Source organism: Acidithiobacillus marinus (assembly GCF_002847505.1).
In the GTDB taxonomy this organism is placed as follows: Bacteria; Pseudomonadota; Gammaproteobacteria; order Acidithiobacillales; family Acidithiobacillaceae; genus Acidithiobacillus; species Acidithiobacillus marinus.
This window is the reverse complement of the sequence record NZ_MXAV01000033.1, coordinates 1-115,343: the sequence shown is the minus strand read 5'-3', so window position 1 is coordinate 115,343 and position 115,343 is coordinate 1. Positions and strand designations below refer to the sequence as shown.

Genomic DNA, 115,343 nt, shown 5'->3' with positions numbered 1-115,343 from the left:
CTTCGTACACCTTGTCGCCGGGGCTGACAAACATCCGGCCCCGATCCTGCAGGTTGAAGAGGGCAAAACCCACGGCCTCGCCTTCTTCCGCCGAAATCAGCACGCCATTGTTCCGGGCTGGAATACTGCCTTTGACCGGGCCGTAGCCATCAAAAATATGGCTGATAACGCCGGTACCCGATGTCGCTGTCAAAAACTCCGTGTGGAAACCAATCAGACCCCGCGCTGGAATTTTGTATTCCAAGCGCACCCGGCCACGACCATCAGGGATCATATCCTGCAACTCCCCACGACGAATGCCCAGGCGCTCCATGATGGTGCCCTGATGGGTTTCTTCCACATCCACCGTCAGCGCCTCATAGGGTTCTTCCCAGACGCCATCCACCTGCCGCTGGATCACCCGGGGGCGGGAAACGGCCAGCTCGTAGCCTTCGCGCCGCATGTTTTCAATGAGAATGGTCAGATGCAGCTCGCCACGACCGGACACCATGAATATATCGGCATTGTCCGTATCTTCGACGCGCAGCGCCACGTTGATGAGCAGTTCCTTGTACAAGCGGTCGCGTAACTGGCGACTGGTGACGAACTTGCCTTCCCGACCGGCAAAAGGACTGGTATTCACCTGAAAAGTCATATTCAGGGTTGGCTCATCAATAGGCTTCCAGGGCAGGGCTTCGGGGGCTTCAGGCGCAGCAATGGTGGCACCAATGGAGGGCTCTTCAATACCCGTTACCGCCACAATGTCGCCTACCGTGGCCGCTTCCCAAGGTACCCGCTTGAGCCCGTCAAAGCCCAGCAACTGCAGGATACGCGCCTTGGTCTGGGTCTGATCCACTCCGTGAATCAGGACGATATCCTGGCCCGGCTTCATGGACCCCCGACGGATGCGGCCAATGGCAATCCGACCCACATAGCTGGAGTAATCCAGATCGGCAATTTGCATTTGCAGCGGGCCTTCGGAATCGCCTTCCGGGGCATGGACGTGAGATAGAATCAGTTCAAAGAGGGGTTTCATGTCGCCCGAACGCACATCGGGATTCTCTCCCGCATACCCTTGCAGACCGGAAGCGTAAATCACCGGAAAATCGAGCTGATCTTCGGTAGCACCCAGCTTGTCGAACAAGTCAAAAGTGGCACTGATCACATAGTCTGGACGGGCACCTGGGCGGTCCACCTTGTTGATGACCACAATAGGTTTCAAACCCAGCTCCAGGGCCTTGCGGGTCACAAAACGGGTCTGGGGCATGGGGCCTTCCACCGCGTCCACCAGCAGCAGCACGCCATCCACCATGCCCAGTACCCGCTCCACTTCCGCACCAAAATCGGCGTGTCCAGGCGTATCGACGATGTTGATGTGGGTGTCCCCCCACTGCACCGCCGTATTCTTGGCCATGATGGTAATGCCCCGTTCCTTTTCCAGGTCATTGCTGTCCATCACCCGCTCTTCCACCTGCTGGTGGGCGGCAAATGTACCGGACTGACGGAGCAACTGGTCCACCAGGGTGGTTTTGCCATGGTCAACGTGAGCGATGATAGCGATGTTACGGATTTGACGAGCCACTGATATTCCTCAAAACGGTCATAAGAAAAAACGCGGGCACCTGCTACCCCGCAGCGGGTTTTCTTATAACGGTATCCTGTCGAAAATGCAAATAAAAACCGCCCCAAAAGGGGCGGCAAGAGAGCGGCCGAAGCCGCCCGGGAATAACTTTAACTTAGAAACCCGCCTGGAACTGCAATACCATGGTGTTGTAGATGTAGCCATTGACAGGCACCGAACCTGATCCAAAAGCACCATCGTGACCAAGGTATGCCTGGCGGTACATAGAACCACCCTGAGGAATCACATAGTTAGCCTGAATACGGGCCGCATAAGGATTGTTGGGATTAAAGGAGTAGTTGACACCGATCGTGTAGTTATTGAGGCTACCTAGGTTGTTGTCGCCCGTCCAGTTGAAGCGCTCAAAGCGGAACGCTGGCTCGATATCCAACCAATCCGGCGTCAGGGTCATCTGATGCAAGTTAGCGGCCAATGCCACATACCAATCCTGAGCACCCAAACCCGCTATGCCTTGGTAGCTGGTCACATGACTGTACTCTGCCATATATTTCAAACCCATCAAGCCACCCCGAGCGCCGACGTTCCAAGAGTCGATTTGCTTTGCAAGGCCTGGGGCAGAATTAAGCGTATCTGCACGAGCACCAGACAGCTCGATATTCAGCAGCGGATTCAGCTTGTAGCCGACCATACCCGCAAAAAGGTAACGACCAGTTCCGTTCGTAAGAATACCGCCAACTTTTGTCTGGCCATAAGAACCACCTAAAGCACTGGGACCACCAAATGGTACAGCAACGTTGGCATATTCTTTTCCATAAGGATTATTACCGAAAAGCGTAAAGGCGTTATTACCATCCAATGAATGGTTATCAAAAATACCTAAGCTGTAGTAAACACCGGTACCCATCACGTCCTTACTGTGGAACATGGCACCAGCACTACGATCCGCGCCTAAAGATTGATTCATGGAACGCTGGATAAACCACAAATCATCACCACCAAACTGCGTCCGCTCCATACCCACAGGCACACGGAACTTACCAACTTTCAGCTGTACCTCAGGAATGAAAGCGAAGTTAATTTCTGCATCCTGTACTCCGGACTCACCTTCAACACCCGGAAAAAATTTGCTGGCTCCTTGGAGAGAACCGCCACTCATCCAGGCGCCATCCCACTTATACTGGAAGTTATAGGTCACACCCTTCACGGCGGTGCCTTTCACACCAAGACGGATACGATGCGCACCAAAAACTAGTCCTTCGTTTCCAGAACTACCAAACTGCTGACTGCCGGTAATCTGGGCATATCCGTACAGAATCGGACCGGTATCCTGAGAATTCTCAGGCAGAAACACTTTGCTGGAAGTGTCACTGGTTGCGGCAAAAGCTGCACCAGGCACCAAAACTGCGGCCGCAACGGCCAAAGCGATAAGATTCTTTTTCATGATAAGGCTCCTCCTCGAGAGCATTGTCTGGATACTACGCTGCAAGTTATAGCATCGGTGTGGGTGCTTTGCAACATTTTGACAACACCCTTTTTACAACGTCGGCGAAATAATCACATTACCATTCCAAAATATCTCCATAACCGCCACAGAATTTGACAGAAGAGTCAGCTCGTGGCTATCATCGCGCCCACTCTTGGGGAATCGTCTAGCGGCAGGACAGCGGACTCTGACTCCGCTAACCGTGGTTCGAATCCACGTTCCCCAGCCAACAACAGGCCTAGCTGACTTGCTAGGCTTTTTTATTTGCCCAGGATTCACCGGCGATACTGCCCCCTGGTAGGCATCCACGTTTGCCGAAAGTCGCCCATACTACTGAAAAGACCTCAGCAGAAGGCAGTGTGGACGCCTTGCGACCTATCCAGCGAAGCAATTACCGCTGCACCGTGTTACACTTTACTTCATGGAAGCTCTGCAACCCCATTCTGATAGCGTCCTGCATTTCACCAAAATGCAGGGTCTGGGCAATGATTTTGTCGTACTGGATGGCATTCGCCAAACAATTCATTTATCGCCAGAACAGATCCGCGCCATAGCGGACCGCCACTTTGGCATCGGTTGCGACCAGATTCTGCTGGTAGAAAAACCCGAATCCCCGGATTGCGATTTTCGTTACCGCATTTTCAATGCGGATGGTAGTGAAGTGACCCAGTGCGGAAATGGGGCGCGCTGCTTTGCGGTATTTGTGCGTCGGGCCGGGCTCAGCGACAAAGCCATTATTCAGGTAGAAACCCGGGCCGGGCAGATGCAACTGCAGATTCTGGAAAATGATGAGGTACTGGTGAATATGGGTGCCCCGCGCTTCGCTCCCGAACAGATCCCCTTGCGAGCAGCGGAAGAAGGCCCGGAATACCTGCTGGAAGTAGATCATGACACCCTGCGCATGGCCGCCTTGAGCATGGGCAATCCTCATGCCGTGCTGCGCGTGCCCGATGTCCGCGAAGCACCGGTCACTCAACTCGGGCCAAAAATCGAAAATCATCCGGACTTTCCGGAACGCTGCAATGTCGGCTTCATGGAAATCTGCGACCGTACCCACATTCGTCTGCGAGTCTGGGAACGGGGGGCAGGAGAAACCCTGGCCTGCGGCAGCAATGCCTGCGCTGCGGTGGTGGCCGGTATCCGCTGGGGCGAGTTGGACGAACAGGTTGCCGTGGATCTGCCGGGGGGGCGCTTGTCCATCCAATGGGCAGGACCCGGACAAGCGGTTATGATGACGGGACCGGTCCGGGTGGTTTTTGACGGCACCTGGCCATCCAGACAGACCGCCCAATAGCAAAGGGAGAATCCAGTCATGCAGGACACCATATTGCGCGCCATTGCCGAGAGCCTCAACAGCAGCCCGGAACAGCTGGCTTTTTTACAGCCACTCAGTGATCAGGAAGGCGAAACCCTGGCCCATCTCATCGCAGCACTGGAAATTCACAGCGCAGCAGAACGCTACAGCGATACCCACTGGGAGGATGACTGAATTGGCCAGCGTCCCGGAGCAGGATGATCTGGCGCAGCAAGTCCACCAGTATCTGCGCGAGCATCCGCAATATTTATGGGACCAGGAAGACCTGCTCCTTTCTCTGACCTTACCGCATGTGGGACGTGGCTCTGCTTCTTCACTGCTGGAAAGGCAGGCCCAGATTTTGCGAGAAGAAAATCAACGCTTGCAGCAGCGTATCAGTGCCCTGCTGGGGGCTGCCCAACAAAATGCCGCCCTGGGCCTGCACCTTTCCGATCTGGCTACCGAGTTGCTCAATACACCCGACTGCCCGGCCACTCTGCATACGGTGCTGACCCGTCTGCGCGAGGGTTTCCAGGTGGAAGCCTTGGCGCTGATCGCCCGCGCGCCGGTAGCGGAGCTGCCGGAATTTGCCGTGCTCGAAGCCACAGACTTTTTGGCCTTGCTGGATGACGCCCCATCTTTACGGGCGGCGACCGGCTTGTCTCTTTCGCCAGCACTCCGTAGCACCTTGTTTGCAGCGGATGGTGCGGCGTTGGAGTCCTTTGCCCTGATTCCGCTGGTCGGTCAGCATCTCCAGGCGGGGATTGTGCTGGGCAGCCAGAGTCCCGAGCGCTACGCCGAGGATGCGGGTGCTGATCTGCTCAATCAGATTGCCCGCTTGGTGACAGCGGCCCTGGATCGCTGCCTGACTCCATGCTGATTGAGGAAGCCATCGCCGATTTTCTGAACGCTCTTGTCCAGGGCGGTCGCTACAGCCCCGCCACCATCGGGTCTTACCAGCGCGACCTGCAGGGCTGGAGGCAATTCATGCAGACCCGTAAGACTCAAGACGAGGCCCAGCGTATGGATGCTGTCCAGCCCGCCGATCTGCGTGCCTATCTGATGCATGAACGCAGTCGCGGGGTAGCAATCCGCAGTCTGCGGCGTCGCTTTGCGGCCCTGCGCGCCCTCTATCGCCACTTGCAGAAAAATACCCCGGAGCTGCCCAACCCCGTGCAAGGCATCCTGATGCCCAAGTCTGAACAACGTTTGCCCGACTGGTTGACCGTAGATCAAGCCAAACAGTTGATGGACACCGCAGACAGCTCCGCAAATGCGCCGGATTTTGCCCAAATCCGCGACCAACTGATCCTGGAGCTGCTCTACTCCAGTGCCCTGCGCGTCAGTGAACTGGCGGGCCTGGACTTACTAGATCTGGATCGTCAGGGCGGCAGCGTGCGGGTCATGGGCAAGGGGCGCAAGGAAAGGCTGGTCCCGGCAGGCTCGACAGTCTGGCGGGTTCTGACTGCCTATCTGCCCCTGCGCCATGCCCTGCTCCTGGACAAGCAGCATCTGGAAGAAAGCGCCCTGCTCCTCAATGCTTCCGGTCAACGCCTCAGTATCCGCAGTATCCAGATCCGCATCAAAACGCTGGGTGAAAAGCGCCTGGGTCAGCATATGCATCCCCATACCCTGCGCCATAGCGCCGCCAGTCATTTTCTCCAGTCCGCCGGAGATTTGCGCGCCGTGCAGGAATATCTGGGACATGCCGGTATTGCCACCACGGCCATTTATACCCATATGGATTATCAGCGTCTGGCACAGGTCTATGATCAAGCCCATCCCCGCGCCAAACAGTCCAAATCATTGCAAAACGAGGATCCCTTATGACAGATGCGTTACCCCTGCACGGCACCACCATTCTTTGCGTCCGCCGAGGTGCGAATGTGGTGATGGCAGGTGATGGCCAGGTCACTTTTGGCAATACCGTCATGAAAGGCAATGCGCGCAAGGTGCGGCGCATCGAGCCCGGAGTGCTGACCGGTTTTGCGGGGGCGACGGCGGATGCTTTTACCCTGCTGGAACGCTTCGAGGCCAAACTCAAGGCCCATCCGGGGCAGCTGGCCAAGGCCGCCGTCGAACTCGCCAAGGAATGGCGCACCGATCGGGTATTACGGCGTCTGGAAGCCATGCTCGCCGTGGCCGATGACAAACAAAGCCTGATTATCACTGGACAGGGCGATGTGCTGGAACCGGAATATGGCATCATTGCCATTGGTTCCGGTGGCCCTTACGCTCTGTCGGCTGCCCGCGCCCTGCTGGAAAACAGCGCCCTAACCGCCCGCGAAGTGGCCGAAAAGGCTCTGGGTATTGCCGGCGACATCTGTATTTACACCAACCACCACCACACGATTGAAGAACTATGAGCATGTCTGAAATGACCCCCCGCGAAATCGTCCAGGAACTGGACAAGTACATCATCGGCCAGTCCGAGGCCAAGCGTGCGGTGGCTATTGCCCTGCGCAACCGCTGGCGACGTGCCCAGGTCCCGGCTCCCCTGCATCAGGAAATCACTCCCAAGAACATTCTGATGATTGGACCGACGGGAGTGGGCAAAACCGAAATTGCCCGGCGTCTGGCGCAGCTGGCCAATGCGCCTTTCATCAAGGTGGAAGCTACCAAATTTACGGAAGTCGGTTATGTGGGCAAGGATGTGGAGTCCATCATCCGCGATCTGACCGAAACCGCCGTAGACATGATCCGCAGTGAACGCCAGACCGCCATGCGCCAACGGGCTGAGGAAATGGCCGAAGAACGCATCCTCGATGCCCTGATTCCGGGTCCCCGGGATAGTTCCGTGCCACGCAACGATGAAGGTACCCGCCAGAAATTCCGCAAGATGCTCCGGGAAGGTAAACTCGACCAGCAGGAAATCGAGATCGAAGTGGCGGCTCCCAAGGCTGGCGTGGAGATCATGGCGCCCGCCGGCATGGAAGAAATGACCAATCAGCTGCGCGATATGTTTTCCAACATGTCCCAAGGCAAGACCAATACCCGCAAAGTGCCGGTGGCCGAAGCTCAGCGTCTGCTCACTGACGACGAGGCCGCCAAACTGGTCAATGAAGAAGAAGTCCGTGCCCTGGCTTTGGAGCGGGTCCAGTCGGGAGGGATTGTGTTCATTGATGAAATCGACAAGGTCGCCGTGCGCTCCGGCAGTCAGCAGGGCACGGACATTTCCCGGGAAGGGGTTCAGCGCGATTTATTGCCGCTGGTGGAAGGCTCCAATGTCAGCACCCGCTATGGGGTGGTGAAAACCGATCATATTCTCTTTATCGCTTCCGGTGCCTTTCACCTCAGCAAGCCCTCGGACCTCATTCCGGAACTGCAGGGACGTCTGCCCATTCGCGTCGAGCTGGACGCCCTGAGTGCAGCGGATCTGGTGAGGATTCTGCAGGAACCGGAAAACGCTCTGGTGCGCCAGTACAGCGCCCTCCTCGCCAGTGATGGAGTCACCCTGCAATTCACCGATGACGGTGTGCAGCGTATTGCCGAAATTGCCCAGCAGGTCAATGAAAGGGTCGAAAATATCGGTGCCCGCCGCCTCCACACCATCATGGAAAGGCTGCTGGAAGAAGTGGCATTTACCGCCCCGGACCTCGGCCAACCCAACGTGGAAGTCAATGCAGCCTATGTGGATGGCCGCCTGCAAGATCTGGCCCAGGACGAAGATCTGTCCCGCTACATTTTATAGTGTGCAAATTTGGGGGGATGAAAGCCCTGATTGAACAATCAGGGCTTGATATACAAGGCCCCTGCTGCCTGAGCTTCGGCAATGGCAATGACACCGGCAGGCACCAGATGACTCCCTGCTGGTCGGGTAGCGGGATCCAGGCCCATGTTACGCAGACTGTTTTCACAGAAATCCACAGTTAAACCAGCGGTAATCCGTTCTTCGATTTCCCGCCGCCAGTGTCCATGCGCCCACAGAGAAACCGGGGACTGGCCGTTGGCAATGACGCGCAAAGCCCGACCCGGATCCGCCGCCGCCGCGTTACGCACATTGGCCAGGAGATTCGGCCACCGTCCTGCGTCATCAATATGAAACAGCAGCATCCGCTCAGGCCGCCGAACTCAGCGCCAGCATTTTCTGGCGCAACTTGTTCATGCTGCTTTTTTCCAGCTGGCGGATGCGTTCGGCAGAAACACCGAGCTCATCGCCGAGCACCTGCAAGGTCTTGGGTTCCTCACTGAGCCAGCGATTTTCGATGATATAACGATCCCGCTGAGGCAGGGCTGACAACGCACGCTGCAAGGCGGCATGCTGATGGTCATCCCAATCCCGGGCGAACAGTTGATCTACCGTTGAATCCGCGGGATCGGCCAGTTCCATTACTCGGGAATTTCCGCTCTCTTCATCGGGCTCCATGTTCAGGGAGTAATCGTGACCGGTCATACGACCTTCCATTTCCAGGACCTGTTCCTGAGTCACACCCAAGTCTTCGGCAATGGCAGCACTTTCTTCCCCACTCAGCCAGCCGGTGTGAGTACGACTGGAACGCAGGTTAAAGAAAAGCTTGCGCTGGGCTTTGGTGGTCGCCACTTTGACAATCCGCCAGTTACGCAAAATGAACTCATGTATTTCTGCCTTGACCCAATGCACGGCAAAAGACACCAGACGCACACCATGATCTGGATCATAGCGTTTGACCGCCTTCATCAGGCCAATATTACCCTCCTGAATCAGGTCTGCTTCCTGAAGGCCGTAGCCCCGATATCCCCGAGCAATGCGCACCACAAAACGCAGGTGACTGAGCACCAGAGATTTGGCTGCTTCGACATCATCATGATCGCGCAGTCGCAGAGCCAGATCCCGCTCTTCTTCAGGCTCCAGCATCGGCTGGGCATTGACGAAACGCAGGTATGCCGCCAGCCCGTCGGTGCTGACCAAATCCCTACTGGCTATAGCAAGTTCATTCATATTTTGTCCTCATGACAATCATGATACCTTGGACTCTCAATATCTGTCGTAAGTTCCAAGCCGCAAAACAGTACGCAGACACTACTTAATGAACAGTTGGGGATCACGTAAAGCCTTTTCAAGGGCTTTCTGCCTTTTTAAGAAAAAGTATGGTCGAGATGTTGGCCTACGGCAAGTCGGGAGCCCAGCCAGCCGAGGATGGCGCTGATGGCAATCAGAATCAATCCTTCCAAGCCTGTCAGTCCCAAAAGTTCAAAGCGCGTGCCGTAGAGGGTAGCCAGACGATCTACCGGTCCCTGCAAAATCGCGATGGTAATGGCAATGATGATCCAGGCTAAAATACCAGCGATGGCGCCCTGAATCAGCCCCTGATAAAGAAAAGGTCGGCGAATGAAAGCGCGAGTGGCCCCCACCAAACTGGCAATATCAATTTCATCGCGGCGCTGGGCTATATGCAGACGAATAGTATTGCCCATGACCAGAATGGCGCCAACGGCCAACATGATGGCGAGAATCCAGACGGCGGTTTTCCCCAGGGCGAGAATTGCCTGGAGGCGCGCCACCCAATGCAGATCCGATTGGGCGCTGGCAACGCCAGGCAAACGTGCCCAGGACTGGATCTGCGCCTGCAGGGCAGCGGGGCTTTCGGATAAGGGATTCAACTCGACAATAAATGAAGCCGGCAGGGGATTTTCACCGAGAATCTTGATGGCTGCGGTCATGCCGGCATTTTTCTCAAATTCCTGGAGGGCTGCAGACTTACCCACATAGCGGACATTGACGACCCCGGTACTGCTCTGGAGCTGTTTCTGAAGTTGCTGGACATCCTGCTCGGTGGCGTCCTGATGCAGAAACAGGGAAATCTGCGCCTGGTCCCGCCACTGTCCCAGCAATTGCTGGAGATTATTCAAGGCGGCAAAAAGACCGACGGGAAGCGCCAGCACAATGGCCAGGGCGAAAATGGTCATCAGCGTCGCCAGTGGCTGCTTGACCAGGGTGTGCAGGGCGTTTTGGGCGGCTTCCAGACGAATATGTATGGCACTCACGCGGACTTCTCCTGAGAATTCTGCAGCATGCCTTGCTCCAGATGAAATACCGGCAGCCCCAGACGCTCGACCTGGGTCTGGTCATGGGTTGCCACCAGAACGGTGGTGCCATGTTGATGAAAGTCCCGGAACATATCGAGAATTTCCGTGCTCAAGGAACCGTCGAGATTGCCGGTAGGCTCGTCTGCCAAAAGAATTTCCGGGGTATGGACAATAGCCCGGGCAATGCCCACCCGCTGCTGTTCGCCTCCCGACAGGGTTGCCGGCATGTTGTGAATCCGATTTCCCAGGCCGACTTTTTCCAGGGCGGCACGTACCCGGTTTTGAATCAGCTTGGCATGCATGCCACTGACCTGCAGGGTCAGGGCGACATTGCTGAATACATCACGATCCATCAACAATTTGTGGTCCTGAAAAACCACGCCGATGCGCCGCCGATAAGCAGGTATGTGGCGTTTTTTCAGGGTCGACACATCCACACCATTGACCATCAACGTACCGTGGCTCACATCTTCCAGACGCAGCAGCAATTTCAGCAAGGTGCTTTTGCCGGCTCCGGAAGGACCGGTCAGCAAAGCCATCTGTCCGGTCGGGAGCTTGAGATTCAGCTCGCGGAGCACATGATGACGACCGGGATAGTGCTTGGTAACATTGATAAATTCAATCATGACTTCGACTCCGCGAAGAGAGCATCCACAAACGATTCAGGATCAAAGGGACGCAGGTCGGCCACCTGTTCACCCATGCCGATATAACGAATCGGAATAGGCAGGGCCTTGGCAATGGCGGCCACCACCCCACCCTTGGCGGTCCCATCCAGCTTGGTAATACAAATACCAGTCAGGCCAATAGCTTCGTGAAACTGCTGGGCCTGATTGAGGGCATTCTGTCCAGTGCCGGCATCTAGCACCAGCCAGACCTGATGGGGAGCATCCGGGTCCTGCTTGCCCAGTACCCGCTTGACCTTTTTGAGTTCTTCCATCAAATGATTCTGGGTATGCAAACGCCCAGCCGTATCGGCAATGAGTAGGTCGGTGTCCCGGGCGCGGGCGGCGGTAAAGGCATCAAAAATCACCGAGGCACTATCGGCGCCGGTTCCCTGGGCAACCACCGGCACCTGTACGCGCTGGCCCCAGCCTTGTAATTGTTCCACCGCCGCTGCCCGGAAGGTGTCACCCGCAGCCAGCACCAGGGAAAAACCTTCCGCTTTCCAGCGGGCGGCGAGTTTACCGGTGGTCGTGGTTTTTCCCGCACCATTGATGCCGACCATCATCAGCACCTGGGTTCGTCCTTTTTCAGGTGCCCAGGTTTCAGCGCGGGGTTGCAGAATATCGAGAAGGGCACTGCGCAGGGCTTTTTTGAGTACGGCGGGGTCTGTCAATTCCTTACGACGGACCTTTTCAGTCACGGCCGACATGATTTCCAGGGTCGCCGCTGAGCCCAGATCGGCCTGTAAAAGTAAGGCCTCCAGATCTTCCAGCAATTCATCGTCGATGACCTTCTTGCCCAGCACGAGCCGGCCCACACCTTCGGTAAACTGTTCGCGACTGCGACTCAGGCCCTCGCGCAAACGCGCAAACATACTTTTAGGCGGAGCGCTGTCTGCAACCGGAGGGGACAGATCATCTCCTCCAGATGACTGGGATATTTTTTCGGCGGCGTCTTCTGGCAGAAGTTCGGGCAGCTGATCTGATGGAGAAGCGGCAACTTTGTCGGTTTCTGCTGATTTTGTTTCTGGCTCCAGCACTTCAGGAATATGGCCCTCGGCCGGCGCTTCCGATTCCCGGTGAGTAGCAGCGGTTTCGGAGGCTTCACTCAGTTCCTCCGGAGAGGGGCTTTTGTTACGCTTGAACCAGTTAAAAACCATCGAGTTTACAGAACCTCACATATCATGAACCCTGACATTATCCACCGAAGCCGCCTGCCGAACAATGCACAGGCGCAAACCTCCTGTTATATGGGCAAAATCCAACGGAGATATGGATGACTGTGCGGATTATTGCGGGTCACTGTCGGGGGCGCAGCCTGCTGACGCCCTCTGGACCTGGCGTCAGACCCACCCCGGGAATCGTGCGGGAACGCCTTTTTAACTGGTTGGGGGGCGCCGTTTCCGGAGCGCGGGTACTGGACCTCTTTGCCGGCAGTGGTGCCCTGGGCCTGGAAGCCTGGTCGCGCAATGCCGGAGAGGTGGTTTTTGTGGAAAAAAATCCGCAACATCGCGCCTTATTGTTACGCAACCTGCAGGTCTGCGGGATGGCCGAGAGTCAGCTGGCGGGCAAGGATGCACTGCTTTATTTGCAGCAGGATCACCGTCCCTTTGATATAGTATTCGCTGACCCACCCTTTGATCAGGGCTGGCCTCGCCGCCTGGCCGGTGCGTTGCGTTCCACGGCCACCTTCCCCACCCCTCGCTGGCTGTACCTGGAAAGTTCGGCCACCGAGCAATGGCAGGAAGCAGACATTCCGACCGGCTGGCAAGCCTATCGGCACGGCCATTGTGGCGAGACCTTTTATACTTTGTACTGCAAGCAGCAGGAGAATATGGATGAGGCATGAGTAGCTCAACCCAGCCAAGACGCATCATTTATCCCGGCACCTTTGACCCCATCACCCACGGGCATGAAGATCTGGTGCGCCGTGCCGCCCTGCTTTTTGATGAGGTTGTGGTCGCCATCGCGGCGGAAACGCCTAAAAACCCCATATTTTCTTTAGAGGATAGGGTCGCTCTGGCCCGGGAGACCCTGGCTGGCATACCGGGAGTCCGGGTGCGTGCCTTTTCGGGTTTGCTGATTCATCTCCTGGAAGAAGAAAAAACCCATCTGATTTTGCGGGGCCTGCGGGCCATTTCGGATTTTGAACACGAGTTTCAGCTGGCTTCCATCAATCGACGTATGGACGCGCAAATTGAAACTCTGTTTTTGATGACTTCCGACCAGCATACCTTCCTTTCTTCCAGCCTGGTCCGGGAAATCAGTCGCCTGGGCGGCGATGTCAGCGCCTTTGTCCAGCCTGCCGTGGCCCGGGCCCTGAAACAGCAGTTCAGTGACAGGGTGGACCACCGTCCTTCAGGAAAGTAGAATATAGAATTGGTCCAAGGAGTAAGGCATGTCTCTGCGTATTGATGACAACTGTATCAACTGCGATGTCTGTGAACCTGAATGTCCCAACAGCGCCATCAGCATGGGTGCGCATATATATGTGATTGACCCCGCTCTTTGTACCGAATGCGTGGGGCATTACGATACACCCCAGTGCATGGAGGTATGCCCGGTGGATTGCATCAGCAAGGACCCCGAACATGCGGAGTCCCCCGAGCAGTTGCAAGACAAGTTTCTCCAGCTTACCGGACAGGCCTGAAGGGCTCCCTGAGCAGCGTCAGCAGGGGCGCAGACTGCCGATCCAATCGATCACTTTGTGCCTGGAGTTCGATAATATTCTGCTCCAGCTGCTCTACGCGGGTGTCAATATTACCCATTGTTGTGGCGATATTCTGCAAAGCACTCAGTTCATCTTCGGCGTTCTGATGAAAAAGCTGAAGCTGTTGATTCATGACGGCCATGATTTCATCCACCCAGTTTTCGGCTTCGCGGCGGGTTTCCACGACAAAGTCCCGGGTACGGCTGGCCACGGTCAGAAATGCCTTGCGCACCACCGCACTCTGGGTATTCACCGCGATTTCCAGCATCATGCCAAAACGCTCATAATTTTCTGACATATCCATCAACTCTGCACGTCTGGGCATCATGGCATAGGGTACAGCCCGCAACGGTGGTAGGCGGTAGCGCTTCTGCAAGGACTGGTATTCTTCGGCCACCATGGCTGAGACTTTTTGTGCGCCCTCCAGAGCCCGGTCAAAGTGCGCAATGGCTTCACTGAAAAACTGCCGGAAGCGTTCGACAATTCCAGCAGTGGTCCAGGCTGAGAGCATTTCCGCCTTGGCATTACTGATGATTAAATCGAAGCTATTGGGTGCCAGCGGAATTAACAGCGCTTCTTCAACGGCCTGACGAAACTGGGCTTTTTTCTCTTCAAACGCCTGCCGGTCGGCTTCGAAGTTTTTCAGCAGCAGCTGATGCTGCTTCACTAATTTGGGGATTTTTTCGGCGGTACGGTCCTTGAGGCTCTGGACACTTTCCATTTGGGCCAGCAAACGGTGGCGTTGATCCTGAAGAATATTTTTTTGATCGAGAACCGCTCTTTCAATCTGAGTCCGGCATTTGTCTTTAATGGCTTCATGGCGTGCCGGAAGCAGTACGTCCACAATGGATCGTTCCAACTCGGCCATGCCACTGCGTTGCAGTAGATCTGCGTCCTGACGGATGCGCGCCACCAAGCCTTTCTGACCGGACACCGGAATGACCTGGGCGGGACTGATCCGCAAGCGGGTCGCGGTATTTTCTACCTGCCGGGCAATTTCCTGTTGAATATCGTCCCAGTCTCGCAATTCGTCCCAAAGGGCATCGATTTTGTTCAGAAGCACGATTTGTTTTTGATGGGCATTACGCAGCAGATACTGGTCCCAGATCATCAGATCGCTTTGCGTCACCCCGGTATCCGCCCCCAACAGAAAGACGATGGCGTCGGCGTCGGCCAGCATACTGAAAGTCAGCTCGGGTTCGGCACCAATCGCATTCAAGCCGGGCGTATCCAGCACGGTCAGGCCCGCATCCAGGACCGGATGGGCCAGATAAACAATGGCATGCCGCCAGCGGGGAATCAGCACCTTGCCCAATCCGCAGGAAGGACAGACAGTCCGCTCGCGATTTTTGGGGGTCCGGTTAAGCGGCGGACAAAGACCGATGCGACGGGCATCTTCTACGGCCACGCAGACGGTTTCTGTCAGATGCGCCAGAGACTCGGAGCGCTCCTTTTTGTCCTCCAGGGACAAGGGAAACTTGCGCCAGGCACTACCCGCTTTTTTGAGCTTTTCAATACTGACATCCAGACTGCGACTGGCTATGGGTAAAAGCTGCAGTCCGGGACGTCCCTGGGGGGCACCGCGAATTTCCACGGGACACATGGTGGTCTGACCGGAACTGGAGGGCAGAAGCCGTTGCCCCATGTCAGAAAAAAACAGGGCATTGATCAGTTCGGTCTTGCCCCGGGAAAACTCTCCGACAAAAGCAATTCGCAAACTGTCCTGTTCCGTATCATAAGCCAGGGTTTCCAGTTGCAGCATGGTGCCACTGGGCAGCAAGCCCAGATCGGCCGTGAGTGCCGCCATTTCATGCAGGCCGCCAACCAGCTCCTGCCGCCAACGATTTAACGCCGAAAGGCCTTCCAGAATGGGGGATTGGGTCATCGACTGCGCAGCGCTCATTATTCACTCCCTGGTTTTAATGCTGACAATGGGAACAATAAGTCGTTGCCCGCCCTCCGATGCGTATTCCCTGCAGGATTTTTCCGCAGCGGATACAGGCTTGTCCTTCTCGTCCGTATACCGCCAGAGATAGTCGAAAATAGCCGTTTCTGCCATCCGGCTGGGTAAAATCCCGCAGCGTGGTGCCGCCCTGCTGAATCGCTGCCTCCAGCACTCTGCGCACCGCTTCGGCCAGGCGCCGGTAGCGCTCCAGAGAAATCCGCCCGGCTGGACGACGGGGATCGATACCTGCGTCAAACAGGGCCTCATTGGCGTAAATATTCCCCACACCCACTACCTGATGGGCATCCATCAAAAAGGCCTTGACCGGAATCTGACGCTGCCGACTGTGGACATAAAGGTAATCTCCAGAAAACTCCGGGCCCAGAGGTTCCGGGCCCAGGCGGGAGATCAGTGGGTGGGCATCGGCGGCTTCCAGCCAGCACAACACACCAAAACGCCGGGGATCATGAAAGCGCAAGCAGATATCCTGACTGAACAGCAGGTCTACATGATCATGTTTGACTACTGGAGTTTCCCGGGGGAGCACCCGCAAGTGGCCACTCATGCCCAAATGAATCATGATGCTGCCACTATCGATATCCAGCAGCAAATATTTGCCACGCCGGCGTATTTGCCGGAGCGGCTGACCGGCGATGCGCGCATCCAGATCAGGATTTACGGCGAGACGCAGGCGCGGCTCACGAACAATGGCCCCCTGCAGGGTTTTTCCGACGAGATGGGGACTGATACCCAAGCGGGTGACTTCTACCTCTGGCAATTCAGGCATGATTCGGGCTCCTGGCGGTCGTCACCCGTTCCCGACCGGCGATGTCCGCATGGGTCTGCACCTGCTGGAAATCCCGGGTGCGCAAGAGCTTGCGCACGGCAGCCCCCTGTTCCCAACCATGCTCCAGGAAAATTTGGCCGCCGGGGTGCAAGTGCTTCCCGGCACCCTGAATGATGCTTTCCAGACACTCCAGGCCACTGGGTCCGGCCACCAGCGCCGCCAGGGGTTCATGCTGCAGTTCCGGCAAATGGGGGTCGGCACTGGCAAGATAGGGTGGATTGGACACGATCCAGTCAAAACGCAGGGCCGGATCCAGGGGCGCGAACCAATCCCCTTCCAGCCACACCACCTTTGCGCCCAATCTCTCGCCATTGCGCCGGGCTACGGCCAGTGCCTCCAGACTTTGCTCCACCGCAAAAACTCGAGCTTGTGGTCGGGCTACCGCCAGTGCCAGCGCCAATGCGCCAGACCCGGTACCCAGATCCAGGATCTGCATTTCATGCTCGGGAACGGCCTCCGCCAGCGCCAGATGGATTAGCAACTCGCTGTCAGGTCGTGGTATCAAGACAGCCGCATTCACTTCCAGATCAAGCCCATAAAAGGACCATTCACCCAGACAATAAGCCAAGGGTACGCCCCGGAGGCGTTCATCCAGCCGTTTTTGCAGAGCGTATTCCTGATCAGAACTCAGGACTTGATGGGCATTGACCAATAACTCGGTGGGGCGCAGCCCCAGACTCTGGGCCATCAGCCAGCGGGCTTCCTGGGCGGGCTGATCGGACACGCTCGCCAACTGCGCATGCATCCGGCGTTGCCATTCCTGAAGATTAGTCATCACCCAGATTTTGCAGCAAATCGGCCTGGTATTCCTTGATCAAGGGTTCAATGACTGCATCGAGATCCCCCGCCAGAATGGCTTCCAGCCGGTAAAGGGTGAGATTGATGCGATGATCGGTCAGACGCCCTTGGGGGAAATTATAGGTGCGAATCCGTTCGGAACGATCCCCCGAACCAATCAGCAAACGTCGGGTCTGGGCGGCGCTACTCTGCTGCTTTTCCTGCTCCATTTCCAGGAGCCGGGCTTGCAGCAGGGCCATGGCCCGGGCGCGGTTCTTGTGCTGGGAACGATCTTCCTGACAGGCCACCACCAGACCTGAAGGGATGTGGGTAATCCGGATGGCCGAGTCGGTCTTGTTGACATGCTGACCACCAGCGCCACTGGCACGAAAAGTATCAATGCGCAGATCTGCCGGGTTGATGGTGATTTCACTGACCGTATCCACTTCCGGCAAGACTGCCACCGTACAGGCAGAAGTATGGATGCGACCCTGGGCCTCAGTTTCCGGCACGCGCTGAACACGATGTCCACCGGATTCAAACTTGAGCCGTGAATAAGCACCACGCCCACTGATTTCCAGTACCGCCTCCTTGTAACCGCCCCGCTCGGACTCCGAGGCAGACAACAGCAGCACCATAAAACCCTGACTTTCAGCATAGCGGGTGTACATGCGCAACAGGTCTCCGGCAAAGAGGGCCGCTTCTTCCCCGCCCGTGCCCGCGCGAATTTCCACAAAAACATTGCGCTCATCATTGGGATCTTTGGGTAACAGGCGCAAACGTAAGGATTCTTCCAGGGCCTCCAGATCATGCCGGGCAGCGGCAAGTTCGTCATGGGCCATTTCCCGCAAATCGGGGTCCCGTTCGTCCAGCAGCATTTTTTCGGCTTCGTCATGATCCCGCTGACGTTGTTCATGGCGACGCAACAAATCGAGTATGGGGCTGATGTCGCCCAGCTCACGGGAAAGTGTCTGAAAGCGCTGGGCATCATTGAGCAAATCGGGGCTGGCCAGCATTTGGCTTAATTCTTCAAAGCGGAAGGCCAATTGCTCCAGCTGGCCCTGCAAGCGCGGGCTGAGACTCATCCCTCGGCGTCGCTAAGATGAAACAGAATATCCAGGGCGGCGACCAGGCTTTCATTGGTGGCTTCCTGACAGGGTTGCCGCAAGGTTGCAATGGGGTCATGCAGAACCTTGTTGATCAGCGCCTTGGAAAAGGCATCGAGGACAGCATGAGGATCCTGACCCTGATCCAGATAGTGCTGAAAACGCCGTACTTCGTCCAAACGACGTTCTTCGACGTGGTCGCGCAGGCGACGAATGGCAGGAACTACGTCGAGACTTTCTCGCCACTGCTGAAATTGACTGACCTCATCGGCAATAATCAGCTCGGCCGCTGCTGCCGCTTCACGCCGGGCGCGCATTCCCGCCTGGGCAATATCATTCAGATCATCCAGGGTGTAGAGATAACACTTTTCAATGCTTTCCACCTCGGGGGCAATATCCCGAGGCACCGCCAGATCCACCAGCATCAAATCGCCACGTTCGCGCTGGGCCATGACGGCCGATACCGCCTCCCGACTGACTATAGGCTGACTGCTGGCCGTGCAGCTCACCACCACATCCACTTCATGGAGCAGGCTGGGAATCATTTCCAGTGCATGCGCATTGCCGGCAAACTTGCTCGCCAGTTGTTCTCCACGTTCCGAGCTGCGATTGGCCACAGAAAAGGTACTTACTCCATGCTCCCGCAAATGGGTAGCGACCAACTCAATGGTATCTCCGGCCCCGATCAGCAGCACCGAACGGCCTTCCAATCCTCCCAGCAACTGCTTGGCCAAACTCACTGCCGCATAGGCCACACTCACCGGAGCAGAACCAATAGCCGTTTCCGAACGTACCCGTTTGGCCACCCGAAAAGTCCAATGCAGCAGCCGATTGAGCACCGGACCCGCCGAGGCTGTATCCGCAGCCACCTGATAGGCATCTTTCACCTGCCCCAAAATCTGGGGTTCGCCAATGATCATGGAGTCCAGACCGCAGGCTACCCGAAACAAATGACGCACGGCTTCGGCATCGCTGGAGTGGTACACATGCCCATCCAGGGAGCGGGGATCTATCTGATGGAAAGCACTCAGCCAATTCTGTAGGGCCTGACGATTCAGACCATGCCCGCCATGCACATAAATCTCGGTGCGGTTACAGGTGGACACAATCAGCGCTTCCTTGGCAAGCCCCTGATCGAGAAGATCACGATGGGCCACAGCCAGAGATTCCGGAGAAAAGGCAACCTTTTCCCGAACCGCAATCGGAGCCGTATGATGACTTAAACCAAAACAGAAAATGGCAGCAACCGTCCCTGCAGAGCGACGTTGGAGGGGCTGAATTGTCGCCGACCGCGCCCAGGATTGCAAGCCGCAGCGCCAGCAGTTATTGTGCCTGCTGAAATGGGTAATCCGGAGCATGAGGGCATGAGAAGCAAGCTGGGCAGTATGGTGGCAGGGGTACTGCTTGGCCTCATCGCTGGAAAAGCTCTGGCCGATACCAGTAGCGCCGGAATGACCGGCGAACAACTGTATTACCTGCTGGTCGCCGAATTTGCCACTACCCAACAGGAGCCCAAGCTGGCCATACCGGCATGGAATGAGGCCGCCAAACTCGCTCCCGAGGCCAATGTGCTGGAGCGTGCCACCCAGGTCACTGCCCGTTTTGGTGACTTTGACGATGCCCTGAAGCTGGCCAAACAATGGCGGGAACGGGTACCCGACGGTGCCAAGGCCGATCAGTTTGAAGCTGCCCTGCTGCTGACCAAGGGCCAGGAACAACAAGCCATACAACTACTCCAGGCCACTCTGGCGCGGTTTCCGAACGATCCTAAAATCATCCTGCAACTCTCCGAATTACTCATTGTTCACGGACAAAGTGGCGAAGCCCGGCGATTATTAACTGCCCTGGCAGACAAAGACCCCCATTCGGCCAGTGCCTACTACACGCTAGGCCGGATTGATCTGATAGAAAACAAGCCTGACCACGCTATCTCCTGGCTGGAAAAAGCCCTCAGCCTCCGCCCTGATTGGCAGGAAGCGGCCATTCACCTGGCAGAAGCCCTGCAAGCCACTCAGGGCCCGACAGTTGCCCTGCATAGTATCCAGTCTTTTACCGCCAGCCATCCCGATGCGATCCGGGCGCATCAGTACCTGGCAGCCTTATACCTGAAAATGGGGGGCGTGACCCAAGCCTACCGACTGTATCAGCAGATGGCCAGGCAACATCCCGATAATCCGGAAATTGCGTTGTCTCTGGGTATCATGGAAATGGAACGTCGGCATTGGCAAGCCGCCGAGAGCCAACTCCAGCACGCTCTCGATCTTGCGCCTCAGTCTCCTGCGCCCATTTATTATCTGGGCCGATTGTACGAAGCCCAGGACCATTGGGCAGAAGCCCTGCAATGGTATCAGCAGATTCACTCCGGCCCTCTGTATCCCGAAGTGGAACTGCGTACTGCCCGGGTGGAATATCTGCTGGGAGATCGTCAGAAGGCCCTGGATCATCTGCAAAAAATGGCAGCGGCGCATCCCAAGGAAGTCCAGATCCCCCTGCTCCAGGCAGATCTGCTGCAAAACAGTGGTCAGCCTCAGCAAGCCCTGCAGATTCTCCAGAAAGCCCTGGAACATCTGCCAGACAGCGCCGAACTCTGGTATGCCCAGGGTGCCGTGCAGGAACAGCTTCAGGATTACCCGGCCATGGAGAAATCCATGCATCAGGTGATCCACCTCGCTCCCGATAATGCCCAGGCCTACAATTTTCTGGGCTACAGCTTGGTAGAAAGAAATCAGGATCTGGCTGAAGCCGGTAAACTCCTGCACAAGGCCATTACACTGGAACCGGACAACCCGGAAATTCTTGATAGCATCGGCTGGCTCCACCATCGTCAGGGCGATAATCAAAAAGCCCTGGAATATCTGCAAAAAGCCCATCAGGCCCTGCCCGATGACCCCGAACTGAGCCTGCATCTGGGACGCGTCCTGTGGGCACTGGGTCAATATCAGAAAGCCCGCGACGCCTGGCAACAGGCGCTGGATAAAAACCCCAATGACGCTTCTCTCCGCCAGGAACTTTCCCGCCAGCCATGAGCTCAACTTTTCTTAAAACCCCTGCTCGGACCGTGACCAGATCGTCCCTGCCCCGCCTTTTGGCGGGATCTCTTCTGGGGCTGATCCTGGCAGGCTGTGCCACTGTGACGCCCATCCACCCCGGCCCCTCCACCCTGCTCCCCACTAGCGAGCGCAATCAGGTGATTACCAGCCTGAAATACTGGCGGGCCAGTGGCGAGGCGGCCCTCAGCACGCCCAAACACCATGAAAGCTTTGGCTTTCGCTGGGAACAATCTCCCCAGCTTCAGGAGCTTTCCATTTACGACCCACTGGGCAGAACCGTAGCGCGTATCACCGTAGATGCTACTGGGGCCCATCTGGAAACTATTACCGGCGAACATCGCCAAGCCCAAAATCTGTCGACCCTGCTGAGCATGGTGCTGCATGTTACCCTACCCGCCCGGGAACTGCCGGACTGGATGCTAGGCTTACCCGGCAACAGCACTACCGTCATTAATAACGCTTCAGGATTACCGCAAATTCTCCGCAGCGGTTCCTGGCAGGTGCATTATCTGCGCTATGCCCCGGTCGGCGGACTGACCATGCCGCAATTATTACAGGCCAATGGTCCCGATGGCATCGCTTTGCGCATGGCCATTACCCACTGGCAAATGGGCCGCAGCGCGCAGCCATGAGCATCAGCTATCCTGCCCCGGCCAAACTGAACCTGATGCTCCGGGTCATCGGCCAGCGCCCTGACGGCTATCATGAATTACAGACGGTTTTTCAGTTCATCGATTTCGCCGATCAGCTACAATTCAGCTCCCGGCCGCCGGGGCTTTTTTCCCGCACTGGCGGCGCTGAAGGCGTCAGTGAAGCCGAGGATCTCACTGTTCGTGCTGCCCGATTACTGATGGAAAGTGCCGGCATCCGCGAGGGCGTCCATATTCACATGCATAAGGTGCTGCCGCTGGGGGGCGGAATTGGCGGCGGTTCCTCCGATGCAGCCAGTACTCTGATCGTGCTCAATCGCCTCTGGCGCACCGGTTATAGCCGCGAAGAATTGATGGCATTGGGGAAACAGCTGGGTGCCGATGTGCCGATTTTCATTTTCGGGCGCAGCGCCTGGGCGGAAGGCATCGGTGAACAGTTAACCGCTCTGGAGAATCTGCCCGAATCCCATTATGTGCTCGTGCATCCCGGAATTGCGGTCAGCACCCGGGAAATTTTTACCGCGCCAGAATTGACACGACAGCACCCGCCCAGCACAATAGGCGCGTTTCTCGGCGGGGCCATGAATAATACCCTGGAAAGCACTGTATGTGCCCGTTACCCGGAAGTCGGACATGCCATTCACTGGCTGCGCAGCCAGAGTTTGCGGGATGTTCGTTTGACGGGCAGTGGTGCCTGTGTTTTCGGGGTTGCCGAAGATGCTGAAAGTGCCCGGAACATCGCCAGTCAGGTGCCTCCATCCTGGCGGTCCTGGGCGGTCAAAGGGTTAAATCAGCATCCCTTGTATGATCCTGCCGAGCATTGATTTATTGGGGCGTAGCCAAGCGGTAAGGCACCGGATTTTGATTCCGGCATTCCCAGGTTCGATCCCTGGCGCCCCAGCCAAATTGTCCTCGGACTGTTTTGCCACCTGCTAAGAGAGAATGACATCACATGGCCCATGGCAATCTTATGGTGTTCAGTGGAAACGCCAATCCTGTACTGGCTGCCCAGGTGGCCCGCTTTCTGCAAATCCCCCTGGGTCGCGCTGAAGTCAGCTCTTTTAGTGATGGCGAAGTGTTTGTGGAAATCCTGGAAAATGTGCGTGGACGGGATGTATTTGTACTCCAGCCTACCTGCGCCCCCACCAACGATCATCTCATGGAATTACTCACCATGATTGATGCTCTGAAGCGCGCTTCGGCCAATCGCATTACTGCGGCCATGCCCTATTTCGGTTACGCCCGTCAGGACCGCAAATCCCGTTCGCGGACGGCCATCACCGCCAAACTGGTGGCCGATCTGATTACCAGCGCGGGGGCCAACCGGGTGTTGACCATGGACCTGCATGCAGATCAGATTCAGGGATTTTTTGACGTACCCGTGGATAACATTTATGCCTCACCCATCCTTCTGGGGGATATCTGGCGCAAAAGCTATCCAGAGCTGATAGTGGTCTCCCCCGATGTGGGTGGTGTAGTCCGTGCCCGGGCCATTGCCAAGCGTCTGGAAGTGGATCTGGCCATTATCGACAAACGCCGTCCCCGTCCCAATGAATCGGTAGTCATGAACATCATCGGTGACGTACAAGGACGTACCTGTGTGTTGGTCGATGACATGGTGGATACCGCCAACACCCTTTGCGAAGCTGCTCATGCGCTCAAAGCCCAAGGGGCGGTTAAGGTCTGTGCCTATTGTACGCACCCGGTGCTATCCGGCCCCGCCATGGAACGTATTGCGCGCTCCGAGCTGGATGAACTGGTCGTGACCGATACCATCCCTCTCAGCAAAGAAGCCCAGGAGAGCCCCAAAATTCGGGTATTATCAGTGGCCGAGCTGATGGCTGAAACCATCCGTCGTATTGCCGAAGAAGATTCCGTCAGCTCCCTGTTTATGGATTGATCCCGGACTTTCGCCAGTCCTTTCCAATCCACAAATGAGTCTGAACAGGTGGGCTGAGTCAGGATACTTAAGCAACCGGAGTCAAGGTGTTGTAAATGGTACGGAACAGTTTATCCCGTGCAATATTCAGTCGACGGGCGGCTTCATTATCGCTGAACTGATGGGCTTGCGCATCCAGGTCGACAAAGGAGATTCCCGGCCTGAGGAACTGGCAGGCATCGGACAGAGACTTGAGCTTGTCGTAGGGAGTCATCATGGTCGCGTAGCGGTATCGTTTACGCAGGCGGCCCTTGGTATCGAGATATTCCTCAGGAAAGAAGCAGGGTCGATGGAAATTCAAGTAGGGCGAGAGGACGGTGAAGGTGAAGTCATTGACTTGTTTTGAAAAACGTCCGGGAATGTGGCTGTAGCCCAGGTGTTTGCGGACCACCGAACCGTTCTTACTCTCGACCAGTGCGTTGTCACTGGATTGGCGGGAGCGCGATTTGGTGAATTCCTCCACATGGAGTTTATTGAGTAGGCTGGCCACGCGGCGGTTGATGTACTCAGAGCCATTGTCGCTGTGGAAGCCGTGGATGATGAAGGGGAAGGCCTGGATGAGTTGCTCGAGGATGGGGAGCAGGAAGTGCTCGCTGATGCGCTCGACAGCGCAGACAAACTGGAACTGGGTGACTTCGTCGACGGCATTGATGAGATAGAGGCCTTTGATGCCATCCAGATCGCCCTGGTGCACGGAGTCGACGCGCAGCCATCCGGGGCGGCCATCAGGGCGTGGCTTGCGCCGCTCACCAATGCGGTTACGCAGTGGCCGAGTCTTGTCTTGGACGATACGCAGGCGTTGATAGCCGGTGCTTTTGCGTAGATTGTAGAGGTGGCCGTTGGAAATGGCGGCCAGGCGTTCGTAACGGATATCCCCGAACACCTGGAACGCCCGCTCGGCGAGCTTGCGAGTGGCCGGGCCGGAGAGTGTGCCGTGCAGCCGGTCCAGCTCGGCCAGGAGATGCACGTCCGCATCAGTGTAGTGCCGTGGAAAGGGCTTGGCGGGTGCCCTGCGCCGGTCCTGTACCTGCCGGGTCTCGCGGAACTGATGGATATGCCGGACCATTTGCTGGCGAGAAAGTCCAGTCACCTGGCAGAGAAAGCGCGTGATCAATCCCTTGTCGGCCTTGCGGCATTGCGCATAGTGGAAACGGCGCAAGGTATCGGCGATGCAGTCATAGGCTTCCTGACGGCTGGACGCCTGGAAAGATCTGGCCTGGGTCCCTTCAATGAAGGCACGTAGTTGCTCCAGGGTAGTGAGCTTGTCGGTATGTAGAGTCACGATCATCTCCGAATGATCCCAGACCCTCGTCCGCTTTCAGACTCATTTCAGCTTGGAAATACGCTACCCCGTTCAGACTCATGTGTCGTTGGACAAGGCTTCGCCTTGCGGCGAAGCCCAGCTCGTTGTATGATTCCGGCTCGTCATTATGGTGGCTGTAGCTCAGTCGGTAGAGTCCCGGATTGTGATTCCGGTTGTCGCGGGTTCGAGCCCCGTCAGCCACCCCAGAACCCGTAAGGAGTTAGGTACTTAAAACCTAACTCTTTTTTTGTATTTTTTAGCACCCATTCACCATTGATCAAACAATCCTATAGCCGCATATTAACCCGCTTCAGATATGCATACTACATCACCAAAAAAAGATTCTAAACTATCTATTTATTGCCTGTTTCAAAAAAACAATAAACCAATTTGTATATTAGTTTTTTCTTTTTTAAAGTCCATATATCTATATGAATAAAAATAAACTATTTAAAATTTATATATAAAAATATGTGGTTTAATGATCACACATTTAATTTATTGAAAAATGATGCTATGCCAATATTTGACAATGCTATTTTGTGCTTGATACCGTAGTTGCATGGATATTTGATATCCAGACCAACAGCACGATAAATGCTATTACTCATGAACAAAATCTGGAGGTAAAGATTGAATAAAATCCAACTTAACGCACTAACGGCTTTCGGCTTGTTTATTTTTGGAAGCTCCATGGCCTTTGCCAGTATGAGCGCCCCTACGATGACGCCGCAAACTCAGCAATACTCACCCAGCATGCAAAATCGTTCATCCCATAATCCACCACCTATAGCTTCTGGGGTGCAACCACAATCTGAAGTACTCTCTGGTTCTGCGCCTATGGTGCCCACAAAGCCTTCAGCTGGACCAGTCGTGAGCAATGGTGAGATCATGCATTTCGCTTCTGCATTGCGGGAGATAGCCCCATTAAGTTCAAAAATGCGTGGAGAAGCCATGCAAAAAGGTGTCAGTAAATCCAAACAGCAAGCTCTTGAACATTCTTACGCACGCGATGTACAGAGCATTCTAGCTAAAAACGATCTCTCGACGAACACCTATGAAATGCTCATGACAAAAGCGCATGATGATCCACAATTTGCCAAGAAGGTCGAAACCGCCATAAAGTCTGGCGCATAAAAACAATTATAAGGTTTCAAATGTTACCCGAAAGCGGATGAGCAACATCAATCATGAAATGTCCTAGCAGCCTGTAAAAATGCTGCTCCTCGTAGTGACAGAGCTTGAGATAGCAAAGCAAAGGCCCCGGCGGAAAACCGTCGGGGCCTTTTCACATCCACTACAGCGATAAATTACTTCATCATCGCCTTTTTGAACATGCGCTCTACCTTCTCATTGGCTTCTTCAGCCTTCTGATTGGCAGCATTGGCAGTGCTCATGGCCTGATCAGCCGTGCTCTGCGCGGCATTAGCCTTGCTCAGGGCGTCGGTAGCCGTGCTCTGCGCGGCATTGGCCTTGGCAAGAGCCTCGTTGGCGGTAGACTGCGCGGCGTCAGCCTTGGCAGAAACCTTGGCGAGATCAGAGTTGGTAGCGCAACCGGCCAGGCCCAAGGGCAAAATCAGCGCAGTTACTTTCAAAGCGGTGGTGAACTTGCTCATAGCAGTCTCCTTTGTTGGGTTGGAAAACGAGCAAATGAATAATAGCCAAAAAAACAACAATACACCAGCACCATTTATGCTATTGCGTCGCACTGACCGTATGTTGCCTGCAAGACCGGCACCCCCCGGCTTCGCTCATCGTCAACCACCACGCAACTCTTTGTTATGAAAAAACTAAAATTATCTTCTTGATTTTGCCTTTATTTTTTATAAAATATTGTTACGTTTGATGATTTGAGAAAGAAGTCCTACTCAAAATCGGAGATATGCATGATTAAAAGCCTATCCACCGGCGCGGGAATCGCCTTGATAGCTTTGCTTTTACCCAATGCCCTGGCCTTGCATCCTTCCGGATTGCCTGCCAGCATCCTCACCCAAATCGTTCAAAAAAAGCCCGCCAGGACTGATCCCGATCCTCTGGAAAACACAGGAGATCAAGCGTATCAACAGACAGCAACCCCTGACTCTCCCGGAGACGGAGCGCTGATCGCCCGCCATCAGGTTGTTTATTTGCGCCGGGTGACGGCATATAATGCCCTTCCCAATCAAACCAATGAAAATCCAGACATGTCCGCCTGTGGACCGACTCGTCCAGGTCAGATTGCCTTGTCCCCGGATCTTTTCCTGCGTAGAAATGGCAGTAACCGCTGCGGTGAAAAAATCGACATCATTCTTCCCTCGGGCACCATCATTCATGGTGTAGTCTGGGATACCATGAGCCCACGCTACCACATGGCTGCCGACATTCTGATGGGCAGCGTGCAACAGGCCCTGGATTTTGGGGTCAGGCAAGCCCGCCTACGTTTTGTCCACGCCTATCACAGCGCCGCCGCGCACGGCGTCTGAACTTTTGCTCAGAGGGGCCCGGCAGCCATCAGCGCCTCTATGTCGGCAATTTTCTTGGGAACCGATTGAGAAAGGATTTCCGGCTCACCCGCAGTCACTACCACGTCATCTTCAATGCGAATGCCGATTCCCCGCCATCTTTCTGGCACGGATGGATTGGCTGGCGCAAAATACAATCCTGGCTCAACAGTCAACACCATACCGGGTTCCAGTGGCCGTGAAGACTTGTCGGCGCGACGATACTGCCCGACATCGTGCACATCCAGCCCCAACCAATGTCCGGTGCCGTGCATATAGAAGGCCTTGTAGGCGCCCTGCTCGATCAGCGCATCACGACTGCCGGTGAGGATTTTCAAGTCACGCAACCCATCCACCAGCACCTTGACGGCCTCATCATGATAATCAGAAACCGGACGTCCCGCCCGCACTGCGGCAATGCCGGCTTCCTGACCAGCCAACACGATTTCATAGATTTCCCGCTGGGCCGAACTGAACTGCCCGTTGACGGGGAAGGTCCGGGTAATGTCTCCGGCATAACCGGCAATTTCTGCACCGGCATCAATCAGGACCAGATCACCATCCCGTAATTCAGCGTTATTTTCGGTGTAGTGGAGAATACAGCCGTTTTCACCCCCTCCGACAATGCTGGGATAGGCCACACTGGGCGAACCCAGACGTCGGAAAACATGCTCAACTTCTGAACAGAGCGCATACTCCATCATTCCGGGTTGGCACTGACGCATGGCATGGCGGTGCCCGGCGCCACTGATGCCCACGGCAGCCCGCATACATTCCAGCTCGTCCGCATCCTTTATCAGCCGCATTTCGTGAATGAGGCTGCCAACATCAACAACTTCCTGGGGATAGCGAATGCCTTGCCGCGTTTTGCCTTTGGCCAGATTGCGCCAGTGCATCACTCTGGCATCAAAATCGCTGCTCTGGCCCATGGGATAAAACAGCAAGTCCCGATTTTCCAGGAGCGCGGGCATCTGCTCGTTCAGGTCATGGATGGAATAACATTGATCCACCTGACATTGACTCAGGGCACCTTCCAGGCCCGCTCGGCGCCCATCCCAGGTTTCCCGGGCCGGATCGCGGGGACGACAAAAAAGGATCTGCTCTCCGTCGGGATGTCCGGGAACCAGGACAAGCACTGCATCTGGTTCGTTAAATCCCGTGAGATAGAGAAAATCGCTATCTCCCCGAAAGGGATATTGCACATCGCTGTTACGCTGTTTGGGAAGGGCAGTAGGAATCACCGCCACAGCGGCATCATGCATTTTCTGCATGAGCTGGCGTCGACGGGAAACGTAATCGGGGTTCGGTAATGGGTTCATGGGGCATATCTCCTATGCCACCATGATGACATAAATTGCTTCCAATTTAAAAATCACTGCTGTTTTTATGGTTACAAGGCTTATCTAGCGCATACGTCTCTCTGCCCACAGCAGACCTAAAACTTAGTGCATGGCCGCTTCGACTTCCTTGGCAAAGGCGGGATCAGTCTGGGTCTGCTTGAGCATGTTGGAATACTCTACGGCCGTCAGATGGTTACTTTCCAGCACCTTGTCCACTTTTTGCATATAGGACTTTTTGACCGCATCCTGCTTTGCTTTACTGACGCCTTTTTGGCTGATTTCAGCATGGGCCTGCTCATTTAACGGCTTGATCTGTTGCACCGCATGAGCAAAATCTTTGACCTGGGCAGGGCTTGCTGCGGTGGCAGCAACAGCCATACTGCTGCCCAGTCCCGCAACGCCCAAGGCAACGATTACAAGCCCGGACCGAATAGCATGACGCAACGATTTCCGCATAAAATTTCTCCTCTCAAAAAAGAAAAATAAACAACATATATCAGCATATTACGTGAACTTTTAGCGAACCTGCAGTCGTCACCCTAACGACTCCAAAGCGATTTGGCAAGCGCTTGATTCATTCATCAAATGCGGCATCCATAGCATCTCCCAGTCGCAAGACCGCAGCAATCCTGAATTTGTCTGGAGCCGATAACTGATCGCTACGCGGCATCACTGCGCCGGTGAAGCCTAATTTGACGGCTTCGCGAATGCGTCCCTGGGCGTCCGCAACGGGCCGCACTTCCCCTGCCAGACCCAACTCACCAAAAACCACCCGCCGGCCTAGCAACGCCTTATTGCGAAAGCTGCTCAATAAGGCCAGCGCCACCGCCAGATCTGCGGCAGGCTCATTAACCCGGACACCTCCGGCAATATTGACGAAAACGTCCTGATCAAAAAAAGGGGTATCTCCATGGCGGTGCAAAATCGCCAGCAGCAAGGACAAGCGGTTGGGATCCAGACCAATGGCCACCCGACGCGGATTCGCCAGAGGGCTGGGGGTGACCAGTGCCTGCACTTCGACCAGCAGCGGGCGGGTGCCCTCCTGGGTCGCCAGAACAACGCTGCCGGGCACTGGTTTTTCATGTTGGGAAAGAAACAGCTGCGAGGGATTAGCGACTTCGCTGAGACCAGACTCCTGCATCTGGAAGACCCCCAGCTCATTGGCGGCACCAAAGCGGTTCTTGATGGCACGAACAATCCGGTAAGGACTGCCCGCTTCCCCTTCAAAATACAATACGCTATCCACCATGTGTTCCAGCACACGCGGCCCAGCAATGGCACCCTCCTTGGTGACATGCCCAACTAACCAGAGGGTCGTAGCACTGGCTTTGGCAAAACGTACAAGCCGCGCCGCACATTCCCTCACCTGGGCCACCGAACCGGGCGCCGATTGCAGACTGTCGGTGTACAAGGTCTGAATGGAATCCACCAGCAATAAATCGGGTTTTTCGGTCTGGAGTAGAACTTCGAGGGCTTCCAGATGATTTTCCGCCAGCACCCGCAACGGACTTTTGGCGACACCGAGACGTTGCGCGCGCATGGCTACCTGGGCGGCAGATTCCTCTCCCGTTACATAGAGCACCCGGTTATTCAGACTCAGGTGATGGGCGGTCTGTAATAATAGGGTGGATTTGCCGATTCCCGGCTCACCCCCTAGCAAAATCGCCGCACCGGGCACTTGTCCGCCGCCCAACACCCTATCCAGCTCCTGCATGCCCGTAGAGCGACGATCCAGATCTTCCAGAGGGACTGCATGAAGAAACTGTGGCGGGCTGGCGTTGCTGAAAGCCGTTTGCGCGCGCGGGCTGCTTTTTTCCACCCGCTGCTCCACAAAACTGTTCCAGGCCCCGCAATCCGGGCAGCGGCCCAACCACTTGCTGCTGGTACTGCCACAGTCCTGACAGACGAACACGTTTTTATCTCGGCTCATGGTCCCAACCTGCGCGGTACTCGCATCTGGAGGCGGCAACTCATCTCGTAAGGAATGGTCTCCAGGCGCGAGGCGAGAGATTCCAGGGTAGGACCGCCAGCGCCCATCAAATGCACCGCACTCCCGATATCCGCCTGAACGTGGGTGAGGTCCACGAAGAGCATGTCCATGCTGACCCGCCCCAAAGTCCGGGTCTTCTGACCCGCAACCACGATGTCGGTATCGGTCTCCAACGGACGCGGATAGCCATCTCCATAACCAGCCGCGACCACGCCCACCCGACAGGCAACCGGTGCCTGCCAGGCGGCACCGTAACCCAACCATTCACCCGCCTGGAGCTGGCGCGTAGCGACAATTTCGCTGCGCCAGGAAAGTACGGGTTGCAGACCGATATCAATCCCGTTCCAGCCGGCAAAAGGGGATAATCCGTAGAGCATCAAACCCGGACGCACCCAGTACTGATGGGCTGCAGGCAAGGCCAGGACGGCGCCGGAATTAGCCAGACTGTGCTGCCCCAGAGTCAGTCCGGAAAAGTTCTGTAGCGTCTGGTCGAAAACCCCGATCTGCTGCGCATTGAAAGGATCTTCCGTATGATCCGCGCGGGCCAGATGACTCATCAGCCCCAATACCTGCCAGTGTGGGTAGGCCTGCAGCTTCGCGAAAATTTCCGGCAGGCGTTCGGGCGCAAAACCCAAACGATGCATCCCCGTATCCACCTTGATGAAAATCTGCAGGTCCTGCTGCGCCGCGCAGTTCTCCATCCAGCGTAACTGACGATCTTCATGAATGACCAGCCAATATCCCCTTTCTGCAGCCACAGACACTTCTTCGTCGGCAAAGGGGCCTCCCAGCAGGCAGATGGGTTTAGCCAGATTCAAGGCGTGAATGGTTTCGGCTTCTTCCAGGGAAGCCACAGCAAAGGCATCCACTCCAGCATCTGCCAGGACCGGAGCGCAAAGCTGCACATCATGCCCATAGGCATTGGCCTTGACCGCCGCCATGATTCTGGAACGGGGGGCATGAGTTTGGGCCACCCGGAGATTGTGGGCCAAGGCAGAACGGGAAATTTCAGCAACAATCGGACGGGTCATGGTAATGATGATAACCCAAAGCGGTCTGAAAACCCGAATAAAAATTCCCGGCAAACGAACAATCTAGTGCGGGTAATCACCGCCTGTCGGGGCATAATTTTCAAAGCGGGTGTACTCTCCGAAAAAGCTCATCCGTACGGTGCCGATGGGACCATTGCGCTGCTTACCAATGATTACTTCGGCAATGCCCTTCACTTCTTCGTTGTCCTTGTTGTACACCTCATCCCGGTAGAGGAACAAAATCAGATCAGCATCCTGTTCTATGGCGCCTGACTCGCGCAAATCCGACATCTGTGGCCGCTTTTCCGTCCGGTTTTCCAGACTGCGATTGAGCTGGGACAGGGCAATAACCGGAATGGACAACTCCTTGGCGAGGGCTTTCAGGGAGCGACTGATTTCGGAGATTTCCGCCACCCGGTTGTCTCCTCGGCCCGGAACCTGCATGAGCTGCAGATAATCCACCACAATCAGATCCAGGCCCTGTTCCCGCTTCAAACGCCGCGCTCGGGAACGCAAATCTGCCGGCGACAGGGCCGCCGAATCATCGGCAAAAAGTGGCGCAGTACCCAACTCACCGATGGCGTGGGCCAATCTCGGCCAATCATCGTTACCGAGAGTACCATTCCGCAGCCGGTGTTGATCGACCCGACCCCGGGAAGACAGGGCGCGCAGGATAATTTCGTCAGTGGGCATTTCCATGCTGAATACCAGCACGTTTTTACCCTCTACGCAGGCCACGTGCTCGGCAATATTCATGGCAAAGGAGGTTTTACCCATACTGGGACGTCCCGCCACAATCACCAGTTGGCCAGGGTGCATACCAGAAGTTTTTTCGTCCAGGTCGACAAAGCCGGTAGCTAGACCCGTAACACCTTTTTTTTCACGGGCAATGGCCTCAATGCGATCGATGACAGCGGGCAGGGCCTCTTTTAATTGCAAGAATCCTTTGCCGGCGCGCTGCTGTCCTTCAGTCAGACGAAAAACCCGACTTTCGGCTTCATCCAGAAGCGTGTGGGCAGCCCGGCCTTCGGGTCGGTAGGCCAACTCGGCAATTTCCCGACCCACGCGAATCAGTTCCCGCAATACAGCCCGTTCCCGGACAATACGGGCATAGGCCAATACATTGGCGGCGGAGGGGGTTTCATTGGCGAGCAGCAGCAGATACTGAACACCACCCGCATCGGCGAGCCGCTCGTGATCCTGCAAGGTCTCGGACACCGTGACCGCATCCACCACGCGGCCGGCATTGAGCATGTCATTGATCGTCTGAAAAATCAGGCGATGACGACGTTCATAAAAATCTTCGGCAGCGACAGCTTCCATGACCTGATCCGCAGATTCCGGATCAATCAGCAGGGCGCCAATCACCGATTGCTCGGCTTCGATGGAATGGGGCGGCGCTTTTACGCCAGCGCCGTAGTCATCCTCTTCATACAAGATCGCTGCCTCGGCCGCTCAGGAAATCAGGCCCTTTCGACAAACACCATGACATCCAGCTCGACTTCAGGATGCAAATGGACCCGCGCCGGAAACTCACCAATCCGCTTGATGGGTCCGTCTACCAGACGAATCTCGGTATGGGCCACTGTATGTCCCTGCGCCTGGAGGGCCGCACTGATATCATGCAAGCCTACAGAACCGAACAAACGCCCATCTTCTCCAGCCTGCAAGGCAATTTTTACTACGGCATCCGCCAGAGCGGCGGCACGCTGCTGAGCAGCCTGCAGACGCTCCATTTCAACCTGCTCCAGGGCAGCCTTGCGCTCGGCAAATTCTTCCAGATTACGCTGGTTGGCGATTACCGCCTTGCCCTGGGGCACCAGAAAGTTACGTCCATAGCCGGGCTTGACTTCAACCACATCACCCAGACGACCTAATTTGTTGATACGTTCCAGCAAAATGACTTTCATCTTCCAATCCTCCCAAAAATCCTTGCAATACGTTCCTCAGGAACGCGGTCTCAATAATCTGTGCCGCAAGTGGAATACCCGATCCAGCATTCCCAACACACTCAACACCAGCAGCAGCTGTGACAACAAAATCAGGACAATATACAGCCCCAGCAGCGCCATCGTCGGCCAGCCTTTGGCCGCAAACCATAAATGCACAAAGCTCAAACCCTGCAAGAGGTACCAGGTCCCGACCAGCAGTGCCAGATTCTGGAGAGGCCAGGCCCATGCTCCGTGCACCAGGACAATTCCCAATAGTGTTGCCACCAGCAGCCAGATCAACCGCCCCGGTAACTCCAGGTTGCCGTAAACCCGTTGCGGCTGCTCCAGCCCCTGATACCGTTCATGCCAACGGCTGGCCAGCAGCGCTGCGAGTGTCCACAGGAGAACCAAACCGGCAGACGCGATACCCGGCAGCAGCGGCGCCATACGCAACACGGCAGTCATCTGTGCCTTGCTGATTTCTGTATTCAACGGCTTCAGCATTTGCGTCATCTGACTTTGCCAGAAAGTCGGTCCGGCGCCCAAAGGAACCGCCCACAACATCAGCACCAGGGTCGTAAGGGAAAGTCCTATCAGCACCCAGACCACCCCACCCCACTGGATATGCCAGTGCAAGCCCTCACCCAGCAAGCGTCCCGGTAGCCAGGCTACCAGAACAAACAGCAAGCCAAACCAGGGGTTGAAGGTAAAGAGCATGCTGGCAATACCCGCGATGACCAATACTTCCAGGCTTTCCTTACGTCCCGCCTGTAATGTCACCAGCGCTACCAGGGCCACACAATTCAAAAAAAGTGGCGCGGCCAGAAAGGGGACCAATCCAGCCAGGCTGAACAGAACAGCAATACTTAAACCGGCTTGCCAGCGTCCGCTGAGAAACCAGCGCAGGATTCCACCCTGTGACTGCGCCGTCACCGCTCCGTCAGTGCCTTAACGCACAACGTAAGGTAACAATGCCAGAAAACGCGCGCGCTTGATGGCGGTGGTCAACTGCCGCTGATACAAATTACTGGTACCGGTAATCCGGCTGGGGACAATTTTACCGGTCTCGCCCACATAAGCCTGCAAGGTCTTCAAATCCTTGTAATCAATTTCCTTGACGCCTTCCGCCTTGAAACGGCAGAACTTGCGGCGCCGGGTAAAATTGCCGCCACCGCGTTTGTCACCGTCACCGTCCCGATCTCTATCCCGATTAAATGCCATTTTGTCTGCTCCTTGAATCAGGCCGTCTCAACGGCTTCATTGTCATTGCTTTCGCTTGCTTCATCTTCTGTTTCAACGCGCTCACGCCGGTCATTTTCATCACGGGCCAGGAAGGACGGTTCGGTGACCGCTTCTTCACGTACCAGAATCAGGTGGCGCAATACTGCGTCGTTAAAACGAAAAGCATCTTCGACTTCAGCCAGAGCCGTGCCGCTGCATTCGACATTCATCAGCACATAGTGGGCTTTATGGGCCTTTTTGATGGGGTAAGCCAGCTGCCGACGACCCCAGTCCTCCAAACGATGGAAACGACCGCCGTCGGCTTCGATCATGCCGCGATAGCGTTCAATCATCTGAGGAACTTGCTCACTCTGATCAGGATGGACCAGAAACACGATTTCATAATGACGCAAACGTTGCTCCTTATGGTTCACTACGGAGTCCGGACGCCCATCGTCCGAACAAGGAGTAAAAATTGGTGAGGGCGTATTCTAATACGCGGCGCGGGAAAAACAAGAGCTTAACCGGATATTTCGGCAATTTCCCGGATATAGTGAACACGATCCGACTCTGACAGCGATTTACCGGCTGTTCCAGCAAGGGAATCCAGGATGGCAGCGCCCGACGCTTCTCCCCGCTTCTGCACATGCGTGATTGCCTTTCGAGCCCCCTCAGGATCATTGCAAACCAGCAGCAGATCGGCGCCGGCCTGCTGCGCCGCATCCACCCGCGCGGTCATTGTACCTGCTCCATGAGCACCGCCCATACTCAAATCGTCACTGACAATGACCCCCGTAAAGCCCATCTCCTGCCGCAGCACGTCCTTGAGCCAGATACGGGAAAAACCGGCAGGCTGCTCGGGATCTACCTGCGGATACAAGCAGTGGGCGGGCATAATGGCCGGGATCCCCGCCCGAATCATATCCCTGAAAGGGCGGATGTCTTCTTCCAGAACACCACGAGGCCGCTCATCCCTGGGTAAATCGTGATGGGAGTCGGCAGTGACGGCACCATGACCAGGGAAGTGCTTGCCTACTCCCTGCAAACCAGAATCCGACATCCCCTGCCAGAGACGCGCGGCAATGGCGGCTACCCATTCGGGATTACGATGGATGGCGCGATCACCGATCACCCGGGAAACACCGCGTTCCAGATCCAGACAAGGGGTAAAACTGAAATCCAAGTCCAGCTCCCGTAATTCCGCACCGAGCAGGCGCCCCCAGTCATAAGCCAGGGATTGGGCAATTTGCAGTCCCTGCTGCTCGGCGATTTGCCCCAACCTGGCCATGGGCGGGAAACGGGTCACCCCCTCCTTGAGGCGCTGCACCCGGCCGCCTTCCTGATCAATACCGATCAGCAGCGGCGGACTGCGCAGGGCATGAATTTCCTGACAGAGCGCATGGACCTGGCGGGCATCCTGACAGTTGCGGGCAAAGAGAATCACGCCGCCGACGGCCGGTTCGCAGAGCATCTGCCGCTCTTCCGGCGTGGGCTGCAGGCCAGCAATATCCACCATCAGGGGACCACGCGGCATGATTCGTTCAGTTCCGGGGGGCATCCTGGGAGTTTCCGCTCGTCGGCTGTTCTGTTGCTTCGCCAGTTTCCTGCGTTTGGGCCTTGGCCTTGCTGCCCTCCTTGTCTGCGTCTTCCTGCTGGACCAGCTCCATGTCCGGCGACATGGAAATCGGCAGCTCAATGCGCGGCGGCTGACTGGGAATACCATGCACATGCACCGGGACGATCATCATGCTGAATCCGTCATGCTGCAAACGATCCTGGACAATAAAACTGACTTCATCATGCAACAGACCATGGAAGGGTCCCCTGGCCCGATTGTCGATGACACGCCCCGCAAAAAAAATACTTTGCGGAAAATAACGGATGGCCACATCGGCCAGCTCTTCCATCGCCAGAATCCGGTCCGTGGAATAGGTCGCGAACCAGGTTGATGCCATCCCTTCATTACGACAGAAAGCCATATATTGATCGGCTTCCGCTTCTACATACACCTTCAGGTCTTCCAGCGCCTTGATACCCTTGAACTCCCCCTGCCCGACAATACCCGCCAGCAGAAACACGTAATTCTTGACAAAGCCACCCACCATCCGATGGGCAGTCAACAGGGTATGCAAGCCCAGACCGTCAAAACGGCTCACAAAAAACACCGCCGTCGCCCCTCGGGGATCCAGGGGTAAGTTGGGACCAGGTTCCAGATGCTCGGGAACCACATCCAGCATGGTTTCATCCAGTTCTGCCGTGATTTTGCGAATGCTCTTGTAATGCCGGTAAATCAGATAGCCGAGCACCACCACCACCAAGGTCACCAGCAAGGTAAACCAGCCACCCGCATCAAATTTTTCAAAAACGGTGATCGCCAGAATGGAGGCTGTCACCAATAAGCCCAGCACACTGATGGTGAGTCGACCTTTCCAGCGCGGCTCCTGATGGCGCTGGGTAAACCAGTGTCTGCTCAATCCTGCCATGGTCAGGGTAAAGGTAATAAACACGTTGATGCTGTAGAGCACCACCAAAATTCTGACATGACCCCCAGTGGCCAACAAAATAGCGACTGCTGAAAAGCCCACCAGTAAAATGCCGTTGCGCGATACAAAGCGATCCGAGAGATAGGAAAAGCGCTCAGGCAACCAGCGATCCACCGCCATATTGGCCATGACAATGGGGGCGGTGATAATACCGGTATTGGCCGCGATGAATAGCAACAGCCCTTCGGTAATCAGGGTAATAATGGTAGCCGTAGGGCCAAAATGGATCCCGGCAATGGTCCAGTCGCTGGTGATAGCCGTATACAGAACAGCATTCAGAGTCTGCCCGGAGTGTTCATGGACGTGATACATCAGATACAGAAAAATCAGGCTTCCCGCCACCAGTGACAGGGAGGTTGCCAGCAAAGTCATGGTGCGTTGCCCGGTCTGGATACGCGGTTCGCGCATGATGTGCACGCCGTTGGCCACTGCCTCCAGGCCGGTGTAGGTTCCGCCGCCCAGGCTGAAGGCACGCATAACCAGTGCGGCAATGAATATCCAGCCGTACACCTGATCGTCGTGCCGGGCACCAGCTATGGTATTACTGGCGATGCTCGGAAAATCGCCCACATGGCTGACCAGACCAAAACCCAGCATGATGATGTGGGTGGCGACAAAAGCCATGAAAATGGGCAGGAGAATCTTGATGGATTCCTTCATGCCCCGCAAATTGATGAAAATCAGAAACAGTAGAATGGCCACATCAATCAGAATGCGTTCGCTGTACCAGTAGGCGGGTAAACTGCTGAGCAGTGTTTCGGTACCCGAAGCCACGGAAATGGCCGCCGTCAACACATAATCCACAATCAAGGCCGAACCGCTCACCAGCCCCGCCTTGGGACCGAGTAGGGTCGACGCAGTGTGATAACCACCGCCTCCATCCGGAAAAAGAGCAATTACCTGTTTGTAACCAGCCGAAATAATGAATACCGAAATCGGGATACCAATCGCCAGAAAAACTGCCAGATACTCATGGCCCTTCAAGGCATAATAAATTTCTGGAGGACCATAGGCCGAGGAGGACAAGGCGTCTGAACCCAGCCCCACCCAGGCCAGAAAGGCCGCTAAAGACAAACTCTCAAACAGCTTCGGGTTGAATACGTTTACGGCGCGACGAAATCGGGGTAAGCGAATCCAGGCCATTCAGGACCTCCTCAACGGGGGAAAATCAACAGGGGGCTGTAGCCCGATAAAGACCGGGTGTCCCGGCGCAATCGCTGGAAAAAGGCTGCATAACGTCTCGGGATGCATACGAATACAGCCTGCAGAAACAGCTTGACCAAGCCGCGCAGTATCAGCCGTGCCATGAATGTAAATATAACGGCGAAAAGTATCCTGCAAAGCGCCACGATTCAGTCCCGGCTCCATCCCCGACAGCCAGAGAATCCGCCCCAGTATCCAGTCTTGCTGGGGGATATCGGTCGCATCCCGGGGAGAAAAGCACGCTCCGGTCCAGCGCCGCCCGCGCAGGATGGCGTTATTCGGTAAGCCCGCGCCGATTTTTGCGCGGACCTGATGCCAGCCTCGCGGCGTACAGGCGCTGTCACGCAACTCTCCCAAGCCTTTCAGGGCGGTGGACACCGGATATTGGGCCTGCTCGTCCAGAGCCGCCATCACCCGCAGTTGCTGACCGGCCACGTCCACCCACAGCCAATGGGCAGAGGGATCATTTTTCAAAGAGAGCGATGGATTCGACATGGGCGGTATGGGGGAACATGTTGACGACACCGGCAGCACGCAGAGTGTAACCGCGCTGATGAACCAGATATTCGGCATCCCGCGCCAGCGTCGCCGGATTACAGGACACATAGACCAGACGGGCAACGCTGGGGGTCAGGCTTTGCAACACTTCCATGGCACCACTGCGGGGAGGATCAATGAGCATTTTGTCGATTTTCCCTGCTATCTGAAAATCGCCCATCTGCGCCCGGGTCAGATCCGCCACCTGATAGCGGGCCAGGGCAGAAAGACCGTTAGCAGCAGCATTTTCCGTGGCCAAAGCCACCAGTCGCGCATCGCCTTCGATACCCAGCACTTCAGCCCCCAGACGGGCGATGGGCAGGGTAAAATTTCCCAGACCACAAAACAAATCGAGGATATGGTCGCCCGCCTGGGGACGCAGCAAGGCCATAGCACGGCGCACCATCACCTGATTGACCGGCTGATTCACCTGGGTAAAAACCAGAGGATCAAAACGCATACGCAACTGATAATCGGGCAGGTCATAATGCAGGGTGCCGGGCTGTTCGGGAAAAAGTGGATGGAGGGTATCGGGACCGCGCGGCTGCAACCAGATTTGCAGGTCGTGATCCTGCCCGAACTGGCGCAAATGCTGGAGATCGCTGTCTGCCAGCGGACGCATGTGCCGAAATACCAGGGCCACGGCATCAGGGGTGCAGGCGACCTCAATCTGAGGGAAATCCTGGGGCGACTGCATCTGACCGATCAGTACCCGCAACGCGGCAATACGCTGTCCGACTCTGGGATCCAGCACCAGACATTGCTGCATGTCCACCACATAGTTGCTGCTGCGTTCACGGAAGCCGACCAGAGCTCCCCGGGTTTTGGGCGTGCGCACCGACAGTCTGGCCTTGCTGCGATAACCCAGGATCGGACCAAAAATCGGCGGTAAAATCCGTTGGGGACGCACTTTGCCAATGCGCCAGAGATTATCCTCCAGCTGCCGTTGCTTGATGGCGACCTGCGCGGTCATTTCCAGATGCTGCAAACTGCAGCCACCACAGAGTCCAAAATGCGGACAGGGCGGTGGCACCCGCAAGGACGAGCTTTTCAGGAGAGCGACAGTTTCCCCCCGCTCAAAGGTCTTGTGATTTTCCGTGCGCCGGGCCAGCACTTCCTCGCCGGGCAGGGCACCATCCACAAACAGCACCTTACCATCGACCCGGGCAATACCGCGCCCTTCGCCGTCCAGGCTCTCAATACGCACCCTTTCGGGTAAGGCATCGCGAATGAGTTTAGGGCGCGACATGCAGGTTTTCCGGCCACAAGTCGAGAAACTCCCGGATGTGGACCTCATCACGATGCTGTAAATAGCTGCGCAACTGAGTTTGCCGGGCTTCGTAGGCGGATTTATCGAGGTGCCCCCGGGTGAACTCAAAGCGCAGATGCATCAGGGCGGTATTGAGCACATCCACCTCGCAATAGTGGCGGATGGAGGCTATTTCTCCTTGCTGGTAATGCGCCAGCACTTCTGCACCACTCATGCCGAGCTTACCGGGCAAACCCATCAACAGAGCCATGTCCTGCAAACGAGCTACATTCCGGGCCTGATATCCAGAGAGCAGGTCCATAAGATCGAGATGGCGTTCATGATACCGACTGGTGTAATTATTCCAGCGATAGTTGCTGTCACCCTGCCCCTGCTCCCAGTAGCGGGCCGCCGGAATGCCGTGCAGGAAAGCCCGATAATGCAGCACCGGCAGATCAAAAGCGGCACCATTCCAGGACACCAGTTGCGGGGCGTAGCGCTGAATCATCTGGAAGAAGGCATGCACCAGGGTGGCTTCACTATCGCTCAGCGCCCCAAAACTGCTGAGCTTGACCTGATCACCCTGCCACCACAAGGCGGAAATGGCCACCACCTGATGCAGGTAGGGACGCAGAAACTCAGTGGCCCCCTGGGTTTCAATACGGCGTTGATGCTGCAGCAACTCCGCCACACCCGCATCATCAGCCAGGTCAATGCCATGCAGACGCCGACCTCCGGCAATATCCGGAATGGTCTCGATATCAAAAACCAGGATATTCTGCAAAGTTAGATTTATTTCTTCTGCCACTGCCCACTGGCATTCTGGTACCAGTATCCGGCCGGAGCCTTGCTGATCCAGGTCTGGGCAAAGGTCTGCTGAATTTGTCCTTCCCAGTCGGGATGGCCATTGGCATTGGCAATTTGCTGATAAAGATTCTGCAGGGCACTGTTGTTGCTGCTGACCAGTCCACTGAGACCGGCGCGGGCCTGCAAGGACACCGCCGCTGCGTCATGAATGGCGACCAGTCCATTGGCAGTCCAGCCCACTGCCCCGCTCTCAAAATAGGGGCGCATCCGGGTGGCGATGGCTTCCAACTGAGCCCGGGCAGCCTGCACCCCGGGGCTGGAGGCATTCAAGTCGGCCGCCGCTTCAGCCGGAGTACTCACGACTGAAAACCCCGTAGCCAGCAGATACCCTGCCACATGGGCCGGGGTCAGGCGCTCAAAAGCACTGGGAGCTGGGGAAACGACAGGGGCAGTCAATGCTGGGGCAGAATGATCAGGAGATACATGATTCGCTGCGGCGGATGGGGACACTGCGCCGCTGGCAGCGGCCTTGTAAACTTCTCCAACCACCTGATCTGCCAGACGCTTGGCCGCCGCAGCCGGAAAATAAATATTTACAGTGACGCAAGCCGAAAGGCCGACGAGCATGCCCAGCAACAGCAACGCCTGGGTACTGCGGGTTTTCAGCCAATTCTGCTTGTTCATCTGCCTATTCTCCTGTGTGTACCTGCGGCCCGGTTTCCATGGCCGTTTTTAATCTGGCCAGCAATTCATCCCAGCTGACCCGGTGATTGTACCCCACTATATCCACCCTGGGCAGTCCTTGTCCCTGCAAAATCACAAAGCCGCCATTTTCTGTCCCTACTCCCGAAAGCTCGGCAATACCGTTTGCGAGATCAACACCCATGCCCAGGTGACGATAGCTGAACGTGTTGAACAAACGTAAAAACATGCCCTGAAAAAAGCCACCAATGCCTGCGCCCCCCCCTAATTTGGTAATATTCTGAACAGCCTGATAACTAATTTTTTGGGGAACCCCCGGGGTTTTTACCGTAGCGAAGCGGGCCTGGAAAGCTTCAGGAGACCAGTTCAACAGGTAAAGATGACGCAGATTACCATCCAGCACCCCACTGATATAACCAAAGTGAAAGGCTTCGGTGAGCGGCTTCAACTGTAACCCCTGTACCGAGACATTGGCGCGCAGCAGCGGCATCACACCCAAGAAATTCTGCACCTGTAAATCACGCACCCGGACTTCACCACCGAAAATGCCCGCACTCAATTCGCCGCTGGTATGGATCGTGCCGGCATGGTAGGTCAGTTCCGGTATGGTAGCCTGAATCGTCCCGGTAAATGGCGGCCAGTGCATGATCCGGGTCAGCGATCGCATACTCAGCCCCTTCAGGTCACCGCGCATGGCAAAGCCGGAATGCGCCCCCCGCCAATGCCCGGAGAGTTGCTGAAAATGCAGAACACCACCCAGAAGATGAATATCCAGGGGATGGTACAAGGCAAAACCACCAGGATGCAGAGCCAGCCGCAGCGCCACGGGTCCAAGAGGAATATGATACAGGGTAGCGCGCTGCCAATGAAACACCGCGCTTTCCAACGGCGAATGTTCGTCCCAGGCCCCATGGCTGCTAACACCCTGCAAGCTCATGGGTGGACTAGAAAAACTGCCGCCCTGCAGATCCCAACGCAGCGCGTGCAGTGCCGGGACTCCCGCCACGGAAAAACGCAAACGGCCTGCAAGCAGCGCTTGCGCCGCAAAACTACTGGCAGGCAACAAGGGTTTGATCCAGTGAGCAAAAAGAGGTTCCAGGCCAACATCCACATCGTGCAAATCCCAGCGCATGGAACCACCATGAAGAGACTGACTCACGGTGAATCTGGCCGTACCCAGTTCCGGCCAGTCAATGCGGCCCCGGTTCAGGCGCCACTGTTCTGCGGTCTGTTGCCAGTCACTATGCACCACTACTGGACGCACGGGCGCTGCCCAATACCAGGGGCTCCATAATACGCCGCCTTGGGTCCAGCGAAGCTGCAGCTGTCCTTGCCAGTGTCGCAGCCATTGGCCATCACCCGTGAGCGTTGCAGCCACATTCTGAGCCGCTTGCAAGCCGTCGGGACTGCTAAACTGACCCTTGTAAAGTCGCGCCACAAAATGCAACTGGTTTATCCGGGACCAGCTTTTTCCATCAGACGTCAATTGCCAATGCATCGCGCCGCCCGCCTGCCACTTGGCGGGAAGCATTTGCAGGGCGGGAACCCACCCCTTTAAGGCTAGATCTCCCCGGGCTTGCAACTGCCAGTGTCCCGTTGCCCCGCTGTGAATCCGCAAGGTCGTGTGTCCGAATGTTGCGCCTTGCAGATGGAGCTGCAAGCTACCCGCGCCATCGCTACGCAGCACCTGCAAGCGGCCATCACTCTGCAGTTCTCCCCAAGGGCTTCCGGAAACCGTCAACTGCAGGCCGGAGCAGGACCAGCCATACTGCGTCTGCAGTTTGCAATGACCCTGCATTTTTTGCCATACCCGTTGCTTGCCCATCGCCACTACTCCGGCCTGTACTTGCAGGTGAGCAGTATAGCTGGAGTCGGTCTGCAGTGACGCCTGTAAGTGCTGCGCTTGCCAGCCTGGCCCCTGAACGCTGGAAGCACTGATTTCCAGGGTCTGCGCCCCGGCTGAACCAGTCAGGAAAAGCCCACCGCCGCAGAGTAACACCAGGCTTGTCCATATCCCAAAAGGCCTCGGTGGACGAAACATGGAAAAAGCGGGCATCGCCACTCAGGCCGGAAAAACGCCTGTACTCAGGTAACGGTCACCACGATCACAAATAATGGCAACCAACACCCCTCGCTCCAGGTTTCTGGCGACACGCAGGGCGGCCACTACGGCGCCCCCCGAAGAGATACCTGCCAGCACCCCTTCATCCCGGGCCAGTCGCCGGGTCATGTCTTCGGCTTCCTCCTGGGTCACGTCCTCAATCTGGCTGACCATTTCCCGATGATAGATTTTGGGTAAGTAGGCTTCCGGCCAGCGACGAATTCCCGGTATTTTCGCCCCTTCTGCTGGTTGTACGCCAACAATCTGAATATCCGGCTTCACTGCTCTCAGATACCGGGAAGTCCCCATGATCGTGCCGGTGGTACCCATGGACGAAACAAAATGGGTCACAGTGCCGCGCGTATCCCGCCAGATTTCCGGTCCGGTACTAAGATAATGCGCTTCCGGGTTATCGGGATTGGAAAACTGATCCAGCATGAAGCCCTTTCCGTCTGCTACCATCTGCCGGGCCAGATCAATGGAACCTTCAATACTGCCTTCTGCCGGAGTCAATATGACTTCAGCGCCATAGGCGCGCATTACCTGGCGGCGCTCAATGCTCATGTTTTCGGGCATGATCAGGGTCATCGGGATACCCCGCACCGAAGCCGCCATAGCCAGGGCAATCCCGGTATTACCGCTGGTGGGCTCAATCAGGCGTGTCGAAGTGCTGATGGTGCCTCGCTCCAGGGCGCGACGGATCATGTTCATGGCCGGGCGATCCTTGACGGAACCCGCTGGATTGTTGCCCTCCAGCTTGCCAAAAATCCGGACCCCGGCCCGGGGTGCCAGACTTCTCAATTCACAAAGGGGCGTGTTGCCTACCCAATCTTCCAGACCAGCCATCCAATTGTCCTCATAGTTTCGAGCTAGACCTTCATCATAGACCCAAGCACCAAAGATGAGCTATCTTGCTCCATCACTAAATTCGACAGTAAAACCAGCGATGGACAACAACCACTCTGAAAATCACGAAAAAAATACTGGCTGGCTGCGCGCTGGCGTTCTCGGCGCCAATGACGGCCTGCTTTCTACTGCCGGTTTACTCAGTGGCGTCATTGCCGGTCAGGCCAATCATGATCAGATCCTGCTGGCTGGAGTAGCCGCTTTATTATCTGGGGCCTTGTCCATGGCTGCGGGGGAATATGTTTCCGTGAGCTCCCAGCGTGACAGCCAGAAAGCGCAACTGCACCAGGAAGCCCAGGAAATTCGTAAAAACCCCGAGCTGGAACAACTGGAACTCTGCAAAATCTACATGGATCGGGGCCTGGATGAAGCATTGGCCCGCCAAGTCTCTTTTCAGCTGATGCAACAAGATCCTCTTGAAGCGCATGCCCGGGAAGAACTGGGACTGACAGAAGTGGCCGAGGCGCGCCCACTTCAGGCGGCCATGGCCTCCGCCATTTCCTTTATCAGTGGTGCCCTACCCCCCGTTCTGATCAGCACGTTCATGCCTCATGCCTATGCATTAGCGGCCTTATTTATCATCACCCTGATCTTGCTGGCTCTGTTGGGCGGGATTTCGGCACGCATCGGCGGAGCCCGGATCCGCGCCGGAGCGCTGCGCGTGCTATTCTGGGGGAGTGTGGCCTTGGCGTTTACGGCACTGGTTGGTCATCTGCTGAGCCAAGCCATCAGTTAGGCTTTCGCATCAGGAGGAGTCCAGCATGCTTCGAGAAAATGCTGCACCAAGGTGGCATATATATCCCGATAACGCAGAAATCAGCACTCGGCTGGCTACGGCCGTCACCCGGATCGCCGCTGAGGCCATCGCCCGGCGCGGCGCTTTCCATCTGGTGGTAGCCGGTGGTAATACACCACGTGCTGCTTATGCCCGCTTACCCACGCTGGGAAACGACTGGCAGCGCTGGCATATTTACCATGGTGACGAGCGCTGCCTGCCGGTAGAAGATGCTGAACGTAATAGCGTAATGCTGGAAGACACGTGGTTGTCACAAGTGCCTATCCCCCGCACCCAGATTCATCACATCCCGGCAGAAAAAGGCGCACGAGAAGCCGCCCGGATTTATGCCGAAGTCCTGCCCCGGCAACACTTCGACCTGGTTCTTCTCGGTTTGGGCGAGGATGGACACACGGCCAGTCTGTTCCCCGATCACGATTGGGGCCGGGACAAACACACACCCGCTACCCTGGCTATTTTTGATGCGGCCAAGGCTCCGGCGGAGAGAGTCAGCCTCAGTGCCTGGCGCTTGCGACAAACACGGGCCTTGTTTTTTCTGGTTTGTGGCGCTGGCAAACAAAATGCTCTGCGGGCCTGGCTGCAGAACGCGGCTATTCCCGCTGCGGCAGTGGGCAGTGACGCCGATGTGTGGCTGGACAAGGCCGCCTGGCCGGAAATGCTGCCCGAAACCCAATAAACGGCAACAGGCGCCCGCCCCGCCGCCCGCAAGCTATTCGCTGACGCTGGCCTGGGACTGCTTGACCATGGACAGCGCCGTGCCCACCAGGGCACCCACATTGCCCAGATCTGCCGGGATGACCAGACTGGTGCTGCTCTTGGCCAGGTTCCCCCACTTTTCGATATAGTCCTTGGCTAACTGCATTTGCAGAGCCTCGAAACCACCCGGCTCATGGGCGGCTTCGCCAATCACGCGGATGGCCCCAGCCGTCGCCTCGGCGACCAACTTTATGGCCGAGGCTTCGCCTTCAGCGCGCAATACTTCAGCCTGCTTGCGCCCATCGGCCACATTGATTTCCTGCTGGCGTTGGCCTTCTGAGGTATTGATCTGCTGCTGCCGCTGGCCTTCGGATTTGGCAATCATGGCGCGCTTTTCACGCTCGGCAGTAATCTGGAGTTCCATCGCCCGGATGATTTCAGCGGGCGGGGTAATGTCCCGAATCTCGTAGCGCAGCACTTTTACGCCCCAGTTCAGCGCCGCTTCATCCACCGCAGAGGCTACGGCGGTATTGAGCAACTGCCGTGAAGAAAGGGCCACATCCAGGTGCAACTTGCCGATTTCCGAACGCATGGTGGTCTGGGCCAGCTGGATGACGGCGGTAAAAGGATTGCTGGAACCATAGGCGGCCTTCACCGAATCGGTAATCTGCAGATAAAGTACCCCATCCACCGTCATGGTGGTGTTATCCAGTGAGATACAGGCCTGAGCCGGCACCTCCATGGGTACTTCACGCATATCAAAGCGAAAGGCCACCCGATCCAGAAAAGGAATAATGAAATTCAGACCGGGTTCCAGAATGGTGTGATATTTGCCCAGACGTTCGATAACCCAGGCGCGTTGTTGCGGCACTACGCGGATAGTGGTTCGCAGAATCAAAAATGCGGCAACAATGACAATCAGGATGATGATGAGGGAGGACATAGAGACTCCTTGACGGCATCTTGCCGAGGTAATACGCCTAAATGTAGCAGGTTATCGGTCTTGCCAACGATCACCGCACGATCGCCCGCACAGGGAGCTGGGCCATCATCCACCACCGCCATCCATTCACTTCCCCGATAACGCACCGTATAGTGCTCGTTCTGGTCCGGGCCGGCAATGACATCGACCCCCTGGCCCAAATCAAAGTCCTGCAAATCCTGGACCTTACTGGCCAGATGATGACGAAAACCCATGCCGGCAGGCAGCAGCACCAGACAAAAGCCCAGAAACACCCAATGTAAAATGGTTCCGGGCAACAAGAGCCCGGTAATGGCCGTAAATAAGGCCGCCAATGCCACTGCCGCCAGATAGAAAGTTCCTGTAAACAGTTCGGCCACGCCAGCCACAAAAGCAATAATGACATAGACGAATAACATGGTAGTCACCTTTCAGCGCCGGCAACGACTCATTCGCGCTGCAAAAACAAAGCCCCCAGCGGTGGCAGGGTCATTTCCAGAGAACAGGGCAGGCCCATCCAGCTGAAAGACTCTGCCTGTAAAGAGAGATTACCCACATTGCTACCCTGGTAGGCGGCGGCATCACTATTGAAAATTTCCCGATAAACTCCCGACTCCGGCACCCCAATGCGATAGTTTTGTCGTAATACCGGCGTAAAGTTGAATATTGCCAGAATAAATCGCCCCTGCCGGTCGCGTCGCAGAAAACTGAGGATGGATTGATCGGCATCATGGCAGTCTACCCAGGAAAAACCTTCTGCAGCAAAGTCCAGATCATGCAGCGCCGAACTGTCCCGGTAAAGATGGGCGAGGTCCCGACACAGACGTTGTATTCCCTGGTGCCAGGAAATTTCCAGCAAGTTCCAGTCCAGAGATTCCCCACATTGCCATTCCTTGCCTTGAGCAAACTCATTACCCATGAAATTGAGTTTCTTGCCGGGATGGGCATGCTGATAACTCAGCAGCAAACGTAAATTGGCAAAGCGTTGCCAGGTATCCCCGGGCATCTTGTCGAGCAGGGAGTGCTTGCCATGCACCACTTCATCATGAGACAGGGGCAGAACAAAATTCTCGGCGTAGGCATACAACTGACTGAAAGTCAGATCATTCTGATGAAAGCGCCGATAGACCGGGTCCTGCTGCATATAGGACAGGGTGTCATTCATCCAACCCATATTCCATTTCATGGAAAAGCCCAGCCCCCCCACATAGGTCGGGCGTGACACCATGGGCCAGGACGTGGACTCCTCGGCAATGGTGAGGATGCCGGGATAGCGCTCATTGAGCACCACATTCATTTCCCGGAGAAACTCAATGGCCTCTATATTTTCCCGCCCTCCATACTGGTTGGGAATCCATTCACCGGCATTCCGGGAATAATCGCGATAGAGCAGAGAAGCCACTGCATCCACTCGCAAGCCATCAATATGGAAGCAGTCCGCCCAATAACAGGCATTGGCCAACAGGAAGTTGCGCACCTCATTACGGCCAAAATTGAAAATGTAGGTTCCCCAGTCCCGATGTTCTCCTTCACGAGGATCTGCATATTCATACAAAGACGTCCCGTCAAAACGCGCCAGGCCCCAGTCATCCTTGGGAAAATGCCCCGGCACCCAATCCAGCAGTACCCCGATTCCCGCCTGATGAAAGCAGTCGACAAACGCCCGGAAATCATCGGGGCTACCAAAACGACTGGTCGGCGCGAAATAACCGCTGACCTGATATCCCCAGGATTCATCCAGGGGATGCTCCATCACCGGCATCAGTTCAATATGGGTATATCCCATATCCTGCACATAGCTCAGCAAGCTCTCGGCCAGTGCGGTATAAGTCAGGAAGTGACCATCGGCATCGCGCTGCCAGGAACCCAGATGGACTTCATAAATATTCATCGGCGCATGTTGCCATTCGGCCTGCATCCGCGCTGTCATCCAGTCCTGATCGTTCCAGACATGCTGACTTTCCACCACCCTGGCGGCTGTGCTTGGCCGCTTTTCAAAGGCATTGGCGTAAGGATCGGTCTTGACAAACACCGCTCCGGAATCCCGATGGCGAATTTCAAACTTGTAGATTTCTCCCAACTCCAGGCCGGGAATAAACAACTCCCAGAGCCCGCTCATTCCCCGCACCCGCATGGGGTGATAGCGACCATCCCAGCGGTTGAAGTCACCAACAACACTGACCCGTTCGGCATTAGGCGCCCATACAACAAACAACACGCCATCAACCCCTTCATGGCTGCGGCGATGCGCACCCAGATGGCGATAGGCCTCGTACAAGCGTCCCTCACTGAATAAATATACTTCCAGGTCACCCAGCACCGGGCCGAACACATACGGATCATAAGCCTCGTGGGTGCCCAGAGCATCCTGCCAACGACATCGATAGGGCACCGGGAGCATGTCTCCGCCATGCACAAACACCCCATCAGGATGTTGTCGCGTCATAGAAACCCTGCCTTTAGGGGTCTGTATTTCTACCTGGGTAGCGCCCGGCAAAAATACCCGCTGTATTCCCTGTCCTGCAGCGTTCCGGTGCTGCCCCAACCAGGCAAAGGGATCATGATGACGGGCTTCTCGAATCGCCGTTTCTTCAATATCCACTAGTTGTTCGTCATGCTTAAAAGGGGCCTTTGGATTCACCACGATCTCCTTTTCATGTTTTTGATTGGGGAGCAGCTCTCATTTGAGCATAACACATTGGCGTAAAAGTCCACGGATACTATTTCTGCCCTTGCCGCCATACCTCAAGTTCAGTACCTTAAAAGCGAAAGCACAGGGAATCCTGTCTATACTCCAAGTCAGGTTAGCACCAGTGCCCGATAAGGAGAGCAGCATGTCCGAAGAAACCCAGAGTGGCCTCAGCAATTCCCCGCGCTTCGTCAGTAATCTCACCAAAAACACCCTGGCCCTGGTTCTCGCCGGTGGTCGTGGCAGTCGCCTCGGACCGCTTACCGATTGGCGGGCCAAACCGGCCGTACCCTTTGGGGGGAAATTCCGGATCATCGATTTCTGTCTCTCCAACTGCATGAATTCCGGTATCCGCCGTATCGGCGTTCTGACCCAGTACAAGGCTCACAGCCTGATTCGCCATATTCAATTGGGTTGGGGGTTCCTGAGGGGCGAATTCAGCGAGTTCATCGAAATTCTTCCCGCCCAACAGCGCATGAATACCGGCTGGTACAAGGGCACCGCCGATGCCATCTTCCAGAATATCGACATCTTGCGCGCCCACCGCCCCCGCTATGTGATCGTCCTTGCCGGCGATCATATTTACAAAATGGATTATGGTCAGATGCTCGCCGAGCATGTGCAAAGCCAAGCCGACATGAGTGTGGCCTGCATCGAGGTTCCTCTGGAAGAAGCCAAGGGATTTGGTGTGATGACTGTCAATCATGAAGATCGCGTCACTGGCTTTACCGAAAAGCCCAGTGATCCGACTCCGACTCCCAACAATCCGGAGCGGGCTCTGGCCAGTATGGGGATTTATGTATTCAACACCGACTTCCTCTATGAACAACTCATTCGTGATGCCGACAGCCGCGAATCCAGCCACGATTTTGGGAATGACTTGATTCCGTACATGGTTCCCCGTTATCGGGTCATGGCCCACCGCTTCCGCAACAGCTGCATCAGCAGTAATGAAGGCAAGGCCAGCCGCTGCTACTGGCGGGATGTGGGTACCGTGGATGCCTATTGGGCCGCCAACATTGATCTTGTCCACGTCACCCCCGACCTGGATTTATACGACAGTCGCTGGCCGGTTTGGACCTACCAGGAACAGCTCCCCCCGGCCAAATTTGTCTTTGATGATGAAGGCCGCCGGGGCATGGCCCTGGACAGTATTGTTTCGGGGGGCTGCATCATCAGTGGTGCCACCGTACGGCGTTCTTTGCTTTTTTCGAATGTCCGCGTCAATGATGGCCACACCCTCATCGAAGACTCGGTCATCCTCCCCAATGTGCGGATGGGGGAAGGTGCCCGCCTACGTAAAGTCGTCGTGGACAAGGGCACCATCATCCCTGACGGACTGGTAGTCGGTGAAGATCCCGCCGAAGATGCCCGTCGCTTTTACCGTACCCCCAACGGGGTGACCCTCATTACTCCGGAATTACTCGGCCAGCAACTCCATTTTGTGAGGTGAGATATGCCCCCGGCACGCGCCCTCCATGTCATTTTCTGCTGGCACATGCACCAGCCCGACTATCGCAATGCTGAGGGTATCTACGCCCTGCCGTGGACTTATCTCCATGCCTGCAAGGATTACTCCGACATGATCGCTCATTATGAGGAAAACCCTCTGGCGCGAGGGGTATTCAACTGTGTTCCCATATTGGTCGAACAAATACAGGATTACAGCAGCCAGTTTGAAAGCGGTGCATTTCGTGATCCCTTGCTAAAGGCCCTGGCCAGTACCGATCTGAAAACCTTGAGTAACGAAGAACGTCATCAGATCATGGAGCAGTGCTTCCGGCTGGACCCGGAACACATGCTGAATCCCTTTCCCGGATATCGCCGCCTGCATGAAATCTATCTACGCATGCGCGAGGATCCAGTGGAGCTGTCTGACTATTTGTCCGTCCAGTTTATGGCCGACCTGCTTGTTTGGTATCACCTTGCATGGACCGGGGAAACCGTGCGCAGAAACAGTCCACTGATCCAGAATCTGATGAACAAGGGCCGTGGTTTCAGCCCGGAAGATCGTCAGGATCTCGTGCATTTTCTGGGTGATCTGATCTCCGGGCTGATCCCGCGTTACCGCGCCCTGGCCGAAGCCGGCCGTATCGAGATCTCCACCACGCCCTACTATCATCCCATTGGTCCCTTGATGCTGGATTTTGCGGCCGCGCGGGAAGCCGTCCCCGAAGCGCCCTTGCCCACTTCCCCCCATTATCCGGGGGGCCGGGAGCGCGCTCAGTGGCACATCCAGCGCGCTCAAGCCAGTCATCCTCAGCAGTTTGGTATTGCTGCCCAGGGCATGTGGCCGGCAGAAGGCGGGGTTTCGGCGGCATTCGTACAAATGCTGGGAGAGGCCCAGGTCACCTGGACCGCATCGGGCGAAGGCGTGCTGACCCATAGCCTGCTGCGCAGCGATACGGATGCCGCTCCCCGGGGTCGTACCGAGTATTTGTATCGCGTTTATCGTTTAAATGATCAGGGACCGGCTTTGTTTTTTCGGGATGACGCCCTCTCCGACACCATCGGTTTTGATTACAAGACCTGGTTCGGACATGATGCCGTTACCGATTTCATGCACAAACTGGAGTCCATCTGGCGACAGACAGAAGATCAGGAGCATCCCGTCGTCAGTGTCATTCTCGACGGGGAAAATGCCTGGGAATACTACCCTTATAATGGTTATTATTTTCTCTCGGAGCTGTACCGCTCCTTGTCCAATCACCCTCATATCAAAATGTGCACCTTCAGTGACTATGTGCAGGACCATCCGGAGGCCATCCAGAATCTCACGGGTCTTGCGGCAGGAAGCTGGGTATATGGCAATTTCAGCACCTGGATTGGCGATGGCGCTAAAAACCGTGCCTGGGATCTGCTTTGCGCGGCTAAAAGCGATGTGGACCAGCATCTCAAGGCACTCAGTCCCGAAAAACAGGAAGAAATCATCGAACAACTCGGGCGCTGCGAAGGCTCGGACTGGTTCTGGTGGTTTGGGGATTACAATCCGGCGGACTCCGTGCGGGATTTTGATGATCTGTTTCGCATGAATCTGAGAAAACTATATATTTTGATGGAAATTTCTCCTCCAGAGACATTGAACGAACCCATCAGCCACGGTGGGGGTTCGGCAGAATCCGGCGGCACCATGCGCCGCACCCATACAGAAGGATGAATGTATGACCCACAGCACCCCCCTCCTCCTGGGCGTCCACGCCCATCAGCCGGTCGGTAATTTTCCCCATGTGATGGATGACGCCGTGCTGCGTTGTTATCACCCCTTTCTTGAGGCCATGCATCGTTTTCCGGAATTTCCCTGTGCCATTCACATCAGCGGCTGGTTGCTGGATTACATGCTGCGCGTTCATCCCAAGACGATGCAGCTTTTGCAGGACATGGTCCATCGTAACCAGGCAGAACTGGTGGGAGCCGGTGATACTGAGCCGGTGCTGGCGGCCATTCCTCACGCTGATCGCATCACCCAGCTGGAGGCCATGGCAGAACGGCTCGACAAGCACTTCGGACAACGTCCGGTAGGAGCCTGGCTGACCGAGCGGGTCTGGGATCCCAGTGTCGTCCCCGCCCTGCAGGAGTCGGGCATTCGCTATGTCATGGTCGATGATTATCACTTTCTCTGCGCAGGCGCCGCAGCCGACCAACTTGGCACTTTTCATCGCACCGAAGAAAATGGACAGGCGGTGGATGTATTCCCTATCTCCGAAGCCCTGCGCTATCGCCTGCCCTTTTCGGAAGCTGCCGCTGCCGTCACCTTTATTGAAGAAATCTCCCGACACAATCCCGGAAGCGCCGGGATTTATTTTGATGATATCGAAAAATTCGGTGTCTGGCCGGAAACCTACAGCTGGGTGTACGAAAAGGGCTGGCTGGAACAATTTCTCCGGGGTGTGCTGGATTCACCGCATATTCAACCGATGCGCTTCAAGGATTATCTGCAAGCCCATCGTCCCCAAGGCATCATCTATTTGCCCACCGTTTCCTATAGTGAAATGAATGAATGGACTCTGGCCCCCGACGCCGCCCGCCGTTATGCGGCTTTTCTCGAACAGGAAAAATCTGCGGGCCGCTTGGATGAACGCAAGTCACTGATTCGCGGGGGTATCTGGAAAAACTTCCTGACCCGCTATCCGGAATCCAACTGGATGCAGAAGCGTATGCTGCAATTATCCCAGCGCTTTCACGCCCTGCCCAAGCGCCAGCAAAGCAAACAGATGCGCGCTGATCTGCACGAGGCCCAGGCCAATGATGCGTACTGGCATGGTTTATTTGGCGGTATTTATCTGCCGCATCTGCGTCGTGCGGTTTATCATGCCATTGTGCGCCTGGAGGCCTGCCTGGATCAAATTCAGCCCCGTCCTGGCCTGCAATCCACAGATGTGGACATGGATGGACATGAAGAACTCTACTATCACAATGACCAGCAACAGCTCATTATTCGCCCGACACCCTCGGCCGCTGTGGTGGAATGGGATGCTTACGTCTTCCATCACAATCTGGGCGACACGCTGGCGCGCCGTGACGAAGCCTATTATGACAAAATCCGTCATGGTGCGGTGGAACATGCTGCTCCCAGTGAAGGGATTGCCTCTGCCCACGACCGCATCAGCTTCAAAACAGCCATCACCGCCGAAGACTTGGTGATGGATACGGCCCCCTGTCACAGCTTTCAGGAATGGCTGGATGATGCAGCAGTCAGCTATTCAGAAGGCCATACAGTGCAAAACATCCCCCATTTTACGGGCGGAATCGCCGACCGCTGGGCGGTCAGCAAAGGATACCATCTCTCAGAAAAAGGGTTGTTGGTGCAGTACCGCATAGAGTCTGCGCAGAGTAATCCGGACTCCCATCGCTTTCATTGCCGCCTGTATCTGGCCATGCCCAGTTGTGACGGCCCGGCCGGCCAGTTCTTTGCCGATGGTGTATCCCAAGGAGGCTTTGGCAGGCCCATTCAAGGCGAAAAAACCCGGCAGATTGTCCTGGACGATGCGGTCATGGGCGGAAAAATCCAGTTAAGCTGCAACCCGCCCGTGCGCTGGGAAGCGGCCCCTCATCTAACCGTCTCCCAATCCGAGGCCGGCTTTGAAAAAATCATGCAGGCTTTGCAACTGGATTTTTACTGGGATATAACGACCGGTATGATTCAAAATATCGAAATTTTAACGGAGCTGATCACCCATGACTGAAAGCCAGACCATTGGTATTGATATTGGCGGCACCAATTTACGCTTTGGTGTATTTCGGGGTCATGACTGTCTCCACAGCATTCGCCATGAAGTCGATCTGCGCGACAAATGTGCGGGAGCAGCCGATCCGGAAGCTGCCGCACAGCTGTTTACCGAATTGCTGGAGCAAGGTATCGCCGAACTTCGTCATCAATATCCCGAAGTCAGCCGGGTGGGGGTGGCCGTCCCCGGGTTTGTCAATGCGCGAGGCATATTACTGCAATCGCCCAATATTCCCCAACTCATCAATTTTGATCTGCAATCCGCTGTGCAGCAGGCCTGCCAACTTCCGGTACTGGTCGAGAATGATGCCAATGCCGCCGGTTATGGCGAATTCTGGGAGGAAAAACAGGACACTCCCGAGCTGCGCGATCTGCTCTATGTCGGGCTTGGTACTGGCGTGGGGGGCGGCTGGGTGCACGAAGACCGACCCTGGCGCGGCGAACATGGCACCGCCATGGAAATTGGCCATCTTATTGTGGTTCCGGGCGGACGCCGCTGCGGCTGTGGCAACCAGGGCTGTCTAGAACAATACGCCTCGGCACGGGGCATCCGTTCCAGCTATGTGGAACTGACAGGCACCGGTCCCGATACGGCGGTCATTGCGCAAATGGCCTGTGATGGCCGCCCCGAGGCCACTCAGGTATTTCAGATGGCCGGAGATTATTTGGGACAAGCTCTGGCGCACATTCTCAAAGTAGCCGATATTCGGGTCATTCGTGTCGGTGGTGGGGTCAGTGCCGCCTGGGATTGCTTTGCTCCGGCACTGCTGCAGCGTCTGGACGCCGACCTGATTCCGGCCTTGCGCGGGGGACAGATAGAAGTCAAACGCGGCAATGATGATGATCTTGCCGGCATGCGCGGCGTTGCGTTGCTGGCGGAACAGGAACTCAGCCTCGACTGAGCACTGAGTGATGCGTATTGGTGTTTTTGATTCGGGTATTGGTGGCCTCAGCACTCTGATTGCCTGTCTGCGTTATCTGCCCGAGGCGCATTTTCTGTTTTACGGCGACACCGCCCATAGTCCCTATGGGGACAAAAGTCCCGAGCAGGTGCGGCAATGGACTGAAGCCGCTTATGAATGGTTCATCCAAGCAGAAGTGGATGCGGTCGTGCTGGCCTGCAACACTGCTACCAGTGCGGCAGTATCTCCCATTCGAGAGTATGCCGATGTTCCGGTCATTGGCATTGAACCCGCCATCAAAAAGGCGCTGACTTTGTATCCCGAGGGCAAGATTCTGCTATTGGCCACCACCATGACCGTGGCGGGAGCCAAGCTGGAACAGTTGCTCGCCCAGCTACCCGATGCCCGGCAACGGGTCATGCCCCTTGCCTGCCCCGGTCTTGCGGAACGCATTGAATCACAGGGTGCCGACTGGCAGCAGCAGGTTCGGCAATACCTGCACCGGCAGGTGCTGCCGGCCTGTACGGCTGACATTCAGGCCATCGTCCTGGGTTGCACCCATTATTGCTGGATCCGCGACTTGTCATCAGGACTGGCAGGGCGAGCGATTCCTACCCTGGATGGGAATGACGGCGTGGCGCGGCAACTCTGCCGCAGACTGGATATTCCTCTGCAAACGGATGTCTGCCCAGAACTACCCGGAGCAGCATCCATCGATTTTCATTTTACGGCAGAAGCTGCGGCAAAAACCCAGGTGGCCAGGCAACTGCTGGCCGCCCATGGCATCCGGACTCAGTCGAGCTGAACGCCCTGATCCGTCAGCTTCACGCCATATTTCTTGGCTTGGGCTTCACCCTGGGCATACGCCAGGTTCGCTAGTTCTTCAGCATGCTTGGCCTTGACGACGGCTTCATCATATTTACCCGCCTTATCCGCAGCAACCGCCTCTTTGTAGATTTTAGGCGTGGAAAGCCATAAATAATGAACGGCAGATGTTTTGGCCATGGCCGTTTTTGCTGCAGACAAAGCCTGATGGGCATCTGCTGCCGTCACATTGGACGCCATGGCAAACCCCGCCATCAACAATGTTCCTGCCGCCACTACACTCATTATCACACGCTTCATAAATGCACCTCCCTCGGGCTTTGTTTGCCAATACGGACAATACTCCAGACGTTGTACTAGCAGGATTTGTTCCTTTTTTTGCATCCGACTGAATAAGCTCAACAATCCAAATCAACCAGAAGAATCCAGTAACAAAATGGCCGATATGGGCCAAACACCCCGGCGTGCAGAGGGGCCATTTCGGACCATTTCCCGGGGGCCATCGACTAGATGATAAACGGCACCGCCAAAGCCAGCGCATGAATGAGCACGCCCACCACCCCCCCCACCAGCGTTCCGTTCACCCGGATATATTGCAAATCGGTGCCTACCCCCTCTTCCAGCAAGCGGATCAGATCTTTTTCCGGCCAGTCGAGAATGGTTTTTTCGATATGCTGGGCAAGCCCATCCCGTACTGCCGGAGCCAGGCGGCGCACACTGCTTTCCAGATAAGTGTTGATGGCTTCGCGCAAAACCGCCTGCTCCCCCAAAAAAGCACCCAGTTGCGCGGCCAGTTCCTGGACATGATGTTGGAGACGGGAGTCGGGACTTTGCAAATCCCGATCCAGCCAGGAACGCAGATCACGCAGTACGCCGTCGGCATATTCTTGCACTGCAGGATGAGCAATCAACCCCTGCTGCCAGCGCCGGATGCGCTCCTGGAAAGGACCATCCGTCTGTAAACGCTCGATAGCTTCGGCCATCCAGCGATCAAAGGCCAGCCGGCGGGGATGTTCCGGATCATCCTCAATTTCTTGCAATAACTGATGCGCCGCCTTGACCAGATTGCGGGCGAGATTATCACTCAGGGTGGCAGGGTCCATCAGTGTGCTCATCCACGCAAACAGGGTCGGATACGCCCGTTTGAGAATAGCGGCAATATGTTCAGCCAGCAGACTCCGGGTATCTTCTCCATCCAGCCACTGGCGCAAGCGCTGAATACCATCATCCAACAGCGCCTGATGACGATGATCTTCCGTCAGCAAGGCCAGAATACTCCCTATCCAGCGGGCCCCATCCACCCGCTGCAACTGGCGGCCCAGGGCTCCCCGCAAAGCCTTGCGTAATTCGGCATCATCACTTAAAGCCAGGGCTTTTTGCAGCAGGGTCAGCAACTGCCTAGTCAATAATTCGCTGCTTTCTGGCTGGGCGAGCCACTGCGCCAGCCAGGCGGCAGGGTCCGCGCGGCGCAAGAGGCGCACGATGGCCTCACTTTCCAGAAAATGATCGCGGATGAAGCCGGACAACCGCTTGGCCAGCCGCGCCTTGTTACGCGGCAAAATGGCCGTATGGGGGATGGGCAAACCCAAGGGATGACGAAACAATGCGACCACTGCAAACCAGTCGGCCAGGCCACCCACCATGGCCGCCTCGGCAAAAGCCCCGGTCCAGGCCCAGATGCCCTGAAAATCCCGAATGGCCGAAAGTATAAAAAGCAGTAGCGCCAGCACCAGTAAAGCCAGCGCCCCGCGCCGCATGTTCTGCAGTGACCGGCGCCGTGCCGGGGTGCGGGGATTCAATGGAAGTTCAGGAAATTGTTCTGGATTCGTGGTCATGTTCGGGAGTTTAGCACAGGGGCTTGCCTTCAGGAGAAACCGCCATTTACTATGCAGGCATAATGAATTCAAAGAGAGGGAAAACCATGCGTCTGCTTCTGGCTATTTTTTTACCATTTCTGGTGTTTTTTACCATCGGACGGCCGGTGGCCGGGATTATCTGCCTGATCCTGCAGATCACGGTACTGGGCTGGATTCCGGCTGCCATCTGGGCCGTATATGCCTTGAGTCAGTACAAAACCGACCAGAAAATCGAGAAAGCGCTGGGGCGCTGAAAAAGACTGCCGGCAGTTCGCGCTGGCGTTGTTTTCAGTCTTTACGTTCGTCGAGTTGCGTCGCGCCTATCCTGGTCATCACCGGGCGCGATAATGCGATTTCCAGCGCCGTTTCCAGGCGGATGACCCTTTCCGTCAGCGTTTCGATTTTACCCTGCTGGGACTTGACGACTTCGGCAAGGCGTTCCACCTTATCATTCATCTTGATGACCGTGGTCAAGGCCTCCCACATTTTGTCGGTGATAGCCATTACCCTTTCCGACTGGATTCCAGGCTGGCAATACGTTGATTGGACGCCTCCACAAAAGACAAGGTGTCATCAATGACTCTGCTGGCTTGGGCGGTGGTTTTTAACATCTGGTCCATCATGCCCTCCAGCATCTGCTCATCTTCGTTCGGGCGGAAGGACGAGGCGGCACGGCGCAGAAACTCCCCCATGGATATATGCGCCTCCTGGGCCATTCTGGCAATCAGCGCCTTTTCCTGTACCGTCACCAGGACGGGAATACGTTCACTATACGCTGCCATTAACGTCTCCTTTATGTGCATGTTCGGCACATATTGATTGTAGATGGGGGCTGCGATAAATCAAGCTGGTGGGCGGATTACACCGGGAACAAGTCACTGCGGACTGTGTAGCGGCTTCGTCCAACCTCTCGTTCAACGCGGACGCGCCAAGATCGGCGCGCCCCTCAACTTTACGTTACGCCAGGGATAATCATCCTTTTGCGTAGCATGGAAGCCGTGCTATCATGGCGTGGTGATTGAATCATTCCATGATCGGGCATCTGAGGACATCTTTAACGGCGTCAATTCGAAAGCCGCTAGAAAATCCTGTCCAGAAAAGCTCTGGAAAATCGCCACGCGAAAGCTCGATCAACTCGATTCAGTGCAGGCGCTCGAAGAACTGAAAGTTCCGCCTGGTCATCGCCTTGAGGCGCTAGCCGGAGATCGGAAAGGTCAGTACAGCATTCGTATCAACGAACAGTATCGAATCTGCTTCGTTTGGGGCGAATCTGGTCTGGGCGAAGTTGAGGTTACCGATTGTCACTAGAGGTATCAAATATGGTGCGAATTCCAACGCATAGGGCGCCTACCCATCCCGGCGAAATGCTCCGGGAGGAGTTCCTCGTGCCTATGAATATCAGTCAACGTGATTTGGCTGATGCCATTCACGTTCCGTATCAGCGAGTCAATGAACTCGTTAATCAAAAGCGTGGCATCACGCCAAGCACTGCGCTTCGGTTGGGAAAATTTTTTGGGGTTTCTGCAGATTTTTGGTTGAACCTTCAGATCCGGTGGGATCTTTTTCGAGCTCAAGCCACTGAGGCAGAAGAGCTCGCCTCGATTGAAGATTTTCATCATCTGCAAAGAATGGCCTAACTGGGTGTTGGGCGTCTAACATCATCCCGGGAAACACAGGGTGTTCCGGGATTTTATTGACATAGTTTTATAGGTCCAAGCTAGACCTCAGAACGGAATATCATCATCAAAATCTTCCATGGGCGGCGGGGTATCCTGCTTGCGTCCTGCTCCGGCCGCTGCGGGGGCTGCTGAGGAGCGTCCACCGCCATGATCTTCTTCATCAAAACTGGCGGCACCACCACTACCGCCGCGTGATCCTACCAACTGCAGGCGATCGCCGACGATTTCCGTGGTATAGCGCTCCTGGCCGTCCTTATCTGTCCATTTGCGGGTCTGCAGACGGCCTTCCACATAGGCCATGCTGCCCTTGCGCAGATACTCCCCGGCGATTTCAGCGGTACGGTTAAAAAAAACTACACGATGCCATTCGGTGCGCTCCTGCTTATTGCCGTCCCGATCCTTGTAGGTTTCAGAGGTAGCCAAACTGAAATTGGCGATAGCCGCCCCGCTGGGCTGATAGCGCATCTCCGGGTCCCGGCCCAGATGTCCTAATAATATGACCTTGTTCACTCCCGCCATTGTCAGATCTCCTTCGCGTACAGGGGGACGGCTGTCCCCGAAAGCTCTATACTAACCCATTCGCAGAAAATCTCATTCCCAAGGCAAAAAAAGGCTGTGGCTAGATGGAACACATCCATATCCGGGGCGCACGCACCCATAACCTCAAAAACATCTCATTGACCCTGCCCCGGGACCGCCTCATTGTCATTACCGGCTTGTCGGGTTCGGGCAAATCTTCCCTGGCTTTTGACACCCTCTACGCCGAAGGCCAGCGCCGCTATGTGGAAAGCCTTTCGGCGTATGCCCGGCAGTTTCTGTCGCTGATGGGCAAGCCCGATGTGGATGCCATTGAAGGACTGTCTCCCGCCATTTCCATCGAGCAGAAATCCACTTCCCACAATCCCCGTTCGACGGTCGGAACGGTGACCGAAATTCATGACTACCTGCGCCTGCTCTATGCCCGCACCGGCACGCCCTGGTGCTGCGGCGCACCCATCCAGAGCCAGACCATCAGCCAGATGGTGGATCAGTTACTGGCCCTGCCCGAAGGCGAAAAGCTGATGATTCTTGCCCCTCTGGTGCGTGACCGCAAAGGCAGTCATGAAGAGGTAATCAGTGCGCTGCGTGCCCGGGGGCTGATCCGCGCCCGGGTGAATGGTGAGATGCTCGAACTGGACGAAATACCCAGCCTGGACAAAAAACGCAAGCACCGCATTGAGGCCGTTATTGATCGGCTGGTACTGCGCCCTGACAGCGGGCCACGCCTGGCCGAATCTCTGGAAACCGCTCTGAGCCTGGCGGATGACCAGGCCATTGCCGTATTGATGGGGCCGCAACATCAGGAAGAACGGTTATTTTCGGCGCATCATGCCTGCCCCAGCTGCGGCCGCTCCTTTCCGGCCCTGGAGCCCCGGCTGTTTTCCTTCAATAATCCGGCGGGAGCCTGCCCGCGTTGTGATGGTCTGGGGGAAATCACCTTTTTCGATCCTGATCTGGTGGTGCCTGACCCGCGCCTGAGCCTGAGTGGTGGGGCCATTGCCGCCTGGACCAAGCGTCACAAGGAACACTATGCCCCGCTCCTGAAAGCACTGGCCGCCCATTTTCACTTTTCTCTGGAGACTGCCTGGGAGGATCTCCCTTTTGAGATGCGCGAACAGATATTGCATGGCTCCGACGAACGCATATCCGTGCAGCAAGGCTCCCGCAGTCATCAGATGCATTTCGAGGGGGTCATCCCCGGCCTGGAACGCCGCCTGCGCGAATCCCAATCCAATCTGGCCCGGGACGAAATCATGCGCTATATGGGTCGCTTGCGTTGCCCCACTTGCCAGGGCAGTCGGCTGCGTGAAGAGGCGCGCATGGTCAAAGTCGGGCCGCTGGCCATTCAGGAAGTCTCGGCCCTGCCCATTCGCGAGTCACTGCAACATTTTGAGCAGCTCCAGCTGGAGGGACAGGAAGCCGTCATCGCCGAAAGAATCCTCAAGGAAATCGGCAGTCGCCTGAAATTTCTGGTGGACGTGGGGCTGGCCTATCTGAGCCTGGATCGTTCGGCAGAAACCCTCTCGGGCGGAGAAGCCCAACGCATTCGCCTGGCCTCCCAGATTGGGGCCGGACTGGTGGGGGTCATGTATGTGCTGGATGAGCCGTCCATCGGCCTGCACCAACGCGATAATGACCGCCTGATCGGCACCCTCAAACACCTGCGCGACCTCGGCAACACGGTCATTGTCGTGGAACACGACGAAGATGCCATTCGCGCAGCCGATCATGTGGTAGATATGGGCCCCGGGGCCGGCACTCACGGCGGAACTGTCATCGCCCAGGGCACCCCCGAGGATATCCGCGCCAATCCCGATTCCCTCACCGGTCGTTATCTGACCGGCGACCTGTGCATTGCCGTTCCTGAACGGCGGCGCCATGACCAGCAACGCTGGCTGGAAGTCATCGGCGCCACCGGCAACAATTTGCAGGCGGTCCATGCCCGGATTCCCATCGGCCTGTTTACCTGCATCACCGGGGTCAGTGGTTCGGGCAAATCCACCCTCATCAACGACACCCTGTATCCAGCCTGCGCGCGGGCGCTGATGGGCAGCACCCAGAGCCCGGCTCCCCATCAACAAATTCTGGGGCTGGAAGCCCTGGACAAGGTGATCGCCATTGATCAGAGCCCCATCGGGCGTACGCCGCGCAGCAACCCGGCCACCTACACCGGGCTGTTCACCCCGATTCGGGAACTGTTTGCCGCCACTAGTGAAGCCCGGGCCAGAGGCTACAATCCCGGTCGTTTCAGCTTCAACGTCAAGGGTGGGCGCTGCGAGGCCTGCGAAGGCGATGGCGTTATCCGCGTCGAGATGCACTTTCTGCCCGACATTTATGTGCCCTGCGACGTCTGCTACGGCAAACGCTACAAGCGGGAAACCCTGGATGTGCACTACAAGGGCAAAAACATTCACGAGATTCTGGAGATGACTGTGGAAGAGGCCCGGGAATTTTTTGCACCGGTTCCGGCCATTGCCCGCAAATTGCAGACTCTTCTGGACGTGGGGCTGGGCTACCTGCGCCTCGGCCAGTCCGCCACTACCCTCTCGGGAGGGGAAGCCCAGCGGGTGAAGCTGTCCCGGGAATTATCCCGGCGCGACACCGGACGGACCCTGTATATTCTCGATGAGCCGACCACCGGCCTGCATTTCCATGATATTGCCCTGCTTCTGGTGGTACTGCAGAAGCTCGCCGATGCCGGCAATACCATTGTCGTCATCGAACATAATCTCGATGTCATCAAAACCGCCGACTGGATCATTGATCTGGGCCCGGAGGGCGGGTCTGGCGGCGGCCAGATTATTGCCACGGGCAGCCCGGATGAAGTCGCCCACAACCCCGCTTCCCATACCGGCTACTACCTTGCAAGACATTTAGCGCGATAAATTGCACAATATGTGGGTGAAATCTGACCTGGAGCCGTGAATATGTCCGTTCTCCCCGAACGTCGAGAGCAAATCCGTAGCGCCCATGCCGCCCTCATTCTGCAAGTGGTGGCAGCCTGTCAGAACGCCCAGTTACGCCCACCGGTGGAAGATCATCTGCGCGTCGCCGCTGCCAACGGCTGGGGTGATCTGGTGACGGTACTGCAGCAGATCCTGGGCGGCAAACGCGACTTGGGCCTGTTGCAGGGGCTGGATGAGGAAGACAGCATCATTGTCGAATCTATCCTCATGGGTCTGCAAAATCCCGAAACCCTGCCTCAGCCTGCCGGTCAGGCGGACCCCGGCATGGCCGCGCCCGGACTGGCCAGCGTCATCCTCGCCGCCCGCCGGGGTGACCCCCAGGCCGTGGCCTGGCTCGGGCAGATGGCCAGCCAGATGCAAAAGGCGGGGGGTGATATGGCGCGCATGGGCGCCGCCCTCGGCCCCTTGTCCAGAGGCCTCGACGATCGCCGTAAGCTGGAAAAAGGCATGGGACCCTTGGGGCGCAGCCTGCTGCAGGGGGTCCTGGATGAACTCGCCAAGGCCGAGCTGCATTAATCTCTGATGCGTCTTGAAATAGTCTTTTACTGCCCTTATTTCCCAAGCTAACGTCATTTTATTTTCAGGAGTATTGCATGCCCACTGGTGAACATATCCTCGAAGTCAACTTAGGCAATTTTCAGGAAGCCGTCATTGCGCTATCCCAAAAGACCCTGGTCCTCGTGGATTTCTGGGCGCCCTGGTGCGGACCCTGCCGCGCCCTTGGTCCTATCCTCGAAAAACTGGCGGAAGAAATGCAAGGGGCTTTTGTTCTGGCTAAAATCAATTCCGATGAAAATCAGGAACTCTCGCAAAAATATCAAGTACGGGGAATTCCTGCCGTTAAGGCCTTCAAAAACGGGCAGGTTGTGGATGAGTTTACCGGCGCGCTTCCCGAATCTGCCATTCGTCAGTTTCTGGAAAAGCACCTGCCCAAACCCGGCGATGACCTGCGCGCTGCCGCCATGGATGCCATGGCCCAAGGCAAAACCGCCGAGGCCCAGGCATTGCTGCAAGAAGCCCTCCAGCAGAATCCCCGGAATGACCAGGCGCGTCTGGCGCTGGCGCACCTGGCCATACAGCAGGGCCAGCACGCCGAGGCTCAGGCCCAGATTGATGCCATGTCGCCCCTGTTTCAGATGGAAACTGAGGTGGAGGGTCTGAAGGCATTGCTGGAGTTTACCGAAGAAGCCCGCAAAGCTCCGCCCATATCCGCCCTGGAAGCGACCATTGCCCAGGAAAAAGGCGACACCCGCGCCCTGGCCATGTATCAACGCGCCCTGGTCCTGCTCATGCAGGGGCAGGAAACGGCTGCATTGGACCAACTGATCGAAATGGTGGAGCGCCATAAAAATTACGAGGATGGCCTCGCCCGCAAAACCATTCTGAAAATTTTTGCCCTGCACGGCAATCAGGGGGCGATGGTGGAACAATATCGGACCAAACTGTCCCGCGCCTTGTATTAAGTGCTATGGTAGCTCACACACAGGAACCAAACCTTTCAATTTAGTGTCCTAGAGAATCAAAACTCCAAAGGAGAGTCCTATGGCGAATAGTCGCCCCAACAGCCTGTTAAAACGTCCGAAACTGCTCATCACCGCTGTAGTTGCCGCCTGCTTTGGTTTTAGCCTCGGTGCCACGGAATGGGCGCAGGCGGATGCCACCGCGCCCGCTTTATCCATCAATACCAATACGGCGCCGCAGCAGGCTCTGGTGGCTCTCCCGGATTTTACCCCCATCATTGACCGCTACGGTCCGGCGGTGGTCAACATCAGCAGTACCACCAATAAGGTTATTCATCAGCAGACCAATCCGTTTCCGCCTAATTCACCTTTCTATCAGTTCTTTCAGCATTTCGGTGCTCCCGGACAAAGGGGTGGTCCCCGGCATCAGCAACACGAAAAAATTCAGTCTCTGGGCTCGGGTTTCATCATCAGTCCCGATGGCTACATTGTGACGGCGGGTCATGTGGTGCGTGGGGCTAATCATATTGTCGTCACCCTGACCAACCACCATGCCTATCCGGCCAAGCTCATCGGGCTCTCGGTGCGTTATGATACGGCCCTGCTCAAAATTGATGCCAAGGATCTCCCCACGGTGCCTATCGGCAATTCTGACCATCTGAAAGTCGGTCAATGGCTGCTGGCGGTGGGTGCGCCCTTCGGCTTTTACAATACCGTCACCCAGGGGGTGGTCAGCGCCATGAACCGGCCCCTGCCCGATGACGAATATATTCCTTTCATCCAGAGTGATGTGCCCATCAATCCCGGCAACTCCGGGGGGCCGCTGTTCAACATGAAAGGCCAGGTCATCGGCATCAACGACCAGATTTATACCAACAGCGGCGGCTACATGGGGCTGTCATTCTCCATTCCCATCAATACCGTGATGCGCGTGGTCCAGGATTTCAAGGATCACAAACCCATTCAGTTCGGGTATCTGGGTGTCGAGGTTCAGGATGTGACGCCGCAAATGGCCCAGGCCCTGCACCTGCAGGAACCGGTCGGGGCGCTGGTGGCCTCGGTCATGCCCGGCAGCCCGGCGGCCAAGGCCGGGATCCAGGCTGGCGACGTCATTGTCACCTACAACGGCAAGCCGGTGTATAACGTCGGACAACTGCCCCCTCTGGTGGGTAACACGGTGCCGGGCAGTCATGCCAATGTCGGCATCCTCCATCACGGCGTGGCGGAAACCAAAAACGTGCTGGTGACGGCTCTCCCGAAAAACATGGATGAACCCAGCAACAGCACACAGCCCTCTAAACCAACCAAGACGTTGAAAATTCCGCGCATGGATATCCATGTTCAGGATTTGACTCCAGACATTGAAAAGCAGCTGGATGTCCATCATGGCGTCGTCGTGGTGGGGGTCAGTGAAGGCCCGGCAGCCGAAGCCGGCCTCATGCCCGGCATGATCATCCAGCAGATCAACCAACAGACCGTCAACAATGTCAGCACCCTGGCCAGCATTGTTGCCAGCCTACCTGCTGATCAACCTGTTCCCATGTTGGTCCGTCAGGGTAAAGCCAGCATTTACGTGGTCATCACCCTGTCGAAAAAATAGGGCTTTTCGGCGGACCTGTTGCCGCAGTCCCCGGGGACTGCGGTTTTGAGCGTCAGAGCACGTTACGTTCGACAATAACCTCTGAATAAGGATCGCCCATGGCCACGCAGGCACTTTGCCGTCCCCAAAAACCGGATTTGGAACGATTCACCTGGTAATAGAATTCCAGGGTGAGGTCCGGCTTGGTAGTAATGTCGGCGCTGTAGAGCAGGTTCATCAGGGAAGCACCAATCCCCGTCATCAGGTAATCTACCGGATGATCGGCCTTGCCAAAGCCTCGTAGGTAACCCAATGATTCATAGGGATACCAGGCTCTCAACACTAGACGTTCGTTCGGCACCAGTTCATGAATCCGCCAGACTCCCCAGCCGAGTGCATTGATACAGGCCACAATACCCGCCATCCAGTCCTCACGGCATTGCAACTGGGGAACCACCAGTTGATACCAGGGTTCCGAGCGCATGATCCCGCCCATGGTGTTGAAACCACAAATATGGCCTGCTTCAATGAGCAGGGTATCGGCCAGCTCTTTCCCCTGCAGTCCGGAAAATTTTTCCTTGTAATAAAACAGGGCGGGATACTCGTACCACAACATTTCGTCGAGCAACGGATGAGTGGCCAGGGCATTGACCAGGGCTTCTTCAAAACGGAATGACACCAGATTGTAGTAGTCCGCATAGTGGCGGGTAAGACAGACCCCGAACTCGCGGATCAATCCATCCGCGTCACCGACCAGTGGCATACCGCTCACGGCCGTAATGATGGCGGTTTCATCCACATGAAGACCATATGTCCGCTCAGGAATATCCGCTGCTTCTGCTGCTTGTGGCAGCACCATACTTTTTTGCACGTCGCTCAGGTTGCCATCGGGATGAGCTACATGCACTTCATTCATCCAGAATTCTGTTCGTTCATCTCCCCGGCTCAGGGCCTGATCTCCTGAACGATTGCCCAGATGACCTGAAAAAGGCTTTTCATAAACTGCAGATAAGGCACCAATGGCAAAGCCCAGATCAAAATGTTCTCCTGCCCAGCGTCTTTTTCCGTAATTGAGGCGCAACGCAAAACCATAATGGGAATGCTTTTCGACGATCTGAAAGGCATTTTCCGGATCATCCGGCAGACGAAACGAGGCCAGGGGCAAATCCCCAAAGCCGCAAAAACGATAGACGGCTTCGGCATAGGCCAGCCGTTCTTCCACGCTCCAGTCAGGGTGGCCCTGAAAATGTCTGCGCAGTTGCCGGAAACTCACCTCGGCGGCAGACTGTTTGAGTATGGGATCCCGCTGAATATAGTGGCAGTCCTCGACCACCAACTGTAAAAACCGGTTGTAATGATTGCAGTGAAACACCACGGGCTCATTGTCGATGGTGACTATACCGGTGCCGGGGTCTCGTTGAGGATGTATAGCGGGAAGGGACATTGTTATCTGCTCCACGATCGGGCTGAAATTACTTCATGGCAAATAGTCGAATCGGGCAAGCTTGCAAGGAACGTAGGAGTAAAAAGACGCCCCCACCCACACCCTTTTCTACGCGCGGGGGTGATGCTTTTCGTGCAGGGCCTTGAGGCGGGCCTGAGCGACATGGGTGTAAATTTCCGTGGTGCCGAGATTGGCATGACCCAGCATCAGTTGCACGCTGCGCAGGTCGGCACCATGATTGAGCAGGTGGGTGGCAAAGGCGTGGCGCAGGCTATGCGGGGAAACTTTCTGCTCAATTCCCGCCACTTTTGCATAGCCCTCGATATTCTGCCAGAAACGCTGGCGGGTCATGGCTGTTCCCCGCGCAGTCACAAATACAGCGGCAGAAATCCGCTCTTTCAGAATCTGCGGACGCGCCTGCTGCAAATACGTCGATACCCGTTCGGCCGCCATCTCACCCATGGGTACTAGGCGCTCCTTGCGCCCCTTACCGAAAACCATCACCAGATCCGCAGTCAAATCCAGTTGCCGCATTTCCAGATGGACCAGCTCGGAAACCCGCAGCCCGCAGGCATACATCAATTCCAGCATGGCGGCATCGCGCAGGCCGAGAGGCCGGGTCAGATCGGGAGCAGCGAGCAGCGCCTCGATTTGCGTCTCGCTGAGCACATGGGGCAGGTAACGGGCCAGACGCGGACTTTGCAGGTTCTGACTGGGGTTGCGGGTGATCCAACCTTCCCGCAGGGCATAACCGTAGAAGCGTCGGGTGCTGGATACTAGCCGGGCCACGGATCGCAGAGCGGCACCCGATTGCAGTTTCTGCCCGAGAATACGCCCCAGATGACTGGCATCGGCGCTGATTAAATCGACATCCAGCTCGGCCAGGGCTGTAGATAGCTGAAGCAGATCCTGCCGGTAGGCAGCGAGGGTATTTTCACCGAGGTTTTTTTCGAGCCAAAGCGCATCGAGAAACCCGTCGATGCGTTGACGATCTTCAGCGGGAGGCTGCGCCATCACCACAAGACCGGCTATTCAATCGAAATAGAAGCGCAGCACGACCAAAGGATGGATCCACGCTAAAGGTCCTCCAGTGACTTGTCCGGCACGCTGGGCAGTACGCCAGAGTGGCCAGAAGCCGGGTGGATTGTCCTGGGCAACAGCCCGCTCTGCCAACTGCAGCCACCAGTCAGTAGCTGTATTGGAAGCTGCGGCATGCAGTGCTCCCTGCCAGGTGAAAGGCGCAGGAACAGGCTCGGACAAGGCATGCTCTCGATAGGCCGCCAGGGTACTGAAATCCGGCCAGTCTTCACGGCGCTGCCAGCCCGCAAAGGCAAAGATACTGGCGGCAGCGCTGAAGAGCACCTTGCGGGCCTGACGCAAACTGCGGTGGGGCAAAGTCAGCAGAGTGCCCAGCCAGACATAGAGGCGCATCAACGCCTGGGGTTCATGGCGGTGCCCACCTTCAATCATCATCAGGGTCACGGTCAGGAAAAGCTGACGTATGGCATCCAAGGGTTGATCGCCCATGGCCCGCACCCGCCCCATAAAGGCGGGCAGGTCCCGTTCCCGCAAGGCATGCAGCAGTGGTTTGTCCACTTCACTATCACGGCTGGCGCGTCCTTCGGGAACCACCACTGCCACCCCGGCAGGTTGTTGCCAGTGGCTGTGCAGGAGGGCCAGAGCACCCAGCGCAAAAGGCCGTGCGGGCAGTTCGGCAGCGGCATCGTGCCACTGCCCGAAAAGAATGCTGCGCAAGCCCTGAGCATGACTATCATCGGCCAGACGCTGGGCAAGGCGGTTCAGGACAATCCGCCGGGCATGATCATCATCGGCCATGCTCTGCAGCAGGGGCGCCAGTTGCTCAAGATCGGCTTCTTCTACCGCCTTGGACAGCAGATCGACTTCCATATCCAGAGGCATGGGCGGGCGGGCTTCCAGCAGCAGCGCATCCGGCAGGACAAGCTTGTGCATCTGCGCCCTTTTGCTTTCCTGAATGGCCAGCGCCGAAGCCAGCAGATCCACCGGAAGCTGCTCCGCTTCGGCCCAGATGGACTGGCTATCCACCACCACCTGCAGGGCTTCGATATTGCCTCCCGCACCCCACCAGCAAGGCAGGATATCTTCCTGCCAGGCCGAGCGCAGCAACACCCTTTTCTCGGGCTCCGACCAAAGTGTGGCTTTGCCGGCGACAGACGCAGCACGCCAGCCATCCAGGATTTCCCTGAACGCTGGCGTCATCACCCGATTATCCACAGCGAACCCGGACTTTGCCGAGTAGCGCAGCAGATATCATCAGCCCAGTTTTTCTTTGATGCGGGCCGCCTTGCCGGACAGATTACGCAGGTAGTACAGCTTGGCGCGACGCACATCACCGCGACGCTTGACTTCTACCTTGGTCACCAGCGGCGAGTATGAGGGGAAAACGCGCTCCACCCCTTCACCATTGGAGATTTTCCGGACCGTAAAGGCGGAATGCAGACCGCGATTACGACGGGCAATACAAATACCCTCAAATACCTGAATACGTTCACGATCACCTTCCTTGACCTTGACGTGTACGGCCACGGTATCGCCCGCACCAAAAGCCGGAAGCTCCGACTGCACCTGTTCTTTGTTGATTTCGTCAATGATGTTCACAGCCCTGCTCCTTCACCTATGTATTACTGCACCTCGCCGTCCTGACGGCGATAATCTTCCAATAACTGCTGCTCTTGCGCACTCAAAACCCGTTGCGCCAACACGTCCGGACGCCGCTCAGCGGTGCGCCCCAAGGACTGCTGCAAGCGCCAACGGCGAATCCGGGCATGATCCCCGGACAACAACACCTCCGGCACTTTCTTTCCTTCCACTACTTCCGGACGCGTATAGTGGGGACAATCCAGCAAGCCCGCATCCGCAAAACTGTCCTCGGCGGCCGAATCGGCATGTCCCAGCAGACCCGGCAACTGCCGGGCCACCGCCTCCATCAGCACCAGGGCCGGCAATTCGCCGCCCGCCAGCACATAATCGCCGATGGACCACTCGGCATCCACCTCGGCCAGCACCCGCTCATCGATGCCCTCGTAGCGGCCTGCCAGCAAAATCAATCCTTCCGCGCCCGCAAAGTCCTGCACTGCAGACTGCTGCAGACGCTGCCCCTGGGGCGACAAATACAGCACCGGCGCCCCGGGGTTGGCCGCTCGTGCCGCAGCAATGGCAGCCAGCAGAGGCGGCGCCATCATCAACATCCCCGGACCACCTCCGAAGGGCCGATCATCAACGCGGCGATAGGCGTTATCGCTGAAATCCCGGGGATTCCAGGTATGCACCTGAATCAAGCCCTTGGCCTGGCCGCGCCCCAGCACCCCCTCACGCAGATAACCGTGAATCAGCTCCGGGAAAATGGTGATGATATCAAAGCGCATCACCAATCCGATTGCCAATCGACGTGAATCTGCCGGGCATCCCTGTCCACTCCGGCAGACGTCTCGCCTGACCAGGGAATCAGCAGTTCCCCGCCCTTTCCATCGTCCAGAACCATGACGTCATTGGCACCCGTTTCCAGAAAAGACTTTACCGTTCCCAGACATTGGCCTTCCTGATTCAGCACCTGCAAACCGAGCAGATCGCGCCAGTAAAACTCCCCCGGCTGCAGCTCCGGCAAATGCGTCCGGGGAATGCGGATCTCCTGACCAATGAGGGCACGCGCCTGCTCCCGGTCATCCACGCCGACCAGCTTGGCAACCACCCCTTCACCCTGCATGCGCCCTTCTTCCAGCACGTAAGCGTGACGGTCAGGCCCCAGCAACCAGGGTGAGTAGTCGAGAATGGCATCACGCAACTCGGTAAAGGAAAACACCTTGACCATGCCGCGCACACCGTAGATGCCGGAAATTTTTCCCAGCACCACCCATTCTTCCGACTCAGGCGGCGGCAACACCCGTCTTACTCACGCCTTCTTTCTTGAAAAAGCCGGCAACCGTATCAGAAGGCTGGGCACCCTGGCTCAGCCAGTACGCGGCACGTTCCTTGTCAATCCGCAACTCGGCGGTGGCACCAATGGGGTTATAAAAACCCAGGCGTTCAATGAAACGGCCATCGCGGCGATTACGACTATCGGTCACCACAATGTGATAAAAAGGCCGCTTTTTGGCGCCGCCCCGGGCCATACGAATAACTACCATGTGTTCTCCTTAACCATGTCCTCTCCCACTGGACGGGAGAAAGGCGCGTATCGTAACCAAAAACAAGCTCTAACGGAAGGGTAAACCGCCCTTTAACATCGATTTGGGATTCATCCCCAGCAAACGGCTGAGGCCGCGCCCGCCTTTTCCCATTTTTTTGAACATTTTCTGCATCATCTCAAACTGTTTGAGCAGCTTGTTGACCTCCGTCACCGTGGTGCCGGAACCCGCCGCAATGCGCCGCCGCCGCGAGGCTTTGATGATTTCGGGATGACGCCGTTCACCGGGGGTCATGGAATTGATGATGGCTTCCAGCCGGCGCATGGGTTTGCCATCCTGCATGGCCGCCTGGGCTTCGGCAGGGAGTTCACCCATGCCCGGCAACTTGTCCATGATGCTCGACATGCCGCCCATTTTTTCCAGTTGCCGCAGTTGCTGGCGAAAATCTTCCAGATCAAAGCCTTTGCCGCTGCGCAGCTTGTCGGTCATTTTCTGAGCCTGCTCGACATCCACGTCCTGCTGGACCTGCTCCACCAGACTGACGATGTCGCCCATCCCCAAAATCCGCGAAGCCAGACGATCAGGATAAAAAGGCTCCAGACCCTTGCGGATTTTTTCACCGATACCGATGAACTTGATGGGCTTGCCGGTAATGGCGCGCACCGACAGGGCCGCCCCGCCCCGGGCGTCACCGTCGGCCTTGGTCAAAATGACGCCGGTCAGGGGCAAGGCATCATTAAACGCCTTGGCGGTGTTGACCGCATCCTGACCGGTCATGGCGTCCACCACAAAGAGCAATTCCACGGGCTTCACGGCATTGGTCAACGCCTGGGCCTCGGCCATCATGGCTTCATCCACATGGAGGCGGCCAGCGGTATCGACAATCAGCACATCAAACACGCCGCGCTGGGCTGCTTCCGCCGCATCTTTGGCAATTTGCACCGGCTGCTGGTCGGGACGGGAAGGAAACACCTCCACTTCAATGTCCTTACCCAGATGGGCCAACTGCTCCATGGCCGCCGGGCGATAGACGTCGGTACTGACCATCATGACCCGCTTCTTTTCCTTGTCTTTCAGCCACAGGGCGAGCTTGGCGCTGGTGGTGGTTTTACCCGACCCCTGCAAACCGGCCAGCAGAATCACCGCCGGCGGGCGGGCGCTCAAATCCAGCTTGTCGTTGTGAGCCCCCATGAGCTTCACCAGCTCATCGTTGACAATCTTGATGAATACCTGCCCCGGCGACAGGCTCTTGATGACCTCCTCGCCCAAAGCCGCCTCGCGCACCTTGTTGATGAAGTCCTTCACCACCGGCAGCGCCACATCGGCTTCCAGCAAAGCCAGGCGCACCTCGCGCAGGGCATCACGAATATTGTCCTCACTCAGACGCCCCTGGCCACGCAGGTTTTTGAAAGTCTGGGTAAGTTTCTGGGTCAGATTGTCAAACATGGGTCCCCCTCATATCAGGGGTGGATTTTGGACTGTCTGGGGCGGGTGTGCAATGGTGGAGCGCGGTTCGGGGTGCCACGAATACGCTGTTTATCGCGCAGATCAAAAGCAATACCACAGCATCAGTCGATTACATCCTGCGACCCCAAATAATGGGGATACAGTGCCTAGCACAGGAATGTTATATCTTATGAACTTATATCATGACACTTTTATGACGGCTCTAGCCCGAGTCTCTGCAGAGCCAAGCAACGGACAGAAAACCTGAGCACTCCGCAGACATCAGCAGGTTTTATCGATCGACAGATTTGCCTCGCCCTTTTTGAGCGTCGCATCGACAGAGTTTAATACTACCGTCAACATTCAGGATTTGTTATTCATGTATGCAACAGTATCCGCTTGCCCTGTTGGCATAGGCATGGCTCCACGCCAGCCCGAATTTGCCATGATGTTGTTAGCTATCATAATCTGCTTTGCCACCTGACTAAAGTGCTCTTCGACTTTTGTTGCATGAGTGGCCCATTGCTCGTGTTTTTCTCGCCTAGTCGCCATAGCCTGTTTAGTTTTCTGGCTTTCTTTCTGAATGGTCATAGCGTCTGATGTAATCTAACGTCAGAGTTATACGTCTTTTCCACTGACCTAACTTAATCTCGGAATTTTGCGACGAAGCTTAGCCGCAAGCTCACGTTTTTCAGTGCCGTAGTGCAATTCGCGATGACAGTTTGGGCACAAGGCTGCAGCATTGTTCGTTGTGTCCTCACCACCATCAGCGAGCCGGAGTACATGATGGACCTCTAGAAACGGCGAACCGTCTTCACGCGTGAACGGAGCCGGATTACTGCAGCACTCACAAACACCTGCGGCCTCAGCCAGAACCCAGGCAACAACAGCTGGGTCCCGGGCGAATTGAGTAACAGAAGTCTGAGAACTTGACGGTTTCTTGCTGCCTGGTGGTGGAGTCTTGGGAGGAGCCTTTTTGAGCTTCTCAACTATAGCACCAAACTCGGAGGAGGCACCAAGCCACTGACCTTCAGCTTCAGAAATTAATCTTTCAAGCACCTGGATTACGTTTGCCCCAACATTTCGTGCTGGCTTTAATCCGGATACCCATTGGCGCCCCTGCAGGGAGTAGACATACGAGATATTTTGCATCCGATACTCGTACGATTTAACGGTGCGGCCGAATTGTTTTGCAAGATCTTCGTAGTAGTCTTTCTTTGTAAAGGCGTTACCTCGTGACTCCTTCCGGTGCATCTCGACATATGCCCGGACAGATGCACGCAATTCCTCCTCGCTCCAGTTTTCGCTCACACTCTTCTCCTAAGACGTATAACACTGCAATTACGCGCTTGTCGCGTGCATTGCCGAAAACGGGAAACTACATGCCACGGCTGGAGGCCAAACAGATGGTGAACTGAGACCAAAATCACTCCACCTCGCCAACCACCCGCAATGCCAACTGCAAATCCTCCCAGGCCTTGCGCTTTTCCAGGGGGCTGCGGAGCAGATATGCCGGGTGATAGGTGACGATCAGGGGAATCTGCTGATAGTGGTGGGTTTGGCCGCGCAGTTGGCCGATGGGAGTGGTGACCTGCAACAGACTCTGGGCGGCAAAGCGCCCCAGGGCGACAATGATGCGGGGCTGGAGCAACGCTATCTGACGCTGCAAATGGGGCAGGCAGGACTGTACTTCCGGCCCCAGAGGGTCACGATTGTTGGGGGGACGACATTTGAGGACGTTGGCAATATAGACATCCTGCTGGCGGGTCAGGCCCATGGCCTTGAGCATGTTATCCAGCAACTGTCCGCCACGGCCCACAAAAGCTTCACCACGGCGATCTTCTTCGGCCCCCGGCGCCTCGCCAACAAACAGCCAGGAACCCCGGGGATTTCCCGCACCGAATACGGCGTGCTGGCGGGTTTCTCCCAGCCCACACGCCCGGCAGTTATGGACCATGATTTGCAGATCACGCCAGTCTGAGGCGGCTATCTGGGCCAGCCTGTGCGGGTCAGCCAAGGGTGTGGGGACAGTCGGCTCAGGGATAGGCGGGACTTCGGCTTCTTCGGGTGGGAGCGGCACACTTTGTTCCCGCACCGGCGAAGACTGAGGAGCACTCGGTTTTTCCTGACGGGGTGCCTGCCTGGCAGCGGCGCGCAGGGCGTCAAAAGCGGCGGGGGCAGCATCGCTGGGGACCGTTGATGCTGCAATATGGGCCGAAGCTGTGGCATGAGCGACAGCACCGGCCTTTTCTTTGATGGCGCCCTGAGGCAGGAGGGGGCTTTCTCCGGGGATGGACAAACCCAGGAGTTTCAGAAAACGCCGCTGCTCTGCATTAAATATCGTGGACATGCACTTATGCTAAGGGTCACAAGCAGCGCTGGCAAATGCTATCTGCCGGTCATGCTGCAGCGCAACCGTGTTTTGTCCGCCTGTTTCATTTTAATTTGATAATCAGTATGATGATGAAAAAATATGCGAAGGGTATGAGCCGCTATCAAGCGTTAGATGGATTCATTCACCCGCACAGGGAGCGTCACTATGGAAGCAGAAAGTCTGGCATCAATCAGCAGCAAGGAAGATCGTAATATCATCGCATTGACTCATGCAGGAGGTATTTTATTCGGTTTCATTCCGGCATTGATTGTGTATCTGATCAAGAAAGATGGTGGAAACGCCTGGCTCATCTCCGAGAGCAAAGAGGCCCTGAATTTCCAGATCACCATCCTGCTGGCCTATATTGCCGCCAGCATTCTCAGCGCCTTGCTCATCGGGCTGTTCATCTTTCCCTTGATATTTCTCTTTAATCTGATTTTTTGCATTATTGCTGCGGTAAAGGCCAGTAGCGGCGAGTCTTTCCGTTATCCGCTGACCCTGCGCCTGCTGAGCTAGGCCAACCCGACTGGACGGGTTATTGGCTGGCAACCCCGTCAGCCAACCCTGGCGACTTGCACCACCTGACCCCGCCCCGTACCCTATCTGCTTTCTGAAGGCGTACATAGGGAGATCGGGGCAATGGCGATTCTGCGGCTGGAAGCGGGACAGGTAGAGTGGGGAGGCCGTGCCTTGCTGGACCATGCCGATCTCAATCTGGAAACGGGTGAACGCATTGGCCTGATTGGCCGTAATGGTGAGGGCAAGTCCACCCTGCTGCAGGCACTGGCGGGACTTTACCCGCTGGACGGCGGGAATCTCTGGATTGCCCCGGGACTGAGTCGTACTTATCTGGCGCAGGAACCCGAACTGGATGCCGAACACGACCTGCTCACTGCCATTAAGTCCGGACACCCGGCCTGGCGACAACTGCAGCAGGCCGAGGCGGGCGATACCCAGGCCCACGCCCTGGCAGATCATCATGATGTCTGGCAGATCGACTATAAGGCGGAGGCGCTGCGGGATAGTCTGGGTCTGCCTGCTGAGGGGGTGATTTCCGCCCTTTCGGGAGGACAGCGCAAGCGGGTGGCCATTGCCGCCGCCATGGTCTCCGAACCCGATATTCTCTTTTTTGATGAACCCACCAATCATCTGGATTTACCGGCCATTCTTGCTCTGGAGCAGTCGCTGCTGCGTTACCGGGGGACACTGGTATTCATCACCCACGACCGGCGTTTTCTGGACCGTCTGGCGACGCGGATTGTCGAGCTGGATCGCGGCATTTTACGCAGTTTTCCGGGAAGTTTCGGCGAATATCAGGCTCGCAAGGCGGAAGTATTGGCCGCCGAAGCGGCCGCCGACAATCGTCTTGAAGGACAACTGGCGGAGGAAGAGGCCTGGCTGCGCCAGGGGGTGAAGGCGCGCGCCAAGCGCAATCAGGGCCGTTTACGGCGCTTGGAAAGTCTGCGCGAAGAGCGCGCCAGTCGCCGTCAGCAGCAAGGTCAGGCAAGCTTGCAGATCAGCACCGCCGAGCGTTCGGGCGCTCTGATTGCCGAACTGGAGCAGGTGTCTTTCCATTATGCGCAGCGCCCCATCATCCGCAATTTTTCCACTCGCATAGAACGCGGCGACCGGGTCGGGATCATCGGTCCCAACGGTGCCGGAAAAACCACGCTGCTGCGTCTGATTCTGGGTGAACTGGAGCCCCAGGAGGGCAAAATTCGCCGGGGCACCAAGCAGGAAGTCGCTTATTTTGATCAGATGCGCGCCACCCTCGATCCGGAAAGTCGAGTGGTGGATGCTATTGCCGATGGGAATGATTTTATCGAAATCAATGGCGAACGTCGGCATGTGCTGGGTTATCTGCAGGATTTTCTGTTCCCCCCCAGTCGTGCCCGGGGCTTGATCAAGGCATTGTCCGGCGGGGAGCGGGCGCGTCTGCTACTGGCTCGCCTTTTTGCTCGTCCTGCCAATATTCTGGTCCTGGATGAACCCACCAATGATCTCGATCTGGAAACCCTGGAGGTTCTGGAAGAGCGCCTTCAAAATTATACGGGCACCCTGTTTCTGGTCTCTCATGACCGGGATTTTCTGGATAATGTGGTCACCCAGGTCATCGCTTTCGGAGAAGAGGGTCAGCTTACCCAGAATGCCGGTGGCTATGAGGACTGGATCCGCTGGCAGACTGAAATCCAGCGCGCCGCCAGCAAAACAGTGGAAAATTCATCGGGCAAAAATGCCAGCAAGCGCGATAACAGCAAAAAACCGGCCCTGAGTTACAAGGAAACCCAGGAATTGGCGCAATTACCGGCGCAGATTGAAAAGCTGGAACAGGAACAGGAGGATCTGGCAGCCACCCTGACTTTGCCGGAAACCTACCAGAATCCGGAAAAACTGAAAGAGGTACAAGCTCAGGCAGAACAGATGACCAGCGCCCTGCAGCAGGCCTACACTCGCTGGGAATTGCTGGAAGCCAAGGCGGCAGCCAGCGCTGAGGCTGCGGGCTGATGTAACTCCGATACCGATTCTCTGACTTTGGTGCGTATTCGCTTACACAACGCACTTTTCAAAGCAGCCGGTCTCTCAAGCCAGAGGGATTTTTCCTATTGCCATCTTTTAACCCACTCCCACCTCTTCGTATTTGAAATACATATCGAGAATACGCAACAAAACATGCTGCGTTGCCCACTGCCAAAAAAAGTGAAGAAACGAAGAATATCAGTTAAGATGTTGCGGAATCACACCACATCGGGTTGGTGATCAAGGAAACAGAAACTGCAACGATCAGGAATATCGACCATGATATTGAGCAGATACGAGGAAGTCTTTTTTCAGTCTCACGAGCATTCCTTTTTGGGCCGCTTATTTGTCTGGTCATAAGGTACTCGCTTTTCTAAATATACTATGTACCATTGGTATAATTTTCCAATGATTATAGTCGTCAGCCAAGCCCCAATGATTCAAGGCATACTGATCGGCACGATTTTTTGCACGCTTTTGTAACCAAATTTGTGTTATGATTGTTGAAATCATCACCCAACCAGAAACCGAACTTACCGTTTGCGCCGAGAGAAAGCTTGAGATAATTGACAACATGCCAGAGATGACTACAACTCCCGTCAACAATTGCGCAATGTTGTACTCACGATCCCGCGCCAGCCCGGCATTGTATAACAGGCAGGCTTGCCAGGCCTGTGGATGGGTGTCCGGTGTGTCGTAGCCACTATCCAGGATTATGCTCCGAGACCAACATGACCAGGCACAGCCATAGGGGGAGAGGAGCCTTTTCTTAACCCGCACACGATATTTATTGCCTGTTTTATCCCACAAAAATTGCTCGTATTGATTCATTGGCTACCCCCTTAAAAACTATAGCAACAAATTAAGCGGTAGAACGTCTGATATGGCGCGGGAATGACCAGGAAAACTTTTCATTAGCGGATGGGCAACAACGCATGGGTGTGTCGATAACGCTTGACTCTACAAGGGCTTCAGTGCCTCCGCTACGGAGCTCGTTGGCTATATGCTCTGCAACTTCGTGATCTAGCCCCGCAGCTATAACCGTATTGCAGTGATTATCCAGATAGATTGCAAGCGAGACCGCTGATTTTAAATCCAAATCACCACCGATGAGGCGCAATGCGCGCACAAACTGCGTACGATCAGCAATGGGTGATGTGATCCTGATCTGTTTTTTACACATAGCCCCTCCTTGATCAATAGACAATCTACAGAATCAGCATCATGGCTATACAAAAATTACAGCAACATAGATCAAAATCCATACATCATCTGCGCAAAAAAGTATTCAGTTGGCATTTACTGCTTGATTGTCTGCAGTATATCGCTCTAGCCCTTTGACCATTTTTATGTGCATCATTATCTGAATCACAACGGGCACAATTATCGTTAATGAATACCCTGTAATAAAAACATCAAAACCTAACCACTTATTCATAAAAACAAAAAATAACGATAAGGCAAAACCTGAAGAAATAACATCTTGCTTTAGCTCAATAAATTTTTTGATTCTATCTTTTTCTTTCAATGATGGAACAATATAGCGCGTCTTACTAAAAGCCGGTTTATATACCATCGTGCCGTCAGGCAAGGTAGCGAATCTGGAATCAAACGTAGCCTTATTCAATTCATTCTGAATATTCATTAGCTCTCCAGCACGAACTTTACGGCAACACCGGTTATCAAAACAGAACAATGACTTAATGGTACAAGAAAGATTCTGGCGCGCCTGAGAATAAATTGCAAGCTCTTGAGTTTGTTGTGCGTGGCTGGGCTGGATTTCCGCTTCTGAAGCTGTTCCCCTCCCCGTCGTTTCAGGAGGAAGCCGATGCCTTATCGCCGGATTTTTTACGGTGCAGAAAAAAATACAGAACAATACCGTCCAGCAGAGCCGGAACCAGGGTAGCTATGACGCCTACAGCCATACTGATCCAGGGTCCCGGAGGATTGAGGGGATCGGGCAGTATTCCCGGCCAGTGCCAGGGAATGCCCATCAGCGTATACGCCAGCATCAGGCCCGGAATCAACAACAGGGCATCCAGAGCCAGCAACAAAAGGACTATTAGAAGCACCAGCACAACAGCGACAGCCCCTTGCAGCAGGGCTTTCAGGATGCGCGGAATCTGGCCGGACTCAGCCACGGTACACCCAGAGCTTGATGTCCTGACGGGGAATGGTCACCGCCGGGCCTTGCCGAAAATACAGGGTGGCCGTGGACCAGAAAGCGGGGTCGGTATAACGGGGTGATACCCGATAGGCACCCGGCCAGTCTGGCGCAGCTTTAGCCCGGTGACCGGCGACAATAATGGATCGCGCGCCAGCCGAATTGACATAGATGTGCGCCACAGGAATGCGCGACACTGCAGCAAAAGCCAGCACGCCCAGCAGTAATCCGATCACTCCCAGGGTCAGAATACCGGCCACCCATTTATCGGTTCGGCTCAATTTCCACCTCCTTCTGCCCAGATTTCCGCCTGGGTCGCGGTAATGCCTTTATCCTTGGATGCACAGGCCTTGCCACCACACCATCGTGGCGAAATATTCAGCTCCTGCAGGGCATGGCGCATGGTCACCCGGAATACCGGTGCAGATTCGACGCCCCCGAAATTCCAGTAACGGGTACTACCGCGCATGGTCACTGCCATCACCAGCTTCGGCGCAAACCCCGGGGCAAAGCCGACAAACGTGGCATTGGTTTTGTTTTTCTGAAAACCGTCCTTGCCGTTGGCCAGATTGGCGGTGCCGGTTTTACCCGCCACCGCGTAACCGGGAATCGCGGCGAGAATACCGGTACCATTGGCGGCACAGACCCCTTCCAGCCAGTGGCGCAGATGGGCGGCAATATTGGCGGGCATGATGCGCTGTTTGTGGACTGACTGGCCGGCAATCAGAGTCGGCTCCACATGGTATCCGCCGTTGGCAATGGCCGCATAGGCTTCGGCGAGCTGCAGAGTCGTCACCGAAACCCCATAGCCCAGGGCAATGGTCGCATGGCGGGCCTTGTCCCAGGTCTGGGGTTGCGGCAACACACCAGCGGTTGCTCCAGCAAAGCCCAAATCCGGTGTCTTTCCGAAACCCGCTGCCCGATACATGGCATAAATCGCCTGGGCAGGGGTGCGCAAGGCAATTTTGGCCGCGCCAATGTCACTGGAATATTTAAGAATATGCGCCACATTCAATTCATGATGCACCACATCATCCCGAATACAAAACCCTCCCACCGGCAGACAATGGGACACATTGAAACTTTGATCAGGCTGAATACTACCGGTTTTCAGAGCCGCCGCCACCACAAAGGGCTTCATGACCGAGCCGGGTTCAAAGGCTTGATGCACCGCATTATTGACATAATCGTCCGGACTAGTACAACCATTGCGGGAATTAGGATTGCAGGATGGCACGCTGGCCATGGCGAGAATCTGACCATTTTCGACATTCATGACCACAGCAGAGCCTTCGCTGGCACCAAAGTGCTTTTGGGCAGCCTGCAGTGTCATGTAAGCCCAATACTGAATCTGGGGATTGATGGTCAAATGCAAGTCGTGGCCGGGCACTGGCGCACGACGGGCACCTAGCACCCGCAGCACTTCACCCTGCCCGTCCACCAGCACTTTTTCGGTGCCAGCATGACCGGACAGCCATTGGTCATAGCCCATTTCCAAACCGGCCGCGCCATGATGATCCAGATGCACCAGACCCAGCAAAGGGGTGGTCACGGCACCCAGAGGATAATAAGTCCGGCTGCTGGCCTGCACATAAATGCCCGGAACATGCAGTGCCTTTAGCGCCTTGCCTATTTGCGGCTCCCCTTGACGCAGAATATAGGCAAAGCCCGAGCCACCCGACTGCACGCGCTCTGCCAGCGCCCGAGGACTCATTTGCAGGGCCGCAGCCACCTTGTCCCAGTCTTTTTTATGCTGATCAAAAATGCGTGGGTCTGTCCAAATGGTCACGGCGGGCACATTCACCGCGAGGGCCGTGCCGTTACTGGCATAAATGACCCCCCGATCCGCCGGTAAAGGACGCGTCTGCAGGTAGCGCATGCGACCCTGATCGCGCAAGGTATGATCCTGCCACCATTGCAAGTCCGTGTCCCGGAACAGAACCAGCACAAAGCCCAGGAAAATGACCGACAAAATCAGCAGGGCCCGCCAGCGGGGCAGATGACGCTTTTGCGGCGAGGATTCTGTCGTCATGTCTGGGTTCTCAATGCCATATCTGCGCTTTCTATAACTTTCAATGCACTGTAGCGTGCAGGCCAGTCTGGTGATGTATGGCCTGCAGCCAGGAAACCGCAGGCAGATAACCGGGGTTGTCGCGCAAAATCCGCAACAGCGTTTTTTCCGCAGCGGCTTTGTCATCGCCACGCCATTGCATCAAGGCAATATCCAGCAGCAGTTCTGAGCGGGGTTCAGGGAAAAGTGGGCGTTTCAAGCCCGCACGCAAGAATGCCAGCCCACCTTGCACATCGCCCTGGTCTGCGTAAGCCAACTGGGCAATCTCGTTCCGCAGGCTGATACTTTCCGGGTCAATGGCCAACCCCTGGCGCCAGGCCAGAAGGGTCTGCCGCTGTCTTTGTGTGACATCCAGCCCCAGGAATTTTCCCTGGGTGAGATAGAGCGTGCCGATGGAGTTGAGTACTCCCGATTGCTGGGGAATACCCACGAGACTTTGTTGATATTGATGCAGCGCTGCCTGCACCAAGGAACGACGATTGGCTGCGTCCATTCGGGTGTCATGTTCGACCAGCGTCAAATAGGTATTGGCGAGATACACATGGGGTTGAGTCGCCAAAGGACGTACTGCCGTTAGTGTATTCGCAACTTTTAGCAACAATTCCGCACGCTGCCGGGGATGATTGATCACCCCATTCAGCCAGGCATTATCACTCAAGAAAGCGTAGGTGGTAGCGTCTGCCAACAGGTTCCAGGAGGCGACACAAACCCCCAGCAACAAAAGCCCCTGAGTGATGAACCCATGATGGATACCGATTTTGGGTAACAAAGGCTCCGTGTTTCCGGTGTTCCCATAAATTCGCCAAGCGCGCGCCATGAACAGTCCCGCCAGAATACTCAGCGGCAAATTGTAAAAAATGAAATTACCCAGAGCGTGGCCGGTAATCGCAAACACGCCCAGAACCAGACCCAGTGCCGTCAGTCTTTTTTCATCATCTATCTGTAGCGCTTGTCCCGCCCGATACAGCAGACGATAAAGGGCATACATCAACACTCCAGCAAAACCGAGCAAAAACCCCAGATTGATCAAACCGCCCTCGGCCAGATACTCCAGAAAATCGTTATGCGCGTAAGTGCCTGCCGAAGCCAGCTCACCGGGCAAACGGTATGCCGGGTAATTCAGAAAGTAGCTGCCGATACCGGTACCCAGCCAGGGGTGACTGAGAAACATGTGCCAGGTAGCGATCCACATCAGCTTGCGGGATACCGTAGTGATATTGCTGGTGATATAACCTGGAGAAAGATGACCGATCAGATCATAGCCGTGCGCATAATCCATCAACAAAAAAGCAATGATGACCAAGGCGGCAACCACTAAAAACCGGGGTCGCGCAGCAGGTAGTCGCCATAATCCCCAGATAGCAAAGGGCATGGTGCAGATCCAGGCCAGAAAACCGCCACGACTGCTGGTGGAAAAAAAAGCCAGCAACACAACCGTCAAGGTCAACAAATAGAAAAAAGCTTCTGGATCAAGACCTCCTCGTAAAAAGCCCACCTGACGACGGCTATCTTTCACAAAATACAGAACGAGCACCGGGAAAAACAGCAAATTCAGCCAGGCCGCAAAACTGTTGGTGTCCAGCAAGGGGCCAAAAGGGCGCAAATTAGCCAGCCCGATATTGGTGACCAAGTCTTGATAATATTGCCACAGCGCCATAGCACTGAGAATCCAGGCGCTGATTAATATCCCCCGCCAGAACCAGGTCCAGAACAGTTCGGCCGTCAGTTCAGGAATCATGATCGCAATCATAAAGGTCAGTGGCAACGAGCCCAGTACCCAGAAATAAAACCAGCTACTGTAGGGCGATCCACTCCAGAAAAGGGTGAGCCCGAACCAGATGAACCAGGACAGCATGAATAGCGGCAGAAATCCCCTTGGCCAGATCAGGCCAGCCCGTAGGCAGGGCCACCAGACCATCAACCCCCAAATCATCAGCACCATACTTTCGACCGCAAGCAGGGGGATCAATTGGCCGTTGTAATACCAGGAAAGGCCGTAAACCACGAGGGCGAGAATGGTGTATACACCCGCTCGCATTGAAATGGCCGGGCTGACGCTTGGCACCCCCGAGGAACGTCTGTTAATGGTCAATCTGAATCTCCCGCGTTTTGTTGACCCGCATATGGGCTTGCATGTTCCGAACAACGATAGTTGCCTTCAGCGCTACGCAGGGCATTATGCGCTGATACATAGCGGCCACAGCGGGAACAGCGTACCAGAGATTCCACTTCAGGACGCTGCCGGGCAGGTCGCTGCTTTTTGCGCCAGATATAAAACAGCACGCCCACGAAACCTGCCAGCAACAACCATTTAAACATCGGCAATATCCCTGCCTGATTCAAGTCACAGTTTTGCGAACATACTGTGAAAAACACCAAAAAGGCCCGACAAAGCGGGCCTTTTCATTCATATGGTCGGGGCGAGAGGATTCGAACCTCCGACATCCGCCTCCCGAAGGCGGCGCTCTACCAGGCTGAGCCACGCCCCGATAATACTGCGTCAATAGTCGCGCTGTACGGCGAACCCGGCCAGAAACTCCAAGGCTGATTTTTCCGGACCATCAGGAAAGCTGGATAAACAAGCAATGGCCTGCTGAGCCTTTTCCTCGGCGACGCGCAAAGTGTAATCAATAGCTTCTGTTCTGGCAATGATTTCTAGGACTCCCGAAAAATCGGCTTTGCTTTCGGCGCTCAAGGCATCGCGCAGAAGCGCTTGCTCAGTCGCTGTCGCCTGTTGCATGGCATGAATAAATGGCAGGGTGGCTTTTCCATCTGCCAAATCATCTCCCTGGTTTTTTCCCATCTTTTCGGCGGAAGTGGAATAGTCCAGGGCGTCATCCATCAATTGAAAAGCAATGCCCAGAAGGGAGCCATATTTTGCCAGCGCCGTTTCTGCCTGCTGATCCAGATGATTGATCAGCGCCCCAATCCGCATGGCCGCTTCAAAAAGTTTGGCGGTTTTGGCTTCGATGACCGAAAAATAGGCGTCGACACTCAAGTCTGGATCATGGGCATTTTCCAACTGCGCCACTTCTCCCTGAGCAATCACGCTGGTGGCTTCGGCCATGGTCGCCAGGATCCGCATATCCCCATCAGCCACCATCATTTCGAAGGATCGCGCATAGAGAAAATCGCCGACCAGAACGGCGGCGGCATTTCCCCATAACTGATTGGCAGTGGCATTGTTGCGCCGCAGTTCCGAGCCATCTACCACATCGTCATGAAGGAGAGTGGCGGTGTGGATAAATTCGACAACAGCGGCCAGGGGAATGGGTCGCGCGCTGCGCTCTCCACCCATGCGTGCGGCCAGCAGGAGAACGATAGGGCGCAGTCGCTTGCCGCCGGCGTTGATCAAGTAGGTGCCCATGGCAGGAATCGTCGGCACCCCGGAACGCAGTTGCTCCTGAATCACCTGATTCACCGCCAACATATCCGACCGCACCAGCTGATTCACTGACTCGAGATTCATCCTATACTGCTCCCCGTTTATTGGCATTGGCGGCACTTTACACCGGATGGTGCCAAGCTTGCGGCCGCAGGGGATTGTGGTGAGGGCGACAATACCTTGTCAAGCAGAGTTCCTGCACCGGCATCAGGCTGAGGGTAAAGAATCTGGAATTTCCAGTTGGCGGGAACGCGCTAACTGGCGCAGGGTTTCGGGATTACCATCCCAGTCTGCCAGCACCTGCCAGAGGGGGTGCGGCCCGAGATCCTGACCGGCACGCAACATTCTCTCCCGCAGGGTCTGCGCATTATAGCCCACAGTAAGATACAATAAAATCAATGCATTAATATATTCTTCCAGAAGATGTTGTTGATGCGTGATCCGCAACAATTCCGCATAAAGCGGCAGCCGCAGGGGCTCGTGGACAATGGCCCGCCACAAAATGGCCATCCCATAATGCGGATCATGGTTACGGGCAACAAGTGCCAGAGCCATTTCTGCAGTCATTGGTGGCTCAGAGTCCTGTTCCTGAGGCATGGGCACTGTCATGCCGACCTTTTCAGCCAACACCAAAAGCTCCAGATTTCCAGGGTCCTGCTGCAAACCGTGCTCCACACGCTCGCGCCACCAGCTTTCATCCATAGGCACACTGCCGGATTTTTCACCCAAGCTTTCCAGCAAGCCCGCATAACTGTCCATATCCGCCATGGCCAGATAAGTATCCAGGAGCTGATTGATGACCCGGGTTTCGTGAGGATTCAGATCCACATACCAGCGCAATACCGTTGCCGCCTGGGCATAATGGCCATATTCGAGGTAAATGTTGGCTTCATTGAGGAGATCATCGATGCTCAGAGCTTCCTGAGTGGCAGCAACCGCTTCCCTGTGTGGTTGCGCGGGAAGCACTTCAGGCTGGGAAACAGGCGTTTCCTGGACAGAAGGCAAGCGGATTTCCTTGTGCGCTTCTGCTGTCACCTGTTCATTGCGGCTCTGCAGACGTCGGCGGCGGGCACGCAGACGAATAAAAACCTCCGCCAACAGCAGCAATACCACCACCACTTCCAGGACTATCATCAAGCCTTGCATAAAAACCTCAAACCCACGATCCTGCTCCCAGACGCCATGATAACCGCGTGTTCAGAAGCAATTAGTCTAAAGACCAGGATTCGCAAGAAACTTTTTATCGCTCTTCGATTCCCAGTTCTTTCAGTTTGCGGGTCAAGGTGTTACGTCCCCAGCCGAGTTTCTGGGCAGCATCCTGTTTGTGACCCCGGGTATGCTGCAGGGCGGCTTCCAGCAGACAGCGTTCAAACTGGGGCTGGATTTTATCCAGCAGCGCTTCTTCCCCACTGGCCAGGCGCTGGCGCACCAAGGCCCCCAATTGCAGGCGCCAGTCCTGATAAACCGGTGCTTCAGCGGATTCTACAGGCGCTGCTGCCACACTCATTTCCGGCGGCAAATCGGTCACCTGCACCTCACTGGTCGGCGCCATGACGGTAATCCAGCGGCAGACGTTTTCGAGCTGCCGCACATTGCCGGGCCAGTGCCATTCCATAAAGGCGGCTTCGGCCGTGGGGCTCAAAACCTTGCGCTCCACATCGAGCTGTTCGGCACTGTGACGCAGAAAGTGGCGCGCCAGTCTCGGGATATCTTCCCGCCGCTCTCGCAGGGGCGGGAGATGAATATGAATGACATTCAAACGATGATAGAGATCTTCACGAAAACTCCCATCCTGGACCTTGGCTTCCAGGTTCTGGTGGGTAGCGGCCAGCACCCGGACATCGGCGCGCAACGGAGCATGTCCTCCAACCCGATAAAAAGTCCCATCGGAGAGGACCCGGAGTAAACGGGTTTGCAGGGCGGCAGGCATATCGCCGATTTCATCCAGAAACAGGGTTCCTCCAGAGGCCTGCTCAAAGCGTCCCTGGCGGGTTTGTACCGCGCCCGTAAAGGCCCCCTTTTCATGGCCAAACAGCTCGGATTCCAGTAATTCTGCGGGAATGGCGGCGGTGTTGATGGCAATGAAGGGGCCTCTGGCACGGGGACTATGGCGATGCAGGGCGCTGGCCACCAATTCTTTGCCGGCTCCCGATTCACCGGTAATCAGCACGTTGATTTGTGAGCGCGACAGGCGACCGATGGCCCGAAACACCTCCTGCATGGCGGGCGCTTCGCCAATCATTTCTGTCGGATCACTCTCTTCCGGCACGCTCTTGGCGGCGGCTTCCTGCTGACTGCCCAAAGCCCGTCGTACCAGATGGATGGCTTCATCCATGTCAAAGGGCTTGGGCAGATACTCGAAAGCGCCGCTTTGAAAAGCAGATACCGCATTATCCAGATCCGAATGTGCCGTCATGACAATAACCGGCAAGCGCGGCCAACGCGCCTGGACTTCTTTCAGAAAAGCCAGGCCATCCAGGCCCGGCATGCGCAAATCGGTGACGATGGCATCGGGTTGATCCCGACCCAGCGCACGCAGGGCACTATCGGCGTCGGCAAAACTCCGGAAAGGGATTTCCGCCTGGGCCAGCGCTTTTTCGAGGACCCAGCGAATGGAAGGATCGTCGTCAATAATCCAAACCTGTTTCATTGGGCGGCCTCCCGTTGCTGGGTGAGGGGCAGGGACACCGAGAATACCGTCTCGCCGGGCCGCGAGTGACAGTGCACCACCCCTCCATGTCCACGTATCAGGCCCTGGGCGATGGCCAGCCCCATGCCCATGCCTTCGGCCCGACTGGTGACCAGCGGGAGGAAGATGCGGGGCAGCAGGTCCGCCGGAATACCTGGGCCACTATCGATAATGTCCACCCGCAAAGCGAGACGGAACTTTTGATGGAGCAAGGTGACGTAACGATCCACCCGGGTACGGATGAGAATCGTGCCATGACGGTCCAGGGCTTGCTGGGCGTTACGCATCAAATTGAGGAAAACCTGCACTAATTGCTCCTGATCGGCGTAAATTTCCGGAATAGAAAGGTCATAATCAAAACGCAGCGAGATTCCCGTAGGCAATTCGGCCTGGAGAAGGCGGCGGACATGCTCCAGCACCTGGTGAATGTTGACTTCGGCAAAAATCGGACGGGTGCGCGGACCCTGCAGACGATCCACCAAATGATGCAGACGATCCACCTCATGAAGTATTACTCTCGTGTAGTCCTTCAATTCCGGGCGCTGCAATTCCCGGTCGAGAAGCTGGGTGGCACCTCGCAAACCGCCCAGCGGATTTTTGATTTCATGAGCGAGCCCCCGCAGCATTTCCTGGGCCGCAGCATAAATCCGTTCCTGCATTTCTTCTTCGGCATGACGGGCCGGTAATTCCATGGGCCGCATTTCTACAATTAGTTGTCCTTCCGCCAGAGGAGTCACGACCAGGTCCACCACGGCATGGCCGCCATCATGTAATTGCAAGGGCAATGCCCGCCTCAGGATCGTGCCATTCAACTCCAGCGCATCGGCAAAAAGTACCGCAAAGCGATCCTCGCCGATGATGCTGCAGAGGGCTGGCACGCTTTGTCCGCGCGCCTGATGCTGGCTGACACGCAGGAGATTTTCTGCGGCCGGATTCATGAAACGCAATTGTTGCCGAGCATCCAGAGTCAGGACTGCCGACTCCAACGCATCCAGCACCGTATTTTCTGACAACGAGGTTTTGGTGTTTTTGTGCTGCGCCATGCAAGCTCCAAGTGGGTATGCGCCTTTAGGGGCTCTCATCAAAATTTTTCAAAGCAAAAAGCACACCAAGCTGACGCTTCAAAGAATGGGATCTGTTCCGAGCACGCCTGTTCGCTATCCTCTTTACTGGGGAGTGAGCTTACTCTCCCCCTGTGAATACGGGAACATAATGATGCATCGATCGCACCATAATAGTGCACAAGGGCTGGGCTCTACAATGTAAGTCGGGAAAGACTTTCCCGTACAGGCTTCCAAAACTCCGGAAATTCAGCGACTATAAAGCGGCTACGCTGCTCGCTGACAGGAATACTCCATGACCTATTGTCTCACTGCCCATGTAAACGGAGGATTGATTTTCTGTTCGGACTCCCGCACCAATGCAGGCACCGACAATGTGAGCATCTACTCGAAAATGCATACTTTTTGCTGGCCTGGAGACCGCTTTTTCTGTCTGCTTTCCGCAGGTAATCTTGCGACTACCCAGGGGGTGGTCATGCGCCTGCAGCAAGATGTAGATCAAAATGCCGCCATACACTTACTGAATCTTCCCAGCATGGCAGAAGCTGCTGATTACGTCGGCCTGATCAATGCCGAAATCCAGCGCAATCAGGTCAGCCGCGATACCGCCAACACCAACTTCGAGGCGACATTCATTCTCGGCGGCCAGATCGGTACGGAAATCCCGGCGACCTACATGATTTATCCCCAGGGTAATTACATTCACGAATCGGCAGATCATCCTTTCTTGCAGATTGGCGAGATCAAATACGGCAAACCCATTCTGGATCGCGTCATCAGTCCGGAGCTTTCTCTGGAAGCGGCGGCGCGCTGTGCGCTGGTTTCCATGAATTCCACCATGCGCAGCAACGTCACCGTTGGGCCGCCGGTTGAACTAAGGATTTATGATACCAATAGCCTGCAGTTGGGACGCTATCTTTCCCTGACCGAGGAAGACCGGTTTTATCGCACTCTGGGTGATCGCTGGAGCCAGGGATTATTGCGGGCTCTGGATGATCTTCCGCCATTTTCTTGGGAAACCCCGCCAGCGGCGCCACCAGCTTGAGTGCAGCAAGAAAAGCGCACCATGATGGTGCGCCATGCACCAATATGATACAATTCATTATTCCTTATCATCACGCGATTATTATTTGCAGATATTTTCCACCTTCCAGGTCTGGAAAATATCCTTCTGCCTGAATTTTTACTTATCCGCCTGCATGGCACAGGCTTTGCTTTCATTACGAGCGAAGATCATGGCAGACCAAGTATCTCTCTTACGGGATACGCCACTGCCCACCCAGGCTTCAGAGTTCCGGGCGAGAATCTTGCGACGAGGAGAAAAGCAGATGGACTGGCTTAAAACCCATTATCAGCAGCAGATCACTTATGACGAACTAGTAGATGCCAACGCTGGACCACGGCGGGCGGCGGCTCCATTATTTGATTACCTGAACACTCTCGACAGCAGCGAATTACAGGCGCGTCGCCAGGCCGCCGATGCCTCTATTCTCGCCATGGGCATCACGTTTACGGTATATAGCGAGGCGGGCAACATTGATCGCGCCTGGCCTTTTGACATCATTCCCAGAATTCTATCCAGCACCGAATGGTCCAAAATCGAAGAGGGTCTCAAACAGCGACTGCAGGCGCTCAATCTTTTCATTGACGATCTTTACAATGAACAACGCATTGTCGCTGATGGTGTTTTTCCGGCGGAAGTACTGACAGGCTCACGCAATTTCCGCGAGGCCTGCCGGGGCGTGCATCCCCCCTTCGGCGTATGGGCACACATTTGCGGGAGTGACCTGGTGCGCGATGCCGACGGTACGGTTTATGTCCTGGAAGATAATCTGCGCGTTCCTTCAGGCGTATCCTACATGCTCGAAAATCGACAGATCATGAAGCGGCTGTTTCCGGAGCTTTTCAAGTCATCCATCATCCGACCGGTGGATGACTATCCGAACCGCCTTTACGAAACCCTTGCCGCCCTTTCACCGCGACCGGACGAAAAACCGGTAATCGCCGTACTGACCCCCGGCATCTATAATTCTGCCTATTTCGAACATAGTTATCTGGCGCAGCAGATGGGGGCCTATCTGGCCGAAGGCGCTGATTTTTATGTCAGCAAGGAAGATATTGTGTACCTGCGCACCATTTCCGGTTTGCAACGGGTAGACGTCATTTACCGCCGGATTGATGATGATTATCTGGACCCGGAAGTGTTTTTCCCCGATTCAGCGCTGGGGATTCCCGGTCTGTTGCGAGCCTGGCGGCGGGGCAATGTGGCTATTGCCAACGCCCCCGGTGCCGGGGTCGCGGACGACAAGGTGGTTTATGCTTTTGTTCCGGAAATTATCCGTTATTATCTGGACGCTGAACCCATCATCCCCAATGTGCCGACCTACCTGTGCATGCGTGATGCGGATCGGGATTATGTGCTCAATCATCTGGCCGAACTGGTGGTCAAACCCGCCAATGAATCCGGGGGCTATGGCATGTTGATCGGCCCCCGGGCCAGTCAGGCCGAGCGCGATCGTTTTGCCGAACTGATCCGGGCCAATCCGCGCAACTATATTGCCCAGCCCACTCTGAATATTTCCACCGCACCGACGCTGGTGGACGATCATCTGGAGGCCCGCCATCTGGACCTGCGTCCTTTTATTCTGCAAGCGGACAAAATGTACGTGACCACGGGTGGACTGACCCGGGTGGCGATGCAGCCGGGGTCACTGGTGGTCAACAGCTCCCAGGGAGGGGGCAGCAAGGACACCTGGATTGTCGATGAGGAGGCCCCATGCTTTCCCGAGTAGCCGAAAATCTGTACTGGATGGCGCGCTATCTGGAGCGCACCGAAGATATGGCCCGCCTGATCAATGCCACCACCCTGATGTTGCTGGATCTGCCGCCAGGCGCTTATTTTGGTTGGGATATCCTCTTGCAGGTCACCGGCGACGCGCAACTCTATGCCGAGCTTTATGGCACCCCGGAAGAAAACCGCATCATGCGCTTTCTGATTGCTGATGAGCGCAATCCGAACTCGGTCATGGCGGCCATCCACCAGGCCCGGGAAAACTGTCGCACTTTTCGTGACCTCCTTCCCGGAGAATTCTGGGAGCGCCTCAATACCCTCTTTCTGTATGTCCGGGATCAAGCCGTTTCCGGCGCCGACAGCCGCCATGCCCGCTATGCCTTCCTCAACGAGGTGATTGCCCGCCGCCATGCGCTGGTCGGATTACTGATCAGCAGCATGAGTCAGGATAATGTTTACCAGTTGATCAAACTGGGCCGCAACATGGAAAGAGCCGACATGACCACGCGCATTGTCGATGTCACCAGCGCGGTGATTTTACCCCAGGATCAGGGTTTGCAAAAAACTGCCGGGAGCAGCCTGTGGATCGGGGTGCTCAAATCCTTGAGTGCTTTTGAAATGTATCGCCGCCACATATCCGTCCAGGTGCGCAGTAATCAGGTGGTAGATTACCTGCTCAAGGACAGCAAATTTCCGCGCAGCATGAAGTATTGCCTGGGCGAGATGGAAGTGGCCCTGGCCTATCTGCCCAATGCTGGCACGCCCGCCGAGGCGGTGCGCCGGGCACGGCGGCGTCTGGATAACCTCAAATTGACTGATCTGCGTCCAGATCTCCTGCACGAATATCTGGATCAGGCCCAGCGCGATCTGGCCGTCGTGCACCGGACCATCCAGGGTATTTATTTCGCCAGAGGAGACAGCGCTTCGGAAAGTCTGCTCAATGGTATTCAGTTGCAGATAGCTGAGGCCTAAACGCCACACCCTTTTCACTGCCGAGGAAATTGCATATGGGCATTCATGTCGTTCTGCGTCATCAGACCGAGTACGACTTCGATCAGCTAGTAGAAATTCATCCTCACGTGCTGCGCCTGCGCCCGGCACCCCATTGCCGTACCCCGATTCTCGCTTATTCCCTGGAAGTCAGCCCCGAAAAGCATTTTCTCAACTGGCAACAGGATCCCTTCGGCAATTATCAGGCCCGTCTGGTATTTCCGGAACGCGCCCGGTCCTTGCACTTCAATGTCGAAGTCATCGCCGATCTCAGCGTGATTGATCCTTTCGACTTTTTTATTGAACCTCAGGCCGAGCGCTGGCCCTTCCGCTACGACGCCGCACTGTATAAAGAATTGACGCCCTATCTGGAAAAAGAACGCGCCGGGCGTTTACTGCAAAAGCTGTTGCTGGACATCATGAAGCGCAAGGCACGTACCATCGATTTTCTGGTCAGCATCAACCAGCAGTTGCAGCGGGCCATTCAATACACACTGCGCATGGAAGTCGGCGTCCAGACCCCGGAAGAAACCCTGAAAAAAGCCAGCGGTTCCTGTCGGGACAGTGCTTGGCTGCTGGTACAGTTATTACGCCATCTGGGTCTGGCGGCCCGCTTTGTTTCCGGCTATCTGGTTCAGTTGGTAGCCGATCAGACGCCTCTGGAAGGGCCTTCCGGTCCCGTCCAGGATTTCACTGATCTCCATGCCTGGGTGGAAGTGTATATTCCGGGTGCCGGTTGGATTGGCATGGATCCAACCTCCGGCCTTTTTGCCAGTGAAGGACATATTCCCCTGGCCTGCACCCCCCATTATCAGAGTGCCGCCCCCATCAGCGGTGCCACCGGAAAATGCGAAGTGGAATTTCATTTTTCCAATCAGGTCACCCGCCTGCCGGAAATACCCCGGGTCACCAAACCCTATACTGAAAGCCAGTGGGAAGAAGTCATGGTCCTCGGGCGGATTGTCGATGACCGCCTCAACGCCGCCGATGTGCGCCTGACCATGGGCGGAGAACCTACTTTTGTCGCCACCGAAGCCGTGGACGACCCACAGTGGAATCTGGAGGCCCTGGGCCGCCACAAAAGAGAACGCGCTGAAATCCTTACCGAAAAGCTCAGCCAGCATTTCGCCCGGGGCGCACTGCGCCATACCGGCGAGGGAAAATGGTATCCGGGTGAGCCTCTGCCGAGGTGGGCGCTGGGTGTGTACTGGCGCAAGGACGGATTGCCGATCTGGCATCAGCCCGATTTACTGGCAGACCCCCTCCAGGATTATGGCTGGACGGACGAAGACCTGCACCAGTTTGCCTGCGAGTTGATCCGGCAGTTGCAGGTGGACAGCGCCCGGCTCATTCCGGCTTACGAAGATGCCTGGCATGTATTGCATCAGGAGGGACGGGTGCCGGTCAATATTGATCTCAGTACCCATCGCCTCGACGACCCCCTGGAGCGGCAAGCACTGATCGAAAAACTCCAGGCGGGCCTTGAGCACCCGGTAGGCTGGGTGCTGCCCCTGGCCTGGGAGTGGAATGCCCGGTGCTGGTATTCGGCGACCTGGGTGTTTCGTAGCGGCCGCCTGGTACTGATTCCCGGTGACTCGGCTTTGGGTATGCGGCTGCCTCTGGATAGCCTGCCGTGGATGGTGGACCCCCACAAAAAATGGCAGCCGGAAACCGATCCCTTTGCCCCCTTGCCGCCCTTACCCGATTTTCCGGTCGAGCGCCGCACTGACAGCCAGACCGCCACCAGCACGCCCCCCAAAACCCCCAGTTGGGAGGAAATCCCCCACACAGCGCTGACCATGGAAGTCCGCAAGGGTTGCCTGTACTGTTTTTTTCCGCCCCTCCAGGTCACCGAAAACTATCTGGACCTACTCAACGCTGTCGAAAGCACGGCCCGTATCCTGAACATGCCGGTGGTCATTGAAGGTTATGCGCCGCCCAGCGATCCCCGCCTGGAAAAACTCCTGGTCACTCCCGACCCCGGGGTGATCGAGGTAAATATCCACCCCTCGTCTGCTTGGTCCGAAATGGTGGAGAAAACCACCCTCCTCTACGAGGAGGCCCACGCCTGCCGCCTGACCGCCGAAAAATTCATGCTCGATGGTCGCCATACCGGTACCGGTGGTGGCAATCACATGACCCTGGGTGGCGCCACTCCCGCTGACAGCCCTTTTCTGCGGCGCCCCGATCTACTGCAAAGTCTGATTACTTACTGGCAGCATCACCCGGCGCTGTCCTATTTTTTCAGCGGCATGTTTATCGGCCCCACCAGCCAGTCACCGCGCGTGGATGAGGCCCGTCACGAATCCCTGTATGAGCTGGAAATTGCCTTCAGTCAGGTGCCGCCGGGCGCGGTCGTCCAACCCTGGCTGGTGGATCGTCTGTTTCGCAACCTGCTGGTGGACATCACCGGCAACACCCATCGCGCCGAGATCTGCATCGACAAGCTCTACTCCCCGACGGGATCCGCTGGACGGCAGGGCCTGGTAGAACTGCGCGCCTTTGAAATGCCGCCCCACGCCCGCATGAGTCTGGTCCAACAATTGCTCGTCCGCAGTCTGATTTTACGCTTCTGGGAAGACCCCTACCGCCATGCCCTGATTCGCTGGGGAACCAACCTGCATGATCGCTTCATGCTGCCCCATTATGTCTGGGAAGACCTCCGCGAAGTCTGTGCGGATCTGCAGAACCATGGCATTCTTTTTCAACTGGAATGGCTCGCTCCCTTTGCGGAATTTCGCTTTCCGGAACATGGTCATGTGCGCATTGGCGATGTTCAGATAGAATTGCGCGCCGCCATCGAACCCTGGCATGTGCTGGGCGAAGAGGTCACCGGCAGCGGCACTGCCCGCTATGTGGATTCTTCCATCGAACGTCTGCAGGTCAAAGTGACCGGGATGACTCCGGGACGCCATGTACTTGCCTGTAATGGGCGGCGCGTCCCTCTGCAGGGCACCCGCGCTGCGGATACCCAGGTGGCCGGCGTGCGCTACCGGGCCTGGCAACCGCCTTCCGCCCTGCATCCGACCATTCCGGTACATACCCCTTTGACTTTTGATCTGATCGACACCTGGAACAATCGTAGTATTGGCGGCTGTACTTACCATGTCATGCACCCGGGTGGCCGCAATTCCGAGATTTTTCCGGTCAATGCCTGGGAAGCCGAAGCCCGCCGTCAGTCCCGCTTTACAATTACGGGACATAGTCAGCCAGAGCCTGAACCCGTTGTCCGCAATATCATGGGCAGCATGACTTCACCCAGCGAGGGCCGCTTTGTGGCCAGAGGCAGTGGCGAATATCCCTGGCAGTCCCCTTATGATGAGGAGCAGCCCGACTATCCCCATACCCTGGATCTGCGCATGGCGCGGCCCCTAAAACCCACACCCTAGCCGGCATCGTGGCGCTGATCACGATGCCGTGATAGCAGCACTTCTGCTTGCCCCCCCAAATACACATACAAACCCAGAGAGACCAGCAACATGGCGGCAGCTACCAACAGCAATACCGCCAACCAGAGGTTCTGCGGTGCATCTAGGGCGAATTTGAATACCAGCATCAAACCCTCAGCATACGTTATACGGAGCGCCTGGCCGATGCCGGTGTGGCTGCTTCTGTCGGCAGCACCGGGGACAGTTACGATAATGCCTTGGCAGAGACCATCAATGGATTGTACAAAGCCGAGGTGATTCATCATCTGGGTCCCTGGAAAAACCGGTCAGCTGTAGAGATCGCCACCCTGGAATGGGTGCATTGGTATAACCATCAGCGTCTCTTCGGTCCTCTGGGCTATATCCCTCCCGCAGAAGCTGAGGCAAACTATTATGCGCAGCTCGTGGAGCAGCCCACCAAGGCCGCTTGAAGTACAAAAATTACCCTCCACTGAACCCGGGGCGGTTCAGGAACTCTGAGCGACTGGAGATTCCCGAGCAACAGATTGCCCGCAACCTCTTCATCGGTTTTGCCCATACGGCGCTGGTCGCGCATCTGGCGCGGCGCCTGCGGGTCCATGACAACCGCGCCAGCGTGGACCTGAAGGCGCAGCCCGACTACCAGCCGCCCCTGCTCCTGGAAGTCGAAAAAGGCACTCTTGTCTGGCAGAGTGTGGACCCCTTGCCCTGGTGGGCGCAGGTTTTGCGGGATATGGCGCTGGGCAGGGACCTGGGCGTAGATCTCGACGCTCTCTACCAGTAATTTGCGGCCGCACCCAACCAGCTATCCCAATCAAGCGGGGGGCTCGCCCGTAGCTCCGGTATTTTCAGGCAGCCGTTCGTAGGTCTGCGCAAAGATACTGGCACCCACTACGGCCTGGTCGCCGGGGGCGTATTGCACGATCACGTCTCCCGGCGCGGCGTGCAGGTGTCCCCGGTCATCGGGAAGCGCAACGTCCAAGGGGCTGGGCGCAACATAGGCCCAAACGATAGCGGGCTTTTTGCTGTACACCCCCGAGGTTTCGCTGGGCTGGTAGGTCGCCTCGAAGCGTTTGCGGGAAACGGGCCAGCGCTCGCCTTCGACGCCGGTGAGAATGGCGTCGCCTCGGCGGTAGGTAACGGGGCCTTCGCGGGTCTGCAGGGAGCCGTCGTTTTCGGCAAATTCCACCTGCACGGAAAGGGGCCTTTTGCGGGCCTGAAACGCCCCGGAAAGCTGGCGTAAATCGTCGGAGAACAGCTCCGTCATGGCCGTTTCCTCACGCGGGAATCCCCAATTGATGGATGTCCATGAGCCCGACCCAGCCGTCATGTTCCGCATAGAGGGTTTCCGCAGTACGGATGGCCAGGCGACGCAGCGTGAGGAAATCCGCCTCCGAGCGGCAGCTATCCAACAGGTCTCGATGCACCTGGAGCTTTTTCTGCATGGTTTCGGAGTTGTGGGCCAGACGCCCCAGTTCGAACTCGATGGCGATGGATTCCAGGGCAGCGGCCAGGGCCGGGAAGTAGGCAGTCAGAAAGAGCAACCAGTCTTGCTCTTCTATCCAACGGACATGATCCAGCACGCCGGCCAAGTGCACGATGACCGTGCCCAAGGCCAGAAAAAACACCGCATTGGTCAGCCACTTCAAGCGACGGTGCGTACTTTCATAACGTTGGGCGGTTTTGCGGTGATAACTCATCTGGTCGTCCAGCAACCCCTTCAGCGCTTTTTTCAAAGGGGAAAACTGCGTTTTCAGAAAATAGGGCTGCCCCTGTTCTCCCTGGGGTGGCTCGGCATCGCGCAGGCGCTGGATGGCGAGCATTCGGGCCTGACCCTGAAGATCGATGTCCTTGCCATGTTCCGAGAGCCGATACAGGGCCGGCAGACTGGCCATCTGCGGATAGAGCAGCGCGCTGACCCGCATGGCCTCGGCGGCCTGGCGGCCCAGCATCCAGCGATCCCGCCAGGCGGCGTGGCGCTTTTTGGGTTGTCCAAACCAGACGATGGCCCCCACCCCCAGCAGAGTCAGCAATTCAAAGCTCGCCCAGATCGAATCGGGCGCGGCCAGAAAAGCGATGGCACCCGCCACGGCGCCAAAGACCGCCAGGCTGGAGAGCAAATGGCTCCAGACCACGGCGTCGCGGTGCAGGTTAGCATAGTGGGTGGCCACGCGATCCAGCCCGTCGAAGGACTGCCAGAACGCCTTCCCCAGGCGGCTGCCCTGGACCAGGGCATCAGGGCCACGCCAGGCGCGTACCGGACTCAGGATCGGCTTGATCCGCCACAGGGGCGAAAGCAGGCGGAAAAAGAGCGTATGCCAGAAACCGGCCCAGGTCTTGCGCTGCCCAGGGTCGGCCTCAACCATCGGGCCACTGACCTTTTCCGCTGGCTGGCAGAGGCGCTGGACCAACCCCACTACGGCCTCCAGAGTGCAGAGCTGAAAGTGTTCCGGAATCTGCTCCGGGGAAATGTCCAGCAGAACAGTGTCCATCGGATCTTGGCGCTCGCTCATCAAGTCACCCACATGGGCAGCGTCGCCGCGAATCCAGAGCACGGGGGTCCGGCGGCGCAAAGCCTCGTGGATCAGGCGCACGGTGCCACCCTCGCAACCCCGCGGCGGCTGGCCGTCCCAGACAGCGACCAACAGATCGGCCATGAGCAGCTTGTAATCGTCGCTGATGGCATGCCAAGGCCCGTGGACACCTTCTGCTGGGGCTATGGAATCCACCGCCAGTATGCCGCTCCTAACCCCCTCCCTGGACAGCTTCTGGAGCTTCTGGAGCTCCTGGAGCCAGTCCGGCGGTGTGGGGCTGACGCAGTAATACGCACCATGCTCATCCTGTGATTGGGCCTTATCCCGCCACCATGCCCAAGCCATGGCGTCCGTTCCGTCGGCGCTGCCGCTGAAGAGACGAAACTGGCGCCCCTGTTGGAGGGTTTTCTGGCTCAGTACGTCCAGCACGCCGCGCAGGGCGGCCTGCACCTTCTTGGCAACACCATCCCGCGCCTCGCCCATGCGGTTCATGCGGTGTCCGGTAACCAGGACATTCAGGAAACGGCGTTGGCCGAGGTGCGTGTACTCCTCATTCTGGCAAGACTCGTTTTGCACCAGAGACACCTACTGTTGCTGCCGAATTTGCTCAATCCACGCCTGTACCTGCTCTGCTTGCGCCGCCGTTTCCGGGTAGAGAGCAAAAATTTCTCGCGCTCGTTTCAGCAGGGGGAGGGCCTGGTCGATTTTTTTCATGGACAGATACAGCAATGCCAGGTTGTTGAGGCTGGTGGCGGTGTCAGGATGCTCGGGGCCGAGGACTTTTTCGCTGATGGCCAGGGCGCGCTGGTAGAGCGGTTCAGCCTCGTTCAGGCGGCCTTGGGCATCGTACAGCGCAGCCAGGTTGTTGAGGCTGGTGGCGGTATTGGGATGCTCGGGGCCGAGGGCCTTTTCCGAGATAGCCAGGGATCGCTGTAAGAGAGGTTCGGCCTCGTTCAGGCGGCCTTGGGCATCGTACAGCGCAGCCAGGTTGTTGAGGCTGGTGGCGGTATTGGGATGCTCGGGGCCGAGGACTTTTTCCCAGATCGCCAGGGCGCGCTGGTAGAGTGGTTCAGCCTCGTTCAGGCGGCCTTGGACCTGGTACAGCAATGCCAGGTTGTTGAGGCTGCTGGCGGTATTGGGATGCTCGGGGCCGAGGACTTTTTCCCAGATCGCCAGGGCGCGCTGGTAGAGCGGTTCAGCCTCGTTCAGGCGGCCTTGGGCCTGGTACAGCATGGCCAGGTTGTTGAGGCTGGTGGCGGTGTCAGGATGCTCGGGGCCGAGGACTTTTTCGCGGATCGCCAGGGCGCGCTGGTAGAGTGGTTCAGCCTCGGCCAAGCGGCCTTGGGCTTTGTACAGCGCAGCCAGGTTGTTGAGGCTGGTGGCGGTGTCAGGATGCTCGGGGCCGAGGACTTTTTCGCTGATGGCGAGGTCGCGCTGGTAGAGTGGTTCAGCCTCGTTCAGGCGGCCTTGGTCCTGGTACAGCAATGCCAGGTTGTTGAGGCTGGTGGCGGTGTCAGGATGCTCGGGTCCAAAGACTTTTTCACGGATGGCGAGGGCGCGCTGGTAGAGCGGCTCGGCCTCGTCCAGGCGGCCTTGGTCCTGGTACAGCCCGGCCAGGCTGTTGAGGCTGCTGGCGGTGTCAGGATGCTCGGGTCCAAAGACTTTTTCGCAGATCGCCAGGGCGCGCTGGTAGAGCGGTTCAGCCTCGTCCAGGCGGCCTTGGTCCTGGTACAGCCCGGCCAGGCTGTTGAGGCTGGCGGCGGTGTCGGGATGCTCGGGGCCGAGGACTTTTTCCCAGATCGCCAGGGCGCGCTGCAAGAGCGGTTCAGCCTCGTTCAGGCGGCCTTGGGCTTTGTACAGCGATGCCAGGTTGTTGAGGCTGGTGGCGGTGTCAGGATGCTCGGGGCCGAGGACTTTTTCCCAGATCGCCAGGGCGCGCTGGTAGAGCGGTTCGGCCTCGTTCAGGCGGCCCTGAGCCTTGTACAGCAAGGCCAGGTTGTTGAGGCTGCTGGCGGTGTCAGGATGCTCGGGGCCGAGGACTCTTTCGCGGATGGCCAAGGCGCGCTGGTAGAGCGGTTCGGCCTCGTTCAGGCGGCCTTGGTCCTGGTACAGCGATGCCAGGTTGTTGAGGCTGGTGGCGGTATTGGGATACTCGGGGCCGAGGACTTTTTCCCAGATCGCCAGGGCGCGCTGGTAGAGCGGTTCGGCCTCGTTCAGGCGGCCTTGGGCATCGTACAGCATGGCCAGGTTGTTGAGGCTGGCGGCGGTGTCGGGATGCTCGGGGCCGAGGACTTTTTCGCTGATGGCGAGGGCGCGCTGGTAGAGCGGTTCAGCCAAGGCGTAAAGCCCTTGGCTATGGAAAAGAAATGCCAGACTGTTGGCTGCGTCAGCAGCCTCGGCATCTTCTGTTTGCCCGGCCCAGCCTTGGGCCAGTTGTGTGACCGCTTCCGGCAACTGATGTTGACCACCGCCCAGGAGGCGCAGGGCGGTGATGAGCAGCTCCGGTGTTTCCTTCTGCAGGGAGACGGCTGCTTTCAGCGAGGCGAGCCCCGCTCCACCCAGGAGCAGAGTCTGGTCGCCGAGTTCGATAGCCTGGTGGATGCGCTCGATGCGCTGGTCGATGGTCTCGCCGTCGAGGCGTACCATCATCCGCCTACGCAGGTCCTGCGTTGCCGCTTCATCGGCGTTCAGGCCTTGTTCCAGCGGTTCGCGCAGGGCGGCATGCAGCAGGCGCAGGCGGCCGGCGTCCTGCAAGAGATAGGGCTCCAGACGCGCCAGCAGGGGAATCAGTTGGGCATCGGCCAGACGGGTCGTCTTGCTACCCAGCAGCACGGCCAGATCATTCTTGTGCAGACCCCGATAGGAAAGGGTCAGGTAGGTGACCAGCTCCCGGGCCAGATGGGCGTGTCCGCTGTCCGCGAAATCCCGATCCATGGCAGCAAGCACCTGGGCGAAAAGCCGATCCACCGTGCCGCTGGCCAACAGGGCCTCGATCTCCTGATCCAGGGTCTCGAAACGAGCGTGCAGGCGCAGTTCTTCCAGAAGCAGGCGCAGAAAGAGCGGATTGCCGCAGGCCTCGGCCTGACTCAGGCGCTGACCTTGCCGCTCTTCCAGCGACTTGCGGTAGGTCTGCGTCAGGAAACGGGTAATGGCTTCCTGCCGCCGTTGGGCATCCAGAGGCTGTAGTTCAATCCGCTGCGGTTCCGGCAGCGAAAGCACCAGGTCGGGCGTGGCGCTGTGCAGCAGGAAAACCTGCGGCGGCAGGATACGCTGGGCAAGTATGACCAGAGCCTTGTCAGGTTCGTGCAACTGATCCAGGGCGTCGAGCAGCAGGAGCATGGGTTGTTGGAGTTGGCTCTGTGCTTTTTCCAGGGCTTGGTCCAGGGCTGCCCAGGGGTCTTGCTGCTGTGTGTCTTGTGTCTGTATTTCAGTTTCAGTAGTACCCGGCAAGGCCCCGCGCAGGCGTTCGCGCCAGCCGGCCAGGCTCCGGTCGCCATCGGCGCCCACATAATGTTCATGCACCCAGTAGCCTTGCTCGCGTAGGGCTTGTGCCGTATGCGCCAGCAGCGCGCTCTTGCCCAGCCCCGAAGCGCCGCTGACATGCAGGCGGCGCGCCGTTGCCGGGGCATTGGCCTGATCCTGGAGGTTGGTCTTGATCCGCTGATCGATCTGCGGGTCGGGCACATAGGCGCGCAGGCGGCTCTGCGCATAGGCGCAGTGGGCCCGGTCGCATATCTGCTGGATTGATGGGGTCTGCGCCTTGGGATAGCGCTGGTCGATGGCCTGGAGCAAGGCCGCCTGGACGGCGTCGGCAAAGGCTTCGACGCTGCTGTAGCCATCGACGGCCAGCAGACCGGGCTGCTTACGTAACTGCGCTTTGAAAGCCTGGAGCTTGCCGCCGCCATCGTCGTAAAAATCGTCGTGCGGATGTCCGTCGGCCAGCGTCTGGGTCAAGTCGGGGGCGCGCAGGAAGACCCAAGCATTCTCAACGCCCACGCCGCCTTCCCAGATGCCGTAGCGCATTTCCAGTTCGGTGACGCTGATGCCTTGCTCCAGGGCCTGTTGGATGCGATGGGCATAGGGGGAGTCGGAGTGCTTCTCCCAGTAGGCCTGCAATTCACCGTGCTGGGGAACCCAGCCGTAGCGCTCACCCAGAAAACCGATGAAAAAGGGTGGGAACTTGCGGCAGTGGTCGATTTCCTGCAAGCAGATTTCCACGGTCTGGCCATTTTTGGAGGCCTCCTCGGTGACCCCCCAGCGCAGGTCGATCTCGGTCAGGGCCACGGCCCGCTCGGAGCAGAGCCGACGCAGCTCGGGAAAGACCCGCTGCATCAGGATGTTGCGCTCCTCGTCCATGTCCTTGAAGGTCGAGGATAGAAAAACCCGGATTTCACGGCTATCATCGGGCAGGCTTTGCGGTTCCGAGCGCATGGGGCTCCTTCTGGCTTCTCTGGCGGACCGTGAAAAGTGTAGAGAACGTATCCGCTTGGTGCAAGCAGCCAATAACTTTGGGCATTTCTGGTAGGTGGAGGGGTGGAATGGAAGATGATCCTCATCAGGCACACATTCGATTGATCGATACCCCCGCGGAGCTGGTTTTCGCTGGCTTGCGAATCCTGGCACCATCCCATGTCTACCATCCTCACGCCAACTCCAGTACCGGCTATATGCTGTCCAGGGCGAATTTGAATACCAGCATCAAACCCTCGATAGATACGGCAATCAGGATGGCTGCTATAAATCGCGTCAAAGTACGACGCGTGGTGCTATGGCGGCGGATATCCTTGCGCAACAGCACCTCCTCTTCAAAAATGCTTTTGGACAGATCAAAAACGGCCAGCGCCAGAGTGAACAGGATTGTCGCCTGGAAAGGCGCGGCAAAATCGCCCGGAGCCGCCATAGCTGACCAGACCTGCTTTAAGGTCACGATTGCGTGAAACCCCAAAGCCGCACTCACTGCCAACAAGCCTCCCGAAAAAAGCGTATAAATGGCCTTGAAATAGGGCTCGAAACCACGTCGGATGTCATCTTCTTCAAGAAGCGCCAAGGCTCTGTCCAGCTCACTGTCTGCCACCAGCATACCCAACAGCAGACCCTTTTCATCGCGAATGGGTACCGCCGCCGTGACGCAAATGTGACCATTGGCTGAAGATAAATATGGTTCGGTCAGCACTGGCGACAAGGCGTTCAGGGCAAGCCGATAATAGGGCCGATGACTGCGATCGGCACCATCGCCTCCATCCTGGGCTATCCCCCGCCGCCGAGAGGCACCCACATTATCGCCCAGCTGCCGCCCATGGGCATCCAGGAGATAACATAAGTCGAGAAATGGGTGGCGGCTAATCAGGCAACGCAGTTTTTTGCGCTGTTCTTCGGGAGACTGCTGCAAAAGAGTCGGGCTGGCCAAGGCCTCGACGACGCCACCCAACAATGTGGAAAGATCCTTGCGCAGCTCCCGAAAATGCTCAAAGCGATTCATGATCCACCCCCAAACGGTTTCGTGGCTTAAACGTAGCGAGGACGATCCGACCAATTGCCTCATGACACCCCCAACAGTCCAGCAAGGGCTATGCCATGATCACACTGGCTCGCAGCAGAGCAAAAATATGGCACGCTTCCTGCTTAATAGATACTGATCATGGTCATCTGATCACTCCTCCTCAAGTGGCTTCCAGGGCGGTCCTCCCGCCCTTTTTTTATATCTCAATCACCCAAGCGTTCTCATTTTCTGGTAACATCCTGATAAAACATCGAATAAAAACCCATTCATTTTCGAATCAGGTCACTCTGCAGACCGGTCTTCTGTCACAAATTGGACTGGCGCAAGCCCGCGCCATGCACCATAATTGTGCATAAAGCGCACTATGGACGGGCAGCAGGCCCTTGCGCGTGCCCCTCGACAAGACAGAGCGTATCCGCACGGAAAAATGGTTCCGCCCCTTGATTGGCATAGGAAATGCTTACTTAACTTGAGTGTCTGCAACAGGTGAACCCCGATCTCACCTGTCTGTCAAAAGTTCTGGCTGTAAACCATCGCGGCAGCGCCGCAAGGAGTGGCAAATGGCTTTATTTGACCGTTATCAGGAGCGTTTCCTGCAGCAGCAGGAAGTTACCCTCTCTTTGGATGCTTATCTGAACCTCTGCGCAAAAGAACCCATGGCCTACGCCAGCGCTGCAGAACGCATGCTGGCCGCCATTGGCGAGCCGCAAGTGCTCGATACCCAGGCCGATCCCCGTCTGTCGCGCATATTCATGAATCGTAAACTCCTCACTTATCCTGCCTTCAAGGATTTTTACGGCATCGAAGATGTGGTCGAAAATCTGGTGGCCTACTTCCGTCATGCCGCCCAGGGGCTGGAAGAACGCAAGCAGATCCTCTACCTGTTGGGTCCGGTGGGGGCCGCCAAGTCCTCTCTGGCCGAACGGCTGAAAACCCTGATGGAGCACTATCCCATCTATTGCCTGGCCGCCAACGGCAAGGTATCCCCCCTCTACGAGTCACCCCTCGGTCTGTTTGATCGTGACGAAGACGGCCCGGTACTGGAAGATCGTTACGGCATTTCCCGCCGCGCCCTCAGCGGCGTCATGTCTCCCTGGGCGGCCAAACGGCTGCGTGAATTCGGCGGCGATATCCGCAAATTCACGGTGCAGCGTCTGATGCCCTCACAACTGCACCAAATCGGCATCACCAAGGTAGAGCCCGGCGATGAGAATAACCAGGACATCTCCAGCTTGGTGGGTAAAGTCGATATTCGCAAACTGGAAGACTTTTCCCAGGATGATCCCGATGCCTATTCCTATGCCGGTGGACTGAACGTCGCCACCCAGGGGGTGCTGGAATTTGTGGAAATGTTCAAGGCGCCCATCAAAATGCTGCATCCCCTGCTGACCGCCACCCAGGAAGGCACTTACAACGGTACCGAGGGCTTTGGTGCCATGCCTTTCCAGGGCATTATTCTCGCCCACAGCAACGAATCGGAATGGGCGGCATTTCGCAACAACAAGCGCAATGAAGCCTTTCTTGACCGCGTTTATATCGTCAAGGTGCCCTACTGCCTGCGCGTCAGCGAAGAAACCCGCATTTACCACAAACTGCTGGAGAGCAGCGCCCTGAGCGCCGCGCCTTGCGCCCCCGACACCCTGGACATGCTGGCGCGTTTTTCGGTACTCAGCCGCCTCAAGGAGCCCGGCAACAGCAGTCTCTGGTCGAAAATGGAAATTTATGACGGCAAATCCCTGAAAGACAAGGACCCCAAGGCCAAAAGTCTGCAGGAATACCGGGATGCTGCCGGTGTGGATGAAGGCATGGATGGGATTTCCACCCGTTTTGCCTACAAAATCATGTCGCGTACCTTCAATTTTGACAGTGATGAAGTAGCCGCCAATCCCGTGCATCTGCTGCATGTGCTCGAAACCCAGATTCGTGCCGAGCAGTTCCCGGCAGAAACCGAATCCCATTACCTGGCCTTTCTGAAAACCGAACTGGCACCCCGTTATGCCGAATTCCTGGGTCTGGAAATTCAAAAGGCCTACCTCGAAAGTTATGGCGATTACGGCCAGAACCTCTTTGATCGCTACATTCAGTATGCCGATTTCTGGTTGCAGGATACGGAATTCCGGGATCCGGATACCGGCCAGTTGATGGACCGCAGCCTACTGAATGAGGAACTGGAAAAAATCGAAAAGCCGGCAGGCATTGCCAATCCCAAGGACTTTCGCAATGAAGTCGTCAATTTTGTGTTGCGGGTGAAAGCCTCCAATGACGGTATCAGCCCCTCCTGGACGAGCTATGAAAAATTGCGCGCCGTCATCGAGAAAAAAATGTTCGCCAACACCGAAGATCTCCTGCCGGTGATTTCCTTCGGCAAAAAAAGCTCTTCCGATGATGAACGCAAGCATCAGGATTTTGTGGCGCGCATGACCCGCAAAGGCTACACGGAAAAACAGGTGCGCCTGCTGGTGGACTGGTATATGCGGTATCGCAAGCATCACTGAACAATGCCCCCACCCCCCTGGTTTTTTCTGACGACTGCCCGCATCTGCGGGCATTTTTCTGGGCAAGGCCGATTTTTTCATTCAGAGCATTCTACCCGCTGCACCAAAATAGTGCGTGGCGGAAAATTCCAGCCCTTGCTCCTGACTGGAATCCCTTATCCTGCAGGGTTCCGGATGCTTGCACGGTTTTTGCTAAGCTAGCCTGCAAAGTACGCACGGGGCATTCAGCCTCATAAACGTTGGAAACAAGGAGCGACAGTGATGAAGAAGGGAGCAAGGCGACACCGATTTTATGGTTTTTCAAAACTGGGAGTTTTCGGCCTGGTATTTTTCGGGACCCTGATGGGTATCCCATTGGCCGAAGCAGGTACCAGCACCCCCAGTTTCAATAGTGGCGATACCGCCTGGATGCTGACATCCACCGCCCTGGTACTGCTGATGACCGTGCCCGGTCTGGCGCTGTTTTATGCAGGGATGGTGCGCAAAAAAAATGTTTTGGCCACCGCCGCCCAGAGTTTTGCGGTGACGGCGCTGATTTCTGTGTTGTGGATGATTGTGGGCTACAGCTTGTCTTTTACCTCGGGCAACGCCTTCATGGGTGGTCTGGATCGTTTATTTCTCAATGGCCTGGGGCTGGATTCAGTCAGCAGCCTCGCGCCGACCATTCCCGAATCCGTCTACATGACCTTCCAGATGACTTTTGCGATCATCACCCCCGCACTGATTGTCGGGGCTTTCGCCGAGCGCATGAAATTTTCCGCCCTGCTCTGGTTTAGCGGGCTGTGGTCCTTGCTGGTCTATGCGCCCATTGCCCACATGGTCTGGGGACCGGGCGGCTGGCTGGGTGCTGATGGCGTACTGGACTATGCCGGTGGCACTGTAGTCCACATCAACGCCGGGGTAGCGGGCCTGGTGGCGGCTTTGGTCATGGGCAAGCGGGTCGGCTACAAACACGATGCCATGCACCCCAACAATTTGATGTACACCCTCATCGGCGCTTCATTACTCTGGGTCGGCTGGTTCGGCTTCAATGCCGGATCGGCAGTGGCCGCCAGTGATCGGGCCGGCATGGCGCTGGCCGTCACCCAGATTGCGACGGCCGTGGCTGCTCTGGCCTGGATGTTTGCGGAATGGGCAGCGCGGGGTAAACCCACCGTACTGGGTATGACTTCCGGAGCCGTTGCCGGACTAGTGGCCATTACCCCGGCTTCGGGTTTTGTCGGCCCTATGGGTGCCCTGTGGATCGGCATTGCCGCTGGTGTCATCTGCTTCTGGGCTTCTGTCTATCTGAAAAACTGGATGGGCTATGATGATTCTCTGGACGCCTTCGGCGTACATGCCATGGGCGGGATTGTCGGGGCGCTACTGACGGGAGTTTTTGCGGTAAAGGCCATTGGCGGTACGGCGGGGGTGCTGGAAGGTAATACCGGACAGTTGCTGATTCAGGCTACCGGCGTGGGCGTGACCATTGTTTATGATGCCATCGTCAGCTTCATTATCCTGAAAGCCATCGACTGGACCCTCGGCTTGCGAGTGAAAGAAGAGCAGGAAAGGGAAGGGCTGGATATTACCCAGCATGGTGAGCAGGTTTACGAATAACTGTTCATCAGAACCTGTGGCGGGCCGTTGCCGGGCCTGTCACAGGGGTCGTCAAGGCTGACCAGAACACGCTTTACTTGTACGTAGCAGCTTTTGTGCTGCACCTGTTTTCCAGAACGCATTACCCGCGTAGACTGGAAATATACTCGGAGCCTGTTCTGCTCAACCCGTAGCGGTGCTGCCCCGCAACTTTTCTCCCTGTTTGTGCATCATAAGCGACAAGGACAAAAAAGTGGGGGGTTCCCCAAGGAGTCTGCCATGAGTACGATTATCGACCGGCGCAGTTCTGGCACTCGCTCTACCAGCAATCAGGAGCGCCTGCAAAGACGGGTCCGTGCCCGCCTGAAAAAAGCCGTGGAAAAAATAGCCCGATCCGGTTCCATTGAAGATCTGGCCAATGCCGATCAACCCATTTCCATACCCACCCGCGACCTGCACGAGCCCAGTTTCCGCCGGGATCTCAGCGATTCCTCCTGGGAAAGGGTCTTGCCGGGCAACAAGGAATACCAGCGCGGCGACGAAATCCCCAAACCCGAAGGTGGCGCTTCAGGGCAGGGTCGGGAAGGCTCCCCCGATGGCCTCGGCGAAGACGAAGTCGCCATCGTCCTCTCCGCTGACGAGTTTCTCGACCTGCTTTTTGATGGTCTGGCCCTGCCCAATTTGCGCAAAACCTCCCAGGGAGATGTTCAGGCGGAGCAATGGCGACGGGCCGGATTCATCAAGGACGGTAGTCCTTCGCGCATGCACGTTGGCCGGACCATGCGCGCCGCCCGGGCGCGGCGCCTGGCGCTGCGCGCTGGCAAGCGCCGCGAACTCCAGGAACTGGAAGAGGCCCGCAGCATATTGCAGCAGGAAATCAGCGCGCGCATGGCCCGCAAACAGGATATTTCCCTGGAGCAGGAACGGCTGCGCGACCTGGACGCGCAGATCGCCATACTCACCCGCAAAATCAAGGCGATACCTTTTATTGACGAAGCCGACCTGCGCTTTGCCCATATTGATCAGCAGCCTCACCCCATCACCAATGCGGTCATGTTCTGCGTCATGGATGTTTCGGGCAGCATGGGGGAAAAGGAAAAAGATCTGGCCAAACGATTCTTTCTGCTGCTTTATTTATTTCTGCACCGCCATTACCAAGCCGTGAATATTATCTTTATCAAGCATCACAGCACCGCCACCGAGTGTACGGAACAGGCTTTTTTCGGGGCCCGGGAAGGCGGCGGCACCCTGGTTTCCCCGGCCATCCAGCTGACCGAAAACATCATCAAGCAACGCTTTCCGGCGGAGCGCTGGAATGTGTATGTGGCCCAGGTTTCCGATGGTGATAATTATTTTGCCGACAACGCGGTGGTGGCCGATCATCTCGACCAGCTTTTACCCCGCTTGCGGAATCTTTTTTATCTGGAAGTCAATCGTGAAAATGAGAGCGACCTGCTGCAATTATATGAAGGTATTGCCGAAAATCATCCCGAGCTGATTACCGCCAGAGCCAGTGCCCGGGAAGATATTTATCCCCTCTTCCGCGCCCTGTTTTCCCGTGAGGAGCTCCCCCAACATGGCTGACTACCTGTTTACCGACAACGATTGGACCTTTCCCCGGCTGGATGCGGTCACCCGGGCTATCGCAGCTATTGCCGAGGAGGAACTGCAGCTCGACACCTATCCGAACCAACTGGAGGTCATCAGCGCCGAGCAAATGCTCGATGCCTACGCCTCCATCGGTCTACCGGTATATTATGCGCACTGGTCATTTGGCAAACAGCGGGCCATCGAATCCGGCCAGTACCGACGCGGCGAAATGGGCCTCGCTTATGAGTTGGTCATCAACAGCGATCCCTGCATCAGTTATCTCATGGAAGAAAATACCATGACCATGCAGACCCTGGTCATTGCCCATGCGGCTTTTGGCCATAATGCCTTTTTCAAAAACAATGCGTTTTTCCGGCAGTGGACCGATGCCGAAGGCATCATTGACTACCTGGCTTTTGCCCAGCGTTATATTGCCCAATGTGAAGAACGTTTCGGGATGGATGCCGTGACCGACGTACTGGATGCCGCCCATGCCATCAGTCGCAATGGTATTGATCGGGCCCGCCGCCCCCGCCAGCTTTCGGCGCGGGAAGAAGAACAGCGCTGGCAGGAACGGGAACGTTACCTGGAACAACAGGTCCTGGAAATCTGGCGAACCCTGCCCCCCGTATTGGGCCAAAAGACCCAGCAAATAGACGTTTTCCCTTCCGAACCACAAGAAAACCTGCTCTATTTCATCGAGAAAAACGCACCACATCTGGAGGGGTGGAAACGGGAAATCCTGCGCATTGTGCGCAAAATCACCCAGTATCTGTATCCCCAGGGTCAGACCAAAATCATGAATGAGGGTTTTGCCTGTTTTGTGCATTACCACATCATGCACAGCCTGCATGGCAAAGGGTTATTGACGGACGGCACCTTGCTGGAGTTCTATGCCAGCCATACTGCCGTGGTCATGCAGCCCGACTTTGATGACCGCCGGTATAGTGGTATCAACCCCTATGCCCTAGGCTTTGCCATTTTTCAGGATATCAAGCGGATCTGCGTAGCACCTACGGAAGAAGACCGGCGCTGGTTTCCCTTTGCTGGAGATCCGGGCTGGCTCAAACAAATTCATTTTGCCATGCGCGAATTTCGCGACGAAAGCTTCGTGCTGCAATACCTTTCTCCCAAGGTGATGCGCGACCTGCACCTGTTTTCCCTGCGTAATGAAGCAGATGAAGCCAGCTACAAGGTCAGCGCCATCCATGATGATACGGGTTATCAACATCTGCGCGAAGCCCTGGCCCAACAAATCGCCGACAGCAGCCGCCCTCCGGATATTCAGGTGGTTTCCGTAGATCGCTGGGGAGACCGGCACTTACGCCTGAAGCAGATGGACCAACAGCCACTGGACCTGGAAGAAGCCCAAAAAACTCTGGGGTTTTTGCATCATCTCTGGGGCTATGACGTACATCTGGATATTGAAGACCAGACTTTAACGGCTCCGCAATCGCTGTCAGCCGACTGAGCAACGACGTCGCGCGCACCAACATAATGCATGCCGCACTTTTTTAGTGCATCACGCCTCCCGATTCCCCGTCAAATTTAATAAACAGTCTGTTATACAAAGGTTTTTTAAGTGGCATTGAATTTGCTAAACGCTTTCTGCAACTACACTGACAGGGAGCGTTACAGCAATGAGAACAGCAAAATCAAGCAGTCGATTTAAACCCGTGATCCTGGCGATGCTGGCAGCCTCACCGCTGGGTATAGATAGCGCCGAGGCAGATCCCTTGGCTCTGCCCAGCCCCCTGACCTTTAAAGCCGGCCCTCTGGGAACCCTCAATGTACAGGGCGTAGCCAGTGGCTATGGGGTGTGGCAGAGCAACAAATTTCCGGCGTCCAGTTTTCCCGGCAGCAAATCCGCCTCCGCCGACATCAGCAACGGCATGGTGATGATTAGCAAAAATTCCGGCCTCATCCAGTTTGCAGTCCAGGCGGGCGCTTACAATGTCATGACCCTGGGGAGTAATTATGCGTCCACCAGTGCTTATACCCAAGGCACATTCGGAGCCCTACCCATGGGTTATATTGAAATCGCCCCAGACGATCATTTTAACATCCAGATCGGCAAACTCTATACGCTCATCGGTGCGGAATACACCTTCAGTTACCAGAACTGGAATATTGCCCGCGGGCTGCTCTGGAGTCAGGAAAATGCCATCAATAAAGGGGTCCAGATCAACTACAACAAAGGTCCTGTTACTGCGGCCATCTCCTGGAATGACGGATTTTACTCTAATCGCTTCAACTGGATAAGCGGTATGCTTACCTGGGCTATTGATAAGCATAACACGCTCTTCGCCCAGGGCGACGGAAATCTCGGGCACTCCAATTTCGTCAACGCCAACATCGCCACAACACCTTTGCAGGATAATGAATCCGCAGGAGTGATTGGTTATACCTATACCAGTGCCAAACTCGTCGTCACTCCCTATCTGCAATACACCAGCGTCCCCGGCAGCGCCATCCAGTCCCTGGGCGCCGGAACCAAAACCACCAGCACCCTGGGCGGCGCCATTCTCGCCAACTATAGCCTGACGGACAAAATCTCCCTGGCGGGCCGGGTGGAATATATCAGCAACTCGGGTACGGCTACGGACGGCTCGGCCAACCTGACCGGCTTCGGGGCGGGATCCCATGCCTGGTCACTGACCGCCACCCCCACTTACCAGGACGGTGGCTTTTTTGCCCGGGCTGAACTGTCTTATGTCAAGGCCAGTATGGCCAACGGTAGCGGTTTCGCAGGCCCTGACGGGCTGGCCAAAAACCAGGTACGCGGCATGGTCGAAGCAGGTTTTATGTTCTAACCCCCGGGGGGCTATCCCTCGGGATGTTCCAATCCTGTGCAAGAGGTAACGTCATGAAATTGATTACTGCCATTGTTAAACCCTTCAAGCTCGATGATGTCCGTGAGGCGTTATCAGCAGTCGGGATTCAAGGTCTGACGGTCACCGAAGTCAAAGGCTTCGGGCGCCAGAAGGGCCACACTGAACTCTACCGTGGGGCAGAGTACGTCGTGGATTTTCTCCCCAAAGTCAAAATCGAAACGATCGTCAGTGATGATGTCGTCGATCAGGCCATAGACGCCATCGAAAAAGGTGCCCGAACCGGCAAAATCGGGGATGGCAAGATTTTTGTTTCGGAAGTGCTCGACGCCATTCGCATCCGTACCGGCGAAACCGGAAATGATGCCCTGTAATTTTTCAAACCGTTTCACAACCGCTCTTATATTGTTAAAAGGGGGAAATACCTCATGTCAGTAGCTTGGCTGAATACCGGTGATAATGCGTGGCAGCTCACTGCCGCGACCATCGTCGGCATGCAAAGTGTCCCGGGGCTCGTGGTACTTTACGCGGGCATTGTCAAAAAGAAGTGGGCCGTCAATTCTGCTTTTATGGCCTTTTATGCTTTCTCTGCGGTGCTCATCGCCTGGGTACTCTGGGCATATAACATGGGCTTCGGTCATCAATGGTTCCCTTTTGTCGGCCTGCCCCGCCCCATCATCAGCATGAATGATGAACTCACCCAGGCGCTCTTACCCACCTCCAATACGACAGCCGCCTTTCCCATGTCGACTATGGTGTACTT

109 protein-coding genes, 4 tRNA genes and 2 pseudogenes (1 of these 115 running past the window's edge) are annotated in these 115,343 nt (G+C 56.3%); 47 read left to right on the top strand and 68 right to left on the bottom strand.

The annotated features are described in order from the left end of the window. A protein-coding gene (gene typA / locus B1757_RS07890; RefSeq protein WP_101537788.1) for a translational GTPase TypA crosses the window boundary here: on the bottom strand, window positions 1-1,561 show its 5' portion. The gene continues 263 nt to the left of window position 1, outside the view; the window shows 1,561 of its 1,824 coding nt (coding positions 1-1,561); the start codon lies at window positions 1,559-1,561; its stop codon lies beyond the left edge, outside the window. Window positions 1,562-1,715: 154 nt separating this feature from the next. Beyond that, on the bottom strand, window positions 1,716-3,002 hold the full coding sequence (locus B1757_RS07885; RefSeq protein ID WP_101537787.1) for a porin: 1,287 nt from the start codon (window positions 3,000-3,002) through the stop codon (window positions 1,716-1,718). Window positions 3,003-3,199: 197 nt separating this feature from the next. On the opposite strand from B1757_RS07885, the gene B1757_RS07880 reads away from it, so the two are divergent. From B1757_RS07880 to hslU, 7 genes are all read left to right on the top strand, one after another. Then, window positions 3,200-3,273 (top strand) — tRNA-Gln (locus B1757_RS07880). Between the two features lie 192 nt (window positions 3,274-3,465). Further along, a complete protein-coding gene (gene dapF, locus B1757_RS07875) occupies window positions 3,466-4,338 on the top strand; it encodes a diaminopimelate epimerase (protein WP_101537786.1) in 873 nt (290 codons plus the stop codon). 18 nt (window positions 4,339-4,356) lie between these two features. Next, window positions 4,357-4,533 carry a hypothetical protein gene (locus tag B1757_RS15405; protein ID WP_172437645.1) on the top strand — a complete coding sequence of 59 codons (177 nt, stop codon included), beginning with the start codon at window positions 4,357-4,359 and terminating at the stop codon, window positions 4,531-4,533. Between the two features lies 1 nt (window position 4,534). Beyond that, window positions 4,535-5,218: a DUF484 family protein gene (locus B1757_RS07870; RefSeq protein ID WP_101537785.1), complete on the top strand. Its 684-nt coding sequence runs from the start codon at window positions 4,535-4,537 to the stop codon at window positions 5,216-5,218. Further along, on the top strand, window positions 5,212-6,168 hold the full coding sequence (locus B1757_RS07865) for a tyrosine recombinase XerC (RefSeq protein WP_101537784.1): 957 nt from the start codon (window positions 5,212-5,214) through the stop codon (window positions 6,166-6,168). The genes B1757_RS07870 and B1757_RS07865 overlap by 7 nt, the downstream gene beginning before the upstream one ends. After that, on the top strand, window positions 6,165-6,704 hold the full coding sequence (gene hslV, locus B1757_RS07860) for an ATP-dependent protease subunit HslV (protein ID WP_101537783.1): 540 nt from the start codon (window positions 6,165-6,167) through the stop codon (window positions 6,702-6,704). The genes B1757_RS07865 and hslV overlap by 4 nt, the downstream gene beginning before the upstream one ends. Window positions 6,705-6,706: 2 nt before the next feature. After that, window positions 6,707-8,029 carry an ATP-dependent protease ATPase subunit HslU gene (gene hslU / locus B1757_RS07855; RefSeq protein WP_101537820.1) on the top strand — a complete coding sequence of 441 codons (1,323 nt, stop codon included), beginning with the start codon at window positions 6,707-6,709 and terminating at the stop codon, window positions 8,027-8,029. A 38-nt stretch (window positions 8,030-8,067) separates the two neighbouring features. Here hslU and B1757_RS07850 read toward each other — a convergent pair whose 3' ends face one another. The 5 genes from B1757_RS07850 to ftsY all read right to left on the bottom strand — a co-directional run bounded on the left by B1757_RS07850 (window position 8,068) and on the right by ftsY (window position 12,169). Next, entirely contained in the window at window positions 8,068-8,391 is a 324-nt protein-coding gene (locus B1757_RS07850) for a hypothetical protein (RefSeq protein WP_101537782.1), read from the bottom strand. A 4-nt stretch (window positions 8,392-8,395) separates the two neighbouring features. Continuing rightward, the gene (gene rpoH, locus B1757_RS07845) at window positions 8,396-9,256 is read right to left on the bottom strand and encodes an RNA polymerase sigma factor RpoH (RefSeq protein ID WP_101537781.1); all 861 of its coding nucleotides are present in this window, start codon (window positions 9,254-9,256) and stop codon (window positions 8,396-8,398) included. 137 nt (window positions 9,257-9,393) lie between these two features. After that, window positions 9,394-10,302 carry a permease-like cell division protein FtsX gene (gene ftsX, locus B1757_RS07840; protein ID WP_253253775.1) on the bottom strand — a complete coding sequence of 303 codons (909 nt, stop codon included), beginning with the start codon at window positions 10,300-10,302 and terminating at the stop codon, window positions 9,394-9,396. Continuing rightward, entirely contained in the window at window positions 10,299-10,970 is a 672-nt protein-coding gene (gene ftsE / locus B1757_RS07835; protein ID WP_101537780.1) for a cell division ATP-binding protein FtsE, read from the bottom strand. The genes ftsX and ftsE overlap by 4 nt, the downstream gene beginning before the upstream one ends. Then, a complete protein-coding gene (gene ftsY, locus B1757_RS07830) occupies window positions 10,967-12,169 on the bottom strand; it encodes a signal recognition particle-docking protein FtsY (RefSeq protein ID WP_101537779.1) in 1,203 nt (400 codons plus the stop codon). The genes ftsE and ftsY overlap by 4 nt, the downstream gene beginning before the upstream one ends. A 116-nt stretch (window positions 12,170-12,285) precedes the next feature. On the opposite strand from ftsY, the gene rsmD reads away from it, so the two are divergent. Genes rsmD through B1757_RS07815 form a run of 3 tightly spaced genes read left to right on the top strand, consistent with a single transcriptional unit; the run spans window position 12,286 to window position 13,659 of the window. Further along, window positions 12,286-12,858 (top strand): 16S rRNA (guanine(966)-N(2))-methyltransferase RsmD, encoded by a 573-nt coding sequence (rsmD, locus tag B1757_RS07825; RefSeq protein WP_101537778.1) that lies wholly within the window; start codon window positions 12,286-12,288, stop codon window positions 12,856-12,858. Beyond that, window positions 12,855-13,379: a pantetheine-phosphate adenylyltransferase gene (gene coaD, locus B1757_RS07820; protein ID WP_101537777.1), complete on the top strand. Its 525-nt coding sequence runs from the start codon at window positions 12,855-12,857 to the stop codon at window positions 13,377-13,379. Before rsmD ends, coaD begins: the two co-directional genes overlap by 4 nt. A gap of 28 nt (window positions 13,380-13,407) precedes the next feature. Beyond that, window positions 13,408-13,659, top strand: coding sequence for a YfhL family 4Fe-4S dicluster ferredoxin (locus B1757_RS07815; RefSeq protein WP_101537776.1), 252 nt, complete (start codon window positions 13,408-13,410; stop codon window positions 13,657-13,659). On the opposite strand, the gene B1757_RS07810 is transcribed toward B1757_RS07815, so the two are convergent. Genes B1757_RS07810 through hemA form a run of 5 tightly spaced genes read right to left on the bottom strand, consistent with a single transcriptional unit; the run spans window position 13,643 to window position 19,701 of the window. Beyond that, entirely contained in the window at window positions 13,643-15,622 is a 1,980-nt protein-coding gene (locus tag B1757_RS07810) for a dynamin family protein (protein ID WP_101537775.1), read from the bottom strand. The genes B1757_RS07815 and B1757_RS07810 overlap by 17 nt on opposite strands. A gap of 16 nt (window positions 15,623-15,638) precedes the next feature. After that, entirely contained in the window at window positions 15,639-16,451 is an 813-nt protein-coding gene (gene mutM, locus B1757_RS07805; RefSeq protein WP_101537774.1) for a bifunctional DNA-formamidopyrimidine glycosylase/DNA-(apurinic or apyrimidinic site) lyase, read from the bottom strand. Further along, window positions 16,444-17,286, bottom strand: coding sequence for a peptide chain release factor N(5)-glutamine methyltransferase (gene prmC / locus B1757_RS07800; RefSeq protein WP_101537773.1), 843 nt, complete (start codon window positions 17,284-17,286; stop codon window positions 16,444-16,446). Before prmC ends, mutM begins: the two co-directional genes overlap by 8 nt. Continuing rightward, window positions 17,279-18,373, bottom strand: a complete 1,095-nt coding sequence (prfA, locus tag B1757_RS07795) for a peptide chain release factor 1 (protein WP_101537772.1) — start codon at window positions 18,371-18,373, stop codon at window positions 17,279-17,281. The genes prmC and prfA overlap by 8 nt, the downstream gene beginning before the upstream one ends. Then, window positions 18,370-19,701: a glutamyl-tRNA reductase gene (hemA, locus tag B1757_RS07790; RefSeq protein ID WP_101537771.1), complete on the bottom strand. Its 1,332-nt coding sequence runs from the start codon at window positions 19,699-19,701 to the stop codon at window positions 18,370-18,372. The genes prfA and hemA overlap by 4 nt, the downstream gene beginning before the upstream one ends. Before the next feature lie 57 nt (window positions 19,702-19,758). Here hemA and B1757_RS07785 point away from each other — a divergent pair, with 57 nt between their 5' ends. The 5 genes from B1757_RS07785 (at window position 19,759) to B1757_RS07765 (ending at window position 23,994) form a co-directional block, all read left to right on the top strand. Next, window positions 19,759-21,420 carry a tetratricopeptide repeat protein gene (locus B1757_RS07785; RefSeq protein ID WP_101537818.1) on the top strand — a complete coding sequence of 554 codons (1,662 nt, stop codon included), beginning with the start codon at window positions 19,759-19,761 and terminating at the stop codon, window positions 21,418-21,420. Further along, entirely contained in the window at window positions 21,417-22,076 is a 660-nt protein-coding gene (lolB, locus tag B1757_RS07780) for a lipoprotein insertase outer membrane protein LolB (protein WP_101537770.1), read from the top strand. Before B1757_RS07785 ends, lolB begins: the two co-directional genes overlap by 4 nt. Continuing rightward, on the top strand, window positions 22,073-22,918 hold the full coding sequence (ispE, locus tag B1757_RS07775) for a 4-(cytidine 5'-diphospho)-2-C-methyl-D-erythritol kinase (RefSeq protein WP_101537769.1): 846 nt from the start codon (window positions 22,073-22,075) through the stop codon (window positions 22,916-22,918). The genes lolB and ispE overlap by 4 nt, the downstream gene beginning before the upstream one ends. Window positions 22,919-22,923: 5 nt before the next feature. Further along, window positions 22,924-22,998, top strand: a tRNA-Gln gene (locus B1757_RS07770). A gap of 48 nt (window positions 22,999-23,046) precedes the next feature. Continuing rightward, window positions 23,047-23,994, top strand: a complete 948-nt coding sequence (locus tag B1757_RS07765; RefSeq protein WP_101537768.1) for a ribose-phosphate pyrophosphokinase — start codon at window positions 23,047-23,049, stop codon at window positions 23,992-23,994. 67 nt (window positions 23,995-24,061) lie between these two features. Here the strand turns inward: B1757_RS07765 and B1757_RS07760 are convergent, their stop codons facing one another. Continuing rightward, a complete protein-coding gene (locus B1757_RS07760; protein ID WP_216360837.1) occupies window positions 24,062-25,315 on the bottom strand; it encodes an integrase catalytic domain-containing protein in 1,254 nt (417 codons plus the stop codon). Window positions 25,316-25,466: 151 nt separating this feature from the next. On the opposite strand from B1757_RS07760, the gene B1757_RS07755 reads away from it, so the two are divergent. Together B1757_RS07755 and B1757_RS07750 are read left to right on the top strand one after the other, a co-directional pair. Beyond that, window positions 25,467-25,542, top strand: a tRNA-His gene (locus B1757_RS07755). A gap of 427 nt (window positions 25,543-25,969) precedes the next feature. Next, window positions 25,970-26,473 carry a DUF4168 domain-containing protein gene (locus tag B1757_RS07750; protein WP_101537766.1) on the top strand — a complete coding sequence of 168 codons (504 nt, stop codon included), beginning with the start codon at window positions 25,970-25,972 and terminating at the stop codon, window positions 26,471-26,473. A gap of 173 nt (window positions 26,474-26,646) precedes the next feature. Here B1757_RS07750 and B1757_RS07745 read toward each other — a convergent pair whose 3' ends face one another. Then, window positions 26,647-26,952, bottom strand: coding sequence for an Lpp/OprI family alanine-zipper lipoprotein (locus tag B1757_RS07745; RefSeq protein ID WP_101537765.1), 306 nt, complete (start codon window positions 26,950-26,952; stop codon window positions 26,647-26,649). 270 nt (window positions 26,953-27,222) lie between these two features. Between B1757_RS07745 and B1757_RS07740 the strand changes: the two genes are divergently transcribed. Further along, a complete protein-coding gene (locus B1757_RS07740) occupies window positions 27,223-27,798 on the top strand; it encodes an RlpA-like double-psi beta-barrel domain-containing protein (RefSeq protein ID WP_101537764.1) in 576 nt (191 codons plus the stop codon). Between the two features lie 8 nt (window positions 27,799-27,806). Here the strand turns inward: B1757_RS07740 and pepP are convergent, their stop codons facing one another. From pepP to cysM, 17 genes are all read right to left on the bottom strand, one after another. Then, window positions 27,807-29,135 carry a Xaa-Pro aminopeptidase gene (gene pepP / locus B1757_RS07735; protein ID WP_101537763.1) on the bottom strand — a complete coding sequence of 443 codons (1,329 nt, stop codon included), beginning with the start codon at window positions 29,133-29,135 and terminating at the stop codon, window positions 27,807-27,809. Between the two features lie 123 nt (window positions 29,136-29,258). Then, entirely contained in the window at window positions 29,259-29,612 is a 354-nt protein-coding gene (locus B1757_RS07730) for a DUF4168 domain-containing protein (protein ID WP_101537762.1), read from the bottom strand. A 118-nt stretch (window positions 29,613-29,730) separates the two neighbouring features. Then, window positions 29,731-31,086 carry a DNA repair protein RadA gene (gene radA, locus B1757_RS07725; protein ID WP_101537761.1) on the bottom strand — a complete coding sequence of 452 codons (1,356 nt, stop codon included), beginning with the start codon at window positions 31,084-31,086 and terminating at the stop codon, window positions 29,731-29,733. Beyond that, window positions 31,083-32,177 carry an alanine racemase gene (gene alr, locus B1757_RS07720; protein ID WP_101537817.1) on the bottom strand — a complete coding sequence of 365 codons (1,095 nt, stop codon included), beginning with the start codon at window positions 32,175-32,177 and terminating at the stop codon, window positions 31,083-31,085. The genes radA and alr overlap by 4 nt, the downstream gene beginning before the upstream one ends. Window positions 32,178-32,240: 63 nt before the next feature. After that, the gene (dnaB, locus tag B1757_RS07715) at window positions 32,241-33,614 is read right to left on the bottom strand and encodes a replicative DNA helicase (protein WP_101537760.1); all 1,374 of its coding nucleotides are present in this window, start codon (window positions 33,612-33,614) and stop codon (window positions 32,241-32,243) included. A gap of 26 nt (window positions 33,615-33,640) precedes the next feature. Beyond that, window positions 33,641-34,087: a 50S ribosomal protein L9 gene (rplI, locus tag B1757_RS07710; protein WP_101537759.1), complete on the bottom strand. Its 447-nt coding sequence runs from the start codon at window positions 34,085-34,087 to the stop codon at window positions 33,641-33,643. 36 nt (window positions 34,088-34,123) lie between these two features. Then, entirely contained in the window at window positions 34,124-35,041 is a 918-nt protein-coding gene (locus B1757_RS07705) for a DUF2232 domain-containing protein (protein ID WP_101537758.1), read from the bottom strand. A gap of 15 nt (window positions 35,042-35,056) precedes the next feature. Beyond that, window positions 35,057-35,329, bottom strand: a complete 273-nt coding sequence (gene rpsR, locus B1757_RS07700; protein WP_010637680.1) for a 30S ribosomal protein S18 — start codon at window positions 35,327-35,329, stop codon at window positions 35,057-35,059. Window positions 35,330-35,346: 17 nt separating this feature from the next. Next, the gene (gene rpsF / locus B1757_RS07695; RefSeq protein ID WP_101537757.1) at window positions 35,347-35,742 is read right to left on the bottom strand and encodes a 30S ribosomal protein S6; all 396 of its coding nucleotides are present in this window, start codon (window positions 35,740-35,742) and stop codon (window positions 35,347-35,349) included. 107 nt (window positions 35,743-35,849) lie between these two features. Further along, a complete protein-coding gene (gene nagZ / locus B1757_RS07690; protein WP_253253774.1) occupies window positions 35,850-36,863 on the bottom strand; it encodes a beta-N-acetylhexosaminidase in 1,014 nt (337 codons plus the stop codon). A gap of 7 nt (window positions 36,864-36,870) precedes the next feature. Then, complete coding sequence (locus tag B1757_RS07685; RefSeq protein ID WP_101537755.1) at window positions 36,871-39,015, bottom strand: APC family permease; 2,145 nt, start codon at window positions 39,013-39,015, stop codon at window positions 36,871-36,873. Continuing rightward, window positions 39,016-39,549 (bottom strand): L,D-transpeptidase, encoded by a 534-nt coding sequence (locus tag B1757_RS07680; RefSeq protein ID WP_253253773.1) that lies wholly within the window; start codon window positions 39,547-39,549, stop codon window positions 39,016-39,018. Further along, entirely contained in the window at window positions 39,539-40,861 is a 1,323-nt protein-coding gene (gene rlmD / locus B1757_RS07675) for a 23S rRNA (uracil(1939)-C(5))-methyltransferase RlmD (protein WP_101537753.1), read from the bottom strand. Before rlmD ends, B1757_RS07680 begins: the two co-directional genes overlap by 11 nt. After that, window positions 40,848-41,645 carry a 3'-5' exonuclease gene (locus B1757_RS07670; protein ID WP_253253772.1) on the bottom strand — a complete coding sequence of 266 codons (798 nt, stop codon included), beginning with the start codon at window positions 41,643-41,645 and terminating at the stop codon, window positions 40,848-40,850. The genes rlmD and B1757_RS07670 overlap by 14 nt, the downstream gene beginning before the upstream one ends. An 8-nt stretch (window positions 41,646-41,653) precedes the next feature. After that, window positions 41,654-42,352 carry a DUF1318 domain-containing protein gene (locus B1757_RS07665; protein ID WP_101537751.1) on the bottom strand — a complete coding sequence of 233 codons (699 nt, stop codon included), beginning with the start codon at window positions 42,350-42,352 and terminating at the stop codon, window positions 41,654-41,656. Window positions 42,353-42,356: 4 nt separating this feature from the next. Further along, window positions 42,357-44,369, bottom strand: a complete 2,013-nt coding sequence (locus B1757_RS07660; RefSeq protein WP_253253770.1) for a translocation/assembly module TamB domain-containing protein — start codon at window positions 44,367-44,369, stop codon at window positions 42,357-42,359. 63 nt (window positions 44,370-44,432) lie between these two features. Further along, a complete protein-coding gene (cysM, locus tag B1757_RS07655; protein WP_101537750.1) occupies window positions 44,433-45,317 on the bottom strand; it encodes a cysteine synthase CysM in 885 nt (294 codons plus the stop codon). A gap of 100 nt (window positions 45,318-45,417) precedes the next feature. Here cysM and B1757_RS07650 point away from each other — a divergent pair, with 100 nt between their 5' ends. Both B1757_RS07650 and pgl read left to right on the top strand, forming a co-directional pair. Continuing rightward, complete coding sequence (locus B1757_RS07650; protein ID WP_101537749.1) at window positions 45,418-46,113, top strand: VIT1/CCC1 transporter family protein; 696 nt, start codon at window positions 45,418-45,420, stop codon at window positions 46,111-46,113. A 25-nt stretch (window positions 46,114-46,138) separates the two neighbouring features. Then, the gene (gene pgl, locus B1757_RS07645; protein WP_101537748.1) at window positions 46,139-46,849 is read left to right on the top strand and encodes a 6-phosphogluconolactonase; all 711 of its coding nucleotides are present in this window, start codon (window positions 46,139-46,141) and stop codon (window positions 46,847-46,849) included. A 33-nt stretch (window positions 46,850-46,882) separates the two neighbouring features. On the opposite strand, the gene B1757_RS07640 is transcribed toward pgl, so the two are convergent. Genes B1757_RS07640 through glgB form a run of 3 tightly spaced genes read right to left on the bottom strand, consistent with a single transcriptional unit; the run spans window position 46,883 to window position 50,471 of the window. Next, window positions 46,883-47,812, bottom strand: a complete 930-nt coding sequence (locus tag B1757_RS07640; protein ID WP_101537747.1) for an SPFH domain-containing protein — start codon at window positions 47,810-47,812, stop codon at window positions 46,883-46,885. Next, window positions 47,788-48,249 carry an NfeD family protein gene (locus B1757_RS07635; protein ID WP_101537746.1) on the bottom strand — a complete coding sequence of 154 codons (462 nt, stop codon included), beginning with the start codon at window positions 48,247-48,249 and terminating at the stop codon, window positions 47,788-47,790. Before B1757_RS07635 ends, B1757_RS07640 begins: the two co-directional genes overlap by 25 nt. 29 nt (window positions 48,250-48,278) lie before the next feature. Next, window positions 48,279-50,471 (bottom strand): 1,4-alpha-glucan branching protein GlgB, encoded by a 2,193-nt coding sequence (glgB, locus tag B1757_RS07630; protein ID WP_253253769.1) that lies wholly within the window; start codon window positions 50,469-50,471, stop codon window positions 48,279-48,281. Between the two features lie 193 nt (window positions 50,472-50,664). Here glgB and glgC point away from each other — a divergent pair, with 193 nt between their 5' ends. The 5 genes from glgC to murI are packed head-to-tail and all read left to right on the top strand — an operon-like array spanning window position 50,665 to window position 57,450. After that, a complete protein-coding gene (gene glgC, locus B1757_RS07625; RefSeq protein ID WP_101537745.1) occupies window positions 50,665-51,972 on the top strand; it encodes a glucose-1-phosphate adenylyltransferase in 1,308 nt (435 codons plus the stop codon). Window positions 51,973-51,975: 3 nt separating this feature from the next. Next, window positions 51,976-53,676 (top strand): glycoside hydrolase family 57 protein, encoded by a 1,701-nt coding sequence (locus B1757_RS07620; protein ID WP_101537744.1) that lies wholly within the window; start codon window positions 51,976-51,978, stop codon window positions 53,674-53,676. A gap of 4 nt (window positions 53,677-53,680) precedes the next feature. Next, window positions 53,681-55,702, top strand: a complete 2,022-nt coding sequence (locus B1757_RS07615; RefSeq protein WP_101537743.1) for an alpha-amylase/4-alpha-glucanotransferase domain-containing protein — start codon at window positions 53,681-53,683, stop codon at window positions 55,700-55,702. Further along, the gene (locus B1757_RS07610; protein ID WP_101537742.1) at window positions 55,695-56,645 is read left to right on the top strand and encodes an ROK family protein; all 951 of its coding nucleotides are present in this window, start codon (window positions 55,695-55,697) and stop codon (window positions 56,643-56,645) included. Before B1757_RS07615 ends, B1757_RS07610 begins: the two co-directional genes overlap by 8 nt. Before the next feature lie 10 nt (window positions 56,646-56,655). Beyond that, window positions 56,656-57,450, top strand: coding sequence for a glutamate racemase (gene murI, locus B1757_RS07605; RefSeq protein WP_101537741.1), 795 nt, complete (start codon window positions 56,656-56,658; stop codon window positions 57,448-57,450). On the opposite strand, the gene B1757_RS07600 is transcribed toward murI, so the two are convergent. After that, entirely contained in the window at window positions 57,438-57,770 is a 333-nt protein-coding gene (locus tag B1757_RS07600) for a hypothetical protein (RefSeq protein ID WP_101537740.1), read from the bottom strand. The genes murI and B1757_RS07600 overlap by 13 nt on opposite strands. A gap of 206 nt (window positions 57,771-57,976) precedes the next feature. Then, complete coding sequence (locus B1757_RS07595; protein ID WP_101537739.1) at window positions 57,977-59,305, bottom strand: DUF445 domain-containing protein; 1,329 nt, start codon at window positions 59,303-59,305, stop codon at window positions 57,977-57,979. Between the two features lie 62 nt (window positions 59,306-59,367). Here B1757_RS07595 and B1757_RS07590 point away from each other — a divergent pair, with 62 nt between their 5' ends. Continuing rightward, a complete protein-coding gene (locus B1757_RS07590; RefSeq protein ID WP_253253768.1) occupies window positions 59,368-59,580 on the top strand; it encodes a YqaE/Pmp3 family membrane protein in 213 nt (70 codons plus the stop codon). A 34-nt stretch (window positions 59,581-59,614) separates the two neighbouring features. On the opposite strand, the gene B1757_RS07585 is transcribed toward B1757_RS07590, so the two are convergent. Then, the gene (locus B1757_RS07585) at window positions 59,615-59,830 is read right to left on the bottom strand and encodes a hypothetical protein (RefSeq protein ID WP_101537737.1); all 216 of its coding nucleotides are present in this window, start codon (window positions 59,828-59,830) and stop codon (window positions 59,615-59,617) included. After that, window positions 59,830-60,108, bottom strand: coding sequence for a plasmid mobilization protein (locus B1757_RS07580; protein WP_101537736.1), 279 nt, complete (start codon window positions 60,106-60,108; stop codon window positions 59,830-59,832). Before B1757_RS07580 ends, B1757_RS07585 begins: the two co-directional genes overlap by 1 nt. A gap of 229 nt (window positions 60,109-60,337) precedes the next feature. On the opposite strand from B1757_RS07580, the gene B1757_RS07575 reads away from it, so the two are divergent. Together B1757_RS07575 and B1757_RS07570 are read left to right on the top strand one after the other, a co-directional pair. Then, window positions 60,338-60,634 carry a type II toxin-antitoxin system RelE/ParE family toxin gene (locus B1757_RS07575; RefSeq protein ID WP_253253767.1) on the top strand — a complete coding sequence of 99 codons (297 nt, stop codon included), beginning with the start codon at window positions 60,338-60,340 and terminating at the stop codon, window positions 60,632-60,634. Window positions 60,635-60,645: 11 nt separating this feature from the next. After that, window positions 60,646-60,963: a HigA family addiction module antitoxin gene (locus B1757_RS07570; protein ID WP_101537735.1), complete on the top strand. Its 318-nt coding sequence runs from the start codon at window positions 60,646-60,648 to the stop codon at window positions 60,961-60,963. A gap of 87 nt (window positions 60,964-61,050) precedes the next feature. On the opposite strand, the gene B1757_RS07565 is transcribed toward B1757_RS07570, so the two are convergent. Beyond that, window positions 61,051-61,524, bottom strand: coding sequence for a single-stranded DNA-binding protein (locus B1757_RS07565; RefSeq protein ID WP_101537734.1), 474 nt, complete (start codon window positions 61,522-61,524; stop codon window positions 61,051-61,053). Window positions 61,525-61,628: 104 nt separating this feature from the next. On the opposite strand from B1757_RS07565, the gene uvrA reads away from it, so the two are divergent. The 4 genes from uvrA (at window position 61,629) to B1757_RS07545 (ending at window position 67,571) form a co-directional block, all read left to right on the top strand. Beyond that, window positions 61,629-64,430, top strand: a complete 2,802-nt coding sequence (gene uvrA, locus B1757_RS07560; protein ID WP_101537733.1) for an excinuclease ABC subunit UvrA — start codon at window positions 61,629-61,631, stop codon at window positions 64,428-64,430. A 42-nt stretch (window positions 64,431-64,472) separates the two neighbouring features. Continuing rightward, window positions 64,473-65,027, top strand: a complete 555-nt coding sequence (locus B1757_RS07555) for a hypothetical protein (RefSeq protein ID WP_101537732.1) — start codon at window positions 64,473-64,475, stop codon at window positions 65,025-65,027. A gap of 77 nt (window positions 65,028-65,104) precedes the next feature. Further along, entirely contained in the window at window positions 65,105-65,974 is an 870-nt protein-coding gene (gene trxA, locus B1757_RS07550) for a thioredoxin (protein ID WP_101537731.1), read from the top strand. A gap of 79 nt (window positions 65,975-66,053) precedes the next feature. Continuing rightward, window positions 66,054-67,571 (top strand): Do family serine endopeptidase, encoded by a 1,518-nt coding sequence (locus B1757_RS07545; RefSeq protein WP_101537730.1) that lies wholly within the window; start codon window positions 66,054-66,056, stop codon window positions 67,569-67,571. A 52-nt stretch (window positions 67,572-67,623) separates the two neighbouring features. Here the strand turns inward: B1757_RS07545 and B1757_RS07540 are convergent, their stop codons facing one another. The 11 genes from B1757_RS07540 to B1757_RS07490 form a co-directional block, all read right to left on the bottom strand. After that, complete coding sequence (locus B1757_RS07540; RefSeq protein WP_101537729.1) at window positions 67,624-68,994, bottom strand: hypothetical protein; 1,371 nt, start codon at window positions 68,992-68,994, stop codon at window positions 67,624-67,626. A gap of 108 nt (window positions 68,995-69,102) precedes the next feature. Further along, window positions 69,103-70,008, bottom strand: coding sequence for a site-specific tyrosine recombinase XerD (xerD, locus tag B1757_RS07535; RefSeq protein ID WP_101537728.1), 906 nt, complete (start codon window positions 70,006-70,008; stop codon window positions 69,103-69,105). Window positions 70,009-70,026: 18 nt separating this feature from the next. Beyond that, window positions 70,027-71,232 carry a hypothetical protein gene (locus B1757_RS07530; RefSeq protein ID WP_172437644.1) on the bottom strand — a complete coding sequence of 402 codons (1,206 nt, stop codon included), beginning with the start codon at window positions 71,230-71,232 and terminating at the stop codon, window positions 70,027-70,029. A gap of 54 nt (window positions 71,233-71,286) precedes the next feature. Beyond that, the gene (gene rplS, locus B1757_RS07525; protein WP_101537726.1) at window positions 71,287-71,631 is read right to left on the bottom strand and encodes a 50S ribosomal protein L19; all 345 of its coding nucleotides are present in this window, start codon (window positions 71,629-71,631) and stop codon (window positions 71,287-71,289) included. A 23-nt stretch (window positions 71,632-71,654) separates the two neighbouring features. After that, a complete protein-coding gene (gene trmD, locus B1757_RS07520) occupies window positions 71,655-72,398 on the bottom strand; it encodes a tRNA (guanosine(37)-N1)-methyltransferase TrmD (RefSeq protein WP_101537725.1) in 744 nt (247 codons plus the stop codon). Further along, entirely contained in the window at window positions 72,398-72,913 is a 516-nt protein-coding gene (gene rimM / locus B1757_RS07515; RefSeq protein WP_172437643.1) for a ribosome maturation factor RimM, read from the bottom strand. Before rimM ends, trmD begins: the two co-directional genes overlap by 1 nt. Next, window positions 72,897-73,157, bottom strand: a complete 261-nt coding sequence (gene rpsP / locus B1757_RS07510) for a 30S ribosomal protein S16 (RefSeq protein WP_010637598.1) — start codon at window positions 73,155-73,157, stop codon at window positions 72,897-72,899. Before rpsP ends, rimM begins: the two co-directional genes overlap by 17 nt. Window positions 73,158-73,226: 69 nt before the next feature. After that, on the bottom strand, window positions 73,227-74,603 hold the full coding sequence (gene ffh, locus B1757_RS07505) for a signal recognition particle protein (RefSeq protein WP_101537724.1): 1,377 nt from the start codon (window positions 74,601-74,603) through the stop codon (window positions 73,227-73,229). Window positions 74,604-74,966: 363 nt separating this feature from the next. Continuing rightward, on the bottom strand, window positions 74,967-75,194 hold the full coding sequence (locus B1757_RS07500) for a hypothetical protein (protein ID WP_101537723.1): 228 nt from the start codon (window positions 75,192-75,194) through the stop codon (window positions 74,967-74,969). A gap of 48 nt (window positions 75,195-75,242) precedes the next feature. Continuing rightward, the gene (locus B1757_RS15920) at window positions 75,243-75,914 is read right to left on the bottom strand and encodes an HNH endonuclease (RefSeq protein WP_101537722.1); all 672 of its coding nucleotides are present in this window, start codon (window positions 75,912-75,914) and stop codon (window positions 75,243-75,245) included. 115 nt (window positions 75,915-76,029) lie between these two features. Beyond that, complete coding sequence (locus B1757_RS07490; RefSeq protein ID WP_101537721.1) at window positions 76,030-76,953, bottom strand: uracil-DNA glycosylase; 924 nt, start codon at window positions 76,951-76,953, stop codon at window positions 76,030-76,032. A gap of 189 nt (window positions 76,954-77,142) precedes the next feature. Here B1757_RS07490 and B1757_RS07485 point away from each other — a divergent pair, with 189 nt between their 5' ends. Beyond that, window positions 77,143-77,493 (top strand): DUF4870 domain-containing protein, encoded by a 351-nt coding sequence (locus tag B1757_RS07485; RefSeq protein ID WP_101537720.1) that lies wholly within the window; start codon window positions 77,143-77,145, stop codon window positions 77,491-77,493. A 123-nt stretch (window positions 77,494-77,616) separates the two neighbouring features. Then, a complete protein-coding gene (locus tag B1757_RS07480) occupies window positions 77,617-79,482 on the top strand; it encodes an ATP-binding cassette domain-containing protein (protein WP_101537719.1) in 1,866 nt (621 codons plus the stop codon). 366 nt (window positions 79,483-79,848) lie between these two features. Here the strand turns inward: B1757_RS07480 and B1757_RS07475 are convergent, their stop codons facing one another. From B1757_RS07475 to glnL, 13 genes are all read right to left on the bottom strand, one after another. Beyond that, window positions 79,849-80,325 (bottom strand): hypothetical protein, encoded by a 477-nt coding sequence (locus tag B1757_RS07475; protein WP_101537718.1) that lies wholly within the window; start codon window positions 80,323-80,325, stop codon window positions 79,849-79,851. 31 nt (window positions 80,326-80,356) lie between these two features. Beyond that, window positions 80,357-80,677 (bottom strand): hypothetical protein, encoded by a 321-nt coding sequence (locus B1757_RS07470; RefSeq protein ID WP_101537717.1) that lies wholly within the window; start codon window positions 80,675-80,677, stop codon window positions 80,357-80,359. 105 nt (window positions 80,678-80,782) lie between these two features. Continuing rightward, entirely contained in the window at window positions 80,783-81,139 is a 357-nt protein-coding gene (locus B1757_RS07465) for a hypothetical protein (protein WP_101537716.1), read from the bottom strand. Window positions 81,140-81,308: 169 nt separating this feature from the next. Further along, window positions 81,309-81,635 (bottom strand): hypothetical protein, encoded by a 327-nt coding sequence (locus B1757_RS07460; protein WP_253253766.1) that lies wholly within the window; start codon window positions 81,633-81,635, stop codon window positions 81,309-81,311. Then, window positions 81,628-81,939, bottom strand: coding sequence for a hypothetical protein (locus B1757_RS07455; RefSeq protein WP_101537715.1), 312 nt, complete (start codon window positions 81,937-81,939; stop codon window positions 81,628-81,630). Before B1757_RS07455 ends, B1757_RS07460 begins: the two co-directional genes overlap by 8 nt. Beyond that, window positions 81,936-83,690 (bottom strand): peptidoglycan D,D-transpeptidase FtsI family protein, encoded by a 1,755-nt coding sequence (locus B1757_RS07450; RefSeq protein WP_101537714.1) that lies wholly within the window; start codon window positions 83,688-83,690, stop codon window positions 81,936-81,938. The genes B1757_RS07455 and B1757_RS07450 overlap by 4 nt, the downstream gene beginning before the upstream one ends. Window positions 83,691-83,730: 40 nt before the next feature. Beyond that, window positions 83,731-85,821: an O-antigen ligase family protein gene (locus B1757_RS07445; protein WP_253253765.1), complete on the bottom strand. Its 2,091-nt coding sequence runs from the start codon at window positions 85,819-85,821 to the stop codon at window positions 83,731-83,733. Further along, on the bottom strand, window positions 85,818-86,048 hold the full coding sequence (locus B1757_RS07440; protein ID WP_101537713.1) for a hypothetical protein: 231 nt from the start codon (window positions 86,046-86,048) through the stop codon (window positions 85,818-85,820). Before B1757_RS07440 ends, B1757_RS07445 begins: the two co-directional genes overlap by 4 nt. Window positions 86,049-86,141: 93 nt before the next feature. Further along, window positions 86,142-86,218 (bottom strand) — tRNA-Pro (locus B1757_RS07435). 11 nt (window positions 86,219-86,229) lie between these two features. Continuing rightward, a complete protein-coding gene (locus tag B1757_RS07430; RefSeq protein ID WP_101537712.1) occupies window positions 86,230-87,198 on the bottom strand; it encodes a polyprenyl synthetase family protein in 969 nt (322 codons plus the stop codon). A 123-nt stretch (window positions 87,199-87,321) separates the two neighbouring features. Next, window positions 87,322-88,260 (bottom strand): tetratricopeptide repeat protein, encoded by a 939-nt coding sequence (locus B1757_RS07425; RefSeq protein WP_101537711.1) that lies wholly within the window; start codon window positions 88,258-88,260, stop codon window positions 87,322-87,324. 94 nt (window positions 88,261-88,354) lie between these two features. After that, the gene (gene ntrC, locus B1757_RS07420; protein ID WP_101537710.1) at window positions 88,355-89,764 is read right to left on the bottom strand and encodes a nitrogen regulation protein NR(I); all 1,410 of its coding nucleotides are present in this window, start codon (window positions 89,762-89,764) and stop codon (window positions 88,355-88,357) included. Beyond that, a complete protein-coding gene (gene glnL, locus B1757_RS07415) occupies window positions 89,761-90,846 on the bottom strand; it encodes a nitrogen regulation protein NR(II) (protein ID WP_101537709.1) in 1,086 nt (361 codons plus the stop codon). The genes ntrC and glnL overlap by 4 nt, the downstream gene beginning before the upstream one ends. Before the next feature lie 313 nt (window positions 90,847-91,159). Here glnL and B1757_RS07410 point away from each other — a divergent pair, with 313 nt between their 5' ends. The 4 genes from B1757_RS07410 to B1757_RS07395 all read left to right on the top strand — a co-directional run bounded on the left by B1757_RS07410 (window position 91,160) and on the right by B1757_RS07395 (window position 98,034). Further along, on the top strand, window positions 91,160-91,909 hold the full coding sequence (locus tag B1757_RS07410; RefSeq protein WP_101537708.1) for a proteasome-type protease: 750 nt from the start codon (window positions 91,160-91,162) through the stop codon (window positions 91,907-91,909). A gap of 190 nt (window positions 91,910-92,099) precedes the next feature. Further along, entirely contained in the window at window positions 92,100-93,656 is a 1,557-nt protein-coding gene (locus B1757_RS07405) for a circularly permuted type 2 ATP-grasp protein (protein WP_253253764.1), read from the top strand. After that, window positions 93,641-94,627 carry an alpha-E domain-containing protein gene (locus B1757_RS07400; protein WP_101537707.1) on the top strand — a complete coding sequence of 329 codons (987 nt, stop codon included), beginning with the start codon at window positions 93,641-93,643 and terminating at the stop codon, window positions 94,625-94,627. The genes B1757_RS07405 and B1757_RS07400 overlap by 16 nt, the downstream gene beginning before the upstream one ends. A gap of 35 nt (window positions 94,628-94,662) precedes the next feature. Continuing rightward, on the top strand, window positions 94,663-98,034 hold the full coding sequence (locus B1757_RS07395) for a transglutaminase family protein (RefSeq protein ID WP_101537706.1): 3,372 nt from the start codon (window positions 94,663-94,665) through the stop codon (window positions 98,032-98,034). On the opposite strand, the gene B1757_RS07390 is transcribed toward B1757_RS07395, so the two are convergent. After that, window positions 98,031-98,201 carry a hypothetical protein gene (locus B1757_RS07390; protein ID WP_253253763.1) on the bottom strand — a complete coding sequence of 57 codons (171 nt, stop codon included), beginning with the start codon at window positions 98,199-98,201 and terminating at the stop codon, window positions 98,031-98,033. The genes B1757_RS07395 and B1757_RS07390 overlap by 4 nt on opposite strands. Here B1757_RS07390 and B1757_RS07385 point away from each other — a divergent pair. Beyond that, window positions 98,202-98,504: pseudogene (locus B1757_RS07385) on the top strand (integrase core domain-containing protein); the annotation flags it as partial. It abuts the gene before it with no gap. Continuing rightward, window positions 98,501-98,836: a hypothetical protein gene (locus tag B1757_RS07380; protein WP_101537705.1), complete on the top strand. Its 336-nt coding sequence runs from the start codon at window positions 98,501-98,503 to the stop codon at window positions 98,834-98,836. The pseudogene B1757_RS07385 and the gene B1757_RS07380, both read left to right, overlap by 4 nt. 30 nt (window positions 98,837-98,866) lie before the next feature. On the opposite strand, the gene B1757_RS07375 is transcribed toward B1757_RS07380, so the two are convergent. The 4 genes from B1757_RS07375 to B1757_RS07360 all read right to left on the bottom strand — a co-directional run bounded on the left by B1757_RS07375 (window position 98,867) and on the right by B1757_RS07360 (window position 106,065). Next, window positions 98,867-99,382 carry a PGDYG domain-containing protein gene (locus B1757_RS07375; RefSeq protein WP_216360836.1) on the bottom strand — a complete coding sequence of 172 codons (516 nt, stop codon included), beginning with the start codon at window positions 99,380-99,382 and terminating at the stop codon, window positions 98,867-98,869. Beyond that, window positions 99,330-101,162, bottom strand: a complete 1,833-nt coding sequence (locus B1757_RS07370) for a hypothetical protein (protein ID WP_143484238.1) — start codon at window positions 101,160-101,162, stop codon at window positions 99,330-99,332. Before B1757_RS07370 ends, B1757_RS07375 begins: the two co-directional genes overlap by 53 nt. 9 nt (window positions 101,163-101,171) lie before the next feature. Next, window positions 101,172-105,017, bottom strand: coding sequence for a tetratricopeptide repeat protein (locus B1757_RS07365; RefSeq protein ID WP_172437642.1), 3,846 nt, complete (start codon window positions 105,015-105,017; stop codon window positions 101,172-101,174). A gap of 232 nt (window positions 105,018-105,249) precedes the next feature. Further along, entirely contained in the window at window positions 105,250-106,065 is an 816-nt protein-coding gene (locus tag B1757_RS07360; RefSeq protein ID WP_253253762.1) for a PDC sensor domain-containing protein, read from the bottom strand. Between the two features lie 581 nt (window positions 106,066-106,646). Between B1757_RS07360 and B1757_RS07355 the strand changes: the two genes are divergently transcribed. The 7 genes and pseudogenes from B1757_RS07355 to B1757_RS07325 form a co-directional block, all read left to right on the top strand. After that, the gene (locus tag B1757_RS07355; protein ID WP_101537701.1) at window positions 106,647-108,581 is read left to right on the top strand and encodes a PrkA family serine protein kinase; all 1,935 of its coding nucleotides are present in this window, start codon (window positions 106,647-106,649) and stop codon (window positions 108,579-108,581) included. A 261-nt stretch (window positions 108,582-108,842) separates the two neighbouring features. Beyond that, the gene (locus B1757_RS07350) at window positions 108,843-110,180 is read left to right on the top strand and encodes an ammonium transporter (RefSeq protein WP_253253781.1); all 1,338 of its coding nucleotides are present in this window, start codon (window positions 108,843-108,845) and stop codon (window positions 110,178-110,180) included. A gap of 258 nt (window positions 110,181-110,438) precedes the next feature. Beyond that, window positions 110,439-111,743, top strand: coding sequence for a YeaH/YhbH family protein (locus B1757_RS07345; protein ID WP_101537700.1), 1,305 nt, complete (start codon window positions 110,439-110,441; stop codon window positions 111,741-111,743). Next, window positions 111,736-113,220, top strand: a complete 1,485-nt coding sequence (locus B1757_RS07340; RefSeq protein WP_101537699.1) for a SpoVR family protein — start codon at window positions 111,736-111,738, stop codon at window positions 113,218-113,220. The genes B1757_RS07345 and B1757_RS07340 overlap by 8 nt, the downstream gene beginning before the upstream one ends. A gap of 169 nt (window positions 113,221-113,389) precedes the next feature. Further along, a complete protein-coding gene (locus B1757_RS07335) occupies window positions 113,390-114,562 on the top strand; it encodes an outer membrane beta-barrel protein (RefSeq protein WP_101537698.1) in 1,173 nt (390 codons plus the stop codon). 53 nt (window positions 114,563-114,615) lie between these two features. Beyond that, window positions 114,616-114,954 carry a P-II family nitrogen regulator gene (gene glnK / locus B1757_RS07330; RefSeq protein ID WP_101537697.1) on the top strand — a complete coding sequence of 113 codons (339 nt, stop codon included), beginning with the start codon at window positions 114,616-114,618 and terminating at the stop codon, window positions 114,952-114,954. A gap of 54 nt (window positions 114,955-115,008) precedes the next feature. After that, window positions 115,009-115,343, top strand: a pseudogene (locus B1757_RS07325) (ammonium transporter); the annotation flags it as partial.

What these genes read in the sequence shown, in the direction of transcription:
- B1757_RS07400 (WP_101537707.1), top strand. Translation starts at nt 93,641, where the DNA reads ATGCTTTCCCGAGTAGCCGAAAATCTGTACTGGATGGCGCGCTATCTG.
- B1757_RS07360 (WP_253253762.1), bottom strand. Translation starts at nt 106,065, where the DNA reads ATGAATCGCTTTGAGCATTTTCGGGAGCTGCGCAAGGATCTTTCCACA.
- B1757_RS07600 (WP_101537740.1), bottom strand. Translation starts at nt 57,770, where the DNA reads ATGAAGCGTGTGATAATGAGTGTAGTGGCGGCAGGAACATTGTTGATG.
- ftsE (WP_101537780.1), bottom strand. Translation starts at nt 10,970, where the DNA reads ATGATTGAATTTATCAATGTTACCAAGCACTATCCCGGTCGTCATCAT.
- glnK (WP_101537697.1), top strand. Translation starts at nt 114,616, where the DNA reads ATGAAATTGATTACTGCCATTGTTAAACCCTTCAAGCTCGATGATGTC.
- pepP (WP_101537763.1), bottom strand. Translation starts at nt 29,135, where the DNA reads ATGAACCCATTACCGAACCCCGATTACGTTTCCCGTCGACGCCAGCTC.
- rsmD (WP_101537778.1), top strand. Translation starts at nt 12,286, where the DNA reads ATGACTGTGCGGATTATTGCGGGTCACTGTCGGGGGCGCAGCCTGCTG.
- B1757_RS07730 (WP_101537762.1), bottom strand. Translation starts at nt 29,612, where the DNA reads ATGCGGAAATCGTTGCGTCATGCTATTCGGTCCGGGCTTGTAATCGTT.
- B1757_RS07350 (WP_253253781.1), top strand. Translation starts at nt 108,843, where the DNA reads ATGAAGAAGGGAGCAAGGCGACACCGATTTTATGGTTTTTCAAAACTG.
- B1757_RS07570 (WP_101537735.1), top strand. Translation starts at nt 60,646, where the DNA reads ATGGTGCGAATTCCAACGCATAGGGCGCCTACCCATCCCGGCGAAATG.
- B1757_RS07390 (WP_253253763.1), bottom strand. Translation starts at nt 98,201, where the DNA reads ATGCTGGTATTCAAATTCGCCCTAGATGCACCGCAGAACCTCTGGTTG.
- B1757_RS07355 (WP_101537701.1), top strand. Translation starts at nt 106,647, where the DNA reads ATGGCTTTATTTGACCGTTATCAGGAGCGTTTCCTGCAGCAGCAGGAA.
- B1757_RS07685 (WP_101537755.1), bottom strand. Translation starts at nt 39,015, where the DNA reads ATGGCCTGGATTCGCTTACCCCGATTTCGTCGCGCCGTAAACGTATTC.
- B1757_RS07425 (WP_101537711.1), bottom strand. Translation starts at nt 88,260, where the DNA reads ATGCAAGGCTTGATGATAGTCCTGGAAGTGGTGGTGGTATTGCTGCTG.
- rpsR (WP_010637680.1), bottom strand. Translation starts at nt 35,329, where the DNA reads ATGGCATTTAATCGGGATAGAGATCGGGACGGTGACGGTGACAAACGC.
- B1757_RS07555 (WP_101537732.1), top strand. Translation starts at nt 64,473, where the DNA reads ATGTCCGTTCTCCCCGAACGTCGAGAGCAAATCCGTAGCGCCCATGCC.
- rlmD (WP_101537753.1), bottom strand. Translation starts at nt 40,861, where the DNA reads ATGTCGCGCCCTAAACTCATTCGCGATGCCTTACCCGAAAGGGTGCGT.
- B1757_RS07450 (WP_101537714.1), bottom strand. Translation starts at nt 83,690, where the DNA reads ATGACGACAGAATCCTCGCCGCAAAAGCGTCATCTGCCCCGCTGGCGG.
- lolB (WP_101537770.1), top strand. Translation starts at nt 21,417, where the DNA reads ATGAGCTCAACTTTTCTTAAAACCCCTGCTCGGACCGTGACCAGATCG.
- B1757_RS07640 (WP_101537747.1), bottom strand. Translation starts at nt 47,812, where the DNA reads ATGTCCTCCCTCATCATCATCCTGATTGTCATTGTTGCCGCATTTTTG.
- B1757_RS15405 (WP_172437645.1), top strand. Translation starts at nt 4,357, where the DNA reads ATGCAGGACACCATATTGCGCGCCATTGCCGAGAGCCTCAACAGCAGC.
- trmD (WP_101537725.1), bottom strand. Translation starts at nt 72,398, where the DNA reads ATGCGCTTTGATATCATCACCATTTTCCCGGAGCTGATTCACGGTTAT.
- B1757_RS07665 (WP_101537751.1), bottom strand. Translation starts at nt 42,352, where the DNA reads ATGAACAAGCAGAATTGGCTGAAAACCCGCAGTACCCAGGCGTTGCTG.
- ffh (WP_101537724.1), bottom strand. Translation starts at nt 74,603, where the DNA reads ATGTTTGACAATCTGACCCAGAAACTTACCCAGACTTTCAAAAACCTG.
- mutM (WP_101537774.1), bottom strand. Translation starts at nt 16,451, where the DNA reads ATGCCTGAATTGCCAGAGGTAGAAGTCACCCGCTTGGGTATCAGTCCC.
- B1757_RS07865 (WP_101537784.1), top strand. Translation starts at nt 5,212, where the DNA reads ATGCTGATTGAGGAAGCCATCGCCGATTTTCTGAACGCTCTTGTCCAG.
- glnL (WP_101537709.1), bottom strand. Translation starts at nt 90,846, where the DNA reads ATGGCGCAGCACAAAAACACCAAAACCTCGTTGTCAGAAAATACGGTG.
- prmC (WP_101537773.1), bottom strand. Translation starts at nt 17,286, where the DNA reads ATGACTAATCTTCAGGAATGGCAACGCCGGATGCATGCGCAGTTGGCG.
- B1757_RS07530 (WP_172437644.1), bottom strand. Translation starts at nt 71,232, where the DNA reads ATGACGCCAGCGTTCAGGGAAATCCTGGATGGCTGGCGTGCTGCGTCT.
- uvrA (WP_101537733.1), top strand. Translation starts at nt 61,629, where the DNA reads ATGGAACACATCCATATCCGGGGCGCACGCACCCATAACCTCAAAAAC.
- B1757_RS07765 (WP_101537768.1), top strand. Translation starts at nt 23,047, where the DNA reads ATGGCCCATGGCAATCTTATGGTGTTCAGTGGAAACGCCAATCCTGTA.
- B1757_RS07785 (WP_101537818.1), top strand. Translation starts at nt 19,759, where the DNA reads ATGAGAAGCAAGCTGGGCAGTATGGTGGCAGGGGTACTGCTTGGCCTC.
- B1757_RS07485 (WP_101537720.1), top strand. Translation starts at nt 77,143, where the DNA reads ATGGAAGCAGAAAGTCTGGCATCAATCAGCAGCAAGGAAGATCGTAAT.
- rplI (WP_101537759.1), bottom strand. Translation starts at nt 34,087, where the DNA reads ATGAAAGTCATTTTGCTGGAACGTATCAACAAATTAGGTCGTCTGGGT.
- coaD (WP_101537777.1), top strand. Translation starts at nt 12,855, where the DNA reads ATGAGTAGCTCAACCCAGCCAAGACGCATCATTTATCCCGGCACCTTT.
- B1757_RS07885 (WP_101537787.1), bottom strand. Translation starts at nt 3,002, where the DNA reads ATGAAAAAGAATCTTATCGCTTTGGCCGTTGCGGCCGCAGTTTTGGTG.
- B1757_RS07335 (WP_101537698.1), top strand. Translation starts at nt 113,390, where the DNA reads ATGAGAACAGCAAAATCAAGCAGTCGATTTAAACCCGTGATCCTGGCG.
- B1757_RS07475 (WP_101537718.1), bottom strand. Translation starts at nt 80,325, where the DNA reads ATGAATCAATACGAGCAATTTTTGTGGGATAAAACAGGCAATAAATAT.
- B1757_RS07585 (WP_101537737.1), bottom strand. Translation starts at nt 59,830, where the DNA reads ATGGCTATCACCGACAAAATGTGGGAGGCCTTGACCACGGTCATCAAG.
- B1757_RS07650 (WP_101537749.1), top strand. Translation starts at nt 45,418, where the DNA reads ATGGACAACAACCACTCTGAAAATCACGAAAAAAATACTGGCTGGCTG.
- glgC (WP_101537745.1), top strand. Translation starts at nt 50,665, where the DNA reads ATGTCCGAAGAAACCCAGAGTGGCCTCAGCAATTCCCCGCGCTTCGTC.
- cysM (WP_101537750.1), bottom strand. Translation starts at nt 45,317, where the DNA reads ATGGCTGGTCTGGAAGATTGGGTAGGCAACACGCCCCTTTGTGAATTG.
- B1757_RS07375 (WP_216360836.1), bottom strand. Translation starts at nt 99,382, where the DNA reads ATGACGGCTGGGTCGGGCTCATGGACATCCATCAATTGGGGATTCCCG.
- B1757_RS07340 (WP_101537699.1), top strand. Translation starts at nt 111,736, where the DNA reads ATGGCTGACTACCTGTTTACCGACAACGATTGGACCTTTCCCCGGCTG.
- B1757_RS07610 (WP_101537742.1), top strand. Translation starts at nt 55,695, where the DNA reads ATGACTGAAAGCCAGACCATTGGTATTGATATTGGCGGCACCAATTTA.
- B1757_RS07595 (WP_101537739.1), bottom strand. Translation starts at nt 59,305, where the DNA reads ATGACCACGAATCCAGAACAATTTCCTGAACTTCCATTGAATCCCCGC.
- B1757_RS07490 (WP_101537721.1), bottom strand. Translation starts at nt 76,953, where the DNA reads ATGTCCACGATATTTAATGCAGAGCAGCGGCGTTTTCTGAAACTCCTG.
- dapF (WP_101537786.1), top strand. Translation starts at nt 3,466, where the DNA reads ATGGAAGCTCTGCAACCCCATTCTGATAGCGTCCTGCATTTCACCAAA.
- B1757_RS07810 (WP_101537775.1), bottom strand. Translation starts at nt 15,622, where the DNA reads ATGAGCGCTGCGCAGTCGATGACCCAATCCCCCATTCTGGAAGGCCTT.
- B1757_RS07430 (WP_101537712.1), bottom strand. Translation starts at nt 87,198, where the DNA reads ATGAATCTCGAGTCAGTGAATCAGCTGGTGCGGTCGGATATGTTGGCG.
- pgl (WP_101537748.1), top strand. Translation starts at nt 46,139, where the DNA reads ATGCTTCGAGAAAATGCTGCACCAAGGTGGCATATATATCCCGATAAC.
- B1757_RS07410 (WP_101537708.1), top strand. Translation starts at nt 91,160, where the DNA reads ATGACCTATTGTCTCACTGCCCATGTAAACGGAGGATTGATTTTCTGT.
- hslU (WP_101537820.1), top strand. Translation starts at nt 6,707, where the DNA reads ATGTCTGAAATGACCCCCCGCGAAATCGTCCAGGAACTGGACAAGTAC.
- B1757_RS07740 (WP_101537764.1), top strand. Translation starts at nt 27,223, where the DNA reads ATGATTAAAAGCCTATCCACCGGCGCGGGAATCGCCTTGATAGCTTTG.
- hslV (WP_101537783.1), top strand. Translation starts at nt 6,165, where the DNA reads ATGACAGATGCGTTACCCCTGCACGGCACCACCATTCTTTGCGTCCGC.
- B1757_RS07590 (WP_253253768.1), top strand. Translation starts at nt 59,368, where the DNA reads ATGAATTCAAAGAGAGGGAAAACCATGCGTCTGCTTCTGGCTATTTTT.
- trxA (WP_101537731.1), top strand. Translation starts at nt 65,105, where the DNA reads ATGCCCACTGGTGAACATATCCTCGAAGTCAACTTAGGCAATTTTCAG.
- alr (WP_101537817.1), bottom strand. Translation starts at nt 32,177, where the DNA reads ATGACCCGTCCGATTGTTGCTGAAATTTCCCGTTCTGCCTTGGCCCAC.
- B1757_RS07500 (WP_101537723.1), bottom strand. Translation starts at nt 75,194, where the DNA reads ATGACCATTCAGAAAGAAAGCCAGAAAACTAAACAGGCTATGGCGACT.
- B1757_RS07405 (WP_253253764.1), top strand. Translation starts at nt 92,100, where the DNA reads ATGGCAGACCAAGTATCTCTCTTACGGGATACGCCACTGCCCACCCAG.
- B1757_RS07565 (WP_101537734.1), bottom strand. Translation starts at nt 61,524, where the DNA reads ATGGCGGGAGTGAACAAGGTCATATTATTAGGACATCTGGGCCGGGAC.
- B1757_RS07615 (WP_101537743.1), top strand. Translation starts at nt 53,681, where the DNA reads ATGACCCACAGCACCCCCCTCCTCCTGGGCGTCCACGCCCATCAGCCG.
- B1757_RS07545 (WP_101537730.1), top strand. Translation starts at nt 66,054, where the DNA reads ATGGCGAATAGTCGCCCCAACAGCCTGTTAAAACGTCCGAAACTGCTC.
- rpsP (WP_010637598.1), bottom strand. Translation starts at nt 73,157, where the DNA reads ATGGTAGTTATTCGTATGGCCCGGGGCGGCGCCAAAAAGCGGCCTTTT.
- B1757_RS07345 (WP_101537700.1), top strand. Translation starts at nt 110,439, where the DNA reads ATGAGTACGATTATCGACCGGCGCAGTTCTGGCACTCGCTCTACCAGC.
- B1757_RS07635 (WP_101537746.1), bottom strand. Translation starts at nt 48,249, where the DNA reads ATGTTATTCGTCTATGTCATTATTGCTTTTGTGGCTGGCGTGGCCGAA.
- B1757_RS07440 (WP_101537713.1), bottom strand. Translation starts at nt 86,048, where the DNA reads ATGTTTAAATGGTTGTTGCTGGCAGGTTTCGTGGGCGTGCTGTTTTAT.
- B1757_RS07620 (WP_101537744.1), top strand. Translation starts at nt 51,976, where the DNA reads ATGCCCCCGGCACGCGCCCTCCATGTCATTTTCTGCTGGCACATGCAC.
- B1757_RS07540 (WP_101537729.1), bottom strand. Translation starts at nt 68,994, where the DNA reads ATGTCCCTTCCCGCTATACATCCTCAACGAGACCCCGGCACCGGTATA.
- B1757_RS07365 (WP_172437642.1), bottom strand. Translation starts at nt 105,017, where the DNA reads ATGCGCTCGGAACCGCAAAGCCTGCCCGATGATAGCCGTGAAATCCGG.
- ntrC (WP_101537710.1), bottom strand. Translation starts at nt 89,764, where the DNA reads ATGAAACAGGTTTGGATTATTGACGACGATCCTTCCATTCGCTGGGTC.
- radA (WP_101537761.1), bottom strand. Translation starts at nt 31,086, where the DNA reads ATGAGCCGAGATAAAAACGTGTTCGTCTGTCAGGACTGTGGCAGTACC.
- ftsY (WP_101537779.1), bottom strand. Translation starts at nt 12,169, where the DNA reads ATGGTTTTTAACTGGTTCAAGCGTAACAAAAGCCCCTCTCCGGAGGAA.
- murI (WP_101537741.1), top strand. Translation starts at nt 56,656, where the DNA reads ATGCGTATTGGTGTTTTTGATTCGGGTATTGGTGGCCTCAGCACTCTG.
- B1757_RS07745 (WP_101537765.1), bottom strand. Translation starts at nt 26,952, where the DNA reads ATGAGCAAGTTCACCACCGCTTTGAAAGTAACTGCGCTGATTTTGCCC.
- rpoH (WP_101537781.1), bottom strand. Translation starts at nt 9,256, where the DNA reads ATGAATGAACTTGCTATAGCCAGTAGGGATTTGGTCAGCACCGACGGG.
- nagZ (WP_253253774.1), bottom strand. Translation starts at nt 36,863, where the DNA reads ATGCCGCGTGGTCCCCTGATGGTGGATATTGCTGGCCTGCAGCCCACG.
- xerD (WP_101537728.1), bottom strand. Translation starts at nt 70,008, where the DNA reads ATGGCGCAGCCTCCCGCTGAAGATCGTCAACGCATCGACGGGTTTCTC.
- prfA (WP_101537772.1), bottom strand. Translation starts at nt 18,373, where the DNA reads ATGAGTCTCAGCCCGCGCTTGCAGGGCCAGCTGGAGCAATTGGCCTTC.
- B1757_RS07480 (WP_101537719.1), top strand. Translation starts at nt 77,617, where the DNA reads ATGGCGATTCTGCGGCTGGAAGCGGGACAGGTAGAGTGGGGAGGCCGT.
- B1757_RS07580 (WP_101537736.1), bottom strand. Translation starts at nt 60,108, where the DNA reads ATGGCAGCGTATAGTGAACGTATTCCCGTCCTGGTGACGGTACAGGAA.
- B1757_RS07395 (WP_101537706.1), top strand. Translation starts at nt 94,663, where the DNA reads ATGGGCATTCATGTCGTTCTGCGTCATCAGACCGAGTACGACTTCGAT.
- B1757_RS07850 (WP_101537782.1), bottom strand. Translation starts at nt 8,391, where the DNA reads ATGCTGCTGTTTCATATTGATGACGCAGGACGGTGGCCGAATCTCCTG.
- B1757_RS07815 (WP_101537776.1), top strand. Translation starts at nt 13,408, where the DNA reads ATGTCTCTGCGTATTGATGACAACTGTATCAACTGCGATGTCTGTGAA.
- B1757_RS07465 (WP_101537716.1), bottom strand. Translation starts at nt 81,139, where the DNA reads ATGAATATTCAGAATGAATTGAATAAGGCTACGTTTGATTCCAGATTC.
- B1757_RS07470 (WP_101537717.1), bottom strand. Translation starts at nt 80,677, where the DNA reads ATGTGTAAAAAACAGATCAGGATCACATCACCCATTGCTGATCGTACG.
- ispE (WP_101537769.1), top strand. Translation starts at nt 22,073, where the DNA reads ATGAGCATCAGCTATCCTGCCCCGGCCAAACTGAACCTGATGCTCCGG.